The organism is Spirosoma liriopis (assembly GCF_023196085.1).
Lineage (GTDB): Bacteria > Bacteroidota > Bacteroidia > Cytophagales > Spirosomataceae > Spirosoma > Spirosoma oryzicola.
Window position 1 is genome coordinate 172609 of record NZ_JALPRF010000001.1, and the last position, 115343, is coordinate 287951.

At 49.5% G+C, this 115343-nt stretch carries 89 protein-coding genes and 1 CRISPR repeat array (1 of these 90 running past the window's edge); of the genes, 38 read left to right on the plus strand and 51 right to left on the minus strand.

What is annotated here, in order from left to right; genetic code table 11:
- Nucleotides 1-634: the 5' portion of a bacillithiol biosynthesis deacetylase BshB1 gene (gene bshB1 / locus M0L20_RS00735; RefSeq protein ID WP_232558914.1), read on the minus strand. 86 nt of this gene lie to the left of the window's left edge; the window shows 634 of its 720 coding nt (coding positions 1-634); the start codon lies at nt 632-634; the stop codon falls past the left edge of the window.
- 175 nt (nt 635-809) lie between these two features.
- Between bshB1 and M0L20_RS00740 the strand changes: the two genes are divergently transcribed.
- Complete coding sequence (locus M0L20_RS00740) at nt 810-1817, plus strand: nitrilase-related carbon-nitrogen hydrolase (protein ID WP_232558915.1); 1008 nt, start codon at nt 810-812, stop codon at nt 1815-1817.
- A 74-nt stretch (nt 1818-1891) separates the two neighbouring features.
- Here M0L20_RS00740 and M0L20_RS00745 read toward each other — a convergent pair whose 3' ends face one another.
- Nucleotides 1892-3022 carry an AI-2E family transporter gene (locus M0L20_RS00745; protein ID WP_232558916.1) on the minus strand — a complete coding sequence of 377 codons (1131 nt, stop codon included), beginning with the start codon at nt 3020-3022 and terminating at the stop codon, nt 1892-1894.
- A gap of 196 nt (nt 3023-3218) precedes the next feature.
- On the opposite strand from M0L20_RS00745, the gene M0L20_RS00750 reads away from it, so the two are divergent.
- A complete protein-coding gene (locus M0L20_RS00750; protein WP_248475207.1) occupies nt 3219-4244 on the plus strand; it encodes a GntR family transcriptional regulator in 1026 nt (341 codons plus the stop codon).
- Between the two features lie 24 nt (nt 4245-4268).
- On the opposite strand, the gene M0L20_RS00755 is transcribed toward M0L20_RS00750, so the two are convergent.
- Nucleotides 4269-5114, minus strand: coding sequence for an SdiA-regulated domain-containing protein (locus M0L20_RS00755; protein WP_248475208.1), 846 nt, complete (start codon nt 5112-5114; stop codon nt 4269-4271).
- Nucleotides 5115-5295: 181 nt separating this feature from the next.
- Between M0L20_RS00755 and M0L20_RS00760 the strand changes: the two genes are divergently transcribed.
- Both M0L20_RS00760 and M0L20_RS00765 read left to right on the plus strand, forming a co-directional pair.
- Nucleotides 5296-6471 (plus strand): sensor histidine kinase, encoded by a 1176-nt coding sequence (locus tag M0L20_RS00760; RefSeq protein WP_232562862.1) that lies wholly within the window; start codon nt 5296-5298, stop codon nt 6469-6471.
- A 22-nt stretch (nt 6472-6493) separates the two neighbouring features.
- Nucleotides 6494-7273, plus strand: a complete 780-nt coding sequence (locus tag M0L20_RS00765; RefSeq protein WP_248475209.1) for a LytR/AlgR family response regulator transcription factor — start codon at nt 6494-6496, stop codon at nt 7271-7273.
- A gap of 5 nt (nt 7274-7278) precedes the next feature.
- Here M0L20_RS00765 and M0L20_RS00770 read toward each other — a convergent pair whose 3' ends face one another.
- A complete protein-coding gene (locus M0L20_RS00770) occupies nt 7279-8808 on the minus strand; it encodes an ATP-binding protein (RefSeq protein ID WP_232558920.1) in 1530 nt (509 codons plus the stop codon).
- Nucleotides 8808-9947: an FIST signal transduction protein gene (locus M0L20_RS00775; RefSeq protein WP_232558921.1), complete on the minus strand. Its 1140-nt coding sequence runs from the start codon at nt 9945-9947 to the stop codon at nt 8808-8810. Before M0L20_RS00775 ends, M0L20_RS00770 begins: the two co-directional genes overlap by 1 nt.
- Before the next feature lie 226 nt (nt 9948-10173).
- Between M0L20_RS00775 and M0L20_RS00780 the strand changes: the two genes are divergently transcribed.
- From M0L20_RS00780 to M0L20_RS00790, 3 genes are all read left to right on the plus strand, one after another.
- Complete coding sequence (locus M0L20_RS00780; protein ID WP_232558922.1) at nt 10174-11094, plus strand: RluA family pseudouridine synthase; 921 nt, start codon at nt 10174-10176, stop codon at nt 11092-11094.
- A 176-nt stretch (nt 11095-11270) separates the two neighbouring features.
- On the plus strand, nt 11271-14063 hold the full coding sequence (locus M0L20_RS00785; protein ID WP_248475210.1) for a TonB-dependent receptor: 2793 nt from the start codon (nt 11271-11273) through the stop codon (nt 14061-14063).
- Between the two features lie 347 nt (nt 14064-14410).
- Nucleotides 14411-16942 (plus strand): DUF5686 and carboxypeptidase-like regulatory domain-containing protein, encoded by a 2532-nt coding sequence (locus M0L20_RS00790; protein WP_248475211.1) that lies wholly within the window; start codon nt 14411-14413, stop codon nt 16940-16942.
- Nucleotides 16943-17025: 83 nt separating this feature from the next.
- Here M0L20_RS00790 and pgmB read toward each other — a convergent pair whose 3' ends face one another.
- Nucleotides 17026-17685 (minus strand): beta-phosphoglucomutase, encoded by a 660-nt coding sequence (gene pgmB / locus M0L20_RS00795; protein ID WP_232558925.1) that lies wholly within the window; start codon nt 17683-17685, stop codon nt 17026-17028.
- 229 nt (nt 17686-17914) lie between these two features.
- Between pgmB and creD the strand changes: the two genes are divergently transcribed.
- On the plus strand, nt 17915-19291 hold the full coding sequence (gene creD, locus M0L20_RS00800) for a cell envelope integrity protein CreD (RefSeq protein ID WP_248475212.1): 1377 nt from the start codon (nt 17915-17917) through the stop codon (nt 19289-19291).
- Between the two features lie 68 nt (nt 19292-19359).
- Here the strand turns inward: creD and M0L20_RS00805 are convergent, their stop codons facing one another.
- Together M0L20_RS00805 and M0L20_RS00810 are read right to left on the minus strand one after the other, a co-directional pair.
- A complete protein-coding gene (locus M0L20_RS00805; protein ID WP_248475213.1) occupies nt 19360-20922 on the minus strand; it encodes a sensor histidine kinase in 1563 nt (520 codons plus the stop codon).
- A 99-nt stretch (nt 20923-21021) separates the two neighbouring features.
- Complete coding sequence (locus M0L20_RS00810; RefSeq protein WP_248475214.1) at nt 21022-22905, minus strand: glycoside hydrolase family 13 protein; 1884 nt, start codon at nt 22903-22905, stop codon at nt 21022-21024.
- A gap of 137 nt (nt 22906-23042) precedes the next feature.
- Between M0L20_RS00810 and M0L20_RS00815 the strand changes: the two genes are divergently transcribed.
- From M0L20_RS00815 to M0L20_RS00830, 4 genes are all read left to right on the plus strand, one after another.
- Nucleotides 23043-24773: an alpha-amylase family protein gene (locus M0L20_RS00815; protein ID WP_248475215.1), complete on the plus strand. Its 1731-nt coding sequence runs from the start codon at nt 23043-23045 to the stop codon at nt 24771-24773.
- A gap of 70 nt (nt 24774-24843) precedes the next feature.
- Nucleotides 24844-25719: an N-acetylmuramoyl-L-alanine amidase-like domain-containing protein gene (locus M0L20_RS00820; protein WP_248475216.1), complete on the plus strand. Its 876-nt coding sequence runs from the start codon at nt 24844-24846 to the stop codon at nt 25717-25719.
- Between the two features lie 213 nt (nt 25720-25932).
- Nucleotides 25933-27123 (plus strand): THUMP-like domain-containing protein, encoded by a 1191-nt coding sequence (locus tag M0L20_RS00825; protein ID WP_248475217.1) that lies wholly within the window; start codon nt 25933-25935, stop codon nt 27121-27123.
- Between the two features lie 55 nt (nt 27124-27178).
- Nucleotides 27179-27862 (plus strand): hypothetical protein, encoded by a 684-nt coding sequence (locus M0L20_RS00830; protein ID WP_248475218.1) that lies wholly within the window; start codon nt 27179-27181, stop codon nt 27860-27862.
- Between the two features lie 59 nt (nt 27863-27921).
- Here the strand turns inward: M0L20_RS00830 and M0L20_RS00835 are convergent, their stop codons facing one another.
- The gene (locus M0L20_RS00835) at nt 27922-30426 is read right to left on the minus strand and encodes a bifunctional UDP-N-acetylmuramoyl-tripeptide:D-alanyl-D-alanine ligase/alanine racemase (RefSeq protein WP_248475219.1); all 2505 of its coding nucleotides are present in this window, start codon (nt 30424-30426) and stop codon (nt 27922-27924) included.
- Nucleotides 30427-30516: 90 nt separating this feature from the next.
- Nucleotides 30517-31599 carry a magnesium/cobalt transporter CorA gene (gene corA, locus M0L20_RS00840; protein WP_232558934.1) on the minus strand — a complete coding sequence of 361 codons (1083 nt, stop codon included), beginning with the start codon at nt 31597-31599 and terminating at the stop codon, nt 30517-30519.
- A gap of 207 nt (nt 31600-31806) precedes the next feature.
- Between corA and M0L20_RS00845 the strand changes: the two genes are divergently transcribed.
- Nucleotides 31807-32973, plus strand: coding sequence for a hypothetical protein (locus M0L20_RS00845; protein WP_248475220.1), 1167 nt, complete (start codon nt 31807-31809; stop codon nt 32971-32973).
- 11 nt (nt 32974-32984) lie between these two features.
- Here the strand turns inward: M0L20_RS00845 and M0L20_RS00850 are convergent, their stop codons facing one another.
- Nucleotides 32985-35564 (minus strand): glycosyl hydrolase, encoded by a 2580-nt coding sequence (locus tag M0L20_RS00850; protein ID WP_248475221.1) that lies wholly within the window; start codon nt 35562-35564, stop codon nt 32985-32987.
- 403 nt (nt 35565-35967) lie between these two features.
- Here M0L20_RS00850 and M0L20_RS00855 point away from each other — a divergent pair, with 403 nt between their 5' ends.
- Nucleotides 35968-39411, plus strand: coding sequence for a carbohydrate-binding protein (locus tag M0L20_RS00855; RefSeq protein WP_248475222.1), 3444 nt, complete (start codon nt 35968-35970; stop codon nt 39409-39411).
- A 70-nt stretch (nt 39412-39481) separates the two neighbouring features.
- On the opposite strand, the gene M0L20_RS00860 is transcribed toward M0L20_RS00855, so the two are convergent.
- The 16 genes from M0L20_RS00860 to M0L20_RS00935 form a co-directional block, all read right to left on the minus strand.
- Nucleotides 39482-40261: a glycosyltransferase family 2 protein gene (locus M0L20_RS00860; protein ID WP_248475223.1), complete on the minus strand. Its 780-nt coding sequence runs from the start codon at nt 40259-40261 to the stop codon at nt 39482-39484.
- 42 nt (nt 40262-40303) lie between these two features.
- On the minus strand, nt 40304-41803 hold the full coding sequence (locus M0L20_RS00865; RefSeq protein ID WP_248475224.1) for a T9SS type B sorting domain-containing protein: 1500 nt from the start codon (nt 41801-41803) through the stop codon (nt 40304-40306).
- 159 nt (nt 41804-41962) lie between these two features.
- Nucleotides 41963-42829 (minus strand): glycosyltransferase family 2 protein, encoded by an 867-nt coding sequence (locus tag M0L20_RS00870; RefSeq protein WP_232558940.1) that lies wholly within the window; start codon nt 42827-42829, stop codon nt 41963-41965.
- A gap of 25 nt (nt 42830-42854) precedes the next feature.
- On the minus strand, nt 42855-43934 hold the full coding sequence (locus M0L20_RS00875) for an acyltransferase family protein (protein WP_248475225.1): 1080 nt from the start codon (nt 43932-43934) through the stop codon (nt 42855-42857).
- Nucleotides 43931-45058: a glycosyltransferase family 4 protein gene (locus M0L20_RS00880; protein WP_232558942.1), complete on the minus strand. Its 1128-nt coding sequence runs from the start codon at nt 45056-45058 to the stop codon at nt 43931-43933. Before M0L20_RS00880 ends, M0L20_RS00875 begins: the two co-directional genes overlap by 4 nt.
- A gap of 40 nt (nt 45059-45098) precedes the next feature.
- Nucleotides 45099-45971 (minus strand): alpha-1,2-fucosyltransferase, encoded by an 873-nt coding sequence (locus M0L20_RS00885; RefSeq protein ID WP_232558943.1) that lies wholly within the window; start codon nt 45969-45971, stop codon nt 45099-45101.
- A gap of 141 nt (nt 45972-46112) precedes the next feature.
- Complete coding sequence (locus M0L20_RS00890; protein ID WP_248476590.1) at nt 46113-47069, minus strand: hypothetical protein; 957 nt, start codon at nt 47067-47069, stop codon at nt 46113-46115.
- Between the two features lie 12 nt (nt 47070-47081).
- Entirely contained in the window at nt 47082-48518 is a 1437-nt protein-coding gene (locus M0L20_RS00895) for an MOP flippase family protein (protein ID WP_248475226.1), read from the minus strand.
- Nucleotides 48515-50749, minus strand: coding sequence for a GumC family protein (locus M0L20_RS00900; RefSeq protein ID WP_232558945.1), 2235 nt, complete (start codon nt 50747-50749; stop codon nt 48515-48517). The genes M0L20_RS00895 and M0L20_RS00900 overlap by 4 nt, the downstream gene beginning before the upstream one ends.
- A gap of 4 nt (nt 50750-50753) precedes the next feature.
- Nucleotides 50754-51581, minus strand: coding sequence for a TolC family protein (locus M0L20_RS00905; protein ID WP_248475227.1), 828 nt, complete (start codon nt 51579-51581; stop codon nt 50754-50756).
- 48 nt (nt 51582-51629) lie between these two features.
- Nucleotides 51630-52841: a glycosyltransferase gene (locus M0L20_RS00910; protein ID WP_248475228.1), complete on the minus strand. Its 1212-nt coding sequence runs from the start codon at nt 52839-52841 to the stop codon at nt 51630-51632.
- The gene (locus M0L20_RS00915; protein ID WP_248475229.1) at nt 52838-54301 is read right to left on the minus strand and encodes an O-antigen ligase family protein; all 1464 of its coding nucleotides are present in this window, start codon (nt 54299-54301) and stop codon (nt 52838-52840) included. The genes M0L20_RS00910 and M0L20_RS00915 overlap by 4 nt, the downstream gene beginning before the upstream one ends.
- Before the next feature lie 44 nt (nt 54302-54345).
- Nucleotides 54346-55539, minus strand: a complete 1194-nt coding sequence (locus tag M0L20_RS00920; RefSeq protein ID WP_248475230.1) for a glycosyltransferase family 2 protein — start codon at nt 55537-55539, stop codon at nt 54346-54348.
- Nucleotides 55540-55561: 22 nt separating this feature from the next.
- A complete protein-coding gene (locus tag M0L20_RS00925) occupies nt 55562-56512 on the minus strand; it encodes a glycosyltransferase family 2 protein (RefSeq protein ID WP_248475231.1) in 951 nt (316 codons plus the stop codon).
- Nucleotides 56491-57720 carry a sugar transferase gene (locus M0L20_RS00930; protein WP_248475232.1) on the minus strand — a complete coding sequence of 410 codons (1230 nt, stop codon included), beginning with the start codon at nt 57718-57720 and terminating at the stop codon, nt 56491-56493. Before M0L20_RS00930 ends, M0L20_RS00925 begins: the two co-directional genes overlap by 22 nt.
- The gene (locus M0L20_RS00935; protein WP_232558952.1) at nt 57695-58102 is read right to left on the minus strand and encodes a response regulator; all 408 of its coding nucleotides are present in this window, start codon (nt 58100-58102) and stop codon (nt 57695-57697) included. The genes M0L20_RS00930 and M0L20_RS00935 overlap by 26 nt, the downstream gene beginning before the upstream one ends.
- Before the next feature lie 855 nt (nt 58103-58957).
- On the opposite strand from M0L20_RS00935, the gene M0L20_RS00940 reads away from it, so the two are divergent.
- The 7 genes from M0L20_RS00940 (at nt 58958) to M0L20_RS00970 (ending at nt 69774) form a co-directional block, all read left to right on the plus strand.
- Nucleotides 58958-61261 (plus strand): efflux RND transporter permease subunit, encoded by a 2304-nt coding sequence (locus M0L20_RS00940; RefSeq protein WP_248475233.1) that lies wholly within the window; start codon nt 58958-58960, stop codon nt 61259-61261.
- 168 nt (nt 61262-61429) lie between these two features.
- Nucleotides 61430-61954, plus strand: coding sequence for a P-loop NTPase family protein (locus M0L20_RS00945; RefSeq protein WP_248475234.1), 525 nt, complete (start codon nt 61430-61432; stop codon nt 61952-61954).
- An 84-nt stretch (nt 61955-62038) separates the two neighbouring features.
- Complete coding sequence (locus tag M0L20_RS00950) at nt 62039-62731, plus strand: response regulator (protein ID WP_248475235.1); 693 nt, start codon at nt 62039-62041, stop codon at nt 62729-62731.
- Between the two features lie 3 nt (nt 62732-62734).
- Nucleotides 62735-64102 carry a sensor histidine kinase gene (locus tag M0L20_RS00955; RefSeq protein ID WP_248475236.1) on the plus strand — a complete coding sequence of 456 codons (1368 nt, stop codon included), beginning with the start codon at nt 62735-62737 and terminating at the stop codon, nt 64100-64102.
- 104 nt (nt 64103-64206) lie between these two features.
- Nucleotides 64207-65493 (plus strand): TolC family protein, encoded by a 1287-nt coding sequence (locus tag M0L20_RS00960; RefSeq protein WP_248475237.1) that lies wholly within the window; start codon nt 64207-64209, stop codon nt 65491-65493.
- A 1-nt stretch (nt 65494) separates the two neighbouring features.
- Nucleotides 65495-66580, plus strand: a complete 1086-nt coding sequence (locus M0L20_RS00965; protein ID WP_248475238.1) for an efflux RND transporter periplasmic adaptor subunit — start codon at nt 65495-65497, stop codon at nt 66578-66580.
- A 56-nt stretch (nt 66581-66636) separates the two neighbouring features.
- Nucleotides 66637-69774, plus strand: coding sequence for an efflux RND transporter permease subunit (locus M0L20_RS00970; RefSeq protein ID WP_248475239.1), 3138 nt, complete (start codon nt 66637-66639; stop codon nt 69772-69774).
- 134 nt (nt 69775-69908) lie between these two features.
- On the opposite strand, the gene M0L20_RS00975 is transcribed toward M0L20_RS00970, so the two are convergent.
- Both M0L20_RS00975 and M0L20_RS00980 read right to left on the minus strand, forming a co-directional pair.
- On the minus strand, nt 69909-71579 hold the full coding sequence (locus tag M0L20_RS00975) for a RagB/SusD family nutrient uptake outer membrane protein (protein WP_248475240.1): 1671 nt from the start codon (nt 71577-71579) through the stop codon (nt 69909-69911).
- A gap of 36 nt (nt 71580-71615) precedes the next feature.
- A complete protein-coding gene (locus M0L20_RS00980; protein ID WP_232558960.1) occupies nt 71616-74744 on the minus strand; it encodes a SusC/RagA family TonB-linked outer membrane protein in 3129 nt (1042 codons plus the stop codon).
- A 782-nt stretch (nt 74745-75526) separates the two neighbouring features.
- On the opposite strand from M0L20_RS00980, the gene M0L20_RS00985 reads away from it, so the two are divergent.
- Nucleotides 75527-75754: a hypothetical protein gene (locus tag M0L20_RS00985; RefSeq protein ID WP_248475241.1), complete on the plus strand. Its 228-nt coding sequence runs from the start codon at nt 75527-75529 to the stop codon at nt 75752-75754.
- A 198-nt stretch (nt 75755-75952) separates the two neighbouring features.
- Here M0L20_RS00985 and M0L20_RS00990 read toward each other — a convergent pair whose 3' ends face one another.
- From M0L20_RS00990 to M0L20_RS01010, 5 genes are all read right to left on the minus strand, one after another.
- Nucleotides 75953-76831: a PE-PGRS family protein gene (locus M0L20_RS00990; RefSeq protein ID WP_248475242.1), complete on the minus strand. Its 879-nt coding sequence runs from the start codon at nt 76829-76831 to the stop codon at nt 75953-75955.
- A 274-nt stretch (nt 76832-77105) separates the two neighbouring features.
- Nucleotides 77106-80363: a CRISPR direct-repeat array (repeat unit 30 nt; unit sequence ATTTCAATTCCACGCAGGTACGATTAGAAG).
- Between the two features lie 299 nt (nt 80364-80662).
- Nucleotides 80663-82291 (minus strand): PAS domain-containing sensor histidine kinase, encoded by a 1629-nt coding sequence (locus M0L20_RS00995; protein ID WP_248475243.1) that lies wholly within the window; start codon nt 82289-82291, stop codon nt 80663-80665.
- A 206-nt stretch (nt 82292-82497) separates the two neighbouring features.
- On the minus strand, nt 82498-82983 hold the full coding sequence (locus tag M0L20_RS01000; protein ID WP_248475244.1) for a hypothetical protein: 486 nt from the start codon (nt 82981-82983) through the stop codon (nt 82498-82500).
- A gap of 94 nt (nt 82984-83077) precedes the next feature.
- Nucleotides 83078-83452 (minus strand): hypothetical protein, encoded by a 375-nt coding sequence (locus M0L20_RS01005; RefSeq protein ID WP_232558965.1) that lies wholly within the window; start codon nt 83450-83452, stop codon nt 83078-83080.
- Nucleotides 83453-83601: 149 nt separating this feature from the next.
- Nucleotides 83602-84075, minus strand: a complete 474-nt coding sequence (locus tag M0L20_RS01010; RefSeq protein ID WP_248475245.1) for an anthrone oxygenase family protein — start codon at nt 84073-84075, stop codon at nt 83602-83604.
- A gap of 358 nt (nt 84076-84433) precedes the next feature.
- Here M0L20_RS01010 and M0L20_RS01015 point away from each other — a divergent pair, with 358 nt between their 5' ends.
- The 4 genes from M0L20_RS01015 (at nt 84434) to M0L20_RS01030 (ending at nt 88510) form a co-directional block, all read left to right on the plus strand.
- Nucleotides 84434-84802 carry a nuclear transport factor 2 family protein gene (locus tag M0L20_RS01015; protein ID WP_248475246.1) on the plus strand — a complete coding sequence of 123 codons (369 nt, stop codon included), beginning with the start codon at nt 84434-84436 and terminating at the stop codon, nt 84800-84802.
- Between the two features lie 451 nt (nt 84803-85253).
- Nucleotides 85254-85625: a hypothetical protein gene (locus M0L20_RS01020; protein ID WP_232558969.1), complete on the plus strand. Its 372-nt coding sequence runs from the start codon at nt 85254-85256 to the stop codon at nt 85623-85625.
- Between the two features lie 167 nt (nt 85626-85792).
- Complete coding sequence (locus M0L20_RS01025; protein WP_248475247.1) at nt 85793-87244, plus strand: FAD-dependent monooxygenase; 1452 nt, start codon at nt 85793-85795, stop codon at nt 87242-87244.
- Nucleotides 87245-87535: 291 nt separating this feature from the next.
- Nucleotides 87536-88510, plus strand: coding sequence for a gluconolaconase (locus M0L20_RS01030; protein WP_232558971.1), 975 nt, complete (start codon nt 87536-87538; stop codon nt 88508-88510).
- A 113-nt stretch (nt 88511-88623) separates the two neighbouring features.
- Here M0L20_RS01030 and M0L20_RS01035 read toward each other — a convergent pair whose 3' ends face one another.
- Together M0L20_RS01035 and M0L20_RS01040 are read right to left on the minus strand one after the other, a co-directional pair.
- Nucleotides 88624-89484 (minus strand): aldo/keto reductase, encoded by an 861-nt coding sequence (locus M0L20_RS01035; protein ID WP_248475248.1) that lies wholly within the window; start codon nt 89482-89484, stop codon nt 88624-88626.
- Between the two features lie 4 nt (nt 89485-89488).
- Nucleotides 89489-90403, minus strand: coding sequence for a helix-turn-helix domain-containing protein (locus M0L20_RS01040; protein ID WP_248475249.1), 915 nt, complete (start codon nt 90401-90403; stop codon nt 89489-89491).
- Nucleotides 90404-90693: 290 nt separating this feature from the next.
- Here M0L20_RS01040 and M0L20_RS01045 point away from each other — a divergent pair, with 290 nt between their 5' ends.
- Together M0L20_RS01045 and M0L20_RS01050 are read left to right on the plus strand one after the other, a co-directional pair.
- Nucleotides 90694-91149, plus strand: a complete 456-nt coding sequence (locus tag M0L20_RS01045) for a hypothetical protein (RefSeq protein ID WP_248475250.1) — start codon at nt 90694-90696, stop codon at nt 91147-91149.
- Nucleotides 91146-91328: a hypothetical protein gene (locus M0L20_RS01050; RefSeq protein ID WP_248475251.1), complete on the plus strand. Its 183-nt coding sequence runs from the start codon at nt 91146-91148 to the stop codon at nt 91326-91328. The genes M0L20_RS01045 and M0L20_RS01050 overlap by 4 nt, the downstream gene beginning before the upstream one ends.
- Nucleotides 91329-91425: 97 nt before the next feature.
- Here M0L20_RS01050 and M0L20_RS01055 read toward each other — a convergent pair whose 3' ends face one another.
- Entirely contained in the window at nt 91426-92745 is a 1320-nt protein-coding gene (locus M0L20_RS01055; RefSeq protein WP_248475252.1) for a cryptochrome/photolyase family protein, read from the minus strand.
- 134 nt (nt 92746-92879) lie between these two features.
- On the minus strand, nt 92880-94463 hold the full coding sequence (locus M0L20_RS01060) for a Na+/H+ antiporter (protein WP_248475253.1): 1584 nt from the start codon (nt 94461-94463) through the stop codon (nt 92880-92882).
- A 419-nt stretch (nt 94464-94882) separates the two neighbouring features.
- Between M0L20_RS01060 and M0L20_RS01065 the strand changes: the two genes are divergently transcribed.
- Nucleotides 94883-98986, plus strand: a complete 4104-nt coding sequence (locus M0L20_RS01065; RefSeq protein WP_248475254.1) for a hybrid sensor histidine kinase/response regulator transcription factor — start codon at nt 94883-94885, stop codon at nt 98984-98986.
- A 211-nt stretch (nt 98987-99197) separates the two neighbouring features.
- Here M0L20_RS01065 and M0L20_RS01070 read toward each other — a convergent pair whose 3' ends face one another.
- The 4 genes from M0L20_RS01070 to M0L20_RS01085 form a co-directional block, all read right to left on the minus strand.
- Nucleotides 99198-99995 (minus strand): glycosyltransferase family 2 protein, encoded by a 798-nt coding sequence (locus M0L20_RS01070; protein WP_248475255.1) that lies wholly within the window; start codon nt 99993-99995, stop codon nt 99198-99200.
- 348 nt (nt 99996-100343) lie between these two features.
- Entirely contained in the window at nt 100344-101213 is an 870-nt protein-coding gene (locus M0L20_RS01075; RefSeq protein WP_248475256.1) for a DUF5694 domain-containing protein, read from the minus strand.
- A 245-nt stretch (nt 101214-101458) separates the two neighbouring features.
- Nucleotides 101459-101917, minus strand: a complete 459-nt coding sequence (locus tag M0L20_RS01080; protein ID WP_232558981.1) for a response regulator — start codon at nt 101915-101917, stop codon at nt 101459-101461.
- Between the two features lie 277 nt (nt 101918-102194).
- Nucleotides 102195-102626 (minus strand): hypothetical protein, encoded by a 432-nt coding sequence (locus M0L20_RS01085; protein WP_248475257.1) that lies wholly within the window; start codon nt 102624-102626, stop codon nt 102195-102197.
- A 198-nt stretch (nt 102627-102824) separates the two neighbouring features.
- Here M0L20_RS01085 and M0L20_RS01090 point away from each other — a divergent pair, with 198 nt between their 5' ends.
- Nucleotides 102825-103295, plus strand: a complete 471-nt coding sequence (locus M0L20_RS01090; protein ID WP_248475258.1) for a hypothetical protein — start codon at nt 102825-102827, stop codon at nt 103293-103295.
- Between the two features lie 213 nt (nt 103296-103508).
- On the plus strand, nt 103509-103988 hold the full coding sequence (locus tag M0L20_RS01095; RefSeq protein ID WP_248475259.1) for a hypothetical protein: 480 nt from the start codon (nt 103509-103511) through the stop codon (nt 103986-103988).
- A 268-nt stretch (nt 103989-104256) separates the two neighbouring features.
- Here M0L20_RS01095 and M0L20_RS01100 read toward each other — a convergent pair whose 3' ends face one another.
- Together M0L20_RS01100 and M0L20_RS01105 are read right to left on the minus strand one after the other, a co-directional pair.
- A complete protein-coding gene (locus M0L20_RS01100) occupies nt 104257-104862 on the minus strand; it encodes an outer membrane beta-barrel protein (protein ID WP_248475260.1) in 606 nt (201 codons plus the stop codon).
- Between the two features lie 126 nt (nt 104863-104988).
- Complete coding sequence (locus M0L20_RS01105; protein WP_248475261.1) at nt 104989-105216, minus strand: hypothetical protein; 228 nt, start codon at nt 105214-105216, stop codon at nt 104989-104991.
- Between the two features lie 891 nt (nt 105217-106107).
- Between M0L20_RS01105 and M0L20_RS01110 the strand changes: the two genes are divergently transcribed.
- Together M0L20_RS01110 and M0L20_RS01115 are read left to right on the plus strand one after the other, a co-directional pair.
- Nucleotides 106108-106521, plus strand: coding sequence for a phage integrase SAM-like domain-containing protein (locus M0L20_RS01110; RefSeq protein ID WP_248475262.1), 414 nt, complete (start codon nt 106108-106110; stop codon nt 106519-106521).
- 41 nt (nt 106522-106562) lie between these two features.
- A complete protein-coding gene (locus M0L20_RS01115; RefSeq protein WP_248475263.1) occupies nt 106563-106757 on the plus strand; it encodes a tyrosine-type recombinase/integrase in 195 nt (64 codons plus the stop codon).
- Between the two features lie 77 nt (nt 106758-106834).
- Here the strand turns inward: M0L20_RS01115 and M0L20_RS01120 are convergent, their stop codons facing one another.
- Nucleotides 106835-107752: a helix-turn-helix domain-containing protein gene (locus M0L20_RS01120; protein ID WP_248475264.1), complete on the minus strand. Its 918-nt coding sequence runs from the start codon at nt 107750-107752 to the stop codon at nt 106835-106837.
- 28 nt (nt 107753-107780) lie between these two features.
- Complete coding sequence (locus tag M0L20_RS01125) at nt 107781-108521, minus strand: SDR family oxidoreductase (RefSeq protein ID WP_248475265.1); 741 nt, start codon at nt 108519-108521, stop codon at nt 107781-107783.
- A gap of 347 nt (nt 108522-108868) precedes the next feature.
- Here M0L20_RS01125 and M0L20_RS01130 point away from each other — a divergent pair, with 347 nt between their 5' ends.
- A complete protein-coding gene (locus M0L20_RS01130) occupies nt 108869-109090 on the plus strand; it encodes a hypothetical protein (RefSeq protein WP_248475266.1) in 222 nt (73 codons plus the stop codon).
- A 6-nt stretch (nt 109091-109096) separates the two neighbouring features.
- Here the strand turns inward: M0L20_RS01130 and M0L20_RS01135 are convergent, their stop codons facing one another.
- The 5 genes from M0L20_RS01135 to M0L20_RS01155 all read right to left on the minus strand — a co-directional run bounded on the left by M0L20_RS01135 (nt 109097) and on the right by M0L20_RS01155 (nt 112910).
- Entirely contained in the window at nt 109097-109477 is a 381-nt protein-coding gene (locus tag M0L20_RS01135) for a VOC family protein (protein WP_248475267.1), read from the minus strand.
- Nucleotides 109478-109534: 57 nt separating this feature from the next.
- Entirely contained in the window at nt 109535-110140 is a 606-nt protein-coding gene (locus M0L20_RS01140) for an SHOCT domain-containing protein (RefSeq protein ID WP_248475268.1), read from the minus strand.
- A 34-nt stretch (nt 110141-110174) separates the two neighbouring features.
- Nucleotides 110175-110837 (minus strand): hypothetical protein, encoded by a 663-nt coding sequence (locus M0L20_RS01145; RefSeq protein WP_248475269.1) that lies wholly within the window; start codon nt 110835-110837, stop codon nt 110175-110177.
- Nucleotides 110838-111149: 312 nt separating this feature from the next.
- The gene (locus M0L20_RS01150) at nt 111150-112529 is read right to left on the minus strand and encodes an SNIPE associated domain-containing protein (protein ID WP_248475270.1); all 1380 of its coding nucleotides are present in this window, start codon (nt 112527-112529) and stop codon (nt 111150-111152) included.
- A gap of 87 nt (nt 112530-112616) precedes the next feature.
- Nucleotides 112617-112910 (minus strand): hypothetical protein, encoded by a 294-nt coding sequence (locus M0L20_RS01155; protein WP_232558996.1) that lies wholly within the window; start codon nt 112908-112910, stop codon nt 112617-112619.
- Between the two features lie 262 nt (nt 112911-113172).
- Here M0L20_RS01155 and M0L20_RS01160 point away from each other — a divergent pair, with 262 nt between their 5' ends.
- From M0L20_RS01160 to M0L20_RS01175, 4 genes are all read left to right on the plus strand, one after another.
- Nucleotides 113173-113865, plus strand: a complete 693-nt coding sequence (locus tag M0L20_RS01160) for an antA/AntB antirepressor family protein (RefSeq protein WP_248475271.1) — start codon at nt 113173-113175, stop codon at nt 113863-113865.
- Nucleotides 113862-114224 carry a LytR/AlgR family response regulator transcription factor gene (locus tag M0L20_RS01165; protein WP_248475272.1) on the plus strand — a complete coding sequence of 121 codons (363 nt, stop codon included), beginning with the start codon at nt 113862-113864 and terminating at the stop codon, nt 114222-114224. The genes M0L20_RS01160 and M0L20_RS01165 overlap by 4 nt, the downstream gene beginning before the upstream one ends.
- Before the next feature lie 72 nt (nt 114225-114296).
- On the plus strand, nt 114297-114521 hold the full coding sequence (locus M0L20_RS01170; protein WP_248475273.1) for a hypothetical protein: 225 nt from the start codon (nt 114297-114299) through the stop codon (nt 114519-114521).
- Between the two features lie 47 nt (nt 114522-114568).
- Nucleotides 114569-115267: a phage integrase SAM-like domain-containing protein gene (locus M0L20_RS01175; RefSeq protein ID WP_248475274.1), complete on the plus strand. Its 699-nt coding sequence runs from the start codon at nt 114569-114571 to the stop codon at nt 115265-115267.
- Nucleotides 115268-115343: the final 76 nt, after the last annotated feature.

Here is a 115343-nt window from a genome sequence, read left to right on the forward strand (position 1 = left end):
GTTCGCGGGTGCGGGATTCGAGAAACTTCATGAACGGTTCGCCCGAAATGTAGCTCTGTGGTTCAGTATTACTTGGATCAAAGAACTGACTTTTATAGGCTTTGATCGCATCCAGTTTACGATCCCAATACGGCGTTACGTCAACCACGAAATCGGGCTTGAGCGAACGATCCTGAATAAAATGGTAGATGTAAATAGGCCGGTGTGCATCCTGCGGCTGACCGTCTTTCCCGACCGTTTTGATTTGTCGTAAACCGGCGTAAAAACAAGCTTCGATAACCAACTGAGCCGCCCGACCATGATCGGGGTGCCGGTCTTCGACGGTGTTAGTGAGAATAATGTCGGGCTTGTAATGACGGATAATCGGTATCAGCGCCATCTGATGCGCTTCGTCGTTGCGAAAAAATCCATCGCGAAATCCCATGTTCTCGCGGGCTGCTAACTTCATAATCCGCGCTCCCTCTTCGGCTTCCTTCAATCGTGTTTCGGGTGTGCCCCGCGTGCCCAATTCACCCCGGGTCAGGTCAACGCCAGCCACGGTTTTACCCTGTTCGACCAACGACAGGATGGTACCTGCGCAGGTCATTTCAATATCGTCGGGGTGAGCCCCAATAGCCAATACATCTACTTTCATGAACTTCGCATTAATTATGCTGACTTTTCCCTATTTTCATCAACAGCCAGTTACTCTGACAATCAAAGAATACGCTAATTTGTTCGCTTATGCCTAAAAACAGTGATGCATCATTTTTCCATCGAAACAATTATTTTTGACGCAGAACCCTTACCATTCCCACACAAACGTAGTTATGTCGTATAAAGCGCTTGCTCTTCAAGTAACCTGTCAAAGTGTCAATGCTTACCAAACCCGCGACGAGGCTGAAACGGCGATGCTTCAAACCATCGACCGCCTTGAAAAACAGATAGCGGCTTCCATCAACCTCATTGGACGCGATACCTTACTCGTTGTCGTTCCTGAATACTTCCTGACAGGTTTCCCGCTAGACGAAACGACTGACCAATGGCGGGAAAAAGCGGCTCTCGAGATCAACGGACGCATTTACGAAGCACTCAGTGCAATGGTTCAGCGCCAGCAAATCTACTTCTCAGGAAACGCCTACGAGCAAGATTCTTTTTTTCCGGAGCTTTATTTCCAAACCAGCTTTATCATCGGTCCCAACGGTGACGTGCTCCTGCGCTACCGGCGTTTGAACTCGATGCTGTCGCCTACCCCCCACGACGTTTGGGAGTTGTACCTGGACGCCTACGGTTACGATTCACTGTTTCCCGTCGTTAAAACCAACATCGGTAATCTAGCCTGTATCGCGTCAGAAGATATTCTATATCCCGAAGTAGCCCGCTGTTTAGCCATTCGGGGGGCCGAAGTGCTCTTGCACTCTACATCGGAAGTGGGTAGTCCGCAACTGACCCAACGCAACGTTGCTAAGATGGCCCGCGCCATCGAAAACATGACTTACGTGGTGTCAGCTAATTCAGCTGGTCTCGTCGGCACTTCGCTACCTATGGGCAGTTCTGACGCCGGTTCCAAAATCATTGACCCCAAAGGGACAGTGCTGGCCGAAGCCGGTTACGGCGAGAGCATGGTAGCCAATGCCGATATCGATCTGGCGATGCTACGGGAATTTCGGCAACGTCCGGCAGCGGGCAATCTGCTGGCTCGTCAGCGATTTGAGCTATTTGCCGAAAGCTACGCCAGACACAATTTCTTCCCCCCCAATACACTACTGAGTCAACCCGCCGAACGTCAGCACTTTATTCGAACACAGCAGGAAGTGATCAAAAAAATGTATAGTTAGCGGGTAGTCGAAGCCCTAAGAACGATGCGTATGAGCAATTTGAATTCTCTAGGGCTTCTATTCAACATCGAATCTTATTCAGTCATTTCGCTTGGGTCGATTATAATTACTTTTCGTCGGCGTTTGGGCAGGCGTAGTAAATTGTTGCCCATCTCTTCGGGTGTCTGATCACCCAGTAGAATTCCCCACGCCCGTAAGCTCTCAACCCGGTCGAAGATTACCTTCATAATGGCGATGGCGGGAATCGACAAAAACATACCGGACACACCCGCTACCGCTCCACCAATTAATACACCAACAATAGACACAAGCGCATTGACCCGCACTTTTGACGCTACAATAAGCGGCACAAGGACGTTGTTATCAATAAATTGCACAAAAAGGAAAACACCCACAACGCCAAGAACAATGGGAACGTCGGGCTGGTTGCTAAACGTAATCAACACCGTTAGCGCTGTGGCAACCAACCCACCAATGTACGGAATCAGGTTCAGGATGGCGGCCATTATCCCCAGCAACGCGGCATACTGAACGTTCAATATTAATAAGCCGACCGTGTTGAGTATCGCAACGGCGACCGTTTCGAACAGTAAGCCGACCATATAACTCTGAATGACGCCCTTGATTTCTGTCATTACTTCATGCACCTGGCTGCTGTATTTTTCCGAGAAAAGAACCACGACAAAGTGGATGAGCATTGTCCGGTAGTAAAGCAGCAAGAAGACGTAAATTGGAATTAGCGTAAGCGTACCGAGCGGCCCGGCAATAACGCCTAGTGTATCCGGGCTTTGTAAGCTGTTCAGCGTTTGGGCCTGCGCCTTCTGGATGTACTGGTTTTGCTGGCGATAACTAACGTTGTACTCGCGTCGAACCCACTGCTGCACTTCGTGGTAAACATCGTTAATGTTCTGACGAATTTTAGGAATGTCGTCCGTTAGATCTGCCAGTTGCATCGATAATACGGCGGCAGTACCCAGCAGTACAACAGCAGCCAGCAACAATGCCAGACTAATGGCAATTACTTTGTGTATACCCAATCGCATAAGGCGATCTTCGACAGGTCGTAACAAGACCGCTAGTAAGCCCGCCATGGCCAACGGAACCAGAATATCCTGACCTAGATAGACGGCTGCGGTTATAATAGCAAGCGATAATAATGATAGTGAGAACTGGTGATAGTGGGGTCGCTTAACGTCAGAGAGCATACGGGCTAAGATTACATTTACGCATAAACTAAAATGACGATCAATCGGCTACCCTATTTACGGGTGCAATACCCAAATTATTTTCGTTGGTAGAGCGAATCGACAATTGCGGACAGCCAGTAGTGTGTGGGTTGACGGATTATGGCTTTACAAAAAAATCGCCTACTTTACTGTCCCAAACCCTACCTGTAACCTTATGCAGTTGACCATCAACGAACGTTCCAGTATTCCGAAATATCGTCAGATCGTTGAAGCCGTTTTGCACGGAATAGAAACAGGAACCTTACACCGCGATGAACAGCTACCGTCGATCAACGAATTAAGCGTCGAATTTTATCTGGCGCGCGACACCGTTGAGAAAGCCTACAAGGTTCTTAAGAAAGACGGGGTCATTGAGTCGGTTCGGGGCAAAGGCTATTTTGTTCGGCGCGAAGGGCCGGACCAGCTCCGGGTGCTGCTGCTCATGAACAAACTCAGCGCCTACAAAAAAATCATTTATTACGCCCTCCTCGATGCGCTAGGCCCCGGCGCGGTAGTTGACCTGCGCTTGCACCACCACGATACAGCCAAGTGCGCTCAACTCATTCAGGACGGACAGGGCGACTACGATTATTACGTTGTCATGCCGCATTTCTACGACCAAATAACGGCTCCGGCTCAATCGGTCAACATTCGCTCGCTGCTATCCGACATTCCGGCCAACAAACTGGTTCTACTGGATAAAGGACTACCTGATCTGAAAGGTGACTACATCGCTGTCTATCAGCAGTTCGACAACGACTTATACGAAGCGCTGGAATCAGGATCGGATCTGCTCGAAAAATACGGTAAGCTGGTTTTAATCTTTCCCGGAGACGTGCGCTACCCTACCGAGATTATCCAGGGATTCAGAAACTACGCGGTTCACTACAAAAAGAATTTTTCGGTTCTAGCCACAACGGTCAACTACACGATAGAACCGGGTACGGCCTATGTTGTGCTTGAAGACAGCGATCTGGCTGAGCTTGTCCGGCAGGTACGACGCCAAAACCTGACGCTTGGGCGCGACGTTGGTATTCTATCGTTCAACGAAACACCCCTCAAAGAAGTACTCGCCGATGGCATTACGGTCGTCTCGACCGATCATGAACAAATGGGTCGCTCAGCCGCACAACTTATGCTGGCGCATCGCTCCGAAAAAATCAAAAATCCGTTTAAGCTTATTCGACGGGCATCGCTATAAACAATGCCCGTCGAAGTCAGTCCCTTATTTTTTATACGCAAACTTCATGATGTAGCCTTTTTTGCCGTTTCCTTCGCTGGCAATAAACAGGTCGCCGTTGGGCGCGAAGCAGATCCCTTCGGGCTGACGGTATTGTTTCGGATCGAGCGGTTCGGAATAGATGATTTTGGCTTGTCGGTTGGTAATCAGCAACCGCTTGCCCGCCGATGTCAGAATGTACCACTCGCCCGTAATCGGATGAACGGCAATGCCGGATGGTTTATAACTTTTGGGGTCTATACCCGCGCCTTCGAGTTGTTCATCGTTCAGGCTCATGTCCTTAAAAACAGCCTTGTTCAGCAGATTGAACGAATAAACGGTCTTGTCGCTCGACGGACCACCATTTTTGACCGCAATTAGCAACCGCTTCGTTTTAGGATCGTAACCCAGACCCTCGACCTCTGTTTTCTTGGGCAGATCCGTTTTAGTCCGGCCAATCTGAGTTGACTCCGGTTTAAAGCGAAACAGATTACCGTTGCTTTCCAGCACGTAAACCTCATCGTTTACATATTCAATACCTTCAAAGTCACCGTATCCACCAAAGCCAAAGTCTTTAACGACGGCCTTCTTTTTCGTATCGAACACATACACAACCGCTTCCTCGTCCTGTACGCAAAGTAGCTGATCGTTTTTGTAGTACGTCAGCCCCGATATTTCTTCCAGTGCTTTGGGCAACGTATAGGTTTCATCGGGTGCCGTGAGCCGATACGGTAGCGTGAACGAGGCCGCAAGTTTTCCCGCTTCGGGAGTATCTTCCGCGCTTTTTTTCGTTTCGGATGAAGGGCCGCAACTGACCAGTAACAGCATGATTCCGGTAATGATACGATTCATGAACAAGGGCGTTTGCCGGTAAAAATAGACGTAAGACCTGTAATTTCAACTACTAATTCGCGCAGTCGTCTTTACTCAAAAACAGAATGGCGTCATTCAGGTTGCGGAAACTGGCATTCCGCCGGTTTCTTTTTTGTGTGGTATTCACTATACTTAGCTTTGTATAATGACTGCCGCAACTATGACCCATCGCCTGACGAATCGACAAAAATGGCAACTCGCCCTGAGCGTGTTTGCCGTTTATTGGCCTATTCGGCTCTACGTTAACATATCGGCATTTAGCTGGTCGCTTGTCGAACGCAGCATTCCGTTCTGGTTGTTGGAAACCATACTGAGCATTTTATTTTTTTATTCCTGGATCAACGTAACGGAGTGGCTTCAGCAACGGCTTTTTAAGCGCTCTGGCGAAGGCTTTCTCATCGAGTTCAAGATTCCGGCCCAATTAGCGACTCTGGCCATTGCCAGCGCGTTGGCCGTTGTTTTCAACATTGCTTTTTACACGATCTGGCATAGTGTGGATGATACGCTGCAAAAGGGCTTTGGCCTTATTCGTGAGCAGGAGCCACGCCCGCAACGGGTTGAACCCACACCCCCCGTTTCCGAAGAGCGCCGTAAAAACCGGGAGCAGCGCCGACGCGTCAACAATGGTCTGACGGTGATGGCGATGTTGTCGGCTTTTTATCTGGCCGCCAACCGCCGGGCCTACCGCCAGCTGGAAGATGTGCAGGTACGGGCCGAACGACTCGAAAAGGAAAACGTGCAGGCTCAGTTTGCCGCCCTTAAAAGTCAGGTCAATCCACACTTTCTCTTTAATAGCCTGAGCATTCTGTCATCGCTGGTCCATGCCGATGCGGATCTGTCCGAAAAATTCATCGATCAGTTGTCCCGAGCGTACCGCTACATTCTGGAGCAAAAGGATAACGAACGGGTATTGCTTAAAACCGAGCTTGAGTTTATTCAGGCGTACCGTTTCTTGCTGAACATTCGCTTCGAAAACAAGTTTGACGTGGTTATCAATGTACCCGAAGCCGATCAGAGTCGGTACAGCATTGCCCCGTTGACCTTGCAACTGCTGGTCGAGAATGCCGTTAAGCACAACCGAATGTCGGCCAAGGAACCGTTGCACGTATACATTCAGCTCGACGGCGAAAATTTGATTGTGCAGAATAACCTCCAGCCGCGCCCGCAATCCGAACATTCGACGGGCGTCGGATTGCAAAACATCATTACCCGATACGCTTTGCTTACCGACCAGCCAGTCTGGGTGGGCGAGAATGAAGGTGATTTTATCGTAAAGATTCCGCTTTTAAACGAGCGAATCCCGGTCAGTGAGCCAGCGGCTAGTACAATCGTCTAATCGCTTAATTGTCTGCTAAACAATGAACGTAGTTATTATCGAAGATGAAAACCTGACGGCCAAACGACTGGAAAGTCTTCTGCACAAGTACGATCCGACCATTAACGTCTTAAGCCGGTTGCCGTCCGTGGCCGAAGCAGTAGGCTGGCTAAGCCAACCGAGCCATCCGGCTATCGATCTGGTGTTTATGGATATTCACCTGGAAGATGACCTAGGCTTCCGGATTTTCGAGCAGGCCAATCTGACCACACCGGTTGTGTTCACGACGGCCTACGACGAATACATGATCCAGGCGTTTAAAGTGAATAGCATCGATTATCTGCTCAAACCGATTAATTACGATGAGCTGGTAGCCGCCATTGAAAAATTCAAGTCGTTCAAGAAGCAGTTTGGCGTAATGAGTCCGCCTACCCCCGATCTGGACACGCTGTTAAGTTTGATTGGCAAGCCCCGCGAAATGGACTACAAAGATCGGTTCATGATCACAGTCGGGAATAAGATCCGGAGCATCGGTACGCACGACATCGCGTATTTTTATCTGGAAGAAAAAATTGTTTTCCTGGTTACAAAGGATGGCTTAAACCTTCCCGTTGACTACAGTCTAGACAAGCTGACGCAGTTGCTTAATCCACGCCATTTTTTTCGCATCAGTCGCCAGTTTTTAGTGTCACTGCCCGCCATCCATACCATCCATACGTTTTCGGCGGGCAAACTCAAGCTTGACCTGATGCCCAAAACAAAGCAGGAAGTCTTTGTCAGTGGAGACCGCGTAACCGAATTTAAAGAATGGCTGGGGAAGTAGCTGGCTTACAGAAGTATCTGACGCTGGCTATACTTAGCGATTTTATAGAATAGATCTTTTGGATTGAACGGCTTGGTAACGTAATCGACCATACCGACCTTGACGGCCCGGTCCTGGTTGCTGAATGTGGCCGAAGCCGTCAGCGCAATGATCGGTACATCGGGATCCAGCTTACTGATTTCGTAGGCCGCTGTATAGCCATCCATTTCTGGCATCTGAAGATCCATCAGAACCAGGTCAAACTGCCCATCCCGGTATTTGTTGACGCCGATTAGACCATTTTCTGCCGTTTCTACGTCAATCCCCCACATGGTCAGAAACTTCATCGCCACCTTTACATTCACGGGGTAATCCTCAACCAAAAGAACTTTCAGCCCTTTTAAGGTCTTGTTATCGACGGTATCGGGCATTGCCATTGCGGGTACAGCTACACGACTGATTCCCAGATCGAGGGTGAACGAAAAGGTTGCTCCTTTGCCTTCCTCACTTTTTATCTGAATGGCGCTCTCATACAACTCAAGCAGCTTTTTGGTGATTACCAAGCCCAAGCCCGTCCCCCCGAATTTTCGGGTCGTGGCCGAGTTAGCCTGCGTAAACATCGTAAAAATGGCTTCCTGCTTGTCCTTAGCAATGCCTATGCCCGTATCCTGCACCGATATGTAAATAGAAGCCCGTTCTTCGGTGCGGTGCTCCAGAGACAGCTCTATCGTAATCGTACCTTGGTTCGTAAACTTGATAGCATTAGACACTAGGTTGGTTAGTACCTGCCCAATTCGCAGCGAGTCGCCAACCAGCGAATCAGGAATGTCGTCGTCGATCATCAACCGGATTCGGTTACCGTTTTCCTGCGCTTTAGCCTGCTGCGCCCGTTTGATGTTTGAGACAAGTTGCTTCAGATCGAAATTGATTTCCTCAAGTTCAACCTTCCCGGCTTCTATCTTGCTGAAATCCAGAATATCATTGATCAGCGCTTGCAGGTGTTCGATGGAAAACTGGAGAGTTTTTAGATTTTCAGTTAATGCCAAAGGCACTTCCTCCTGCATCATCAGGTACGTCATGCCAACGATCCCGTTGAGCGGGGTGCGGATCTCGTGGCTCATCATCGACAGAAAATCCGACTTAGCCTGTGTGGCGTTTTCGGCAACTTCTTTTGCATTCCGTAACTCCGCTTCAATCGTTTTCCGGTGTTCAATCTGCCGCTGCAAAAAACCAACTAAACCGATTAGATTGTTCGGGTCGAAATCCGCCATAGATTCACCCTCCGGAACTTCGATCAGATGAATGGCTTCCATGAGCTTTTCTACCGACTGGCGTCGCTGGCTAACCTCGTCTTTCAACTGCTGATTTATCGCTGAGTATTCGCGTTCATTAAGCAGGGCCGAGTGTTCGAGCAACTCTTTATCCCGGTCAAAATTGAGGTACGAGTCATTGACAGCTTTAATAAACTGCTGAAAACGTTCGTGTTCCAGGCATTCCGGGGTCAAATGACGGTTTATCTGACGGATCAGGATTTTGTGCAGTGAATTAACGTTCATTACCGCTCGGAAAGGATGGTTATGGTCATGGTCTGATTGTGTAATTCGCCAGGACTGTCCGGCCCCGCCGGCGCAATTTCTCCGTACGAATAAAACCCGGTCATTATAGGCTGATGACCGAATATTTCACGGGCCACTTCAACCTCTTCCTCCGTACGTTGCCCCAGGATAAGTTTGCGCCCAACGCAGCTGATAAGCAGGGCCAGTTCGGGCGTTTCTCCCAGTTGTTGAAGGGATGCCTGAGCCGCCGTGGCCGACGCTTCGACCAGCCGATCCAGATTGGCGCGCATAAATCGGACGCGGGAACCCTGCGGGATGTCGCCAGCAAACGTCATGCTTTTCGTCGTTTCGTTAATGGACAAAATTGTCCTCACCAGCGGTTGTGAGTCAAGCGTCGTTCGGATCGACAAGGGAAACAACAAAGCCGTTCCGGGCAAGCCATCGGCGTATTTTCCCAGATAGTCTTTGTATAGATCAAGAGCAATGCGGTCGTCTATCTGAAACAATTCGTTGTAGGATGATTTGGTCACTTCACGTTCAGGACCGAACACGTCCCAGCCCCCCACCGATCCATGCCCTATTTTCAACGCCGAACCATACAAGCCAACACCTACAACTTTGCCTGAAACAGGATTCTGATTCAATCCTACCAGTGTTCGTTCAAAACGGTCGCCGTCACCGGCTAACCCACCAATTACGGGAACCAGGCGGTTCAGGCATTGGTTGCTGGCTTCAATTAGATCACTCCCATTGACAACGCCACCGTCCGAGATGAGGACAATAGCGGCCAGATTATCGTCACTCAACGCGCAGGCAATCTGTTCACCAGTCCCGTAGCTTTCTTTGTAATCAGCAATATCTATTTGAACCGCCCGAACGGTTGTCTTCTCAAACTCAATGGCTGTAACAACCAGGGTATCGTCATAAACTTTATCGGCAATTATTTCCCCTGACGTAGAGTTGATGACAATGTGCGCTGTCGGGTAGAGCTGACGCAGGTGTTTGTAATGATCACCCTCTTCCAATAACCTTCGTTCGCCAAAGGCCAAAACAAGCTGCGCCTGTTCGGGCCGAAAATCCGGCGTTCCTGAAATCGTTTCCCAGCTGCCACCGACAAACCTTGTCTGCCCTATTCTCATCGTGTGTAATGACGTGTGTACATCTCGATACACATTATCTATATAAGTACAATTCTACGTAATTATATAGTTATTTTTACTATATAGTAATACATTATATTTATATATTTATTTTATCGCAATGATATAGCTACTAAAACGTAGGTTTACCAAATTACCAGTCTGGCCAAAAGGTTATGACAATGTTTAGCGGTAGGATACGACTGCGAACCCGTATCTTTGTCCAATGGATAAACCAGACCAATCTCCCCGGAGACGCGGTGAACGCACCGACGTTAATTTAACCGTTTCAGAACCAGTCGAACTAATGACGTTTCTGATTGCGCAGTTGCCTCACAAGAATAGAAATAACATCAAGTCTTTGCTAAAAAACAAGCAGATTCTTGTTGATGACAAAGTATATACGCAGTTCAATCACCCCCTACGGGCGGGGCAGATCGTTACGGTAGCCGCCAACCGAGCCCCTCAAACGTCTCAATATCGGGGTCTTACTATCCTATTTGAAGATTCGCACCTGATTGTAATCAACAAACAGGCTGGTTTGCTATCGATGGGTACCGATAAGGAAAGAGACCGCACAGCCTACAGCATCTTAAGCGATTACATTAAGAAAGAGAATCCCAAGAACCGGATTTTTATCATCCACCGGCTCGACCGTGAAACGTCTGGTGTGATGATGTTTGCCAAAAGCGAGAAAGTACAGCGGTTGATGCAGGAATCGTGGAACGCGACGACCAAACAGCGAACCTACGTTGGCCTGGTAGAAGGCATACCCGAACCACCAACCGGTACGGTTGTTTCGTACCTGCGCGAAAGCAAAGCTCTGATCGTTTATTCAAGTCAGAATCCGGATAACGGCCAGTTGGCGGTTACGAATTACAACGTTGTAAAAAGTGCCAACGGCTACGCGCTGCTCAATCTGGAATTAGAAACGGGCCGAAAAAACCAAATCCGCGTTCACATGCAGGACATTGGTCATCCAATCGTGGGCGACGCCAAATACGGGGCCACATCGGACCCAATCGGACGCCTGGGTTTACACGCTGAGGTACTGGCTTTTGAGCACCCCATCAGTGGCCAGCCCATGCGGTTTGATGCCCCTGTGCCGAAGAGTTTTTTAAGCGTTGTAAAGGAACGGGAGGCATAGCCGTGTAGGTAAACCGCTATTCGGTAACGATTGGTTTTTCGTGCGTTGTTCTACCTGAAAGCGAATGCTTCCACCCCTCAATCTCCGGCTTCGGCATTCAAAAATCGGCATTCGGCCAATTTCATTTCCCCACGTAGATTCATCGACGCACCTTTGACCTGTCAATCCCGAATGTCATGAAAAGGTTATTACTATCTATACTCATTATCGGTTCAACGGCTGCGGTTGCCCAGGTGCCAACGAGTGGGACACCCACGACGCCGGCAGCCCGGCCAGACCCGTTTGCTACGCCTGCCAATACGACGCCTTCCAGTACAACCGGTACGCCTTCAAGCCCAGATACATTTACGCTGCCAGCAAGCCCGACGCGGGACGATTTTTCGGCTCCTGCCGATAACCAGCCCAGACCAGGAACGACCGGTTCGGAAGCGGAGCCTATCGCCCGTGGTAACGGCAAAATCACGGGGGTTCTGGTCGATTCGTCGAGTAACAAACCCGTCGAATTTGCGACCATTGCTGTCCTGAGTACCGCAACGAACAAGCCAATTGACGGAACAACGGCTGACGCAGCCGGTAAATTCGTGCTTCCCAAACTGGCTCCCGGCAAATACCGGCTTTTATTTACGTTCATCGGTTATAAAGACAAGCGTTCCAACGTCATCACCATCGAACGGGGTAGCGACATCAATCTGGGCACCATCAAGATTTCGTCAGATGTCCGGACGCTTAAGGAAGTGAATGTAGTTGGTCAGGCCGCCATGATCGAGGAGAAAGTAGACCGGCTTGTGTACAACGCGGACAAAGACATTACGGCGAAAGGCGGTGACGCTACCGACATTGTGCGGAAGGTACCGATGCTTTCGGTGGATATGGATGGAAACGTTAGTTTGCGCGGTAGCAGTAACGTAACGGTTTTGATCAACAACAAGCCCTCTACCATTGTCGCCAGTAGTGTAGCAGACGCGCTCAAGCAGATTCCAGCCGACCAGATCAAAACCGTTGAAGTGATTACCAGCCCCTCGGCTAAGTATGACGCGGAAGGATCGGCGGGGATCATCAACATTGTAACCAAGAAAAATACACTACAGGGTGCGACACTTAACGTTGACGGTGGCGTCGGAAACCGGGGTAGTAATCTGGGATTGAACGGTAACTACCGCGTCGGTAAAATGGGCTTCAACCTGGGTGGTTTCGGTCGGACAGAATACAACGTTCGGGGATCGTTCGCGAACGACCAGACTACCTTATCGAACTCAGGCAGCAGCGTACGGACCCTTCAAACGGCCAACACGTTGAGTCAGCGCTTATTTGGTAATTTTCAACTGGGCTGGGATTACGACATTGATAAAAACACCTCGCTTACGGCCAGCCTGCGTTACGGAGCCCGAAACGGAAACACGAACCAGTATAACCTACTGACCCAGACGTTCCAGTCTAGCGGTTATTTCCCTTCGATCAACAACCGGAATGTACAAACCAAAGACCTGTCGGGAACGGTCGATGCGAACATAACGTACACCAAGACGTACAAACCACAGCAGGAGTTCAGCATCCTTGCGCTGTACAGCCGTAACAACCGTACCAACGATTTCGTGGCGGATATTCTGAGCGGTACTGATTTTGAGACGATCACCTCCCGGCAGAAAAACGACAACAATAGCTACAACCAGGAATCGACCTTACAGCTTGACTATCAGACGCCCATCAAAAAGAACCAGCTGCTCGAATTTGGTGCTAAGGGGATTTTTCGTCAGGCGAATAGTCAGTACCAGTATTACTTTGCCAACGGAGCCGAAAGCGATTACCAGATTGATCCAACTCGCCTAGGAAACACCCTGCTTTACGATCAGAACATAGCGGCTTCTTACCTGTCTTACACGCTGACCACAAAAAACAAATTTACGATCAAGGCGGGTGCTCGCTACGAATACACGTTCATCAACGCGAAGTTCAGTAACGAATCAGCCGGGCAGTCAACATCCATTCCCGACTACGGAAATATCGTACCGAGTATCAATATTTCCAAGAACATTGGCGGTGGCAAGATTATCAAGCTGGCTTATAACCGCCGTATTCAGCGTCCCGGTATTCAGTTCCTGAACCCGAACGTCAACGCAGCTAACCCGACCAATATTACGCAGGGTAACCCGCTGCTATCGCCCGAATTGACCGACAACGTTGAGTTCAGTACCAGTACAAACATCAAAGGACTGTACCTGAACGCTTCCTTGTTTGCCCGGCGTACCAACAATGAAATTACAGCGGTGCGGGATGTGTCGCAGCAATCGTTTGGCGATGTCGTCAATCCGGTTCTTCAACAGGTGATTCGGACTACCTACCAGAACGTCGGTCATCAGGACGCCTACGGATTGAACCTGTTCGGTAATGGCACCTTGTTTTCTAAACTACAGCTTGGTGGCGGTATTGATCTGTACCACGTCAGTCTGACCAACAACAATACCAACCCGATCTATGCAGCGTCAAACTCAGGCTGGGTCATTTCGGGCCGTATCAACGGCACAGTATCGCTCGCAAACGGTTGGGCATTCCAGGCTTTTGGCGGCATGCGGGGTAGACAAGTTCAATTGCAGGGCTACCAAACCAGCATGTATTTCTACAACCTGGGTGTTCGAAAAGACTTTAACAACAAAAAAGCCAGCCTTGGTCTCGCTGCTGAAAACTTCCTCAACCATCCGTTCACGATGCGTTCAGAACTCTCGTCGCCCATCCTGACCCAGAATGCAACGACGAACTTCTACAACGCTGGTGTCAAGCTGACGTTTAGCTACAAACTGGGCAAAATGAGTTTTGACGCTCCGCGCAGAAGTCGGCGATCAATCAATAACGACGACGTGAAAGAGGGTGATAACGGCGGTGGCGACAACGGCGGTAACGGAGGTGGTCAGCAACAACAGTCTGCTCCGGCGGGCAATGGCGGTGGCAGCCGCAGCGGCCGTCCCCGGTCCTAAAAATCGTTGATCGTAGTGGTTAATACGCGCTATGATCGTTAGTTCTTAATTAGAATAGGTTGGTGGCAATCCCTCTGGTTTTACTGGAGGGATTCCTTTTTTTAGGACAGATACGGCTTACCATTCTGCCCTACTTACCGTTCCCGGACATGACTATCTGCAACGAACGGATGCGAATCAGCGTATGAAAAGACAGGTGGTTCCTACTACTGTTGCCACCACTAACCGGCACGGAGCTCACCGTTTATCATCAGTTTGTTAATTCTGTGTAAAATTCGACTAATTAGTAAACTCTGTTGACTAGTTTTCGGTTAGATAAGCATGATGCACTCCTACATTCAAATTCAATGACCTTTCTCATACGGACTTTCGTTCTTCTGAGCCTGCTGTTTATCGGTTGGCCACAGTTGACGATGGGCCAGACAATCTACACAATTAGCGGTCGCGTTACCGATGCAGCGACTGGCGAGGGCATTCCTTTCGCTAGCATTGCGGTAAAAGGGTTAACCAATGGTACAACCTCTGACGCCGACGGTCGCTATAAACTACAATCAAAGCAACTTGCTGATTCTATCCAGGTCCTTAGTCTCGGCTATCAGACGCGTACGTATCCGCTAACAGGTGCCGTTACGCAGATCATCGACGCGCAGTTAATCGCTACGGCCACGAAACTTCAGGAAGTAAAAGTGTACGCCAAAGGGGGCGATCCTGCCTACCGGGTGATCCGCGAGACGGTACGCCGACGAGACCAGTTTAATCCAGCCCAGCTATCGGCCTACCAGTACGACAGCTACACCAAGATCGAAGGGTATATCAACAACTTCGGCCAGAAACGCAAAAAGAACCGAAGACCAGGGCCAATCAACCGGCTACTCGGTAAACTCCCATCCATCACGGACGAAAACGGACTGCCCGCCGTTCCGGTGTTTATCTCCGAAACGTTCTCTAATTTTTTCGCCCGCAGCAAGCCCGAAAAGGTAAAGGAAAAAGTGCTTAAGTCGCGGGTTACGGGGGTTGGCATAAGCGATGGCGGTTTGATTGCCCAGCTTACGGGCGTGTCGTTTCAGCAGTACAATTTTTACCGAAATTCGATTTACCTTTTCCTGAAAGATATTCCTTCGCCAATTGGAGCGCAATGGGAAACGGTGTATACCTTCCGGCTGAAAGATACCGTTGCCGTCAATGACGCCGTATGCTACGAGATTGAGTTTACGCCTAAACGTGCTAGTGATCTAGCGTTTACCGGCACCGTTTGGATCGATACGCTGAGGATGGCACTAGCCCAGGTTGATGCGCACGTTGATAAGAAAGCGAATATCAACTTTGTGGATGAGCTTCACATCGAACAGAATTGGGAAACGCTGCCTTCGGGTCTTCGATTTCCGACGCAAACCCAGGTCACGATAGACACCGAGCAGCCGACACCACGCGCGCCGGGAGGCTTGGTTCGCTTTTTCTCCACCGCTCGCAACATTGTCGAGAACCAACCCAAAGACGTAGGGTTCTACGACCCTTCTATTGAACTGGCCGATGACTACCGGCAGGCCGATCCAACCTATTGGAAAAGCGTTCGGCCCGATTCGCTTTCACCCAGTGAATGGCGGGCGATGCAAGTGGTTGACTCGGTACGCAATGTACCCATTATCAAAGTGGCGGGCGAGATTATCAAACTTGGCGTCATCGGCTACAAACCCATCGACAAACTTCATATCGACATCGGTCCGCTGCTTTATTCGTACGCCAACAACAACGTCGAAGGAAACCGGTTCCGGCTCGGGATGCGAACGAATACAGGATTTAGCCGGAAATGGCTTCTCAGCGGTTATCTGGCTTACGGCACGCTTGACCAGACGTTTAAGTACAGCGCCAATATCGAGTACATTGCCAGTCGTAAACCGTGGACTGTCTTCGGCGTTCGACGCACCTACGACCTGGAGCGCATTGGCATATCGGCGGACAATATCGGTAACAACTCCTTGTTTGCCGCTTACTCACGCTTTGGCACCATCCGCCGTCCGTACTATCAGGAAGAAAATCTGGCGTATTTCCGACGCGAAATGGGCCGGGGTTTTACGCAGACGTTGGCGATACGCAACCGTACCTTTGAGCCCTTGTTTCCTTTTGCTTTCCAGCCGCAAACACGGGATCGCGACCAAACCATTCGGGATAGTTACCGAGTCAGCGAACTGATCTCCGAGACACGGTTCGCTCCCGACGAAGTAATCCTGCAAAATGACAACGTCCGGGTTAGTACCGGCGCGGTGCGCAAACCAATTTTCACCTTACGCTATACGCTCGGCGTTCGCAACCTGCTGGGCGGTGACTTTACGTACCATCGCGTTGCGCTGACCATGAAACACTCGTTCCGGATGGGTGTTCTGGGGCGGTCGTATTACAGCCTGGGTGCGGGCATTATTCCATCGACGGTGCCTTACCCGCTTCTGTACACACCGCTGGGTAACGAATCGGTGTTCTACGTCGGCAACGCGTACAACCTGATGAATTATTTTGAGTTTGTCTCCGACCGTTGGGCGACGGCGCAGTATGAACACAATTTTGGTGGTCTGCTCTTCAACCGGTTGCCGTTATTGGGTCGGCTCAAGTGGCGGGAACTGGTAACGGCTCAGGTATTAGTCGGTAGTGTATCCGCCAGTAACCTGGCCATGATCCCCGGCACAGATGCCCAGGGACGCACTGTGGAAGGATTTAACTCCTTAGGCCGCACGCCCTACATCGAAGTCGGGTACGGAATCGACAATATTTTCAAGGTGCTCCGGGTTGATGCCATTCATCGGCTTACCTACCGTGATAATCTCACGCGCACGGGTATTCCCGTCACGCCTTTCGCGATCAAGCTGTCAGGCTGGCTTTCCTTATAGCGGCTCGCAGTTATCCCGACGACCGCCCCCCAAGACGAAGAAAGTAAATTAGCCCGCTTCTATCCGGAGCGGGCTTTTGACTATTAAGCTACGGTTGCTGCTAACACCTCATCGACGGTTAGCCCATCGAGCGACGGAGCCACCAGATCGGCCTGTGTCAATACGTCCGGCGAGCCAATACCGACCACGAACATACCACCCCGCTTACCAGCTTCAACCCCCGCAACCGCATCTTCAAACACGACGCATTCGGCGGGAGAGACTTCCAGTTCAGCGGCTCCTTTTAGAAACACTTCCGGGTCCGGTTTACCCTTGGAAATTTTTGTTCCGTCAATAATCGCGTCGAAAGCCTGGCTCATACCGATCCGTTCCAGAATAAGCGGAGCGTTTTTACTGACCGAGCCAAGAGCCGTTAACAGATTGGCTTTGCGCACCTGCGAAAAGAAAGTAGCGACGCCCGGTAAAATATCTTCGGAGGTCATCCGGCCAACAAGATCCAGATACCATTGATTTTTCTGTTCGGCTAGTTCAGCCTTTTGTTCGTCGGAAACCGTCAGGCCACCGTGAGCCAGAATAATATCAAGCGACTCCATGCGGCTAACGCCCTTAAGCCGTTCGTTAAATTCCTCGGATATATCGAATCCGAGTTCGTTGGCCAGCCTTTTCCACGCCTGATAGTGGTAAGTAGCCGTATCGACAATGACGCCGTCGAGATCAAATAAAAACGCTTTAATAGGACTCATTCGCATGTAATTACAACAGATCGTAAATGTAGGCAGATTTCACGGTAGGCATTAGCCCATCCGGTTAGATAACACCAATTCTGGCAGACAATTCAATCTAAAGTATTCCTGCCCACCTTTTGTTGTTTTCTTCCCAATTAAAACTTATCCGCTTAATCAATATTTTTTGCCAATGCCAATTTCGAATCGTTTACTTTGCATTGCAAAGTACTTTCAAATAAGATCAAAAATGGAACAGTCATCGGCCTCCACCAATTCCCAGTCTGTATTCGACCACATCAACCGCTGGACCCGGACATCGATAATGCTTAAAGCCGGCGTAATCGGGTTTCTCGTTTTACTGTTGCTAATTCCAACCGGGATGCTCCGTTCGCTGATCTCCGAACGGGAAATGACGCGGAACGCGGCCATCGCAGAAGTGAGCAGCAAATGGGGCAATGAGCAGGTTATTGGCGGTCCTGTCTTATCCGTTCCTTACGAAATAGCGGTAAAAGACAGCAAAGGGCAGAATCAGATTCAAACAACGTACCTTCATTTTCTCCCCGATCAACTCATGTTCGACGGTGATGTCAGACCAGAGAAGCGCAATCGGGGAATTTACACCGTCATGCTTTATAACACCCAGCTGACGATCCGGGGTACGTTCAAAAAACCCTCGCTCACGTCGATGGGCCTGCCAGCGGGTACCGCCCAATGGGACAAAGCGTTTTTATCCTTAGGGATCAGCGATATGAAAGGCATTCGTAACTCCATTGCGTTTACTGTTAACGGTCGCCAATTGCCTGCCGAGTCGGGCATTCCAACCAATGATATCGTTTCTTCAGGCGTTAGTGCTCCTGTTCAGCTTGACGCAGCTACCTACCGTTTTGAATCGAAATTAAACCTGAACGGAAGCAGTCAGTTGAGTTTTCTGCCGTTTGGCAAGGAAACCCAGGTAAACCTTCGTTCCTCCTGGTCGACTCCTAGTTTTACCGGCTCGCACCTGCCGGATAAGCGCACCGTAAGTACGCAGGGATTTCAGGCTTCGTGGAACGTATTAGAGTTCAACCGCAATTTCCCCCAGCAAGGTATCGGCAATTTTCTGAATAAATCGAACGTAAAGGTGGCGGACAACGTACCCCTGTTTGGCGTTAAATTGCTGGTTCCCATCGATGAATACCAGAAGACAACCCGCTCCGCCAAATACGGCATTCTTTTTATCTTCCTAACGTTTGTTTCGTTCTTCTTTATCGAAATCCTCGACCGTCGGCGTATTCACCCCATGCAATATTTGCTGGTTGGTTTTGCCATATGCCTGTTCTACGTGCTGCTCTTGTCTATTTCTGAGCATATCTCGTTTGATTGGGCCTACCTGATTAGCAGCGGGGTCATCTTAACGCTGGTCACTTTTTATGTACGCTACGTATTCCGTAATCTCCGCCTGACCATCCTGTTTAGCGCTATTCTGACCTTGTTATACGGCTTTTTCTATTCGCTGCTCCAACTGGAAGACTACTCGCTCTTGCTGGGCAGTGCGGGGCTACTCCTGATTCTGGCGACTACGATGTATTTAACGCGCCACGTTGACTGGTACCGGGCCTATGACCCCGAGCGGGCAATAGCCTAAGTGCCTGGCCCGTTCAGACTATCGGCATGTACACGGATAGTCTGAACGGGCTACCCTTTTGTTGCGCGTTAGGCGGGAAGATAGACGGTAAAAGCCGCTCCTTCGCCTAACCGGCTTGTTACCCGAATCGTCCCATCGTGTTGCTCGGCCACTCGCTTCACAATTGCCAAGCCGATACCTGTGCCGGAAAACTGCTGTCGATTGTGCAGCCTCTGGAAAACCTGAAAGATCTGTTCCGCATACTGCTGATCGAAACCAATACCGTTATCAGCGACACAAATGGCCCAGTACGACCGATTGATCGGCAAATCCGCCTGTAGGTCAGCGGGCAACTCGTCGAAAACCGTTAGCCGGGAGGATAGCCGCACAACCGGCGGAACAGGGTTTCCAGCCCCGTCGACCCGGCGGAACTTCAACGCATTTGATAATATGTTCTGAAACAGTTGACGCACCTGATGGCGGTCGCCCATGAGGTCCGGCAACTCGGAGATGTCAAGGCGGGCGTTCGTTTCCTGAATAGGGTGCCACAAGTCTTCGACAATATCGTCGATGAGCTTACCAAGCGAAAAGAGCCGGAACGCATGCCGCTGTGACGATAGCTGAGAGTAGTCAAGCAAATCGCGGATCAATATGGACATTCGTTCGGCTGATGCCTGCATTCGTGTTATCAGTTCTCCCCCTTCCGCACCAAGCATCGATGCATAACGGTTCTGTAACATATCCCCAAACGACTGAATTTTGCGCAGCGGCTCCTGCAAATCGTGACTGGCGATGTAGGCAAATGACTGCAAGCTTTCGTTCGACCGTTTCAACTCCAGGTTAGCCGCTTCCAGCTGTTGTTGATAACGTCTGCTTTCCGAAACATCCACGTTTGCAATCACCACACCATCACCCGCTTTGGCCGTAATCCGTAGCCACCACTGATCGCCGATTATCAACTCGGAACGGTCCGTCTCACCCGTTTCAACGACGCGTACATACCGGGCAAATTCGTCGATTTGCTGCGCAGGCGTTGTAACCTCAAAAAAAGTCTTGGTCAAAATGGCGTCCGCCAATTCACCCCACATAGCGATGCATTGCTGATTAGCCAGAACGGTTCGGAAATTCTCAATTTGACCGTCTTTTCCCCGCATCGCGGCATGAAGTGAAATCGCAGCCTGTGCATTGTCCAGTACCGTTTGCAACAACTCCGCCTGCTGGGCGAGTTGTCGTTCGGCTTGTTTGCTGGCTGTACAGTTTATCAACAACAGGACAAGCCTATCCGGCCCCTGACGTACTACCGACAGTTCAAGCCATGTCTCCGGAACAGCTACGTCGATATACCGATGTAGCGTTTGCTCGCTCTCCCCGGTCTCGACAACCCGTGTGTACATGGCGAACAGGCCGATCTCAACGCTTCTGGGCCATAACTCAAGCAACCGCTTGCCAATTAGTTCGTTCGGCTTTACAAACAGGGCGCTTTCTACGTTCGATGTTGCATCCAGTACCCGAAAGTCGATCACCTGTCCGTTATCGTCGCGAATAGTCGCTAACGTAATCAGGCAATTCAACGCTGTTTCGGGAAACGGCTGGCAACCAGTTTCAGTTACCGCTTGTCGCCGGGGCGGGTCCGTAAACTGAGACTGATTCATAGTTGGAATGAGTTAGATAAACTATAGGTACGAATGACTTCTTAAAAATACATAGTTTATACCAATCTCAACCAGCAACAACACGTTTACAAACTCCGGCTATTTTGTCAGTTCAAGTACCAACGCCGTTTTTGCGGGTAGTTTGATCAGTTTTAAATCGCTGATGGTTTCATCCGTGAGCACATTTTTAGCTGCCGTGACGCCATTCATTCGTTCGACAAACCGGCTGGTATCGAGCGAAATTTCTTTCTCGTTCGTATTGGTAGCGATCATCACAGTTTTGGTGCCGTCGTACCGGAAGTATACGTACGTTCCATCCTGTGGTAAGTACTGCATCAGCTTGCCGGAGTGCATAACAGGATTGCTACGTCGGTAGGTTGCCAGCTTACGAACGAACAGGAACGCTTCGTTTTCGCGATCGGTACGACCAGCCGTTTCGAATTTGTTTTCTTTATCACCCGAAAAACCACCCGGAAAATCCTTACGCACCTCCGCATCCGACGGGCTTTTAAAATTCTTCATCAAAATCTCGGTACCGTAGTACATTGACGGAATCCCACGGGTCGTCAGCAGCCATGTCAAACCGATTTTGTATTTGTCGAAATCCTCGCCGATGACCGACAGGTAGCGGTCGGTGTCGTGGTTATCCAGAAACGTTACCAGCTTGGTAGGGTCCTGATAAACGGCATCCTGCGCCAACGCCTGATAAAACCGGTTAACGCCATCGCTCCAGCTGAATTTCTGCTTCAGCGCATCCAGCATCGAACTGTACAGCACAAAATCAAGCCCGCCCGGCTGATTCGACTTAAACGGAAAATCAATTTTGTTGCGTGTGTAATACGCCTGATCGACAACGTTATCTACCCACGATTCGCCAAAAATGTGAATTTTCGGGTACTCGTCCAGCAACGCCTGATTGCAGCGGTTCATAAACGGCTGATCGTTGTACATGTAGGTGTCCACGCGCCAGGCATCGACGCCAAACGTCTCAACTGACCACAGGGCGTGCTGAATCAGAAAATTAGCAACGAATGGGTTGCTTTGATTCAGATCGGGCAGAAACGGCACGAACCAGCCATCGGTCGTCACCCGACGGTCGCTTTCGGCACCATGCGGATCCGTAATCGGCTGGTACTTGTACGATGTATTCGTGTAGGTCGGCCACTGATGCACCCAGCTTTTCATGGGTATATCTTTCAGAAACCAGTGGTTGATACCAACGTGGTTGTACACCGCATCCTGCACGACTTTCAGGCCAGCCGTGTGCGCTTTTTTGACAAAGTTTTTATAGGCTTCATTGCCGCCCATACGCCGGTCAATTGCGTAATGATCCGTGAATCCGTACCCGTGGTAGGCCGACCGCATCGACCCGCCCTCGTTGGTCAGCGGCTGATCGTTTTCGAGTACCGGCGTAAACCAGATAGCGGTTGCTCCCAGGTCTTTGACGTAATCCAGATGCTGACCAGCGCCAGCCAAATCACCACCGTGCCGGTAAAACGGGTTGCTACGGTCGGCGTTCGGGTCGGCCATATCGGAGAACTTATCATTCGATGGATCGCCGTTGGCAAAGCGGTCGGGCATAATCAGGTAAATAAAGTCAGCGGCCGAAACGCCTTGCCCTTTCGGTGATTTGTCCCGTGCGTTGAGTTCGAAGGACTGGGTTAACGTCTGGCTTCCTCGCTTACCCACCAGCTGAAGTGTACCTGGTTTTGTGGTAGGTGCAATCGTTAAATCAAGAAATGCGTAATTAGGATTTTCGACGGTATGCGCCTTGACAAGCTTTACGCCGGGGTAATTGACGGAATACGTCAACGTACCGGCATTTGGCCCGTAAAGGAGCAATTGTACAGTCGAACGTTTCATGCCTACCCACCAGTTGGTTGGATTGACCCGTTGAATTTGGGCGTTCTGCGCCAGTACGAACGCACTATTGACCACTAGAACAATCAGTAGTGTAAGCTTGTATATAAGGTGGGTTCTCATCTAAACGCTGTTTTAGCGAAATGATCGAAGAATAATGCAACAAGAACGCAAAAATAACCCAAGTTTTTCATCGAAAAAGGCCATAATTTTGCGTTTTATCAGTTCCTATCATCCGTAACTTCTCATAATTAATTTTCATGAATACGACTTCTGTTGTCCCCATTATGGACAAACTGATTATTTATCAGATTTTTACTCGCCTGTTTGGCAATCAGAATACAACCAACCGTCCACACGGTACCCGCGACGAAAACGGCGTTGGCAAATTCAATGACATTAACGATGAGGCTCTTCGGGCGATCAAACGGTTCGGTGCATCCCATGTCTGGTACACGGGCGTCATTGAACACGCGACGCAGACCGATTATTCGGCTTACGGTATCCGTGTCGATGATCCGTCGGTCGTGAAAGGGCGGGCGGGTTCACCCTACGCGGTTAAAGATTACTACGACATTGACCCTGATCTTGCCGTCGATGTTCCAAACCGAATGGCGGAATTTGAAGCGTTGGTCGAACGTACGCACGCCCACGGACTCAAAGTAATCATCGATTTTATTCCCAACCACGTAGCGCGACAGTATTATTCGGATGTGAAACCGGCGGGCGTTGTCGACCTGGGTGAGAACGATGATACGTCGGTTGGTTTTGCGACAAGCAATAACTTTTATTACCTGCCGGGCGAAACCTTTGTATCGCCCGAATCCCGTTCGGACGGAGCTGTTTCACCGGGCGGCCTGCACGAATTTCCGGCTAAGGTTACCGGCAGCGGTTCCATTACGGCGGCTCCTGACATCAACGACTGGTACGAAACCGTTAAGCTCAACTACGGCTACAACGTTTTCGACGGCAGCATGCATGTCAATCCGGTTCCGGCAACCTGGCACCAGATGCTTGACATTCTGTTGTTCTGGGCAGAGAAAGGAGTCGATGGCTTCCGCTGCGATATGGCGCATTATATCCCGCTTGAGTTCTGGCAATGGGCCATCAGCCGCGTCAAACAGAAATACCCCCGTATTATTTTCGTCGCCGAAATTTACGATCCTGCCCTTTATCGCCCCTTTATTTTCGTGGGTGGCTTTGACTACCTGTACGATAAAGTAGGTCTGTACGATGCCGTTAAGGAATTGATGGAAGGCGACAGTAACGCTTCCTGCTACAAAATTTCACGGGTATGGCAGCAGGAGTCCGGCGATTTTGCTCAGCACATGCTGCGCTTCCTGGAAAACCACGACGAGCTACGGATTGCTTCGCAAGCCTTCGCAGGTAATCCGTGGGCAGCAGTTCCGGGCATGACCTTGTCGGCGACCATGCACACGGGTCCGTACATGCTGTACTTTGGTCAGGAAATCGGCGTTCGGGCCGAGGGTGCGGAAGGGTTCAGCAGCAACGATGGACGTACCACCATTTTCGACTATTGGGGGTTACCCGAATGGCAGGGCTGGCTCAACAAGGGTCGTTACGACGGTGGGGGATTGTCCGAAGAGCAACAGCAGCTTTGGGCTTTTTATCAGCAGTTGAACCACCTCGTCAACAGTTCGGATGCTATTCAGAACGGTTACTTCTACGATTTGCAGTATGCCAATGACAACGGCCAGAGCGCTGGTTACGACGCACACCAGTTGTACAGTTACCTGCGTCATACCGACCGGCAAAAACTCCTGATTGTCGTTAACTTTTCAAATCGGAACACCTACGAGACAACCGTTCGTATTCCGTATCATGCCTTCAACACAATGGGTCTGGACTCTTCGCGGACTTACCAGTTAACCGATATTTTCCTGACCAATACGACGATTGAAGCCGCTGGAACAGAAGGATTTTCGTTGATAATGCCGCCCCATAGTGTCCAGATTTTTGAAATAAAATAGTGATTAGACTAGAGTTTTCTAGTCTAATCATTGAGTTGATTATAGTACAGTTGTCATTTACCATTCACCCATGATAAAACGATTTACCACGCTTCTTCTGATTTTTTCTTCGACGGTTTTGTGGGCACAGGAGTCGGTATCTCCTGAGCTGAAAGCGGTGTCGATCACGGGTGGAAAGACACCGTCGGAAACAGCGGTGACTATTGGTAAACAGTTTTTGGGTTATCCATACGTGTCGCATACGCTGGACGCCAGTCCGACGGAGCAACTTGTGGTCAATTTACGCGAATTCGACTGCACGACCTACCTGGAAACGGTACTCGCTTTATCGCTGGCCTGGCACGATCAGATCGAAAAAACGAACCTCGCTTCGCTGGATCAATCGTTTCGCAACTACCTCACCAAGCTTCGCTACCGCGATGGCCGGATCGAGGGGTACGCCAGCCGTTTGCATTACTTTTCGGACTGGCTTCGCGATAACGAACGTAAGGGTCTTCTGATGGACGTAACGCGTGAACTGACCGGTAGTATCTCCGTCGCGAAACCTGTGTCGTACATGACTACGGCAACGTACAAGTACCCGCGCCTGACGGATCCCGAGATTTTCAAGCAAGTCGCTCTCGCTGAAGCGTCGATTAGCCAGCAGTCTTTTTATTTTATTCCGACGAAAAACATCCGGCAGGCAGAAGCCCAGCTCCGCGAAGGCGACATCATTATGCTGACAGCCGCCCGGCCCGGTCTGGATATGAAACACGTTGGCCTGGCGGTAAAACATCCCGATGGCCGGATTCATCTGTTGCATGCGTCTTCGGATCAGGCAGCCGTCGTCATTACCTCGTATTCGTTGAGCGAATACGTACAGGGCCACAAACGACTTTCCGGGATTCGGGTCGCCCGACTTCGACCCACTCGTGATCTGGCAACCGCTGCCGTCGAAACAAATTAATAAAAGACAGGAGGTGAGCTAGTGGCTCACCTCCTGTCTTTTGACCTTACTCCTAACAACCGGCAAACGCTTCTCTTTTGCGCTTACACGAATTCGCGGCTACATTCGCAACTATAGTTCAGGCCTGATCGTTATCCATCAGCTATTTTTCTATTGGCTGATCTAGCCACAGGCATTTCGCACAACCGGCAACCTTAGTAACCAAATACGCACTTGACCGCTCTTTCGCCCGCCGAACGTCTTTTCATCCAGGATCACTTAACCGATGATGTACGAGCGCTGTCTCTGCGCCCACAAGCCGCCGGTATCGATACAAAAAAGGTTATCGCCCAGATTGCCGCCCGTCAGAAAGCGCGCGAAAAATTACCCACCTGGTACGCAAACGACGCGTTACTTTTTCCACCCGCTTTATCGGTCGAGCAGGCTTCTTCTGAACGAACAGCCCAGTACAAAGCCTCGCTGGTTAGCGGAACGATGCTAATCGATCTTACGGGTGGTATGGGCGTAGACACATGGGCGTTCGCGCAACGCATCGACCGGGTTGTGTATGTTGAGCAGCAGCCCGATCTGGCGATGCTCGCAGCCCACAATTTACCAGTACTGGGTGCGACGAATGTTGACGTACAAACCGGAAATGGCTTAGCCTTGATCGACCATTTCGCCCAGGCTGCCGACTGGATCTACCTTGACCCGCACCGACGCAACGAGCAGGGTGGGAAAGTTGTCCGCTTAGCTGATTGCGAACCCGACCTGTCACGTCCTGATACGATTGCAGCCTTGCTGAAAAAAGGAAATCGGCTATTAGTAAAAGTATCACCGTTACTTGATATCGACTCGACCGTCCGAAGTTTGTTTTCGGTTGAAGCGGTGCACATTGTTGCCGTGCAGGGCGAGGTAAAAGAAATACTCCTGACGATAGGACACCAGCCGGTATCCGCCAGCTCGGTCGAAGTCGTAGCCATCAACCTAACGGCAACGGGTAACACGGTTTTCCGGTTTCGTAAAGGCGACGAAGCCGGGTCAAATGTCAGGCTGAGCGATCCGCAACAGTACGTGTACGAACCGAACGCAGCGATACTGAAAGCCGGGGCCTTTCGGCTGGTGGCCGATCGATTTGATCTGGCAAAGCTGGCTCCGAACAGTCATCTGTACACGGGCAGCGAGCTGAAAAGCGATTTTCCGGGCCGCGCCTTTCAGCTTGAGCACGTGATCAAATCAGACCGAAAGCAGGTAGAATCGATATTACCAACGATGAAAGCAAACCTGACAGTCCGAAACTTTCCTCAGTCAGTGGCCGACTTGCGGAAGAAATTAAAGTTGAGCGAAGGTGGCGACACGTACATCCTGGCGACTACGTTGCAAAACGGCGATAAACGATTGTTAGTCACGAAAAAAGTGGCCTGACTTAACCACTCATTCTTGTAAGTCAATGAACGTAATTCGTAAATCAAACACGCACATGAAACTCCTATCACGCATCACACTACTGCTGGCGCTTATTGTTGTTCTTGGAAAAGCCAATGCCCAAACCGTTTACGCAGGAGAAACCACGGTTGATAAAAACAAGCTACCGGGTCTGTACCTGACCTTGCAGGGTGACGGCAAGCAACTGGAAAAAGATTGGGAAGAACAGCTTAAAACTTACGGACGAATGACGGCTTCGCGCGGCACCTATCGCGTACCCAATGCGGACATACAATCCGTTTCGCCCGAGCCGATCAACCTGACCAGCACGGTTAAGTCAACCAGGACCTCGGCTACCATCTTTGTCGCCTTTGATCAGGGTGGCGGAAATTACGTAACGACTGGCAACAGCAATTACGCGGCTGCCGAGCGGCTGTTAAAAGACTTTTCAGAAAAGAGCCTGTTCAACCAGGAAGTTCGAACCGCAGAAACGGGCTTTGACGAAGCGCAGAAAAGTCACCAGAAGACGGTTCGTAACGGCGAACGGCTCCAGCGCGAAATCGAGCAAAACGCCAAAGAGAAAGAGCGACTCCTGAAGCGTATTGACGATAACGCTAAAGAATTGGAACAACTTCAGAAAGACATCGAAGCTAATAAAACCGAGCAGGAAAACGCCACGACCGAGTTGGAAAACCGCAAAAAGAATGTGGAAGCGGTCAAAGCAAAGCGCAGCAATTAATTGCTGAAAGTGGGTTTGGGTAATTGGAAAGCTACGTTGCTCCGATTACCCAACTTCCCTTAGTTTCCTTCTTTAAAAAACACCCGCTTCACGCGTTCGCTGACTCCTGTCAGTAGCTCATACGGGATCGTACCAATTTGCCGGGCCAGTTCGGTAATCCGTAGTTCATCGCCAAAGACAATCACGTCGTCACCCTCGGCGGCAGGAGCTTGGGTAACGTCAACCATGGTCATATCCATACAAACGTTACCCACTGTCGGGCACCGAACACCGTTGATCCACACGTGCCCTACTCCATTCCCTAACCGGCGGTCAAAACCGTCAGCGTAGCCAATAGCGAGGGTAGCAATCCGGGCATCGTGGTCCAGCACGCCCCGGCGGCTATACCCCACTGATTCGCCCGCTGGCACAGCCTTGATCTGGCTAATGACCGTGTGCAATGTTCCTACCGGACGAACGGCCTCTTTGTCGAGCTGGCTGGACTCAACACCGTACAAACCAATCCCCAGCCGCACCATGTCCAGTCGGTATTCCGGAAATCGTACGATACCCGCCGAATTGAGCAGATGACGCGTTGGCCGGTAGCCTAAGCCCGCTTCGAGTGCCGCCGTAGCCCGCAGAAACGTTTTAAACTGCTGCTGCGAAAATGAATTGAATTGCGCTTCATCCGCCCCTACCAAATGACTGAATACCGTCTCTACGCGCAAGTTTGAGTAGCTTTTCAGGTACTCGATTACCACGGGTAGCTCGTCTTCAAGAAAGCCCAGCCGGTGCATCCCCGTATCAATTTTCAGGTGTATCGGACACGGTTTGCGCTGCGCCGACCGCGATGAGAGAGCTACTGTCTCTGCCTCTGTATGCTTAGCCACAAAACTACTCCACTCCTTCAGCAAGCGTATGCTGTAAATTTCCGGCTCAAGACTGTATTCAAGCAGCGTCGCAAAGGTTTCCGGTGCAGGATTCATGACCATGATCGGTAAATCAATGCCGTGCTGACGGAGCGAGACCCCTTCATCAGCGTACGCTACGGCCAGATAATCGACTCGGTGGAACTGCAATAACTGAGCGACTTCCGCGCTGCCACTGCCGTACGCAAATGCCTTCACCATCACCATGATTTTGGTATTGGCACCGACCTTTTCCCGGTAGTAGTTCAGGTTATGGGTAAGCGCATCCAGGTTAATTTCGAGCAACGTACCGTGTACTTTTCGTTGCAACCGGTTGACGATTCGCTCAAAAGAGAACGGCCGGGCCCCTTTTACCAGAATATCACTATCCCGCAGTTCACGGACCGAAAACTCGGTTAAAAATGCGTCGGTCGTTGGAAAGAAAATGCTACCGTCGGCAAAAAAACGACGATTCTGGGTAAGTACGGGTCCGATTCCGATAAATTGCTCAACGCGATTCGCCCGAATCAGATTCGCCACTTGTTCGTATAGCTCCGATTCCGGCTGCCCCGACTGTAACACATCGGACAGGATAACAACACGTCGTCCGCGTGTACTCTGCTGATTGAGAAAGCTAAGCGCTAATTGCAAACCCGCTACATCGTTGTTGTACGAATCGTCGATCAGTACGCAGTTGTTGATTCCTTCTTTCAACTCCAGGCGCATCGAAACGGGTCGTAACCGATTCAGGCGGCTTTGCAGGGCGTCAGCATCCAGAACGCGCAACGTAAGCATCGCGACGATGCAATGCATTAAGTTTTCAACCGAAGCCGGGTCGGTAAACGGAATCGTAAGCAGAACCGTACCAAATGGCCCGCTGAGCGTCAGTCGATCCTGTTCCAACGTCGCCTGACAAACAGCCTCCCTCCCCGTCATGGACCATGTTACAAACCGCATGTCGGTGTTTACCGCTTTCAGAAGTAGGTTTGCTTCTTCGTCAATGTCGGCGTAATCGGCGCAGTAAATAAGCGTTTCGGCATGGATAAATAACCGCAGCTTTTCGGCAATTTTTTGTTTGCGCGTCCGGAATCCTTCGTCGTGTGCGGTACCGATGTTCGTAAAAATGCCGATTGTCGAGCGAATGATTGCTTCCAGCGCCTGCATCTCGTGCGGCCTGGAAATGCCCGCTTCGAAGATACCCAGCGTATGGCTTGCGTTGAGTTGATGTACCGACAAGGGTACGCCCAACTGCGAATTATAACTTTTGGGACTTTTGGCAATCACAAAATCGTCGGCCAGCAGTTGCGCCAGCCACTCTTTTACAATGGTTTTGCCGTTGCTACCCGTGATACCAACAACCGGTATGCGGAACTGGCGTCGGTGTTCGGCGGCTAAGGTCTGCACCAGCTGCAAACTACTGTCAACCTCCACAAATTGGGCGTCGGCATAATCGATTAGTTCCGCCCGGAGGTCGGGCATGAGCGCCGACCGCTCGACGACAAAAAAGCGAATGCCTTTCTGGTACAGCTCGCCAATAAAATTATGTCCATCGTGGTGTTCGCCCTGAATGGCAAAGAAAACCGACTCCCCCGATTGAGTCGTCGTGGCCTGTTCGCCCACCTGCCGCGAATCGGTAATCCACCGAAATTTATCTAACTGAAGTTCCTGCGTTGTCATACATCAAATTCAAGCGGTCATGCTCTGGTCCATGATTGTCCCGATTGAATCTGTTCCTTATTTCTTACCCAACAGAACTGGCGCAAAGCCTTACATCCAGCCCCGTCGTTTGAAATAAATAACTTCTCCAACGGCAATCACAACCATGCTAAAAAGCACCCAAAAGTAACCGGTTTTTGTTCGTAGTTCGGGCATATTGTCAAAGTTCATCCCGTAAATACCCGCAATGAAGGTCAGGGGAATAAAGATGGCGGATACAATCGTCAGCGTTTTCATGACGGAGTTCATGCGGTTACTGACAATCGAATAATACACATCCATCAAGCCCGAAATAAGCTCGCGGTACGAATCCAGCGATTCGATGATTTGGTTGATGTGGTCTGAAAGGTCGTGCAGATAAGGAAGCGTACTGCGGTCTATTAAAGTCGATTCCTCCCGCAGTAACACACCGATCATATCACGTAGTGGGTAAATCGTCCGCCGGATAAAGGCCAGTTCGCGCTTGAGTGTGTACAGGATGGACAGTGTTTGCTGGTTGGCCTGCTCGCGAATAATTTGCTCTTCCAGTTCATCCATTTTTTCGCCGATACGCTCCGTAATAAGCAGATAATGATCGACAATTACGTCCATAAGCGCATACAGCAGGTAGTCAGCCCCATTGCGCCGGGTTTTACCCGATGAAGCTTTGATGCGTTCGATAACGGTCTCAAAGATATCCTTCGTCCGTTCTTCCTGGAACGAGATCAGGTAATTTTTTCCCAGCACCAGACTAACATGTTCGGCCTCAATGGCCTGCCGCTGACGGCTATGGTGTAGCATTTTCAGCGTTACAAACACCACCGTATCGTCGTAGAGGTCAATCTTCGGCTTCTGTTCGGTGTTCATCACATCTTCCAGCAGCAGCGGGTGCAACTGGTATTGCTGGCCAATTACCGAAACGACCTTTTGCTCGTGAATACCATCCACGTCAAGCCAGTTCACGAAAGACGTTGCCTCGTTTGGTAATCGACACGCGCTTAGTTTGACGATTTCATCAACATGGTATTCAGTCGCGTTGTATTCAATGCGTTTGATCTTTGTTGCGTGATCAATATCGGCCCCTACATAGGTAAGTGTACCGGGTGATGTACCGAGTGTTTTCTCAGCGGAACGATAGCGTCGGTGTTTCGACATAAGTAATCAATAAATAAAGTATACCCAGTCGAAAAGCTCGCTACGGACGGTACGTCAACCGGTAACAACGCTCCGTTCGTAGCCAGTTCCGGTAATCGCTTGCTGTATTTTACAGTAGATTAAGCAACGGAAAACTTCTTTTCTGGGTCAACGATAAACCAACTACTTCCTGCGTTGTCGAATGTTCAGAAAATCGTCGTTTACGCCATGATTCGCCTGCTCCTACTCTTCATTTTGACCAGCACTGGCTTAGCCGCGTGCAGCAGTGGTCAGACCGCTTTCAGGCGGGGAAACTTTGATTTGGCGGTCAAACGAGCTTCGCAGCGGCTTCACCAGTGGCGGGGTCTGGGTAAACGTGGCTATACGAAAGCACCACTCGTACTTAAACAGGCGTTCGAGCGCGCGTATGAGGAACACCAGAAAGCGATCAGAAACCTGTCGTCGCCGTCGAATACCAAAGACTTTCCGTGGGAAACGATTTACAACGAGTACGAAAAACTACAAAGCCTGACCAACAACGCCCGAACCTGCGAAGCCTGTGCCGAGTGGCTGGCTACTTACCCCACTTCCTACGCTGACCGGCAGCAGGAAACCCGCCAACTGGCCGCAGCCGACCGCTACGAACTGGCCGAGCAGGCATTCGCCTACCGGGAGGATAACCGGCTGGCGGCCAAGGATGCTTATTTCAATTACCAGAAAGCCCTGTCGTGGGTTCCTAACTTCCGCCAGGCCAGTGCCAAGGCGCAGGATGCCCTCCCGTTTGCTATTCTGCGGGTCGTCGTCGAACCGTTATCGCCAACCTCAGAAATCAGCGCTGCCGACAACCGGGAGCTGGAGCGTATGATTTTTCGGCAGATCGACCGGAATGAAGCGCCATCACCGTTTGTCCGGCTTTACCGGCCCGACGAATCGGCGGGCGATGGCTTTCCGATTCACCAGGCGGTGCAAATGCGGGTGTCCGATTACGTGCCTATCCGGGATAATACGACCTCATCTACCACAACCGTATACAGCAACCAGACGTACAAGGTTGGCGAAAAGAAAATCAATGATTCGACCAAGGTGGACGTGATGGAAAAGGTAAGCGGTAGTCTGACAACGTACCTCCGAACAATTAATGCTGAACTTACGATGCGACTGCGCGCCATCGACACGCAAACGGGCAAAACCATTTGGGAAGACAGCGTATGGGAAACGCGCAGCTGGCAAACCGAGTGGCAAACTTTTAGCGGTGACGACCGCGCACTGAATGGACAATCGCTTAAAAGCGCCAATCTGTTTCCTCCTTCGCGCTGGCAACTCTACGACAGCCTGAGCGACGAACTGGCCGATGATGTCGTCAGGCGATTGCGCTCCAAGTACGCAAAAGATTGACGGTTTTCGCTTTAATGCACCGGAGTCAGCGTCACTGGACCGAGTAATCCCGATGGCGTTGGTTTCCAACGACCCGCATCAAAAGGCTGATAGCGAATATCCACCATGTTGATATCGTAAAACTTTTTCCAATCCGGCTGCTGGCGGTCGTACAGTCGCATATAGTTTGCGGACAGGTTTGTTACGTCAATCTCTAATTGGTTTCCCGTTGGCTTCAGTTGGCTGGCAGGAACCGATAACCGAAATGGTATACACCAGGCCGTTCCGAGCGATTGTCCGTTGAGTCGAACCTCGGCGACTTCGCGCACATCACCCAGATCGAGCTGGTAAGAAGATACGTCTGGTTTACCGGCTGGCCGATCAAAGCGGGTACTGTAGCGGACCGTTCCGGAAAAATAGTCCGCAGAATCGGCAAAGGTTGTCCAGGAACCAAGCCTAGGCACCGTTACCGACGCCGTCAAGGCCGGACGACCGCGCAGAAACTGCACCTGCCAGGGACTCTGTAAATCCATGGGTTTTTGGGATGATAGATCAGCCCGTTTGGTCGTGCTGGCAGACCGTGGTAGCGTAGCCTTGGCTGAACTCACATCGACAAAATAGGCCTGCCCCGGTTCCAGTGACAGGAAAATCTCACGTTGTCCATTCGGTCCTTGGCGAGTCAATACCGGTTCGGTCCGATTTGTCAACGGATCGTAGCGGGTCGCCTGTCCCTGTGCCGACAGCGCAACCCAATTCTGGCGAAAGCGATTACCCAGGTTAGCAATAAAATAATGAGTAGTATCGCGCTGTCGCTTGCGGATAAACAACAGTCCTTCCGCTGCCCAGGTTTCGGCACGAACGTTCGACTGGCGGAGCGTTTCAAAGAGATTGGCGCTAACCGTCACGGATTTTAGTTGTCCCAGCGTTTTCGCGAGTTGCCTTATTTCGGCGGAGCGGGCTGCGTGTTTATAAAAGCCGGGTGCCTTTGCCGGTAATTGGCCATCTACAATGATGCGGGCACCCTGCCGAGCCAGTCGTTCCAACTGCCGGAGTGATTGTTCCGGTAAATACGTCGTTTGTGGCAGAACAATCACCTGATACGTGGCACCACCCGGGCTACGAATTCCTTCCTTCGTTACAGTTAATTTATTCAGTAAGTCATCCGAAACGTAATCGAATGAGTAGCCCCGATCAAGCAGCTGCTCACACAACTGGCCGAAGGGTTGCGGCAATAACCACCGCTCTACATGGTGCACTTCGAGCTGATGAATGCCTCCCGCCGATTTAGCCGGTGTCGCCCACAGATCGTGGATGGGAAAATAAACCAGCACATCGTTGTCGGGCTTACTACGCTGTAATCGCGTTTGACACCGTTCGATGTATTGATTCAGCAATGGCAGATGCGGCCAAAAATGTGACGCAGGGCCGTAATTGGTCGAAGCATAAAATACCCAGCCCGGCCACGCTTCGGCGGGTGGTGAATACGGAACGCCGTGATAAAAGATATGGTTGACGCCCGCAGTAAACAATTGATCGACCTGCGGTTTGATCTGGGACAGTGACACCTGAAAATGATTTGCCAGCCATGTACCCGTTTCTGAGCTGACTAATGGCTTACCAGTCAGATTGGCTGCCGACGACGCAAACTTCATAGCCAATGAATTCGGTGTTCCGAACCGATCAACTTCGTATTGTTCGTCCACCCGTAAACCCGGAATCGGAAACCGGCTGGACCCAAACGATTCCGTTTCTGGAATATCGACCACAGCATACAGATCGATCAGATTTCCTGGTGAACCATGCGCTTGGTTTCGAACCCGATACTGATGGCCGTGCGCCCAGCTGGTCCAGGTTTTCGTGAACCCGTCACGCAACAGATCGGCTAGTGTCTGGTGATAATCCTGCTGAACCAGGATACTTGTTTCGGTTCGTGTTGTGTCCAGAAAAGCGGTTAGCTGCGTAGTGAGATCATAACCGCGTCGGTTCTTAAACTCGGCAAGAAAGTTATCTGTCCAGTTGGCACCGAACACTTCGTAGGAGTCATTATAAACCGCGCGAGGTTGCTCAGGCAAGCGGGCTAGTGTTGAGTCGAAGCGTTTGACGTACTGCTCAATTGCCGATTGGCTGAAATAATCGAGCACTAACCCCTCTCCGCCGGGTGCCGGTCGCTTGACCTGCTGTCTAGTCAACTCGGTTAGTAGCTTACCGTTTTCAAGCTTCCACTTTTTGGCCGCCACAGCCGTTGAAACACCCGGCCCACCGAATGGCCAACCGGTACCCATTGTCAGATCGACGCCTAGCCCTAACCGCTTTCCTTCCCGGACGGTATGGGCGAACACTCCCAGCCAGCGATCATTCAAAAAAGGGATAAACTGTTTCTCGTACCCCTTGACGCCATAAATCGGGATGATGTGCACACCGCCCAACCCAGCCCTGGCGAACTGCTCTAGCTGCTGCGTAATATCGTTTTCATTGACGGCATTACCCATCCACCACCAATATGTCCAGGGCTTTGCCTGCTGATTTCCGATAGATCGCTCAGGTTGCGGCTGACCAAGCAGCATTCGCCAACAAAAAGCGGTAAGCAAGCCTATTAGTACGTATTTTTTCATCCGAGAATTCCCTAATCCGCTGGCCCGTTCAGCCACCATTAAAAAGCGTATACGCGTCAAGTAGGTAAAGCGCTCGTACGACGAAAACTCATGATGTCCCCAAAAATACTACCTACTCTTATCGTTCAACCGTATCTACTGATTACTTTGCGACTAGTGGCATGTATCATTTTGCGTAGGGTTTTTACAGGCCATGACCTTGGTCTATCGATGAAATCCATTACTCTATTAGTAATACGTTAAACGCTCACGGTCAAGCTGGATAACCCTCAATCTATCATACCTATATACGAAAATACATTTTTTAAAACTTTATTCTTTGTAAGTACTTATACTAGTAATTATTTATTTACTTTTATAGTTAAATACTAACTTAAGAATACGCATTAACCTTAGTTCACGTATGCAGAAACCTTTATTGCACACAATTCTTTGGACGACCGTAATTAGTAGCTTATGCTTTGTCGAAGGCAATAGCATCTCCCTGAACAATCACCTTAGCTTACAACCGGCTCCCCGAGCGGCAGTCACGTTTCCAGGACACGTAGAGGCTGAAAACTATGTGATGATGCGGGGCATACAAACGGAAACAACGGCGGATACCGATGGTAGCCAGAACGTCAGTCAGATTGACGATGGCGACTGGATGGATTACGATGTTAACGTACCCACCACGGCGGTTTATACGCTGAAGTTCCGGATTGCCAATGGCTACGGAGATGGCTCTAGGTTTGAGGTGCGTACCGCTACTGGTACAGTCCTGGCGAGCGTTGATGTTCCCCGCACGGGTGGTATTCAAAACTGGCAGACAGTTGGGGCTACCGCTCGCCTGACAGCCGGTAGTCAGCGATTACGAATTTACGCGGTAAAGGGCAACTGGAACCTGAACTGGTTTGAAGCGGCCGACAGCCGTCCCTTCCCCGGCAAATTTGAGGCTGAATCCTACGACGTAGCCTCTGATGTCCGGCCCGAACAAACAGCCGATACCGGCGGTGGATTAAACGTAGGCTACATCGACGATGGCGACTGGATGGACTATAATGTCAATGTGGCTTCGGCAGGCTTGCACACCTTTCGGTTTCGGGTAGCCAACAGCTACGGCGCTGGCCGAATCGAGATCCGATCCGAATCGGGTGAGGTGTTGGGCGGAGCAGATATTTCCCGCACGTATGACTGGCAGAACTGGACCACTGTATCAACGACCGCTACCCTGTCGGCGGGCAGTCAGGTACTGCGTTTGTACGCCCTACGTGGCGCGTTCAACTTTAACTGGTTCGAGGCAACCCAGGGTGGCATCGTACGCCCTGCTGCGGTTATTTCCTTCGGCGCTCTACCGGACAAAACCGTAGGCGATGCGGAGTTTGCCCTGGCTGCGAGCAGTACGAACACCGAAACCCCAATCACGTTTTCTTCCTCAAACCCATCAGTCGTATCCGTTTCAAACGCCACGGGTTCCTGGAAAGCATCGCTTGTATCTGACGGAACCGCAACTATAACGGCTTCGCAGGCAGCATCCAGCTCATTTCTGGCCGCTGCGGATGTGGCTCAGACGCAGGTTGTCAAAGCGGCTCCGGTTGTCTCGATCGGCCAGAAGATTCCGATTGACGGTAAACGCTGGTATCAGCTCAACAATGTCAGCAATGGCCTGGACGGCTTGTTCGATGGCGTTACCGACGTCAATGTCGAAACGGGTTGGGGCAAAGTGCTGGCGAATTACGACGCTTATTATCCACTCGAAGAGGGAGAGTCGATGACGCTGATGGGCATCCGTTTTTACGACTTTATGGGAACGTGCGTTGATAATCCCATGACGTTATCGATCATTACCGACCAATGGCAACGCATTCCCATCGCTACGTTTACCGGCGAACAATACGCAGCCTGGGTAGGTCCTTATCCAAACCGGTCCGCAACGGGCAACGCGCAGTTTAAGCTTGATCAGCCGATCAGTAATGCCCGCTATCTGGTCATCAACACCTGGGGCGTATTCCCGACAGAAATTGAGCTGTACGGTTCATACACCCCGTCGTCCCAGACGAAAACACCTACGCCAGCCAAGGCCGTTAAGCTAAAGGATATGTTTGGGGTAAATGCCTACGAATGGAATTTCGAAGACGGCAACACCCCCTGGCAGATCAACGAAGACAAGATGAAGATCGTAAAGAGCTTCTCCAGTATTCGTCACTACATGGACTGGAACAAGCTGGAATCCAGCGAAGGCAACTATTCCTACAACCCAACATTGAGCGGTGGCTGGAATTACGACGCTATTTACGAACGTTGTAAAGCGGAAGGGATCGAGGTTCTGGCGTGCCTGAAAACAATCCCCGACTGGATGGTCAACACGTACCCGAGTGACCAGCGTGATGCGGAAAATACCCCCCTCCGCTACGGAAAAGATTTTTCGGACCCGAAATCGTACATAGAGCAGGCCAAGGCTGGCTTCCAGTACATGGCCCGCTACGGCAGCAACCCGAACGTAAATCCGGCTTTAATAAGCGTCAACTCAACCCCACGCTGGACGGGCGATACACCGAACTCGGTAAAGATTGGCCTTGGCCTGATCAAATACATCGAATGCGATAACGAGCGGGACAAGTGGTGGAAAGGCCGAAAAGCTTATCAGACAGCCCGCGAGTATGCGGCCAACCTCTCGGCTTTTTACGACGGCCACAAAAACACGATGGGCCCCGGCGTCGGCGTGAAAAATGCGGATCCCAGCGTCAAAGTGGTTATCGGTGGATTGGCATCCGCTTCGAGTGGTTCCGATTACATCAAGGGTATGATCGACTGGTGTAAACAGTATCGGGGCTACAAAGCCGACGGTACGGTCAATCTATGCTGGGATGTCGTTAACTACCACATGTATTCGGACAATACATCGTCGTCGCAGAGCGGTAACTCCACGCGGGGTGCTGCTCCGGAAGTAACGCCCATCAACCGGATCGCTGAAGATTTCCGCAAAACGACCCATTTGCAGTCGTACGATATGCCGCTGTGGGTTACCGAAGCGGGCTTCGATGTGAATCAGGGCAGCCCCTTGCGAGCCATCCCAATCGGCAGCAAGTCGGCCCTGGAAACGCAGGGTGACTGGATTCTGCGCACCGCTTTGTTTTACGCGCGGCAGGGCATCGAGAAAGTTTTCTTCTACCAGCTCTACGATGATAACGCAACGGGCGGTATGTTCGGAACCTCTGGTTTGGCGAATGGTGACAACATGAGCCGTCGTCCGGCGGCTGACTATTTATTGCAGACGGGTAAGCTCTTTGGTGAGTATTCGTACCGGCAAACACTAAGTCAGAACCCGTTCGTAGACCGGTATGAATTTAACGGCAAATCGGCTTATGCGCTGGTAGTGCCCGACGAAGTAGGCCGCACGGCTTCGTACACCCTGGATTTAGGATCGGCAACGCAGGCACGAATTTACCGCCCTAAAGTAGGTAGCAACGACATGAGTATGGAAGTTGTCAATACGAGCCAGGGCAAGGTACAGCTTACCGTAACCGAAACTCCGATGTTTGTCGTACCGGGGAATACAGCACCCAATGCCCGCGTAGCGGCTAACGTGCTTGCCGAAGAGAAAAGCCTGGATGAAGCGGTTCAGGTGTTTCCAAATCCGACAGCCGATTTCATTACCATTCAGGCCCAGCGGTCGAGCGAGTCACCCATCAAAGTCAACGTGTTTGACGCGAGTACAGGACGGATTCATCGGCACGTAAAGATCCCCAAGGTTAGCGATCAGTTCTCATCAAAAATTGATCTATCTCAACTCCCGACGGGCATGTACATCCTGGAAATCAAGCAAGATGCGGAGCGGGTAGTGCGGAAAGTGGTAAAGGCTAACTAGCCGGAATCATCAATAATGCCGAAGGGGTAATCACTTCATAAAGTGATTACCCCTTCGGCATTTACGTCAACTAAGCCATCCGTTTCACGTAAATATCGTAGTTGAACTTGATTTGTCTATACAGGTACCGCAGGGACACAACCAACTTGCTTTTGCTAAGACCTAACGCGCCGGGGCTGTACGTGCTTGGTTCTTCCTCGGTATTTTTTTGCTGAAACAACTGCTTGTAGTCGTTATAAAACAACCCTTTTCCTTTATGGCGAATAAAGGAAATACACATCTGGTACTCTGTTCTATCGGGCCGGACACCTTCCACATAGCGACCAAATCGCGTGAAGAACGAGCTATGCCGTAAATGCGGATGGTCGCTGTAGAAGTAAACTTTGTTGTAATCCGTGGCCCAGGCGGGAAAAACCATTTCCGAATACTCGTTATTGAAAGGCTTTAGATACGGATAGCGTATGTACGAATAGAACCGGATAACATCGAAATCAGGGCGCTCCTTTATGATGCCCAGGGCTTCTACCAACCGATCCGGAAACGCAGCGGTTGGCTCAAAATCCTCCTGAACGTACAAGGTGTAGGGCGTGTGAACGGCGTCCTGGCCCTTGTTGATGTTATTACCAAGCCCTTTGTTGACCGGCGTGGTAACCAGATCAAATGAAAAAACTCGCTGTAAGTCGTTTAGCGTATCCAGGTGAACGGTTGCACTGCCATCATCCGACACGACAACAGCGCCAAACTGGCAATTCAGGTTCTGAAACCTCACCAGCAGATTCTCCAGCGAGTGGCTTCGATTGTAATGCGTTATCAACAGCGTAACCGCTGGAAAATGGTAGTTCTGGCGCATGGATGGAAAATAATAGACTAAAGCAGATGCGATCAAGTTACCTCACCGGACAAGCATAACCTGTCCACTTCGAACGAAATGACGTTCCTCATTTTTCGCGTTTAAAACACTGTAATCAATTGTCCAGGCGTAGGCTCCTACCGGACAAGGCTGATTGCGAAATGTACCATCCCAGTGCACTTCAGCCTGCCGACTCGAAAAGATCACACTCCCCCACCGATCATAGACCCGGAACGAATACGAAGTAAAATCACCGGAATGAATGACAACTAACTTATCGTTGACAGCATCACTATTGGGTGAGAACGCATCCGGTATGTAGACATCTTCCAGATGGCAATTTTCCAGTTCAGCCTGTACCGTATCGCTGTACGTACAGCCGTCCAGATTGGTTTCCAGCCAGTAACTTCCCGGCGTGCTAACGGTTAGCTGCCGGTTTTTGCTTTGATCGGACCAGACAAAACTGGTACCCGCTGGCAACTCATTAGGCACCTGCAAGACCACTGGCCTACCATCGCAAAGCGCCAGATCATCACCCAGATTAAATGGTGCGTCAGGACGACCGTTCACAATGAGCACGTTCGACTCAGCCGAACACTGCGACCGGCCAATAGCAGCCGAATTTATTGGCTGCGCGTTTCGCAGTCGATAATAGGTACGTCCCGCCCGAACGGGATTGATGGTATAGGTTGCCTGGCCGCTTCCGGGAACCGGCGTCCAGTTGACGTTGTCGGCACTTTGTTGCCAGGCATACACCGGATTAGGGTATCCGGCAGCGGCTCCGACGCTCAGTGTCAGCCGGGTATCGGCACAAACCGTTGTTTCGGAAGCGCTTGTATTTGGGAACTGGATCGATAAGCTCGGATGAACGGGTCGAAAGCTGATATCATCAATGACCAGATCGTTTCCACAACCCCCTAAGCCTTTGTTGATCAGCTTAACCACAACATCGTTGGCGTTCGTTTGAATAACGAAGGGCATACTCAACTGAACCCACACCGGGTTGGCAGAGCGCGTTACGGCAGGCTGCACTACTTCGCGTATCAGCGTGCCATCGGCTTGTTCTACCCGCATCGCGATGATCGGGTTGCGCAGTATGTATTCGTCACAGATACCCGGTTGCAGTACTTTATTGATGTTCAGCACCCACATCGAGAATTCGTAGGTGACACCGGGACATAATCCTTCGGCTTTCTGACTAAAAAACTCGCTGGGCTGAAACGAAGCGTTGACAATAAACATATTGCCTTTTACGTCGCCGGGCGTATGGTCTTCAGTTACAGTATGCCAGGCATCACCGTGACAAGAGCCATCTACCGCATCCACAATGTTGTACTCACCATCATTCGGACAGGCGGCCGCCCGGTACATAAAATTCGTTTGGCCGCTGGGCAACGCGCCACGAGGACCCGCGCCGAATGTTTCGCAGATAATCGCTCCCGGCGCACATTGGGCCAGACTGGTCGTATGAACCGCTAAAGGCAGTAGAGCTAGTAGAATAATCCAGTACAATAATGCCGACTTGCATTGACAAACGAGCATAGCCAAAGGTGGTGTAAGCGAGAAACAACAGATTTTAGACTAACAAATAGCTAAGCCGTCAGGCAAAAAAAGTATTTAATTATACATTGACGGTCAAACTGGTCATTAATCAGCTATTTCACAGGGTTATTACCTTTAACTTTTCCGCTAAACACACGCCTAGTTGTTTAGCGATGTTTTTGTGTCGTGCGGCTGCTGGGCAACGAACATGCTGCTGAACCGACGCAATTCGATGGCAACCCGAACGAATAGAGTCCGCGAAAAAGAACCGTCTTTCTCCAGCGTTCTGGTCCCCGTCCAGACCCGCGCTTTAGGTGACTTCACTTGTTTCACCGTACCGAACTGCATCAGATCGAAGCACATACGACCATCTTCCCCGCGAATTTTCTTCATCACGTACCCGACTTTCAGGGCGTATTCCCGAACGTAGCCGATGCTGATGCCGTAGGCGTTCAGGTGAGGCCGTTTCATGTGCCGGACTTCGGCAATAGTGTCTTTCATCCGCTCGAGCATCGAAAGTTTCCAGCGCGTAAATCCTTTTTCGGGATTCGGGATAAACGAGTATCGTCCGTACACGCAGATAACGCCCGGCTGCTGCAACACCGCCATCATTTCATCAATCCATTCGGGTGGGTACAGACCATCGGCATCGGCGGTCAGCAAGTACTTTCCTTTTGCCTGTTCCAGACCCATCTGGCGAGCGGGGCCCCATCCCTGAATCGGTTGAAATACCGAACGAATGCGTAGCTTGTCCAGCGTTTTCTGCGTCTGATCCGTCGAATTATTATTGACCACCAGGATTTCAAACGGTATATTGGTCTTCATCTTCGCCAGCGACGCGATGCTACGCAGGATGTTGACCTCTTCGTTCCAGGCCGGAATGGCAACGCTCACGACTGGATTAGGCTTCAGAACCGCTTCCAGATCACGGTTGATGGACTCAAAAACCGATTCAGGAATCTCGTCGAACGAAGCGTATGGGTAATTGAATTCCTGAATCCAGGCTGGGGCTTTTAGAATGTTCATATACTACAAGCGTTAAGGTTAGCTATTATACAGCCGCCATATTAGCCGCCGATGTCCGGGTGCGCTTAGACGATACCGATTGAAGAATAAATTCGATGTGCCGGTACGTAAACAGCGACAGCACATGCACCCCAGCCAGGCAAATCAGGATGTAAAGCAACTCCCCGCCATTGGTGTGAGGCACCTTGATCAGCTTAAAAAGAACCAGATCCATGACGGACAAGATGACCGTATGGTTGAGGTAGTACGAGTACGAGAGATTGCCCAGGAAGGCGAGTCGTTCGCTGGCCAGCAGCTTGGAAACAGCACCCGTCTCCTGCGAAAAGGCAATGATAACGAACGCGAACAACAGCGGCATTAGCCAGCTCTGCTCGTGCGTGAACGAACGAACCGATAGTATGGTCAGAGCCAGCAAGATGATTTCGGTGAATGAACTTTGCCAGTACCCGAAATCCGCCGTAAACCGCCGACGTATCCGATACGCCAGCATACCGATCAGAAAGCTGTAGACACACCGTATGAACCCGTAGTCGTAGTTGTAAATGATGCTACCGTTGTGCCGGACGATAAACCAGGTTAGCAGACTAAAGCTCAGTCCACAAATAACCAGCAGGTTTTTACGAAACATAACCAAACAAAGCGCCCAAGCGATGTAGGTATAAAACTCTACGCTGATGCTCCAGCTAGGACCATTCCAGGTCACCTGATCAAACAACCCCAGCGACTGAGTCAGGGTCAGATTCGACAGGAAAGAGATAAGCGTCTTGTCTTCGGCAAATACCGGATTGGATAGCTTAACAACGTAGTGATCAACGACAAACCGAAAGGTTTCAAAAAGCAGTACCAGCAACAGAGTAAAGAGATGTAGCGGATAAAGCCGCTTGAAACGCTTAACCACGAACGGCTTTATACTCTCAAAATCGGTGATCTTGTTGAAATTGCTATGGGTCATCACAAACCCTGACAGCACAAAAAAGAAGTCAACAAAAATGTCGCTTTTCGCAATGAAGACATTGCTTGCCAACAGGTTAAGGTGCTGCATATGGAATAAAATAACCATAATGGCAGCCAGACCGCGAAATGAATCAACCGCTCGAAATCTCATACCAATACCTGTTTTGCTGACCTTGGAGAAACCAATGATTTATATACGTCCAGCGTTTGGTCAATGGATTTTTGAAGCGGGAAATCCGCCAACCGCTTCACTCCTTTCTCGACCAGCTGTGCTTTGAGCGTTGTCCCTGTAAGGACGGTTTCCAGCTTGTCGATTAAATCGTCCATGCTGGTCGGTTCGAAATACACGGCGGCATCGGCGGCAACCTCCCGAAAACATTCTGTATCGCTCAGCAGCATCGGGCAGCGTGCTTTAAAGGCTTCGAGGATCGGTAAACCAAACCCTTCGTAAAGCGATGGATACACGAATAACTGCGCATTCTGATACAGAAAATTAAGCTGCTCGTCCGTGGCGTTGATGTGCCGTACCCGATCCGTAAGCCGCAACCGATTCAGAAACTCCCGGTCGGCAATTTCCAGTTTGCCCCCCCCCGTCAGAATCACGTGCAGATCCGGAAAACGATGAGCGATCTTCTGGAAGGCATTCATGAACAGGTAAAAGTTTTTGTAGCCGCTGCGGTCGCCCACAAACAAAAGATACTGTTTGGGTAGCTGGTCGACCGGCTGAACCCGTAAAGGCGTTTCAATATCGATGCCGTGATAGATAACCGATACTTTGGCCGGATCTACGTCGAAAAAACTAAGCAGATCTTTCCGGGTGGTTTGCGAAATGGTTATGATCGAATCGGCCCGGTCAATATTCAGGCGCTTCTGATACGTGAGCGGGTCCTGCGCCCAGAAGTATTCAGGCAGCCGCTCGTAGGTCAGGTCGTGAATTGTAATGACCAGCGGCTTTTTTAACGATTGCAGAAAGTACGGATCGTAGTAGGTCGGATGAAATACGTCGAACTCATTTTTCTTCAGCAACTGCTGGCAATAGAACTTATTGAGCTCATAATCATACCGTTCCTTTCGGCCGAGTATCCGATCACCGAGTTTGCCTTTGAGCGCCAGAGGTTCGTTCTGAATGTAATGGTTCTTGGCGTGCAACACCCCTAGCTTGTAGGAAATATCCTTCGTCTGTTTGATACCCTGGATGATATTGGCAAAGTATCGGCTGATGCCTCCGTACTTTTGCGTAGTGAATTTCTGATGATCGATGAATACGTTTATCATGGCAGGGCAACGGCGTTGAACAGATAGGTGGCGATAAGTTTTAAAGGGCTAGCCAGGTGGCCGGAAGCAAATCTTTTGTGTTCCAGGTAGGTTGTTGCTTGTACCACTTCTTAGGCGTAATGACCAGCTTGTCAGGATTCGGATTCAGCCATGCGCCCCACCAGCTAAATGAGCTGTTGGCAATGATGTGATGCTTACAGCGGCTCATCAAAACCAGATCAGCGACATCACTGTCTGCACCGGAGTTACGGACAAAAACAGCGTTATCCGGTAAGGGCAGATTATCGCGCACCCACTCCTGATCGTCACTAAAAATAAAGAACCGGGGCGCATTCACCTGTACCTGTAGTTGATTGAGTGCCTGCTCGTAGTAGGATAATCCGACAAAACCGAAGGTTTGACTAAATTCTGGGTGGTTTACGTAATCCCCCCGCCGGATATGAACCGAAACCGGCATCGAAGCCGCCTTGATCAATTGCTCGTACTCGTCAAACTCAGGGCTTGGATTAGAAGTGAGCGTCAGTTCGCGCCGGATTGTGTCCGCACTTTCCCGAAAGTATTCTTCCGATTGCCAGAAACCATCCAGGGTAATACAACTGGCCCTGGCTTGCGGCACACTGGTGTCAAAATGGAAATGCTTTTCCTTGAGAAACAGAAAAAAAGGCGGCAAACTGCGGTTTGGCAGCAGTTTTGTCGCTTTTGATACGTACTCCGCCGGTGAATTTTGAAGTACGCGGTAAGGCACTGCGAAGTGCTTTAGCTTAAAAGCACGGGGTGTATCCGTGTCGTAGGTATAATGATAGTAGCTTAGATCCAGGTAAAGCGATGTTTTGTTCTTCAGCGCCAGATGCCGGGCAGCCGCGAACTGAAAAAGCTGATTGCCTAAACCGCTGGTTATTCTACTGATAATCATCTTGATCTAAAAATGCTTCATTAAGAGACAATAGTTCTACTCAGTTCGCCTTAATAACAACTTGTTATTTACGACTGTTAACTTTAAAATTACAATTTATACTTAAATGACCCAAATCCACAATTAAACACTAATCAAAATTTAATAATTGGTACGCAAATACCCCAATACCTCCGCCCGATCACGAGCGTGAAGAATCGTGGCTCCCGACAGTTTAGGGAACAGGTTTTCGTATTCGTTGAAATGGTGCTCCATTCCCCAGTTTGGATTCGACAAAATAATGTTGGTCCCGCCAAAGCAGCTAGCCAATGCCGCTGTACCACCGTGCATGGATATAAAGTGATTCGCATTGGCGTACACCATCAGTTGCAGATGATTGTAGTTCCTAGCCACCGACGGGTGATACTGTCTGTATAGATCGTCCATCAGGATCACATCGGGATGGGTTTCCCGCAGCCAGGCATGTTCATTCAACGACATGGTTTCGCTGTTGTCCTGAACGATTTGGGTAGGCAACGGACGGTTATAAACAATCTGGTATTTAGCGCCGTACGTACGAATAATCTGATCGAGCGTCGGAATATCGAGGAAGTTGATAGGCGGCTGATCCCACTCGATATTGTACTTGTTGGCAATGACCAGCAGGGGTTTATCGTACACAAAGATGTCGTTCCGGAAGTGCGCTTTGTACGGCACCTGCACCCAATTCCGAAAGCTGTATGAGTTGCTGTGCGTCATGTTGGGTACGTCGTAGTGCGCGTAGGATTCCGTCCAGACCCGCTTTTCAAAACGCTCCTCATGATCAGGACTGAAAAAGTAAAAATCCTTGGTATGCTTCGCCGAAATCGTTTTGAGTAACGTACCATTTAAGTGATGCCAGTAAGCAAACGGTAACACGTAGCGAAGTTCCTGATCGAACTCGCCGTGGTAACTAATCACTTTGTATTTTTTCTTTAGTACATAATCACGTACGATGTAACGTCCCTGAACCAGCTTACAGTAGTAATTGTCGCGCACAAAATACCGCAGGTCCTTGCGGAGATTAGGGTATTTTACGCGAGCAACTACGTATAAGGATTTCAGGATTAACTTTTCCAGGATAGGCATAAATCAGGCAGCTTTACCAAATGTTTTAAGTTCGGCGAGGGGATATTTGAATCGAATTGTCAAACCAACGTAGATCAGTCCACCGATGATGATTTCTGTCACCAGATTGACCACACTGATTGAATCGGTATACGACTTATACAGTTCAATGGCACCGATCATAAGCAGACAGAACAAAAGGGGTTTGGCAAAATTCTGCGCAAATTCGCGCATAAACGGACCAATCAGTGAATAGACGATCCGAAAATTAATGAGCAGGTTCGACATGGTGGCAATCAAAAACGCCGAGGCAATACCAATTACCCCCCAATATTGGGCCAACACGTACACCAGTGGAATTTTAATAAACAGCGTCGCCACGTTCAGGTAGAACAACAGCTTTGGTTTACCCTTCGAAAACGCCAGCGTAAACAGCGGATTACTCAGGAACGTAAAGATGCTGACAAAGACAAAGATTCGAATGAGTACAATCGTTGGCTCCCAACCGGGACCGTAAAAAAGCGGAACGACACTGTCAGCCGTGATAAACAAGCCCGCCAGCAAGGGCAGATTGATGTAGCTGAGCAAATCCAGAATCGTCAGGTACGACTTTTTCAGTTCGTTCGTGTCCCCCTTGAACCGCGCCAGAATCGGGTAAGCCACTTGCAGGATAATCGGGCTTAGCCGTGAAATCGGGAAAACAGCGAGTTGGGAAGCCAGCGTGTAATAACCAAGTGGTTTTACCCCCAGCATCCCGCCTACCAGAATGTTATCCGAATTCGCCTGCACGAACCCAACGATTCCATCCCCCACATTGTACAAACCGAAGCGCAGGTGATCCTTGATTAGATTCAAATCGAACTTTAGTACCGGAGAAAATAGCTTTCGCCCGTACATCAGTTGCAGAATCGACTTGGCCGCCTGCTGCGCCAGTTGCCCGTAAATCAGCGCTAGTTCAGCAAAACCGGTATAGGCCAGCACAATGGTCGTTGCTGTTCCGACGACGGTACCCGTCATATCGATGCTGGCTACGGCTTTGAACCGCAACTCTTTCTGAAGCAAAAACAAATAAATCTGCCCAACGTATACGATGATAAAATACAGCGACGACAGTTTGATGACCTGCTCCAGGCGGGGTTCTTTGTAGTAGGCAACGACCAGCGGCCAGCTAAAGAAAACAACAACGCCGATGACCAGGCCCAGCACCAGATTCAGCAGGTAAATCGTGGAGAGCACCTCCCGGTTTTCTTCCTGTTTGTAAATAATTGAGTTAGAAAAACCAAGGTTAGCGAAAATGCTAAAAAAGGCGATCAGCAAGGTGCTGACGCTGACAATGCCAAACACCGACGGCTCCAGCAGCCGCGCCAGAACGGCCACCTGACCGAACTGGAACAGCGTAGAAATCGCCGTCGATGTACTCATCCACTTGCCACCACTGATGGCCTGTTGCTTGTGACTCATTTGGATTGCTGATCAAAAACCCGTTCGCCAGTTGGTGCCCCGGCTACAACCTCGTTCGGCTCCGCAAACCGCTTGGTACGGACCACACCCTGCTCGATATCGCCAACCGTTGGCGCATCCGTATCGCCCCCTTCCACTTTGTTCAAGGCGATTAACACCGGATGTTTCGCAGCTTTCGAGTAAAGGGTAAATAACTGTTTATCCCGACGCCCCCAAAGCGTGTGAACCGTCAGGATCATGAGCGAAACGGCACTCCGATTGACCAGATGCAAAGGGATCGGACTACCGACCAGCGCCGGCAACTCCAGAATAATTTTCTGGAACCCACTCATTTCTACAGACTCTTCGCGGGAGAGCAGATCTTCGGGCTCCCGTACGTTCATGAAATTCGGGTGCAGATCATACGGAAAAAAAGCGATACCCTCCTGCTCGAACTTGCTATCGGTTTGGGCAATGCGGGGGTACAAATAGGCCACCCGCTCACCAGACTCTGCGTACAACCGGGACAGGCCGTGCGCAAACCATGTTTTCCCTTGTTTGGCTCGTAGACTAAATAGGGTGATCACGGGTGGATGGGCTGCTACGCGCTGTTGCTCAATTTCAATGTTGATGGCGTTACCCAGTTGCTCAAACATACTGACGGCAGCCCGGCTAGCTTTGGAGTTGACCGCAAATTTCTTCACGGTTGGGAATACCGCCGTAACCGAGCTTCCAACTCGCTGTTCAGCCTGCTCCAGGGAGTTGATGCGCTTATCGGCCCAGATGCGCAGAGCGGTTAGCAACAACGCAATCACAAAACCAGCCCCTGCCCCAATGGCGGTAAAAAGCCAACGTTTAGCCGGTTGTGGCGAGAACGGAAATACCGGCGGGTCGAGCACGGACAAGGACCCATCGATGGCAATATCCTGCCGGTGGGTTGTTGCCTGATTCAGCGACTGAACCAGTGCCAGGTAGTCTTTTTCAGCCACGGTCATGTCGCGGGTAAGTTGCCGCTGCTCAGATTCCAGGGGCGAAAAGGCGGTCGATTCTTTCTGGTATTCATCCAGCCGTTTCTTGATGACGTCCATCCGCGCACCCGACTCTTCGAATTCCAGCACCTTCGCTAGCCACTCATTCACAAGCCTCATCTTCGGAATCGATTCAGCGGTGTTATCGGCCGCGAAGTAGTTCTGCGCAATCTGTTTCAGTTCCGCCGATTTCTGGTCGATCTTAGCCTGAAAACGGTCCAGAGCAGCCTGAGGCTGGCCATTGGTCCGGGCGTTTATCAACTGGGATTCGGCCTCGGTCAGTTCGGCTTGCTTATCGGTAAGAGCGGTATTGATTTTCAACAGGTTTCCGCCCTGTGACATGCGCTGATTAAGAGCATCCATTGCCGCTTTAGCGGCCCGGTTGCGCATTACTTCGCCACTGTACTCTGTTACCAACGCATCACGGGTGGTTGACCGTGTTTTTAGTTCGTCTTCGAAGTTGAGCACATTGTGCTGCACGTTAAACGCCCGTAGTTTTGATTCGGCATTGTCCAGCTGCTTTTTGGCTTCTTTTGTTTTCGCTTCGTAGTACTCCACAACCGGATTGGTCTCCCCGCTCTTCAGCGATGTGTACCGCTGGTTCAGCTCTTTTATAGCCAGGTCCAGCGTTTGCTGCGCAATGGCCGGATCGTCGGTTTCGTACTCCATATCCAGCATATCACTGGCGCTTCGGCGGGTTGCTTTCAGCTTTTTGCTGATGTAGTCAGGCGAGTACGGTAAGCTGCCGTCCTGCATCAGCTTCCGGATAGGGTTATCGGTCTGGCTCCGCGACAGGCTATCGATCCGGCTACGGGTATACGCCAGATCATTCCCACGCACCAGCGACTGACGCACGTTTGCCGGTATAGCCTTCTGTAGTTGCTGGAAGCTGGCAGCCGAAAGTTGCTGTGGCGAGGGTTTGGTCACCTGCAAGTGCTGACTTAGCAAATCCCGACCAACGTTGTAAAGCGTCTGGTTGGAATTAAGCGTCGTCAGGATGTTGTCGAAAGCATTACTCACTCCCGAATAATCGGTCTGGAAACCTTCCTGCGTCGACCGGAGCGAGTAGCCCGATGTCAGACCCGTGTACAGAGTAGCCTTTGTTTTATACGTACTTGTCTCATTCCGCATGAAGTAAAAAACGGCTCCTGCCCCCAGGCACGGAAAGACAATAAACCAGATTAGATGCTGCTTCAATAGCCGCCCAAGTCCTTGAAATGTCATAACGTTAGCTGCGTTTCAATTGGTTAATAGGAACTCCTACAAACAGTTCAAGCGCGTATATCGTCTTGATAAACTGCGTCTTGGCTTGCTCAACTGTTGATCGTGTTTCGGCGTACCGGTTGCTGTTAAAGGCGTGTGTTTCGGGGGTAATCTTTCCTTTCTGCAATTCCACCAGCCCAATTTGATAAGCGGCCAGTGACGCCTGATCGTCACGCAACCGAATCTGCAAAATCCGCTGGGACAGAATCAAATCCTGATACAGATTGAATAAGTCGCGCTTCAATTGAATTTCGGCGGTACGACGGCGCTCTTTCGTGGATTCGTAATTGGCACGGGCCAGCTTGATCTGCTGGGGACGACCAAACAAATCATGAATGCTTATGGCAACGTTTACCCCCGCCCGATAACCGTTTGAGATCTGTCCTAACTGATCGCTTACATTCGTGCCCGTCGACAGGATAGCCTGATTACCGGACGAGTAATTGTAGTACCCGGTTACATTCTGTAACACCTGAAGCTTGGAAAGTTGTAAAGCAGCGAGCTGTGCATTTGAAACGGCTCCTTCAAATTTTACCGATGGCGAATACGCTAACGCCAGCTTATACATTTCGTCAAACGAGACTAACTGCTGGGCAATGTCCCGGTTGAAATCAAACGTCATACTATCGATAGGCAAACCGTCGGCGGGTGATGCGATTGGCTTCGGCGTCGCCTGCGACGGGGTAGCTCCATTCTGACTGTAGCTTGCCGTGTACCCTGCGATCAACAGAACCAGTACCAGCGCACACAGCTGGATAAAGCGGCTCAGTCGATCAATCCTTATTCGTTTCATGTTTATGTTGTAGGGATTTATTGTTCATTGAGTAAAAGCTACTTTCACTCAGGCGGGCTGTTCCTGCCGCCAGGCTTTGGGTATCTGCTGAATAGCGGCTTCAAATTCGTGCGCGCGTCGCTCCCAGGAATTGGCCTGTGCGGTATGTACCCGCTCCTGGATGCGCTGAGGGTCTTTGTCGGCGAGGGCGCGTCGAATAGCCTGCGCGAAGGACTCCGGTGTATCAGCCAGTTCAATGATGCCCGCAAAGTCATCAAGAATTGAAAAAGGAGTCGATACCACGGGTAAGCCAGCGGCCAGATACTCGTTGATTTTCAGCGGATAAATTGTATACGTATGTTTGTTACAGACGAATGGGATCAGCCCGACGCTTAGCTTTGCCAGTATGGGAGGCAAATCGGCAGGCTGACGGGGTGGAATAAAGGTTACGTTGGGAAAAGAATCCAGACGCTCTGGCAGCTTGGGTTCGTGCACCTCTCCGATAAACTGAAATTCGACATCGGGCATCGTACGAGCGCAGTATTCCATAATATCGATATCAACCCGGTTATCGGCGGAGCCTAAGTATCCCACAACTGGTTTTACGGGTGGCTGCTGCTGGGCCAGCTGGCGGGTTTGGTTAAACAGCTCAAAGTTGGCACCGTTCTTCACGCAGAAGGTATTGGGTTGCAGCGCCGATTTGTCCTGCTTCAGGGCTTCCGACGTAGCAATGACCCCATCAACCCGCCGAATGTAGGCGTCTTCATAGCGCTGCCCATGCCGACTCATCCAGTCACCCACGACGGAGATTTCGTCGAAGCAGTAATAGATCGTCGCGCACTCATTCAGCTTTCCCAACAGCGGCAAACCGATCACCGGATTGAACGCATTGATAACCAGAGGCCGGTGCATGTTCAGCCGACGCATTACATCGCGCAGACCACTGATCAGCCGGTCGGTATTCCAGTGCAGTACCTGATCGTGCGAGCGGGCCGCCAGCCAGTTGATGGGCAACATAACCGGTGGAGACCAGACGTACAGCTCTCCCCCATGTTCCGTCGTTATTTTAGACAGCGGATTGTTCAGGTGCAGGATGTTCCGTACGGGTATATCCTGCCGCCCTGCAATCCCCTGCGCCAAATCCTTCACGGTGTATAGATAATCGACAAAAAGAACCCGATGGCGAGCCGACAATTCGGTCATAAGCTGCACGACCGCTTTTTGGAAGTCACCTTTCCAGGATGTTTGCGCAATACAGATGATGCTATCAAATTGCTTCATAGGGCTGGGGCGTAGGTAGGTGATTGGTTAATCGAGGATTCGGAAGTAGCTGACCGGGTGTCCCACCGGTAACAGGTAGCAATCAGCATGGTACTGATGTAAATGACGCCGTTCGTTGGGAACTGCCCCAGAACCGGATTGGAGTAACCCATGAGGGCAATACCGACAAACTCCGCCAGAAAGCCGTACATAATTTTGACCATCCAGGGGTCTTTGAGCTGCCAGACCTGATAGATACCCACCAGTACAAGCCCTACCAGCATCATAATGTACAGCGTGACCCCAACGCGACCCGTTTCCATCCAAAGCTCTACGAACCAGCTGTCGGGGGCAATATGAGCCGCCCAGTGCCAGGGCGAAAACCGAGCACCACCATCGGTCGATGTGCCAATGCCTGCGCCAAACGGTAGATCTTGCAGGTACGTACGCATCTTAGCCTGGTTCTGAAGTCGCAGGATAAACGATGGGTCGTTCATCGGCGTCAGTGCCGACCGCATCCGTTGCACCTGGTAGTTGGAGCTACCCACGCTCGTGTACATCAGGAGCAGAAAAAGCGGTACCGCCAGAACAACACCAGCGATCAACTTGGGAATATCACGTTTCAGCAACAGATAAAATGGGAAACCCGCAATCAGGACGAAAAGGGCGCTTCGGGTTCCGGAAACGGCATAGCCCCAGAAATAGACCAGCGCCAGAACGGCAAAAAACGCCTTGTACTTAATCGATTTTTCTTCAAAAACCCGGGTTATAGCCACCAGCGTTGCACCGGCCATCTCGGCCCCGAACTGGGCGGCATCCGAATAAAACGAGAAACAGCGGAGCTGACCAAACAGGATGTGCGTAGCCGCGTTGCCACTATCCAGCCAGATTTGCTCGTTCGTTGTCAGACCGATGTATTGCTGTTTGAAAGCCCAGAGCGCAGCCAGAAAGGACCAGCTGAGCCAGGAGTTGACCATAATTTTAACGTCGTTGCGGGTGATGGGAATGACCAGCACCATGATGGATACCAGGAACCAGTGCAACGAAAAGGCCCGCACGTGTAAAAACCAGGCTGGCCGGTAAGGCGCTTCGGGGTTGAACAGTTCGATGACCGTGTACAAAAACCAGATACCGATGAGTGCGAAAGCCGGACTACGCAGCCGACGCCACTCCATGCGCTGGCCGTTGATAAACAGACTGAACAGGATCAGAAACAACAAGCCATCGACCGACACCCCCACGGGTATAGACGCTGGCAGGAACCGGGAAAAACCGACGATAAAAACCAGTTGTAAATAAACGAACAGGCCAAACCGGGGCTCCAGCAAAATGAGCAACACCAGAAGCAGCGCAATTGGCAAGAGCACCGCCAGAACAGCGCCGGTAGGGCCGACCCGACTGATTAAAAAGCCCACTCCCACGGTGTACAATCCGCCGAGCAAACTGTACAGCCAGAAATGGTTCGAGAGCTGATTTCTCAAAAAAGATGCTGACTGTGCCATAATTAATCCGTACTCCTAAACACTTAGATAAGCGCATCCACTGCGTTGGCGCGTCGTACTTTCTCCCAGGTTCCCGACTGGTTTCCCCGTAGATAGCGGACTAGTCCAGCGAGCGCACATACGTTCATGAACGTGAAATAAAACGGAACAAAAACCGCCTTCCAGCGCAACTGACGCTTTTCGAGAACATATCCCAGCCAGGCTGCACCGTAAAAAAGTATCTGTGCCGCCAAAAGCAGACCCCAGCCCGAAGTCCAGCCATCGCGGATAACCAGCCCGATATTGAACAGCAGAATCAGGGGCAGACATAGGGGCGTAACGGCCCAACGCATCACCCGGTGCGAGACGTACTCAAACGTCAATAAGCCGTACCGGAAAGGATTTAATAATTTTTTCAACCAGACCATCGACTGGAAACCACCAGCCGCGATTCGGATTTTGCGTTTTTGTTCGTCAATGATTGAAAACGAAGGCCGCTCGAGTGCGTAAGCCTCCGGCTCGTACGTAACCCGGTAGCCGCGTCCCGCAATCAGGAGCGAAATCATAAAATCGTCGAGAATGGTATCGGGCGATACGGGTTCATACAAGTCGGTACGAACGGCGAATAACTCACCCGCGGCTCCAACGATTGTGTGTAACTCGGCATCCCATTTTTTCAACTGCGATTCATACTTCCAGTACAGCCCTTCGCCTGAACCAGCCGCCGACTCGCTATCCTCCGTCAGAATGCGTTTTTCACCCGCTACCGCCCCAACGTTTGGATCGCGAAAATGCCGCACGATGTTTCGAACGGCTTCCGGATTGAGTTGGGTGTTGGCATCGGTGAAGATGACAATCGGTGTTTGAATCGTCTGCATCGCGCGGTTCATGGCCGCGACTTTACCACGGCGTTCGCTTCCCCCGAGCACCTCGACCGCATCACCATACGTCGCCTTCAGGAACGTATCTGAGTCATCGTTCGACCCTTCCGTTACAAACAAAAATCGAATGTGCTCCCGTGGGTACACTTGCCCAAGCGAATTCGCTACCTTGGCAGGCAGGCAATCTAACTCATTATAGGCCGGTACGATCAGGGTCACATCCGGCGTAAAGTCATCCGATATATCGGTTACCACCGGGCGTTTTGGCCGTAGCTTGATTAATGCCCAGACTACGACCCCGTAACCGAGGTAGGTATACACAACAAGTCCTATACAAAGAAGTAACAGTAGTTCCATTCGTATGTCATTAATAAACAAATCAGGCTGTCATCGCCATGGGTGACGGCACTGAAACGGATTGCTTGCTGGAATGCTTCAGGTTCCAGATGATAGCGTCTTTTACCGATTTAAGGTAAGCAGGCTGCCAGCGAATCGTGTACTGAATCAGCGCTTTGGGAATAGCAACGCCGAAATAGTACACGTAAAAAACCAGCAATTGCCAGCCCGCTACATTCCGGCGCATAAACCACAATCGGTTCCGAACGTGGTAATACACTTTCATGGCGTTCATCTTTCCGACGCTCATTGATTCACGGTGGTAAATCAGGGCTTCGGCCTGGTAATAAATCTGAAAGCCAGCCCGTCGTATCCGGGCCGACCAGTCAAGTTCTTCGTAATACAGAAAAAAACTGTCGTCCAGCGAGCCCGCCCGTTCCAGCACCGCCCGACTGACCATCATCGCGGCACCGTGCGCAAAGGGTGTTGGTCCCGGCTGATCGTGCTGGCCTTTGTCGGGTTCCATCAGCCCAATTGACCAGGTTCGGCCCGTATACGGATTCAGTGGACGATAGCCCGCATATTGAATGACGTTTGGCTGATCGTGGTAGCGAATCTTTGGACAGGTGACACCGATTGTTGCATCGCGCAGAAACGGTTCGACCAGTTTCTCCAGCAAATCGGGCATTACGATGGTGTCGTTGTTTAGAAAAAACAAGTAATCACCCTTGGCATAACGGACACCGAGGTTGTTGCCTCCCGAAAAACCCAGATTGTCGGGACTGACGACAACCGTTGCATTCGGATAATTTCCTTGCCGGATGCGCTCGGTAGGATTTTCTACCGACCCATTGTCGACGACAATAATTTCAAAATTTGGATACGTTAACTGCCGGGTTGATTCCAGCATATCGCAGGTCACCACCGCCTGGTTGTAGTTGATGGTGATCAGCGAAATAAGTGGTAGCGTCTTTATACGTTCTCCTTCTGCCATACTGCCTTGAGAGTTTTCAGAAGTATAAGCATATCTGTCCGAAACGAATACGTTTTGGCGTATAAAACGTCCAATTGAATCCGCTCCTGATCAGAAACCTTCGCTTTGCCGCGCTTGGTCACCTGCCACAGCCCGGTCAGACCGGCCGGTGCCGCGAACCGACGGGCATAGCCGATGGTGGTCAGTTTTTCCGCTTCATAGATTGGTAAGGGCCGATTACCCACAAAGGACATGTCGCCCCGCAAAATGTTATAAAACTGCGGCAACTCATCAATACTTGTATTGCGCAGGATCTTACCAAGCCGCGTTACCCGTGGATCTTCCTTGAACTTCGAGAACATCGCCTTCGCCTTTTGCTCGCGCTGGTACAGAATCTCACAGATTTGCTTCTGGTCCATGAACAGCGGCTGCTGACACGAAGTACCGGCGATCTTACAAACCTCGCAGCGTTCGTCGTCGGTTTTTTCGACGACTGGCGCGTTGTACATATTCTGCGATGCCATACCCGCCAGGAGTTTATCGGCTCCGGTGCTCATGGTGCGGAATTTATACATGTTAAAGATCTTGAACCCCGTTCCGACTCGCTTTGAGCTGTAGAAAACCGGGCCTTTAGAATCCAGCTTGACCAGAATCGCCACGACCAGCAGTATGGGCGAGATCATAATCAGAATAAACAGCGAGACGAAAATATCAAAGAGCCGTTTCCCGATTGGAATACGAATGGACGCCGACTTGGGATTGATACGACCGCTCTGCTCGTAGTCTTTCTTCTGAATCAGGTATTTCAGCCGAATACGCAGCGCTTCTTCTGAGTAATTATGAGGAAATGCGTCGATCACATGCCCATGAAACGGAGCCTGCCGAAGATCAATATTGGTTCGATCCGTAAGCAGCACAACCGGCACGTGCGCGAGCTTACGCCTAGCCCCCAACTCCTTCAGAAAGAGCAGACTATCCAAGTCATCATTGAAGAGTACCAGGTCAACGGGTTCGCCATGTTCCAGCTGAGCCAGCGCAGATTGCCCATCCGGCACGTCAGTTACGTCGATCTGTGAACCAAATGCCTGCCGAAACGACTCAACCCGTCGTTCGTTGCTTTCAACGTAAAGCACCCGAAATAGTTGAAGCTTTTCTTGTACCGCCTGCATATTCGTTGACAACGGAAGTTGATCGTTAAGTCGACTATTGTTGGGAGATGTCGATGTCATTGGCTTCGATTCGACGCAGTAAGCTTCTGATTTTCGTTTTGACCTCAATTGGATTGAATGGCTTCACGATGTAATCGTCAGCACCCAGCTTAAGGAATTTGATGCGCGTGTCACTATCCGAAAAAGTAGATAGAATAATGATCGGTAGTCGGTGAAAAAGCGGACTGGCCCGCAGTGTCCGAATCAAATCGGTCCCATCCATGTGAGGCATCTGAATGTCCGATAGGATAATGTCGACGGGATTTCCTTCTTCTAACCAGGTTACGGCTTCGATACCATTTTCCGTTGTTACCACTTCAAAATCATCTTTCAGTGTCTGACGCAACACTTTACGGATAAAAGGATCATCTTCGGCAACCAATACGTGGTAAAGTGATTTCATTCTAGAGTACAGTTAAGCTGCTTATGTAGTAGCGCCCGTTGGCAAACAAGGCTTGTTTTATTCTCGTAAATATAATCAAATGTTTACTAATATAAATATATAAAACCTTAATATAAACGATAATTTTTCCATAGTTACTTAAGCAAATTTATAAGTAGAAATCACCAAAAAGCGTTATGCTTGTATATTCCACGATAAAATTACACTATTCAGCTAAATAAGTACTAGTTCCACTCATTTAGTAACTAAAATCTGTTTTATCTACCATACGTTTTGTTTGCTCCGTATTTCTGCACGACAATGTACGGTAGGATTGCTCATACGGATTTCTGGCTTACGGACGATGATTCGCCTTTCTGTTATACCCTGAGACCAGTCGTTTGGCATTCGCTTAGAACACATTTACCCCCTCACGCTAACTATCGTACGTAAGTTATATAATTCATGGGTAAATACCCTACCTGCTATTTACAAAAAACAGTTTACAGGGAACAAAAGTTAGCTCCTTATAGCCATAAACCTAAATATTAAAATACTATATCTTCATAAAATTAATTCTGAACCTTATATTACTACTATTTTACTGCTGTACTATTCTACGCTTCTCCCCGCTGGATGATGCCATTTGAGCCGACAATTTGTATTCTTTGATGAATCACTGAATCTTTGCAGTTCCGAATACAACCCGAAGAAATCCGTCGTTGAACTAATTTAAGAAGCAGTGCTTTTGATTAGCGAACGGACCTTATCCGTATTTCTGGAAAATTTCATTTGTTTTTCGATCAGGCCATCCCTGACAGCAGCAGGGCAGAACCCACAGTCTGCCCTGTTATCATTGTGTAACACTACGTACTTATGTGGAAATCTATTGCCCGCGGCATTTTAAAGCTGCGGCTATTCTGGCTCACCGTACTGATTATTGTAACCATCGTGATGGGTAACTTCGGGACCCGTCTGCAACTGTCCTATCAACCTGCCCGCGTTTTACCGCTGTCCGATAGCACGCAGCAACATTACGAAGACTTCAAACAGCGGTTTGGTATTGATGGATCGGTTATGATTGTGGGCTGGCAGGACAAGCGCTGGTTCGACCTGCCCGTTTATCAGTCGTGGTACGACATGACGGAACAAGTCCGCAAACTACCCGGTGTAAAAGACGCACTGTCCATAAGCCGCCTGTACACCATCGCCCGGCAGGATACGACATGGGGTATTAAACAAGTCGTGACCCAACGTCCGCAGACGCAGCAGCAGGTCGATAGTTTGCAAAAAAAGATACTGGACCTTCCCTTTTACGATGGTCTGCTCGTCAATCCCGAGACGAAATCAACATTGATGGCGATTTCGCTGGATGAGAAGACGTTAAACACGAAAGATCGCCTTGGCATCGTCGCAGCCATCCGCCAGCAGGGTGACACCTTTGCCAAAAAGACGGGCATCACCGTTCATTACTCTGGTCTTCCCTCCATCCGGACGGAGGTATCTAAACGGGTAGCAGGTGAGTTAAAGCTGTTTACGGCGCTAGCCGTAGCCGTAACGGGCCTGCTGGTATGGTTGCTGTTCCGTTCCTGGAAAGTGGTGGTTCTTTCGCTCACGGTCGTACTGATGGGTGTGTGTTTTGCGGTGGGTGCGTTGGTCCTCTTCGGTTATGAGATGACCGTATTAACGGGTCTGCTCCCCCCCCTGCTGATTGTGATCGGCATTCCGAACTGCGTCTTCTTGATCAATAAATACAACGCCGAACTGGCCGAGCACGGGCAAAAACAACGGGCGCTGGAAAATACCATTGAAGAAATTGGGCTGGCCTCGTTCCTGGCCAATGTAACCACGGCTATCGGCTTCGGCGTTTTCTACTTTACCAATAGCCGGCTGCTGGTCGAGTTTGGGTTGGTAGCGGCTGTTTGCGTACTCGCAGTGTACGTGATCTGCCTGCTGATGGTGCCGATTATCCTTAGTTACCTTCCGGTTCCTAAAACGCAGCAGGGCGATTCAACGGAAGTCAGTATCTGGCGTGGTACGCTGACCCACATCGATAACTGGGTTCACCACAAACGACCCCTTGTTTACGGTCTGATTGCCGTTATTACCGTAATTAGTGCCTTGGGGCTGCCGCTCATCCGGATCGAAGGGTTCGTGGTCGATGACTTACCGAAAAACGATCCGGTGTATAATGACATGCGTTTCTTCGAAGCGCAGTTTAAAGGAGCCCTGCCTTTTGAAGTGACCATTGATACGGGCAAGCCCAACGGGATTTTGGCTGGAACGGGTTCGGCACTGTACAAAATCCGGGCGATGGAACGCATTATTGCGCAGTATCCTGAGTTTTCAAAACCCCGTTCACTAGTCGATGCCATTCGTTTTGCGTACCAGTCCTACCGGGGTGGCGCACCAAAGTATTACGTGCTTCCGCCCGCTCTTGCCCTGCACGACATGGTGGCCGAAGCGCCAATAGGCGTGAAGTCGTCCCCATCGTCGTCGCTGACCCGCTCTTATATAGACAGTTCCCGACAGGTTGCGCGGGTTAGCTACCAAATGGCCGACATTGGCTCCATTCGGATGCAGGAAGTTTTGGGCAAACTACAGCCGCGCATTGATTCATTGTTCCGTGATACGGGCTACAAGGTAAGCCTGACCGGCCACAGTCTGGTGTTTCTTAAGAGCAACGATTACCTGCTTGGTAATCTATACGAAAGTCTGGGCATTGCGATTCTGCTGATTGCCTTGGTTGGTATGGTGCTGTTCCGGTCGGTCCCCATTATCTTGATGTCAAAACTTCCATGTCTGATTCCGTTGCTGGTAACGGCGGGTATTATGGGGTATACCGACATTGCGTTTAAACCATCGACTATCCTTATTTTCAGTATAGCGTTTGGCCTTTCTTCCGACGGAACGGTTTACTTTCTGACGAGCTATCGGCAGCAGCTGCAACGCGGTCTGGCACCGTCGGCGGCTATTTCGGCGGCTATTCACGAAACGGGGGTTAGTCTGATTTATACCGCCCTGATTCTGGCGGGTGGTTTTTCGGTGTTCGCAGCCTCCGGTTTTGGTGGTACAGCAGCCTTGGGCGTTCTGGTGGCCACAACGGTACTTATGGCGTGTCTGACAAACCTTATTCTGCTGCCTGCCCTGCTGCTCAGCCTGAAACGCTATCGGGTTTAATGGTGTTTGAGTTACGGATCAATAGGCATGAGTGTTAAGTAAATTACAACAGTCAGACAATTGATTTTGCAATAGAAAGCAACAAGTACGCTGTAAGTTGGTCACCCCGCTAGCTAACAAGCAATTGTTTTGTTTGTGGTTACAAGCATTCTAACCAAAGAGCTGCCAATGATACCACTCTCAAGCTTTGGAGAACGTATATGTATTCTGGGACCATCCAACAGTGGAAAATCAACCCTTGCCAATGCAATCGGTCGAAAACGAAACGTAGAGGTGATTCATCTCGACCAACTTTATCACTTACAAAATACGGATTGGCAAGTGCGGCCCACCAATGAATTTATAGCGTTGCACGATGCAGCAATCGCTCGTGATCATTGGGTTATGGACGGTAATTACTCCAGTTGTATGGAGCAGCGTCTCAAACGGGCTACAGGCTTGATCCTTTTGGATGTTTCTACCTCGACTAGTCTACTCAGGTATTTCTATCGGACACTATTTGAGCGCAAAAGGTATGGAGGATTAGAAGGGGTACCGGAGCGAATTAAATGGGACATGATTCATCACATTATTTTATCGACTCCCAAAAATAGAAATCGGTACAAGACTATGTTTTATGACATCGATTTGCCAAAAGTACGATTATCGTCAGCCCATCAAATTGATCAATGTTATCGAAACTGGGGCTTGTAAGTAATTAAGAAGAACGTTGACTGGGGTGTTGACACTCACCATCCGTTAGCCAATATCCAACGTCGCAAATTCGTTGTCACGAGTATGGCCCAAAAGAAAATTTTGATCGTTGAGGATGATCGGCGTATTGCCCAAAATATTAGCCGGGGCCTTCAGGACGAAGGCTACGCGACCGAGGTGGTATACGAAGGCATCAATGGTCGGCAGGCCGCTCTGCAACCAAGCGTCGATCTGCTGATTCTTGACCTGAATCTTCCCGGATTAAGCGGCTTTGAGGTATGTCGATCGGTTCGGGCGGAGCGGCCTCTCCTGCCCATCATTATTCTGTCGGCGCTCGGCGAAATCGAAGATAAAGTAGAAGCCTTGGCGCTTGGTGCGGACGATTACCTGGTAAAACCGTTCGATTTTCGGGAGTTGATCGCCCGTGTCGCTACCTGTTTCCGGCGGCTGGCGTTGAGCAATAGCGTTGAAACCGAAGAAATCTGGCAGGTTGCCAATCTGACGGTCAACGTAACCAGGAAAGAGGTTAAACGGGGCAACACGCTCATTGACCTGACCGCCCGCGAGTTTGCCCTGCTCGAATACATGATTCGCAACCGGGGTCGGGTATTGCCCAAAGCCGATATTGCCGAAACGGTCTGGAGCCTTAATTTCGATCCGGGTACAAACGTGGTGGAAGTATACATCAACTACCTGCGCCGAAAAATCGACCGTGATTTCGAACCGAAGCTCATCCACACCCGCCCCGGTATGGGATACGTTCTGAAAGAAGACTAGCTTATGACCATCCGCAACCGAATCGCCCTCCAGTTTTCGTTGATCGTTGCGTCCATTCTGGTGGCGTTTTCGGTGATTATTTACGTCGTGTCGGCGAACTACCGGCGAGAAGAGTTTTACGAGCGGTTGAAGAACAAAGGCCGAACAACAGTTCGGTTTCTGGTTGAAGTAAAAGAAGTCGATCAGGAGTTGCTCAAAATCATTGACCGGAATACCCTGACCGCTCTGATTGACGAGAAAGTGCTTATTTTTGACGAGCACAACGCGCTGATCTACAGCAGTGTAGATGACAAGATCATTCACTACGACGTTCACTTGCTGAGTGAAGTCCGGCAACAAAAAGAAGTCGAAACGTACAGTGGCGACAACGAACTGGTAGGCTTACTGTATCAGCAGAATGGCCGCGACCTGGTCGTATTGTCCTCGGCGTATGACCAGTTTGGCCGGAGTAAGATGGCGAATCTACAGCTTACATTGGGCTGGGGATTGCTGGGTGGATTAAGCATCACCATCGGGTTAGGCATTTTCTTCGCGGGTCAGTCGCTACGGCCTATCAGTCGGATCAATGAGCAGGTATCGGCCATTACGGCACGTAACCTCCGGCAACGGCTGGACGAAGGCAATCGACGGGATGAGATTGGTCAATTGGCAATCAACTTTAACGATGTGCTGCAACGATTGGAAAAAGCCTTCGAGCAACAGCGTAGTTTCGTGTCGCACGCATCGCACGAGCTACGGACTCCGCTGGCCGCTCTGAAATCCGAGATTCAACTAGGGTTACGTCGCCCATTGACGGTACCCGAACACGAAGAAGTGCTCGTAAACTTACTTTCGGATGCAGACCGGCTTATTGGGCTTACAAACAGCCTGTTGTTCCTGGCGCGTACGCTCGAATCGATCCAGAGCGTTCCCTTTCAGACCGTTCGCATCGACGACATTGTTTTTCTGGCGAAAGACGAATTGCTAAGCGCCAAACCCGCGTACCATATCGAAATCGACTACGAGAATATCCCGCACGAGGAAACCGAAACGGTCGTCAATGGGAATGAGAGTCTGCTGAAACAGGTTATGCTCAACTTGTTTGACAATGCCTGCAAATACTCCGCTGATCACACCGCCCTGGTACGAATCAGCACCGACGAACGCTACTGCCGGGTGGCGGTTCGCGACCGGGGGATTGGTATTTCGGAAGCGGATCGCCAGCACATTTTTGAATCGTTCTACCGGGCGTCCAACGCCATTGCTTACGATGGATTCGGCATCGGCTTATCCATCTGCGACCGGATCATCGAACTCCACCAGGGCAACTTGTCGGTTGATAGTCAACTGAATACGGGAAGTACATTTACCGTTTCGTTACCTCACGTATAGGCTTCTAATTTTTTTCTAATTAATTTCTAACGCTACCCTAAGCCCGCTCTAAGTAGCCTTTAATAGCGCATAGTGATCTTTACTGCCGTATTTATTTGGGTAAAATGCGGTTACTGCTTTCGATCTTCTCTTTTTTTTTAATTGCTTATTCTGCTCAGGGACAGCCAACCTCGACGCCAGGCTCCCCAGCCCAGGATTCGCTTTCGCTGACCCTCCGGCAGGCCGACAGCCTGTTCCTTAAAAACAACGTACAACTGCTGGCCGAACGGTTCCGGATCGATGCCAGTCAGGCGCAGGTTATTCAGGCTAGTCTCTACGACAACCCGACCGTTACGGTTGAGCTGAGTACGTATAACAACCAAACCAAACGTGTACTGGACGTTGGTAGGCAGGGTCAGAAAACCGTAGCCATTGAGCAACTGCTGTACACGGCGGGCAAGCGTAACAAACGTGTTGCGCTGGCTTCCGAAGCAGCCCGGCTGACAGGTCTGGAAATGCTCGATCTGTTGCGGGGATTGCAGTTCGATCTGCGCACGCGGTTCTATTCTATTTACTTCCAACGGCAGACGTTGGCGCGGTTTAATCAGCAACTTACTACGCTGCAAACAACCGTAACGGCGTACGAAAAGCAGTATGATCGCACGAACGTATCCCTGCGGGAGCTGCTTCGACTGAAAGCGTTACTTTTTCAGCTCAACAACGACCGGACAGGCATTATTTTTCAGCTAGCCGACGACGAACGGGCGCTACGGACACTCTTATCGGTCGAAGTTCCGGTTAATCCGGTGGTTGCCGAAAAAAACTTAACGCATTACCGCCTGCCCACCCAGCCCGACGATACGCTCCGGCAAATGGCCCTGCGCAACCGGCCCGATCTGCTGGCCGCCGAATCACTGACGCGTCAGGCGGAACTCAATTACAACCTGCAACGAGCGTTGGCCGTACCCGATGTGCGCATCGGCGGAGCCTACGATCAGGCGGGCAGCTACATCAACAATTACGTCGGGCTGTCGCTCTCGACTGATATTCCCTTATTTAATCGCAATCAGGGGGCGATTCGGGCGGCCCGGAGCCAGATCAGCTTCCAGAGTGGGCTTCAGCGCCAACGGGCGATTCAGGTCAGTAACGAAGTGGCTACATCGCTGCAAAAAGTACGCGAAGTCGAACGGCGGGTGCAGGGACTCGAGCAACAATTCACCGAGCAGTTTGAGCAACTGAACCGGGGCGTCATCACCAACTTTCAGAAAGGCAACATCAGCCTGATTGAATTTGTCGATCTGATCGAAGCCTACAACGATAGCGTTCAGCAGCTTAACCGACTGAAAGCCGACCGCGTGGGCGCTTACGAAGAACTGAATTACCTCATTGGCGAAGACTTATTCAAGGAATAACATGATTATCAACAAACTCCACATACCCCTTTTTGCGCTCAGCCTGCTGTTGTCGTCCTGCCAGCCCAAGCCCGCTCGTGAAGAACAGAAAGCATTCCGCCTGTCGGACACGATGATGAGCCGGATTAAGCTCGATAGCGTCGTCACTCAACCCGTACGGAACGAATTAACCTTGGTTGGCCGGGTGGTGGCCGACGAAAACCGGGTGATCAAAGTGTACCCGCTGGTGGGTGGCAACGTCGAAGAAGTCAAAGTAGAACTCGGTGATTACGTCCGCAAAGGGCAAACGCTGGCATCTATCCGGTCGAGTGAAGTCGCGGATCTGGAACGTCAGTCGATCCAGGCGCGGGCGGATTTGCTGCTGGCCGAGAAAAACTTGCGCGTTGCGCAGGATCTGTTTGAATCAAAGCTGACGTCCCAGCGTGAAGTTGTTGCCGCGCAGAAAGAAGTCGAGCAGGTCCAGGCCGAAGTAAACCGCACCAGGGAAGTGTCGCGCATCTACGGCATTGGCAAATCGTCCATTTACACGGTCAAAGCCCCCATCGATGGTTACGTCATTGAAAAGAACGTCAACCGCGATATGCAGCTCCGCTCCGACAACGCCGATAACCTGTTCACCATCGGGCAGATCAGCGAAGTATGGGTGTTGGCCAACGTGAATGAAAGCGATATTGGCCGGGTAAAACAAGGCATGGAAGCATCGGTGCAAACGCTGAGCTACCCCGACGAGAAATTCCAGGGCCACGTCGATAAAATATACACCGTGCTTGACCCAAATACCAAGGCCATGACGGTTCGGATTCGGCTGGACAACAAAGCCATGAAGCTCAAACCCGAAATGCACGCAACCGTTACGCTACGCTACACAGCGGGCGGACAGCTGGCCACCGTACCAGCCAATTCGATTATTTTCGACCGTTCTAAACGGTACGTGCTGGTCTACAAAAACCGCACGGACATTGAAACCCGCGAGGTCGATGTCCTGAAGTCGCTGGGCAACGTAGCTTACATCAGCCAGGGTGTCAAACCGGGTGAGACTATCATTTCCAAGGATCAGCTGCTGGTCTACAATGCGCTGAACGATTAAGCCTTGAGTGGGCGGCTATGGATTCCGATCCATGCGCTCTGCACCCATGAACAACCATGAACAAACTCATCAGTAACATAGTCGGTTTTTCGCTCAAAAATCGGTTTTTTATCTTTTTCATGACAGCGGCCCTGGTGATCGCTGGCATAGTCAGCTACCTGCGGACACCGCTCGAAGCCTTTCCCGACGTAACGAACACGCAGATTATTGTCGTGACCGAATGGAATGGCCGGTCTGCCGAGGAAGTTGAACGGTTCGTGACCGTGCCGATTGAGGTGGCTATGAACTCCGTTCAGCGCAAATCCAACGTCCGCTCAACGACCATGTTTGGTCTGTCGGTGCTGAAAGTGATCTTCGACGATGATGTCGATGATTTTTTTGCCCGTCAGCAAGTCAATAACCTGTTGCGCAATGTATCACTGCCCGATGGTGTCGAACCCGAAGTGCAACCGCCCTACGGACCGACCGGTGAGATTTTCCGCTACACGCTGGAAAGTAAAGACCGCGACAGCCGCGAGCTATTAACGCTCCAGAACTGGGTGATCGACCGGCAGCTTCGGAGTGTACCGGGCGTCGCCGATGTGGTAGCATTCGGTGGCCGCGACAAGATGTACGAACTCCGGGTTAATCCGACGCAATTGACCAAATACGATATCACTCCGCTTGAAGTGTACCAGGCCGTTACGCGCAGCAACATCAACGTTGGGGGCGACGTGATTGAGCGTAACGGCCAGGCTTATGTCGTGCGCGGGGTTGGTTTGCTCACGTCGATTCAGGATATTGAAAACATCATTATCGAAGAGACGGGCGGCAATCCCGTGCTGGTCAGAGACGTAGCAGAGGTAGCCGAATCCAACCTACCGCGCGTCGGTCAGGTCGGGCTGGATGCGAACGACGATGTGGTCGAGGGTATCGTGGTCATGCGGAAAGGCGAGAATCCCAGCGACGTGCTCGGTCGGGTAAAAACCAAGATCGAGGAGCTAAACACCCGTATTCTGCCGTCGGACGTGAACATGGTCACCTTCTACGACCGCGACAACCTTATCGAATTTTGTACGCGTACGGTGTTGCACAACCTCACCGAAGGTATTGTGCTGGTGACAGTGATCGTGTTTCTGTTCATGGCCGACTGGCGCACCACGCTGATCGTGTCCATCATTATCCCGCTGGCCTTGCTGTTTGCGTTTATCTGTCTGCGCTTACGGGGTATGTCGGCGAACCTGCTGTCGATGGGGGCGATTGATTTTGGAATCATCATCGACGGTGCCGTCGTCATGGTGGAGGGGGTGTTTGTGTCGCTGGATCATCTGTCTCATCGGGTCGGTATGACGCGCTACAACAAGATGGCGAAGCTAGGGCTGATTCGGAAAACAGGGGGTGAACTGGGCAAGGCCGTTTTCTTCTCCAAGCTGATCATCATTACGGCGCTACTGCCTATTTTCTCGTTCCAGAAAGTGGAAGGCAAGATGTTTTCGCCCCTCGCCTGGACCCTCGGCTTTGCCTTGCTGGGCGCCTTACTGTTCACGCTGACGCTGGTGCCGGTATTGTGCTCGATCCTGCTCAAGAAAAACGTTCGGGAGAAAAATAACCCGATTGTCAACTTCTTCGAGCGTATCGTGATGGGCGCGTTTGGCTGGTGCTTTCGCCACCGCCGGTTGAGTTTGATCGGGTCGATCGGCTTCATGGTCGCTACTTTTTTCTCGTCCTCCCTGCTGGGAACAGAGTTTCTACCACAACTGAACGAAGGTGCTTTATGGGTTACGGCTGAGTTGCCCATGAGTATGTCGCTGCCCGAAAGTGTAGCCATGTCGAAAACCATTCGGCAGGACCTGAAAAGCTTTCCCGAAGTAAAGCAGGTTCTTTCCCAGGTTGGCCGCTCCAACGATGGTACGGACCCCAACGGGTTTTACTTCTGCCAGTTTCAGGTGGATTTACGCCCCAAAGATGAGTGGACGCGGAAGATCTCGACCGAGCAGCTCACCGACGAAATGGACGCCAAGCTGCGCAATTACGCCGGGGTTCTTTACAACTACTCGCAGCCCATTATCGACAATGTCGCCGAAGCGGTGGCGGGTTACAAAGCCAGTAACGGGATCAAAATTTTCGGATCGGATGTGTATGAGCTGGAGAAGTACGCCAATCTGGCAATGGACGCGGTAAAAGACGTGGACGGCATCAAAGATCTGGGTATTATCCGCAACGTGGGCCAGCCCGAAATGAGCATCCTGTTTCACGACCACAAAATGGCCTTATACGGCGTATCAACGGCTGACGCGCAGGCGGTTATCGAAATGGCGATTGGGGGGAAAACGGCGTCGATCCTATACGAAGGCGAACGCAAGTTCGACATCCGGGTGCGGTTCCTGCCCGAATATCGCCAGAGCGACGACGACATTATGCGGCTGATGGTACCGACGATGAGTGGCGGCAAAATTCCGCTCAAAGAAATTGCTACGATCAAGCAGGTTACCGGCCCGGCGTTTATCTACCGCGATCTCAACCAGCGGTTCATCGGGGTTAAGTTTTCGGTGCGGGGCCGCGATTTAGGGAGTACCATTGCCGAAGCGCAGCAGCGCGTCCGTGAAAAACTTCAGCTCGATAAAGGCTATTCGGTTGAATGGGTGGGCGAATTCGAAAATCAGGTTCGGGCGACCGATCAATTGGGCAAAGTGGTACCGATCAGTATTGCGGCCATTTTCGTGATTCTGTTCATCACGTTCGGCAACGCCAAAGATGCGGGACTGGTCTTGCTAAACGTGCCGTTCGCCCTGATTGGTGGGATTCTGGCGCTCCACGTAACGAGCATGAACTTCGGAATTTCGGCGGGGGTTGGCTTTATTGCCCTCTTCGGAATATGCGTGCAGAACGGTGTGATTCTGATCACCGTCTTCAACAAAAACCGACAGGAACGTATGCCGCTTGACCAGGCGATTCGGGAAGGGGTTCAATCGCGTATCCGCCCCGTAGTGATGACGGCGCTGATGGCCGCTATCGGTCTGTTTCCGGCGGCTATTTCGACCGGTATCGGTTCGGAGACGCAAAAACCGCTCGCTATCGTCGTTATTGGTGGACTCGTCACCGCTACCGTGTTGACGTTGCTGGTGTTCCCGATCATCTACCGGATGTTTTACCGCAAGAAACTAACCGTAGCCTCCGACAAAGGCAATACCATGCAGCCGGTCGAAATGATGTAATACTCGTTCTCTCCTATTTCAGGAAAGGATACTGAATAGCTTGATTGTGCTTCTGAACGTGGAGGTTTGCTGTTGAAAGCTCTGGTTTGCACCCCTCTCCCGCTTTGGGAGAGGGGCCAGAGTATTAAATACGTTTACCAACCTGGGTTCTGCTTTAGGGTCGGGTTCAGCGCTATTTCATTGATGGGCAGCGGCCACAGATAATCCCGGTTCGGGTCGAACTTCCGGAAGCTGGCATCCTGAACGAGAATGTAATTATCCGAGGTGAGGTTGACGGCAGTTGTCGTACCGTATTCGGTTCTAAAGAAGTAATTTCCTAGAACCGGCTTAGGCAGTTCGATCTCAGCCGTTTTCCAGCGGATCAGATCCCAGTAGCGGAAACCTTCCTGCGCTAGTTCTACCCGACGTTCCCGCCGGATCTCGTCCCGCACCGTAAGACCGTTGGCCGTGGCAAACGCGTTCGTCAACTTAGCGACTCCGCCCCGCGCCCGCAGCCGATTGATGGTCAGCTCCAGATCAGCATCGCTGATCGTACCGTTTAGTTCGTACGTTGCTTCGGCGTAGGTAAGCAGCACTTCGGCGTAGCGGAGCAGTACCCGGTCAATCAGCGATTGCGTCGTAACCCAGTCGTCAAGATTCGAATATTTCCGAAACGTGAATCCCGTCCGGTTGAAAACTAGCGGAGCAATGTCAAAAACAAGTTTCGTTCCGATCCAGGCATCACCCATTTTGAAAAACGTATCGCTCATGCGCGTATCCCGATTGACAAACACGTCGGTCGATTTCGTCGGAGCCTTGTACAGGGGTGATTTTGCCGTGGGCAAACCGTCTTTCATCAGATAAGAATCGGTCAGGCTCTTCGTTGGGTTCATATTGCCAGTTTCGAGCGAACTCCGAAAGAAGTTTTGCGTAGCCACCCGGTCGGTAGACGATACCCCATACTGCTTCACAATGATGTTCTCCCGGTTTTGCCGTCCTTCGCCCGCTAGTTGAAACAGATCAAAGTAGCTACCGCTGAACAGATCGTGCTGCTTGCTGTCGATAACCGTTTTGGCAGCGTCAACGGCGAGTTTGAGGTGCTTTGTCGGCTCCCCATAGTTGTGATACTTTGAGCGCGTTCCTTCAAACAAGGCAACACGAGCCTTAAACGCCAGAGCCGCTGTGTTGCTGATTCGTCCGTAATCGGCGGTTCCGAGCGCGGTTGCCGTTGGTAGCTTCTGAGCGGCATAGTCCAGATCCTGGTAAATCTGGTCGTAGATCTGGGCACGCGGGGTAGCAGGAGCCTGTAATTCAGCGGATGTATCGTCAAGCGTTTTCAGAATCAGAGGCACGTCACCGTATCGCTGAACCAATGCGTAATAGCCCCACGCCCGAAAGAACCGCGCTTCGGCAATGTAACGATCAATGATCGTAGCCGACGTAGCCGCCGACGCCCGTGGCGCTTTTTCAATGACGTTATTAGCCGCCCGGATCAGCAGGTAATTGGTGTTGTAATCCGTCGCGGTTGCCGGTGCCAGTCTCGATCCGTCGCTGATGTTGTTGGTAGCCAGCCCAAACGCATCATCCGACCATACGTCTTCGGTGCCATACGTGACATTGAAGGTGTTATTGTATCCGGGGGGCGTAAACGTGCCGAACCCAGGCAAATACATGTACAAATAGTTGGCTGCTGTTTTCAGATCAGACTCGGTGCGCCAGTATGTTTCGTCGCTGACGGACGTTTCGGGCAGGCGTTCCACTTCGCAGGATGGCAAAACGGCCATCATAGCCAAGGCCAGAAAAGCAGGTTTTATAATCGATTTCATAAATAAGCTCAAGTTTGATTGGCGTCCAGCCGTTCGTTAGAAGGATACATTTAAGCCCACAGAAGCGGTGGCGAAGTACGGGTAATCATTATCCACACCGTCGCGCGCTTCGGGATCGAAGTAACCCTGGAATTTGCCCAGCCCCGAAATGGTGAATAAATCCTGACCAGAGAAAAAGAAACGTGCCCGCGCGATACCGATACGCTGCGTCAGGGTTGACGGTAAGGTATAGCCAACCTGGAAGTTCTTCAACCGCATGTAGCTGGCATTGAGCACCCATTTGTCGGAAGACAGGTAATTGTGCGTAGCGCCAACGTAAGGCCGGGGGAACAGAGCCCCTTGATTTTCGGGCGTCCAGTAATCGCCATGAATAGCCAGAGCCTGTTTCCACGTTACTAGCAAAGGGGCAATTGATTCGGTGTTGGGTCGGTAATTCCGTTTGCCCACGCCCTGCAAAAAGATCGTCATGTCGAAGCCTTTCCATTGCGCACCGAACGTAAAGCCGAAAAGATAGCGGGGTTGCGTGGTTCCCAGCAGCAGCAGATCGCCCCGGTTCGCCACCGTACCCTGCCCGACTGTCAGCCGCTTATCGCCGTCCTGATCGATGTATTTTACGTCACCAGCTCCGGTACGGCTGTCCTGAAACGCCCAGGCTTTTACTTCGTCGGCGGTCTGAAAGTAGCCCGCTGTTTGATAGCCCCAAATGGTGTTGATCGGGAAGCCTTCGATGAGGTTGTTGGTGCCCGACGTAACCACCGTCCGACCCGAATAGCTGATCAATTTGTTCTGGTTGTCGGACAGGTTGGCCGCAATCGAGTAGGTAAAGTCTTTGCCGATCCGGTCGCGGTAGCGAATTTCGGCTTCCCAACCCCACGATTTCAGTTCACCATTATTTTTCCGTGGTGTACCAACCCCAATCGTACCGGGCAATTGCTGGGGTGTCAGCATATTCCGGTTGAACTTCACGTAGTAGTCGCCGTTGAATTGCAATCGGTTCTGGAAGAAAGCCATGTCGATACCAACGTCCGATGTTTCGATGGTTTCCCAGGAAAGGGTGCCCGACGGAATTGAGTTTTGGTAGATATACGATGTCCGCGAGTCGCCCAGGACCAGATTGGCGGCTTTGCTCAACTGACTCAGGTAATCGTAATAACCGAGGTTTGAGCCAAGCGCTCCACCCAGACGGCCCCACGATCCGCGCAGTTTGAATTCCGAAAAGAACGGCAGCGCCCGCGAAAACCAGCCCTCCCGGTGCATGTTCCAACCCGCCGAAGCCGACGGAAATACTTTGGTCCGTAAGCCCGGTGCCAGCTTCGAGCTTTCGTCCTGCCGAATGGTCGCTTCGAATAAGTACTTGTCAGCGTAGTTGTAATTGAACCGTCCAAAAACCGACTGGTACGCATACGTTTGAATCACTTCGCCGTTCACTTTCGTCCGGTCGTCGCCCAGGTTCAGCGTTGGCAGATCGTTGCTAACCAGTGTAAGCGCTCTGGATGAATCAGCCTGAAACCGATAGTCTTCCCATTGGTACCCGGCAAAAAAACCAAAGTTGTGCTTATCCCCTACTTTGACATCGTAGTTAGCCAGGAATTGCAGGTTGGTATTTTTGGTCACTTCGTTCGTGAGCTGGTACGAATTGGGCTGATTGAGGTAGCTAAGAACGCGCGACTTACCCCAGAGTGGTACTGTCCGGTTGAAGATGGCCCGGTTGCCCAAGCGGTACTGAACCCCGGCAACGGCCCGCAGCGTCAGACCCTTGACGAAATTGGCCGCCTGTAGCGTAAACACGTTATCGAAAAAATTGCGGTCGTAATTGTTGTAGCCGCCCGATTCGAGCGTTGCATACGCGGTAGCTGCCGAACCAGCCCCGTTGTAACGACCTTCCGGCGTAAAGAAAGGCGTTCGGGTTCGCAATCGGTTAATCTGATAGATCAAGCCACTACCACTCACATCGGCGGACGAACTTCTGGTCTTGTCAAGTGTATAGGAAAGGCGCGCATCAAGCGAGAGGTGTTTTGTCAACTGAGCCCCCAGGTTAACCCGCAGGTTGTACCGTTTATAATTATCAGGACCAACCTTAAACAGACCTTGCTTTTCGTAATAACCACCCGAAATCAGAAAATTCAGCTTGTCAGTACCACCCCGTGCGGTTAGGTTATGCGTCGCCATCATCGTATTTTTCTTCAAAATCTGATCCGACAACGACTGCTGATTGTAGTACAGGTACGTACCCGTATCCGCCGGGTTTATGACGTAGGGAATACCATCGCGGATGCGCTGCAAATCATCGTCGGTATACTCCGGGTTGCTACCGGAATTTTTCCGGGCAAGGTTTGAAAAATTGGCTTCGTCCAACAGACTCATCCGGCCCGGTGTATTGATGGACCAGTCCGTACCGTATTGCGCCAGGTAATCGAACGTGACCTTACCCGCTTTTCCTTTTTTAGTTGTCACCAGAATAACGCCACCAGCCGCCTGAGCGCCGTAAATAGCGGCTGCTGCGGCATCTTTCAGAACGCTAATACTTTCAACATCGTTTGGGTTGAGCGTTTGCAACGTCGTGATTGGCGCACTGACGCCGTCGAGGATTACGAGCGGGTTTACGTTACCATTGGCCGACGTAACCCCCCGAATCTGGATCGCCATACTCTCGCGTCCGGGTTGTCCGCTCGCGCGGGTAATGTTCAAACCGGGCGTTACCCCCTGCAACGCATTCGCCAGGTTGCTGACCGGACGGTTTTCGATGGCTTTCGACTCGACCGTAGAAACGGCTCCCGTGAGGTTTACTTTTTTCTGCGTGCCGTACCCGACAACCACTACTTCTTCCAGTGATTTATCGTCGCTCTGTAGTTGCACGTCAATTACAGAGCGGTTGTTGACCGTCACTTCCTGCCGCAGGTAACCCACAAAGCTGACAATAAGCACCGACTTTTCGTTGGGCACCACAAGTTTGAACTGCCCATTTCCGTCGGTCGTCGTGCCGCGCGTTGTACCCTTCAGGACAATACTGACGCCGGGTAATGCTTCCCCTTTTTCGTCCGTGATTCTACCCGAGACGGGTACTTCGGCGGCTCGGGCTGATACAGCAACCCCCGAAGCGATATGCAGCAGGATCAGACAGCCTAGCACGATCCTACATGTTAAGTAGAATTTTAACTTTTTCATAAGGGAATAAGAGTTAGAAGGTAATTACTGGAAAAGGTCTATTATCCACTGGTGGGCTCAACGTCACCGATTCTCGCCTAGCTAAAGCGACGAAAACAGGTCTGGATCGCCAGCACCACTTATCGATAAAATACAAATTAAGCACTCTTTAATGATGTCCTAAAGAATGAAAACGAAGCTGAATGGGTAAGTTTACTCATGCCTTTCTAGCCCAGCAACCATAATTCTATTTTAAATATTATATATCTTATTAAATAAATTATAACTAGCTTTTTGCAAACGTTCCCGCAAGCGTTTGCATTGGCTAAAAATTATCAGATTTTTTAACTGTATATTGATATTTTCACCAGATACTGACTGTTTATAAAGACCATTACGAGCTTATTACAAACCAACTATCTCTTGATCTAACTTAGAATTTTTATATTTTTTGACGCTTCTTTTGAGAACTGGATCGTGGGAAGCGTTTGTCTTGCTGGTGAGTAGGCCTGCCTTGTTTCGCTTCTTTGAATTGTAAGCATGTTGAACGAAAGAGAGAACAGAAATTAGCGTTTAAGTAGAGACCTCTCCCGCTTAAAAACAACGCTGCATACAAATCCCGGCTATCAAGTCGTTCTATAAAAGACTAAATTTACGGCGATCCTATTTTTGGCTGATGCCTTGCTGATGCCCTGGTCAGGAAGTTCAGCGCCTGCTATTGCGGCAGGCACTAAATCGAACCATTTCGCTAACCGATCGATCATCCGAACAACACCGGATCAAGTAAAAATATGATTCAGCTTATGAAACGCGTTTCGCTCATTTTACTGGCTACCGTTAGCTTAACGGCCTGTAATGGGATACTTTTTAAAAAGAAGAACTGCAAAACTTGCGAAACACTTACTTATAATCCACAAGGCACCCCGCCAAGCCGGATCGAGAACCGAGTGTGTGGCGACGAAGTAGACGCGTTCATTATATCGAACAACATTACAACCAGTAGTCTGACCGTTGTAACGACTTGTAAGTAACCTACCCAGCACAAAAAAAACGCCCGATCAGTTTACATCGGGCGTTTTCCGTTACATTCCAACCTTATTACTTATTGTTTACAAAGGCACACCCAAGCTTAATTTACTGTATCGTCCTGCGTAGGTTGTTGCTACTGTCGACGTTGATTTGTTAAGTCTCCCTACCAGGAAGCTTGTTTGACAGAGCGAGTTACTTTCCTACTGAGCTATTTTTTTATAGTAGTACAAGTTAACAGACGTTGCCGAGGCTCGCTGGCTGAGGGTAAAATAACCCTCTCCGTCTTTATCAAAACAGATGGCTTCGCCTTTTGGCTCAGGCAGCAGCGGAGCCCCCCGGCTGTTACTTTTTTGCATGACATCGGCAACCGCCTGACCAACTGCCCGTTTCCAGTAAAATACCTGCCCATAGGTACGCACTACGATTTCGCGGCCATCGGGCGATATAGAAGCCCCTGAAACAACAGGAGAAATGGGTAGCTCGCCATAGGCCTCAGCTAGAGTGATCTCGTTGATATTTTGCGGATAGGCCAGCCGATACAGGTGTACATTTGGCTGGCGATTGGCAATGATGTAAATGTCATTTGTCAGGGGATCTACAAACATCGCTCGGGCATCCTGTGGCCCATCGGGATAGCGAAAATTGATCCGCTCAATCTGGGTGATTTCTGTTTTAAGGGTCGATGGTTCGGGCAGTCTGTAGACTTGCGAAATACCGTATTGTCGATCCTGATCCCCGATATCGCCAATGTACAAATACGTCGTACCTGGATTTGGACCCGGTCCGATTGCCAGATCTTCCCAATCGCGGTTTGAAAATTTGGGTACCTTCAGCTGGCCTTCAATCTGACCATCATGTCCCAGCATCGTCAGCGAAGCAGCAGTATCCTTTGCCTGAATAGCCCATAAATTGCCGGGCTGACTTCGGCTATCGGCCAGTCCAGATACGGTATCAATCTGTCCGATGGGTACGGAAGCTACGGTTGGCTCAGTACTAAATTGAGTCCTGTCCGTTTCAGGAATTTCAAGTTTGCAAGCGACTACTACAAAAAAAAGACACCCAATTAAACAAAGACGCATAGACTTACTTATCTGATTCTGTCATTTACTTAACGACATAGCGTACCAAATGATGAAATGATTCCCTACAATCTTATTCAAGATCGACACACTGGTCGTTACGCTACGGTTAATGTTATTTATCGGTTCAACGCCAACTCGCACATAAACCACTAAAAAGCAGCAACTTCTCACCTCCACCGATACACCGGCCAAAGACTTCGGTCCTTAAATCAATTCCATGCAGGCACACCAGTGCTTTTAGACATTTCGAGTCAAATAAAGTATCGCCAATCACTTAATTCCACGCAGGTACGATTAGAAGTGTTGTCAGGACCGGGAGTCGCGTTGGCGCTGACGAATTTCAATTCCACGCAGGTACGATTAGAAGATCCTGCTCGGCTTCCCGGCTGACGGGGTGAACCTTATTTCAATTCCACGCAGGTACGATTAGAAGCTGCTTGCAAGCCTGGGAGGCAAACGGGGTGAAGTATTTCAATTCCACGCAGGTACGATTAGAAGTACGATTATATTCCAGGCAGATGCCAAGCCTTTTCAAATTTCAATTCCACGCAGGTACGATTAGAAGCCACCAGTAGTAGTACCGCCCCCGGTTGTGGTTGTCATTTCAATTCCACGCAGGTACGATTAGAAGGATCTTACCCGGCACGTCAGCGGTCAGACTATTCGCATTTCAATTCCACGCAGGTACGATTAGAAGATTCCAAAACCAGACTGGCTTTCGCAGGACGATCTTATTTCAATTCCACGCAGGTACGATTAGAAGCCGTTGGTTTAGGACGGATCGCTGCCACGTTAACGGATTTCAATTCCACGCAGGTACGATTAGAAGGCTTATTACTACTCGAAGATGAACCGCACCGAGGGTGATTTCAATTCCACGCAGGTACGATTAGAAGAGCCAAATCAATTGACGAATAATCAAACGGCTTAATTTATTTCAATTCCACGCAGGTACGATTAGAAGTTTCCCGTAACAGCAGCAGCTGGAGTAACCCAGCCGGATTTCAATTCCACGCAGGTACGATTAGAAGGATACGCACGGCCTTACGATCCTGCTGACGTAGCCAGATTTCAATTCCACGCAGGTACGATTAGAAGACTTCATCAAGTCGCTGGTCACCGATAATCCTCACATTTCAATTCCACGCAGGTACGATTAGAAGGATATACGCTGGTCGCTGGGTATAGCGAGAACCGTCATTTCAATTCCACGCAGGTACGATTAGAAGTAGGGCAGCATCCGCGACCAGATGTAGGGCATGGTCATTTCAATTCCACGCAGGTACGATTAGAAGTAAAGCTCCGGCTCGCCTTGTTCATCCGAAAAGAATTTCAATTCCACGCAGGTACGATTAGAAGCCGTAAATCCGTATTCTGATGCCACGAACCATTCGCATTTCAATTCCACGCAGGTACGATTAGAAGATTGATGGTAATCAGTTCCGGCTTTTCCTCTGGCTATTTCAATTCCACGCAGGTACGATTAGAAGCGTTTACTGGTGTTTTAAAAACGCACGGCGTTGAAATTTCAATTCCACGCAGGTACGATTAGAAGCCAACCGCAAGGGCTTAACCAGTGCAACAAAATCCCATTTCAATTCCACGCAGGTACGATTAGAAGAGCTGGTTTGTTAGGGCGGCACGAGGCTCACCTACAATTTCAATTCCACGCAGGTACGATTAGAAGCTGAATGCCGTCCATGTTGCGATCAGTCCGGTTTAATTTCAATTCCACGCAGGTACGATTAGAAGGCACTTTGTTTTTGGCCCTTTCGTGTGCTTTTCCATATTTCAATTCCACGCAGGTACGATTAGAAGTAAGCGTAATCTGCATTCTATTTCTTACAAAGAAGATTTCAATTCCACGCAGGTACGATTAGAAGACAGTCAGTTTGCTGGTCAAGTACAAAGTCGACCATATTTCAATTCCACGCAGGTACGATTAGAAGAATGGCACTTCTGTAATTGATGTTGCCGTAATAAAATTTCAATTCCACGCAGGTACGATTAGAAGAGAATGTAAACCCCTTTGTTGAAGCAGGACAAGCGGATTTCAATTCCACGCAGGTACGATTAGAAGTGCGTATCGACCCACCCGAGCTGATCTGAAGTGCAAATTTCAATTCCACGCAGGTACGATTAGAAGACCCGAAGATCACAACCAATGCAAGAACTAACCCCCATTTCAATTCCACGCAGGTACGATTAGAAGTTTGCGGTCTGAGCCGCCGTAGTACTGTAGTGGGCTATATTTCAATTCCACGCAGGTACGATTAGAAGATCGGTGCATAGCTGGGGCATGGCCATCGACCTGAATGATTTCAATTCCACGCAGGTACGATTAGAAGCTACGCACTGCGGCAGGGGCGCTCCCTTGCCAATAAATTTCAATTCCACGCAGGTACGATTAGAAGGACAAACTAGGTTTTTCGGCGTATTGGGATGAGAAATTTCAATTCCACGCAGGTACGATTAGAAGTTCACGGTGGAGGATGGTATGCTAACCTTGATCGCATTTCAATTCCACGCAGGTACGATTAGAAGTGGGCGACCAGGCCGTGATCGTAGCCGCGTCCTGAATTTCAATTCCACGCAGGTACGATTAGAAGCGTACCAGTGAATCGGTAGTTTCTCGATCTTCCCGGATTTCAATTCCACGCAGGTACGATTAGAAGGAAAAGCCTTTGAGGTGATGGTGACCGGAGAAAAACATTTCAATTCCACGCAGGTACGATTAGAAGTCGCGGGCCGGATGCTGTATATCGATTACCCGCAGAATTTCAATTCCACGCAGGTACGATTAGAAGTGCGCGGGCGTTGTTCATTTAAATCCATTTAATGCATTTCAATTCCACGCAGGTACGATTAGAAGACCGTAGCGTTTGGATACTTCAAGAGGTGCGAGAGATATTTCAATTCCACGCAGGTACGATTAGAAGTTGGTATCTGGTTCATCGTCTGTTTCTGTTCCATGATTTCAATTCCACGCAGGTACGATTAGAAGTACGGGCCTTTAGTAATTAAGTACAGCTCACCGATAATTTCAATTCCACGCAGGTACGATTAGAAGATCAATACCTTCCCGAATCAACTTTTCTCGCTTATATTTCAATTCCACGCAGGTACGATTAGAAGAGCGCGAGGTGGTAGCCAACACATCGGTGCAACTGCATTTCAATTCCACGCAGGTACGATTAGAAGGGGAATACTCGTAACGTGCAGATCGTGGCAGTTATATTTCAATTCCACGCAGGTACGATTAGAAGCTTTTCCTTTTGTGTACTTTTCCAAAGGTTTTCCATATTTCAATTCCACGCAGGTACGATTAGAAGACTTGCCTCAAAGATTGGGCAAACCGAATTGAACGCATTTCAATTCCACGCAGGTACGATTAGAAGATTAATACCCAGCGAAAGCCAACAAAGGACATCATATTTCAATTCCACGCAGGTACGATTAGAAGAGTGGGAAGAACAGCTAGCACTTGAAGAGAAAAATGATTTCAATTCCACGCAGGTACGATTAGAAGCCGTGAAATTACGACTAAACTAGTGGGTTTATTGCTTGCTGAATAGGTTTTGTGAAAGGCTATTCACATAAAAAGTCGTCAACCGGCAATGCTAGGAAAAGATACGCCGTTCGACGACTTTCTTATAATCAGTCTGTTATACCCTGAAAAGCCTGTTTTGAGGTATCTATAACGTGTAAGTCAGAGAACGAATCGAGCCGATTGACGACTTATGTGTCTTAAACGGCCACTCAGAACAAACAAAAACGAGCCATACAGAAATAGAGTAATTGCTCGGAACGACCTGGATCAATCCCGACTTAGGCAGGCAAATAGACACTGAACGTCGCTCCTTGTCCGGGTTGGCTACTGGCCGTGATGACTCCGCCGTGATTAGAAACTACCTTCTCGCAGATTGCTAAACCGATGCCCGTCCCGGCAAATTCACTTTTGCCGTGTAGCCGCTGAAACACCTGAAATATTCGATCCAGGTATTTTTCCTCGAAACCGATTCCATTATCGGCAATCTTGATGCAATGATAAGTACTGGCCAGACGAGCCGATTTTACCGTATTGGGCAATTCAGCACGAACCACTTCATCGGCAGTAACGCTAATCGTCGGATGTTCGTTTGATCGATGAAATTTGAGCGCATTACTCAGGAGGTTCAAAAAAAGCTGTCCTAATTGTGAAGCGTCACCCTGAACAACGGGTAGCGGATGGATGTCCACGATGGCGTTCGTTTCCAGAACCACCATGTCTAGGTCAGCCAGCACGGTATCGATTACATCGGCTAAGGACACGGCTTTTCGATCGATCTGACCCGTGGAGATACGAGAAAAAGACAGCAAATCCCGGATAAGCGTCGACATGCGATTAGCTGCTGACTGCATCCGCGTGATGTAAACAGTCCCCTCCTCTAGCTGGTCGCTATACTGGCTTTGCAGTAGATCGCCAAATTGCTGAATCTTGCGTAGCGGTTCCTGCAAATCGTGCGAGGCAATAAAGGCAAATTGCTTTAAATTGTCGTTGGACCGTTGTAAATCCTGATTGGCCGACTCAAGCTGCTGCGTTCGCTGCTGTACCCGGTCGTCTAGTTCGGTGGATAGTTGCTGATAGCGCGCATTGCTTTCTTCCAGCTTTTTCCGGGACAACACCTGCTCAGTTACATCGATAATTACGCCCATTACACCAGACACATCGCCATTCGGCTCCCGCAGCGGATAGTAGATAAAATCGACGAAAAGCGCCCGAATTTGTCCTTGCTGAACCAGCTTTATCGGTGCGCCCCGTTGCACGTATGGTACTCCCGTCGTAGCGACCTGCCTCAACAGGTTCTCAACACCCTGCCCCGCAATATCAGGCAGCGCTTCCAGAAGAGGTTTTCCCAAGAGTGCCGCCAAAGGACGATCAACCAATCGCGAAAAAGCTTCATTAACTAAGCGGAACACAAAATCAGGCTCCCGTCCGACAATGGATAGTACGATCGGAGCTTGCTCGAACAGGTTATGTAGCTGCTGCTGACTGGCTTCAAGCTGCTGCCTGGCCGTTACGACAAGGGTAACATCCTGAACAATTCCATTGAAGCGAACGACTTTGCCGTCCGATTGCCGTATCGTTTTTCCTTTGGCTTGAAGCCAGCGGAATCCGCCGTCTTTTCGGCGCGCTCGGAAAATAATATCGTGATCCCCTTCATTAAGTCCGCTTACCGATTTAAAGTTTTCCTCAGCGACGCGCTCCTTATCATCGGGGTGAACCTGATCCAGAAGAATAGCAGCGTTTACGTCAGCATCAATCGATAACCCAAACAGCTGCTTACAGATCGGTGACCACTCGGTCTGCCCTGTTACCAGATTATAATCCCAAAACCCAACCTGCGCGGCTTCTAAGGCAAGGTGTAAGCGTTCATTTTCAACGATTATATTAGTCAACGGTGTATTTGTCCCCATCCAAGACCGCTCAGTTAACACGCACATCCATGAACTAGCCCAGGTCCAGTCCGCCAATCCCGTACGTTAGTGTGTCAGGCTTTATTTTTCAAGAGCAAGTTACACAGCGAAGCGCTAGTTGCAAGCATTCGGCAAACCCAATACACCAGGCCATCGGTTCTATCCGTAAAAAATAATTGGCAGGCGATTTACCAGGAAACGATGTGCTAGCTGCTTAGCAACTGATCGAGTTGCTTAAGATTGAATTGATGCGCATTCTGCACCTCAGACAGATGCTGTTGAAGATAGTCCAGGGTGAGTTGGTGTCGATGGATTAAGTTGGATCGGTAAGGCTCCCTTAAAAAAGTATCCTGGGTCTGTTGTAAACGTATCGCTGTATTTCGTATGGCTTGATTAAGGTTATCAATGTAATGTTCATTCCGTTTTGTCCGTTGCTGCATCACCCCAACGAGCCATTGTTTATGAACCGACTGCCAGTCAACGGGTTTGTTTAAAATATGCTGCCATTCGCTTTCCGGCTGCGCTGACTTATCGTCTACAGCTTCACCCGTATGAGATACCAAATCAAGTTGGGCAACCAAGTTCATCAATTCGGATTGCGTTGCCGGATCAGCGGAGTCAATAAACTTATTGGCTATGCCAAATACGTACTGATCAAGTGCTTTGTGGAAGGATTGGTTAGCGTTTCTCACAAGTTCGTTTTTGTTATAAGCTTACAATAGACAATAAAAAGTACGAATAGATAGTGTGAGCGATTTTCTTAAATAACCAGACAGATTAAGGGCGTTAAGAAGCAGGTTGTGCTGCTAGATACAGTACCGTTTGAGCCCGTTCATTCAAAGCTTCCAGGATTAACGTGTGAGCAACTATTTTTTTTATATTTTTCTTCGATGCATAGAGCGGGTCAAACTGATCTACATCCAGTAGTAAGTTTTCCAACTCTGTTTCCATCGCAGCGAGCAGGTCAGTCAACTGATTGATCGGGCACTGCCCCACGCAGGTAGTTACTCCTTTTATCAGGCGAACCTGCTTATCTACCGACTCGGTTAGTTGGTTATAATTCGTACGAAGAATGGAAACAGCCGTAATCCATCTCACTAACACCTGATCCGCAGTTAGCTCATTTATTGAAGAGCCTTTTTTTGGCCGTTGAGCCCTCATTCTCCGTTTTGTTTAACGTAAAAAGCCTATATGAGGCTACAAGTTCAACAAAAATAGAAATTCTACGCTTATTTCAGCTATATATATAATTTATTTTATTACAGCGGTATACAGAACCTAAACAAGCGTCATTTAGCATAAACACCTACTCAACAGAGTACTAAAGCGCGTAAAGCAAATAGCCAGGCAACCAGCATTAGTATTGTACGAATATAATTAAGCCTGACCCATAAGGTTACCAAATGGGATACCCGTTCCGTAAAAAGGGTATCCATACGCTGAAATTTGATAATCGTTGGAATGAAAAAAGTAAACGTACTTATTCGTTCACAAAATGTTAGCAACGCTGCGGCAAGCCACCAGTTATAGCCCGGCGACCCTAGCCAGATAACAATAAAACTGGCCAGTGTCAGCAGGGTAAGCGGTAGGGTTGTTACAAAGGCCCAGAATTTCCGTCCAGAGTCCAATTCACGCATGGCTTCCCGATCGATGTAACAACCGGATAAGGCCGACTTTCTGAACCATTGGGGTATAACGACTTTAACTTCATAGAGTCCTGCCCCAAAGGCAGTTCCCAGGTTCAGGACAAATAGCAACAACAGGATTTGTGGTAAATAGCTCATGGCGACGCCCATTAACGGTTTGGATTAAGAGCGAAACCTAAGCGTTTGAAAGCCCTAATCCAGACAAATGGGAGTCAACAGAGCCACTACGGCGATAAACAGGGCGAAATGAACGATGAACAAACAGACAGCGCGTTCAACCATCTGAAAAGCCAAAAAGCGTAGGGGTAATTTTTATCGTTACCCGTTCGTGTGTGGTGTAAGCAAAAAGTTTGTTTTTTAGACCGTTCATTCAGAGCGGATCATTCGGTCAGAGCGGCTAAACCACGATCAGCACACCCACCCGCACTGATTTTTTTGATCTGATGAACAAGTTTACTTGGTACAATCAACGAACACAACAAACAGGCTTCACCCAATGGAAGAAACAATTCAGGCTTACATCAATGCGTACAATGCCAAGGACATACCCGCCCTATTAGCCCTACTGGACGAGCAGATATTTTTCGAGAATATTTCCAATTCATCGGGTATTACGCAAACAACGTCTAAACAAGCCTTCGAACAGCTAGCTCTCCAATCGGCGGATTACGTTGCGGAGCGTAAGCAAGTGGTTCGTTTCATGGTAGTGAGCGCCACGGCTGCCGCTGTCGAAATCGATTACTCTGCTACCCTTGCCACAGATCTGCCTAACGGCTTAAAAGCAGGTGATACAATTCGTCTTCGCGGAGTAAGCATTTTTGAAATGAAACATAAAAAGTTTACCCGTATCAGCGATTACAGTTAACCGGTTCAGTATCAGAGTCAATAAACACTCCTTTGTCAACGTAAGGAGCCGATACGGGCAATTACCTTCCTTGCTTGTCAGCTTGCTACCTAACTATTAGCTCTTACCTACAAGCTCCTTACTTGATATAGACTTTATCTAAGAAAGTAATTAACAATATAACTGGCAATTAGGCAATTAAAATTAGCTCGAATTAGCTTTAAACCAGTTGACAAAGATTTTTATACGGTCTATCCACTAATACTGCCACTTCACAAGCTCATCCTTCACCGGGGATTACCCACCCAGTACTTTTGTCATGTCCGTAAGTGAACGGAGTTTGTCCATATACGGACAAGGTTAGCCATTGGCACAAAACGTAAATACTTGAAAATCAATGGCACTTACTTCTTGGCACAACCTTTGGCTTATTGACAATGAACTGTAAACAACACCAAACACAACGACTACCATGTTACTACCCATGCTTCATAAACTGGCTCTTTCGGCCCTCATCAGTGCTTCTACGCTAAGCAATCCTACGACACCCAAAGCGTTTGATGCCAGCGCCTTTGTCACCATCGACAACCACATTCGGGTATCCGTCGTCAAAACAGCCGATACGGCCATTGAAGTCCTTCTGCGTAACGCCGAAAACGAAGTGGTTTATCAGCAATACATCGGCAGAAAAGACGAAAAGTTTGCCTTGAAGCTGAATGTCGACCAATTGACTGATGGCAAGTACGAGTTAGAAGTAAAATCCAACGGAACTAGCTTTCGCAAGCAGCTTAACCTGTCTACGCAGCCGGTTCGGGAAACTAGCCGAGTGGTCGCCATGCACTGATCTTTCCGCTTTCACCGCACCCGTTCAAACCCGGCTCAGGCCGGGTTTTCTTTTTTGGTACCAGCTAACGGGAACAGCTTGTAGAGTCGCAACGTCAATTAATTGGATTGAACCATTTATATTAATCCTTGCAAGACCATTCTTCACTCATCAAAACCCAATACGCGATGCCAACCTCACTGCATACGGACGTTCTGCTGGTCGGTGCTGGCCCAACGGGGCTTTCCCTGGCCTGCCAATTTCTGCGTCATGGCGTTGATTTTATCCTGATTGACAAAGGAGAAGGCATTACGCCATACTCCAAAGCAATTGGGGTACAGGCGCGCACGCTGGAAATTTACGAACAGATTGGTTTGGCGAAATCCTTGATTGAGAAGGGTAACATCGCGGAAAAAGCGCAACTGCTTGAGGATGGCAAGGTTCGCGGAGAGGTGGCACTGGCCACCGTCGGTCAGGGACAAAGCCCTTACCCGTTTCTATTGTTAGTCGAGCAAAGCCAGCACGAACAGCTACTCTATACTTTTCTAAAACAGCAAGGTAAATCGGTTCAGTGGAAGACCAGCCTGGATCAATTTTCGCAGACAAGTGAGGGCGTAACGGCCCACGTAACAACGCCGACCGGCGACCAACAGACGATTACCGCGAAATACCTTGTGGGTTGCGATGGCGCAAAGAGCGTTGTCCGTCACACGCTCGGTTTATCCTTCGCGGGTAGCACGTTGGAGCGGCTTTTTTACGTAGCCGATGTACACATCAACTGGCCACTTGACCATAACTCGGTCAGGATTTGTTTGGCGAAAGCAACGCTGACCGCTTTTTTTCCATTGCCCGGCGAAAACCGCTACCGGATCGTAGGCACATTCCCCGAAAACGACCAGCAAGCGGAAGGAACGGTATTGTACGAAGCCATCGAACGACAAATAAAAGCAGATACGAAACTAGCCTTGGACATTACCCAGGTCAACTGGTTTTCGACGTACAAAGTGCACTCCCGGCGAGTAAGCGCGTTTTCAGACGGACGGTGCTTTGTGGCGGGTGATGCTGCGCACATCCATACACCCGCCGGTGGGCAGGGTATGAATACGGGTATTCAGGACGGTTATAACCTGGCCTGGAAACTGGCATTTGTGCTCAACCACCAGGCCGATGACCGCTTGCTGTCAACCTACAACGAAGAACGCAGTGCCAACGCGAAGCACCTCCTGGAAACGACCGACCGTATGTTTGACTTCGGCGCTAGTCCCGACTGGTTTCTGGTGAACTTACGCACGTATGTAATTCCTTACGTCGCTCATGTTTTGCTCGGGCTTGATGTAGTCAAAAAAGCGGTATTTCCGTTGATTTCACAGATTGGTATCAACTACCGATCCAGTTCCCTGAGTGAGTCGGGTATTCATCCCTTTTCCAAGGTGCAGGCAGGTGATCGCATGCCCTACGCGCTGATTGATGGAGAAAGCATTATAATGGGTTGCGCTACCCGAAATTTCATCTGCTTGTCTTTGGCGATGCGGCTGAAAACGATCCGGATAAGCTCCATGCGTTTGTCGACCGAAATCAATCCATTCTGGACATCCATCACTACCCGCTTTCGCCCACCATTCAATCGCTGTTTGCTATAGAAGGCAACTTCAGTGTTCTGCTCAGACCCGATAATTACATAGCCCTACTCGATCGTACTTTATCGGCAACCCAGCTAAAAAGGTATCTCAGGAAAACCATTGGCTGTGCTGTCAACTGACCGTGTCAATCAGAAAGCGCAAAGCGCCAGCAGGCGCTGTTTATCAAACGTCCTAGCTTTGCTTATTGGCGTTGAGCGTCAGCGTCATAAAGTAAAAAAAGTTGAACAAAGTCAGCGGTCAGCTCATTAGAAGATAGCGTTGTTTTTGGCGCTTATTCATCTATATGATCGTATGAAGACGTTTTACACCTTCTCAAGTGTCCTGCTCGCTGTTGGTTTCGGATTGACCGCCTGCGAGGATCACAGACTCAGCCCTAATGCATCCTTCCCCGAACGCATTAATTTTGTTGCGCAACGTCAGTATCCCGAAGGCTTTGCCTACTCGGCCCAACTCGACCGATTTCTGGTTTCGTCCATCACGCAGGGGAAAGTAGGTACGGTTGATGTCAACGGCAATTATGCCGACCTGATCGCACCACCCGAGCTGATTAGCAGCATGGGTATGCGGGTCGCCGATGGGCGTCTTTTCGTTTGCAACGCTGATCAGGGGGTATCGACCAAAAGTACACCGCAAACCACCCGAAAGACAGCTGAATTGTTGGTATTCAACATTGCCAGTCGTCAGTTAGAGCGCCGGGTCGATTTAGACGATTTATACACGAGTCCTGCTCATCTGGCCAATGATCTGGCCGTACAGCCGGACGGTACGGTTTACGTAACCGATTCGTTCGCGCCCGTCATCTACAAAGTGATGCCTAATGGCCAGGCGAGTGTTTTGGTAGAAAATCCGCTTTTTGCGAGCGCTACGTTTGGGCTCAACGGTATTGTTTACCATCCCAACGGCTATTTGATCGTTGCCGTAACCAGCGCTGGAAAGTTGTATAAGGTTGATCTGAAGAACGGAAACGCCATCTCGGAAGTGGGCGGTCTACCCAACTTGCCGGGTGATGGATTGAGCCTTCTGAATGGTGATCTGTACGTAGTGACGGGCAGCGGTAGTCAGGTCGCTCAACTGCGAAGCACGGACGACTGGAAGACAGCTACGGTTGTCAAACGAGACACCGAAGGATACAGTCAGGCTACAACAAACGTAGCGGTTAATGGCAGCATCTATTCGCTCAATGCCCGGATTGGCGAAATTAGCGCGGCTATGGGCGACGCGTCTAAACTGCAATCCAACACGTATAGCATTCAGAAATTCAGGTAAGCAACGTCCGGTTTGCTGCTGTTACTGATTTAAATAACGGCAGCAAACCGGACATATCTTTTGTCTTACAGCCCCGCTGATTCAGCGAAAACCCGGATTAACGTTGCTGTCTCCTATCCGGCAATGCTATTTAGTTTCTGCCTATCCTCTTCGGTTAATGTGATGGCTCCTACTGCCATGTTTTCCTCCAGATGCTTCACGTTAGACGTACCCGGAATAAGCAAAATGTTATCGGCATGATGCAGCAACCAGCTCAATGCGATCTGGTGTAGAGTAGCTCCTTTTTCAGTGGCAATACGCTGGATCACATCTTCCTTCTGAGCATCCATGCCACCGCCAATCGGGAACCAGGGGATAAAAGCGATGTTTTGTTGCCGACAATAATCCAGCACCGGCTCCCACTCCCGGTTGTACACGCTGTAGCGGTTCTGCACCGACACGACCGGAAAAAACTGCTGCGCTTTCTTAATCTCTTCTACCGATACTTCGGAAAGGCCGATGTGGCGGATTTTGTCTTCCTGCTGCGCTTTTTGCAGAAACTCAAACGTAATTTCGGCGGGTATTCTTGGATCAATGCGGTGTAACTGATACAGTTCGATGCGATCCAGTTTCAGCCGTTGCAGGCTCCCGTTCAGTGCTTCGTGCAAATGTTGGGGACTGGCATCGTTATGAATATCGGCCCATGGTCCAAAACGAACCAAACCTCCCTTTGTCCCGATAACCAGCTCTTTTGCATAAGGATGAAGGGCCTGGGCGATCAATTGTTCCGAGGTAAACGGCCCGTATTGATCGGCTGTATCAATGAAGTTGCAACCCAGCTCTACGGCCCGATGGAGTACGTCAATCGAGTTTTGCGGATTTTCGGGCATTCCCCAGATAGCAGGACCGGTAATACGCATTGCACCGTAACCAATACGGTTTACTTCCAGATCACCTCCCAGCAGAAAGGTGGTTTTTAAACTACTGTTTTCCATAAAGTTAATTAAACGATTGTCGAAATTGAAGTGGTGACAGATTGGTTTTGCTCTTGAATAGTTTGTTGAAGGATTGGGGGTATTTAAAGCCGAGTTGGTACGCTATTTCACCGACGGACAACGTTGTCGTACTCAGAAACTCCTTTGCTTTTTCAATCAGCTTATTCTGAATATGCTGCTGCGCATTTTGCCCCGTCATACTCCGTAGCAAGTCGCCCAGGTAGTGCGGTGATACGTGTAGCTGGTCAGCAATGTACTCTACGCTGGGAAGACCGGCTGTAAGCGTCTGGTCGCTATTGAAGTAATCGGCCAGCAGCAACTCTAGCTTTGTGAGCAGATCGTTGTTGATCTTCTTTCGGGTAATGAACTGCCGGTTGTAAAAACGGTCAGCATACTGAAGCAGGAGTTCCAGCTGCGTAACGATAATGTCCTGGCTATGCCGGTCTATATTCGAATGATATTCGTCTTCGATGTTGGCCAGTATCGTTTCGATCAACTGCTGTTCTTTATCGGATACAAACAAGGCTTCGGTTAATTCGTAGGAGAAAAATCCGTATTGCTTGATGGTTTTGCCCAAGGTGTATCCTTGCATAAAATCGGGATGAATCAGCAGCACCCAACCGTCCGTAGCACCGGCACTTGTATAAAGAAGTTGACCGGGAGAGATAAACGACAAAACGCCTTCGTCGAAATCGTAGTAGTTTTGCCCATACCGCATTTTACCGTCATAGTTCTTCTTCATACACACCTGGTAAAAAGGATAAATAACCCGTTCATTCAGTAGTTGGGGCGATTGTTTTACCTTATCCAGTTGAATGACGCTCACCAGCGGATGTTCGGGCTTGGGAAGGTGCAACAGTCGGTGCAGTTCACTGATGGATTGAATCACGCGAATGGGTTGCTGCTCTTCTTTTTTCATGGACTAGAACGGTTTGCCAAGCAATAAGACTTAAAAAGACGTGCTGTTGACGACAGTACAAATGTCCGCCAAAGCGCACTAAATAAAGTAGCCGGATTCCGGTTTGTTGTATTCAGAACGGATTAGTACGGTCTCTGACAATGAACAGACTTAAGCAGCGAGCTGGCTACGGTTGAGAATACGGAGATCTGTTTTATCTTACACATAAGTAAGCTACGACTTCCCAACAAAGAGCATACCCAGTTTTTTTGGTTGAGCATCCACGCTAGTCAATTAAAAATATCAGGCTTATGAAAAAGCTTCTACTCCTGTCCCTCATTGGTTTAAACGCTTGCCAGGAACCTGTGTGCAAAAAAGGCATCGACCAGACGACGGGCCTGGCCATTCGCGTGTTAGACCGGCAGTACTTTGCCTATGACCAAAAACAAGGCGAGGATTTAACCCGCAACGGCCTGATGATTAGCAGTCGGGATCAATATGAGAACGTGTTTTCGCAGTGCTGTGGGAACCGCCTTGAGAACGTTGATTTCACCCAGTACGATTTACTTGGCTTAACGACGGTTAACCGGGGAAGCAATAGCCACTATATCCGAGACGTGAAACGAGACGATACCAACAAAAAAATTACGTATACAGTCAGTGAAGCGTACTGCACTCGCTCATCCCCCATTGAAGGACACAGCAATTTCGTCGTTGTCCCCAAAATACCAGCGGGTTACCAAGTTGACTACGTGCGCAACCAATGAAGTTATCAGGCTTTTTCATCAACCAATCTATCAGCTTCGACTTAGGCTTGACGTACACGGGCGGTAACACTAAATCACTGAACACGTTACTAGCCGGTAGTGCCAATGCCGTGACGCCTAACATTCCCAAGGCCCTGAACATAGGCTTAAGGTTCCAAGTCTGTTTTGGCAAAAAATAACCTGTCCGTGGTTCTTGTATCAACCAAAAACCGCCTAGATGCCAGCGGTTTTTGGTTGCTCTGCTGCGCCTAACAAGCGCCAAACGGCTGCCAGCACCTAGGTTCGATTCAATGCTTTTCGGTAGGTATCAATCGCACGTTGGCGGGCAAAGGTGTGCTCAATCATGGGCTTTGGGTAGTCCGGCGTACCGTACTCGGGTATCCATTCACGAATATAAGCTTCTTTCGGATCGAAGGTTTTGGCTTGCGAAACCGGATTAAAAACCCGGAAAAACGGCGAAGCATCGTTGCCCGAACCAGCGACCCACTGCCAGTTACCGTTGTTGGCCGCCAGATCATAGTCGCGCAGCTTTTGGGCAAAATAAGCTTCACCAATCCGCCAGTCGATCAACAGGTGTTTGATGCAGAAACTAGCGGCATTGAGCCGAGCCCGGTTATGCATCCAGCCAACCTGGTTCAACTGACGCATACCCGCATCTACCAGCGGGTACCCCGTCATGCCTTGCTGCCAGCGTTCAATGTCTTCTTCGCGGTTCAGCCAGGGAACAGCTTCGTAGTTTGGTCGAAACGGCTTATGTTCAACGTGGGGGAAATGATCTAAAATCTGAAAGTAAAAATCACGCCAGATCAGTTCGGTCAAAAAACGCTCGCTGTGCGCCTGAGCCTGGCGCACCAACTGCCGGATGCTGATGGTGCCGAAGCGTAGATGAATACTCAGTTGGGTGGTTCCTTCCAGAGCGGGCTTGTCCCGGTTCTTGGCGTAGTGCTCTAACAGTTGGTCCGATACCTGCGTAGCCGGAAACGACTCGTTGACAGGTTTAAACTTCATAGACGCAAGACTTGGTATTGCCTGAGCCGCCGTCTTGTAGAAGCTGTTAAAATAGTTTTGGGTCGGGTAAGAGCGAACGTAAAAGTCGGTTAAGTTGGCTTTCCACTTCCGTTGATAAGCGCCAAAGACCGAGTAAGGCTTCTTTGCGTCGGTCAGGACCTCGTCGGTGTCGAAGATCGTCTGGTCTTTGTAGGCGTGAAAACCAATCCCTTGCTCCGCTAGCAATTGCTGGACCTGCTGGTCGCGTTCTTTGGCGTAGGTCTCATAGTCAGCGTTGGTATACACGCCGGCCAGCGGCATTGCCTGCATGATTTGTTTCCAGATCGGCAGCGGTTCACCGTAATATACCAACAGTGTAGAGCCCAGTTGAGTCAGCTGGTCCTGTAGCGCATGAATCTGCTGGTGAATAAACGCGACCCGGCGGTCGTGCCGATCGCTCAACGGGTCAAGAATGATGCGGTCGAAGATAAAAACAGCCAGAACCGGATGCCCGCTTTTGAGCGCGTGGTAGAGAGCGGCATTATCGTCGAGTCTCAAATCACGGCGGAGCCAGCAGAGGGCAATGGGTTGGTCAGTTGAAAAGGTCATAACGGATCAAACAAACGACGCCAACGATTTTAGGTCGTATGGCGCCACAGGGACAAGGTCTATCAGCCTTCATATCGCTTTGTCAATCCACTTTGTTCGGCTAATTGTCGAAAATGTCTGTTCTGGAAGATGCCTTAAATAATTTTTAACCGTTCTTCCTCCAGATCAATCTGATACAACTGCTGGCGGATAATCGCTTCGTCAATCAGAGGATCTTTGTTCAGTTCAGCCAGATACTGTCGTTGACTTTCGAGCATTTCCACAAAAAGAGACTTTGTTTTTACGTTCATCCACCGGTCATCCGTAGCTTTAGCCCGCTCTTCCCACAGCGTCAGGAATTTTTCCATACTGGCCTGACCGTTCAGTTCTTTCTCGTGTTTCGCCTTCAGAAACTGGTAGAGGTGCTGCTTTAAGCCCTGTTTCATTTTTTGTCTGATCTGTTCTTCCGCTTCTTCGTTGAACAAGCCGTCAAACAACCTCGACCGGGCTATCAGGTAAGGCAACGTAAGCCCTTGCACCAGCAGGGTAAGCAAGATGGCAACGAAGGTAATCACCAGAATAAGGTTTCTGTGTGGGAAGGCAGCGCCATTATCCAACGTGATGGGTATCGCCAAAGCAGCCGCCAGCGACACCACACCACGCATACCCGTCCAGCCAAGAAGCAGGGGCATCAGCCAACGCCTTCTGTTGGAACGAGAGATGGGGGCTACGCTGGGCCGGAAAATCAAGGTAGCGATCAAGGCCGCGTATGAACTAATGATTCGGGCAACGATCAATACGCCCGTTATCAGTACACCATAACCAATGGCGGCACGGAGCGGGATGCCTTCAGCGCGTACCCCTTCGACAATTTCGGGAAGTTCCAGACCGATGATTAGAAAAACAATTCCATTCAGTATAAACACAAAACTTTCCCATACGCTAAAGCTTTGAATCCGGCTGGCACTGTTGAGAAAAACAAGCCGCCTTGCCGACATAAATAAGCCACCGCTCACGATAGCCAGCACCCCCGAACAATGCACCTGTTCAGCAACCCAGTACAGGCAATAGGGTTCGATAATCGTCAGCGTAATGTGCGATTGCGCATCGAGGGGAAGACGTTTATGGGTTTTAACAAAAATCCAGGCCAGCAGCAGACCAATGCCTGCCCCCCCGATTACCATCCATAAAAAACTGAGTGCCGCTTGCTGCCAAACAAACTGACCCGTACCGGCGGCTACCAACGCGAACCGAAAGATAATAAGCGACGATGCATCGTTGAGCAAGCTCTCCCCCTCCAGAATAACGGAGGTAGCTTTGGGAATTTTCACAAATTTGGTAATCGCACCAGTACTTACCGCATCCGGTGGCGACACGATTCCACCCAGCAAGAACCCCAGGGCAATGGTAAATCCGGGAATGAAATGGTTGGCCACCAGCGCTACCGAGAATGCCGTAAACAGCACGACGAGAAACGCAAAGCTGCCAATCATACGCCACCATTTCTTCATTTCCTTGAATGAGATCGTCCAGGAAGCCTCAAACAAGAGGGGCGGCAGGAAAATAAAAAAGATAAGATCAGGATGGATACGGACGATTGGCAGTCCCGGAATAAAACTGACGAGTAGCCCTGCCACCACCAGCAGAACAGGATAAGCAATCTTTAGGTGAGTCGCCCACGCATTCAGCAGCACGATGGCGGCTACCATAGCGAGTAAAAAAGGTAAAAGGGTGTGCATTAAGTCAAGGTTGTGTAGTTGGCTGTTTATTCGCTTCAGCAATATATCATTTACCGACTGTATCAGCTACAGAAGCCTTGATCGGCAACGGATAAATTCCCTACCTACTGTGGTTAAAATTACTTTTATTGGTCAAGGGCAGGCTGCATAGGTCAATGAAGATCGACAATGGATTGATCCCAGAGAGCGTCTGCTCATACCAATCACTCACAGGAATGACAGATTGCCCGGCGATGCATCGTTTCAGCCTTATGCTCTGGTTTGTTTTTGTAACTTTCCTTCCGCGGATAAGCTTGTTAAGATCAACAGAAACAACGATATAAATCGCTTCCTGTTGATTTACCGTATATTGCTTAATCGTTCAGTAATTTTTGCTTGACGAAATAAGATATTTAGAGGAATGACATTATTCCACCCCCATGTGGACTCACTTTATTCGTAGTAACGCCAATATATGGTTTTCGCTGATTGGCATCTTGGTTACCCATTTTCGCTTACTAGGTCAACCGCTACCCCCTCAATGGGACCGTCTGTCGCTGGCCGATGGGTTATCCCAGTCTTACGTGACCTGCATGATTCAGGACCGGCTAGGCTTTATGTGGTTTGGCACGGCAGAAGGGCTAAACCGCTACGACGGCCTGCAATTTAAATCCTGGTTTCATCAGGCTAACAATCCCAATAGCATTAGTAATAACCTGATTGATGCTTTGCTGGAAGACCAGCACGGGCACATCTGGCTAGGAACCGAAGACGGACTCACGTGTTACCTCCCGGAGCAGGACACCTTTGTGCGCTACTACCACCAGCCCAATAACCTCAATAGCCTCAGCCACAATAAAGTATGGGCGTTGTTAGAGGACCGACAGGGTTTTATCTGGATCGGAACGACAAACGGGCTCAATCGGTTCGATCCTGTACGGAAGCGGTTTACGCGTTATCCCTTTCAAGAACACAACCCCAACGGAATCAGCAGTCCTAAAATCCGTTCGTTGTATCAGGATCGGCAGGGATTGATCTGGATTGGCACTTACGGCGGTGGCCTAAACGTCCTGAATCCAGGCACGAACCAGTTCACGGTTTATCGCCACGAAGCCACGAATCCGCAAAGCCTGAGCCACGATATCGTTACCAATATGTACGAAGATCGCCAGGGGCGGTTCTGGGTGGCTACTTACGGGGGTGGGCTCAATCTGATGGACCGCCGAAAGGGAACCTTCAAAGCGTTCAGAAACCAGGCTGGCAACCCCAATAGCCTGAGCCACGACGCGGTGTACACCCTCCTGGAAGATAAACAGGGGAAGTTCTGGGTAGGCACGGATGGGGGTGGTCTGAACTTGATGGACCGCTCGAAAGAGGTATTCACCCGCTATTTGCCAATGCCTACGGATCGGCATAGTTTGTCCTCACCGGTCATCAAAACGATTTTTCAGGACCGCCAGCAGAATCTCTGGCTAGGCACCTGGCAAGGAGGAATCAACATTCGCTATGCCGCCCGCCAGCCGTTTCGGGTCTACAAGTCGGACCGCTATGCTTCTGCCGGTATGCGCACCGAATTGATAACCGCCTTTCTGGAAGACGAAGCGGGCCACATCTGGATAGACGTCGATGGTAACAGTCTGAGCCGATTCGATCCGAAAACAAATCAATTTACCTACTACCCGAACGTATCTGGCCTTAAGCAATATCCATTTACAAACATACTGGACCCCCAGGGCAAACTGTGGCAGCTAACCCGGACAAGTCCCTGGCGTCACTGGCTAGACGACAAAACTGGCCTTATAAAAAGCTGTCAGCCAACCAGTAACGACTTACTGAACCAGCAAATTGATAAAGTCCTGAAAGACTGGCAAAATAACTGGTGGATGGTTGGTCAACGGGGGGTGGTCCGCTTTGATTACAGGCAGCGCTGTTATCAAACCTTCCGCCATGAACCAGCGAATCCGTATAGCCTGGCTAAAGGCAACATTTCAACCATCTTCGAAGATCAACAACACCGGGTTTGGTTGGGCGTTGCGAATGGCATCGATCTGTTTGATTCCGTTACGCACCGGTTTTCCCACTACCCTTTTGACCGAACCGGCCAGTACGGAGGAGCGATTGGTATTACCCAGGATAATCGCGGCCTGATCTGGGTAACCTCAGGGGACGGGGAGCTGTTTCGGTTAGATCCTAATCAAGGGCAACAGGCTAAATTAACGCATTCGACTTCACTGGGACAAAGCGCAATGGGCGTCCTGACCGACGCTCAGAACCGGATCTGGATAACAACCCGGAAGGGCCTACTGTGCTACGACACCAGGCAATCTTCACTCAACCAGTATGACCACCGGGATGGTTTGCAAAGCGACGAGTTCTTGATAGGCTCTCTGCTGAAAGCGCAAAATGGATTATTTTACGTGGGCGGAATCAGTGGCTTTAATGTATTTGACCCGTTACAGATCCAGAAAAACCCTTACCAGCCACCGGTAGTGCTGACGGATTTTCAACTGGCCAATCAAGCCGTCCCAATCCGGAACAGCGCGGGTGACACGCTTCCCGAAAAAAGTCCGTTGCCGCTGGCTGTTCCCTACGTAAACCAACTGGAGCTTGCCCATAATCAGAATGATTTTTCGTTCGGCTTTGCGGCCCTCAATTACTACCTGCCTCAGAAAAATCGGTTTCGCTTTCGGCTTAATGGCTATGACACACACTGGCGAGAAACCAACAGTACTCAGCCAGTAGCTTCTTATACGAACATTGACCCAGGTAATTATAGCTTCGAAGTCCAGGCGGCTAATAACGATGGACTCTGGAACAAGCAGAGCCTTTTACTACCGATTCTTATTCACCGCCCCTGGTGGGCCAGTTACTGGGCGTACGGGCTATATGGACTACTGGTCGTTGGACTCAGTCTACTGGCCATTCGTCGTTATCGGCGCCGGTTGACGCAAAAACAGCTTGCCCAGCAGCAAGCCTACGAGGACGAACAAGGACGAGTGATGACGGCCTTAAAAAGTCATTTCTTTGATAACATAACGCATGAGTTTCGTACGCCCTTGACCCTGATTCTCACCCCTACCCAGCAGTTAAAGGAAAAATTATACGATCCGACTCAGGAGGCACAGAATCATCGTCGGCTGGATACGATTGATCGCAGTGCGCACCAACTGTTGAGTCTGGTCAATCAACTGCTGGATCTTTCGAAACTGGAAGCCAAAGCCTTACCGGTGGAAGAATCGACAGGCGATCTAGTTTTGTTTGTCCAGACAATCGTTGACTCATTTCGCACGCAGGCCGAAGTCCGGTCCATTCAGCTGAATTTTGATTCGGCCGGAATGCAGCCTGCCTATTGGTTCGACTCAACCAAACTTGAGCGTATTTTGGTCAACCTGCTGGCAAATGCGCTCAAGTTTACCAACGCAGGCGGAACGGTTTTGACCCAGCTTACGTCCCTTGACGACGGCGTACAAATCACCGTGTCCGATACCGGTATTGGCATAGCACCCGAAGAGTTACCCCGCATCTTTGAACGCTTCTACCGGGTGACCAACATCCGTCCGGACAAGCTTTCCAAAGATCGGCAGCGAGAAGGCAGCGGGATCGGGCTGGCACTGGTGTATGAATTGGTACAGTTGCAAAAAGGTAAAATTGAGGTACAAAGCCAGGAACGGGAAGGCACTACTTTTCAGGTAACGCTTCCCTACCGACCAGTGGCGGCTGCTCTTTCTGCGACAACAGCAGTCGATCCAGCACCGCTCCATAAAGCTACGGAAGAAACCCCTGTCGTGCTGGTGGTTGAAGACAACGCTGAACTGCGACAATTGATCGCTGAGAGTTTACCGGCTCACTACAGGGTATTGCAGGCCCTAAATGGGCAGGTCGGTTTTGAGCAGGCCGTTGAGCAAATCCCTGATTTAATCATAAGCGATGTACTGATGCCGGTCATGGATGGTTATACGCTGGTCAGGCATCTAAAAAACGATTGGCGTACCAGTCATATTCCGGTGCTACTTTTAACGGCTAAGACAGCGCCAGCCAGCCGCCTGACAGGGTTGAGCCTTGGCGCTGACGATTATCTTACCAAACCGTTTCAGATCGAAGAGTTGCAATGGCGGGTACATAATCGACTTCAGCAAGCTCAGCAACTGCGTAACAGGTTTAAAGCAAGCCTGACTCAGCCGGACCAGGAAACTTCTATTCCCGGCTCTGCCCCCATAGACCCCTTCCTGGAATCGGTATACGCGCTAGTGGAGCAACACCTCGACGATTCAACGTTTGGAGCGGAAGCCCTGGCCGCTACCCTGGAACAGAGTCGTATGAGCGTATACCGCAAGCTTAAGGCACTGACAGGGCTGTCGGCGAGTGAATGCATACGCGGTTACCGGTTAAAACGTGCCTGCGTTTATTTGCAGCAGGGTATGTCGGTTACCGAAACCGCTTATCAAGTAGGCTTTGAGAGTCCGGCCTACTTCACCAAGTGCTTTCGGGAAACCTATCAGCTGACTCCTACCGAGTTCGCCCGATCCAATACGCCTTTGTCGTAACATTTTTGTCACAACCTCGACACTTAACAATAAATGATCGTTTTACAAATTGGCTAACTGGTGTACGAATTGCCCTTCGGATAAGCGCTTGTCAACAGATCACGGCGGAACCTACTTCGCCCACCACGTTCACCCTTCGGATTGTGGCGACATGGTCGCTACGGTTCGTATCGACCACGCAAACTGTAGCGCAATCGCCGAATGACTGGCGTTATCCGTTGTGCGCCAGAACATGACGACGTCCAACGTTCATAAAGTGTATATCGTAGTTGTGTTTAAGCTGTCGGTAGATTACCCGCGCAAATCGCATTAAAGCACCGCTGCTTTTTTGCCACCCGCTCCGCTGAATCGTACTGGGTTCTACCGAATTGTTGTGATAAAATAACCCCGTATGGTCCTCGTAGAAGAGCCCTTTTCCTTTGTTTTGCAAAAAGGAGATGCACATTCTGTACTCCGTTTGGTCTGGTGGAGTTGTTTCGTCAAAAGGGCCAAATTTATCCAGAAAGGAGCTACGGCGCAGGTGAGGATGGTCACTGTAATAATGCACTTTCCGGTAGTTGATAGCCAAGGGTGAAAAGACCATTTCCGAAAACATAGTGGAATAAGGCTTCAGGTACGGATAGCGGAAGTAGGCATAAAAGCGTACAATATCCAGCTCGGAACGTTTATTCATTTGCGCTAACGACTCGCGAAGCGCGGCTGGGAATTGGGCACCTGCTTCAAAATCATCTTCAACAAACAGGGTATACGGCGTCTTTACCGCCCGCTGGCCCTTATTCATGTTATAACCAGCACCCATGTTACGGGGGGAGGTAAGTAACTCGAAAGAGAATTTCTGTTGTAGCTTCTTGATTCGATCCAGGTGAAGAGGCTGACTACCATCGTCCGTTACGATAATAGCTGCGAACTGGCAGTTAAGCGCCTGAAAACTCTTGAGCAGATTTTCCAGCGAAAGGCTTCGATTGTAGTTGGTGATTAATACCGTTACCTCGTTGAATGCGTGAACCATGATAGCGTATCGTTTTGAGAGAATATAGTGCCGATTGGCTGATTCAAATGTAGCGGTCAGTCAGGGCTAGGCTAAGTGGATTTCGATGAGCAGCTGGTTTAGCCCGTTTTTAGGTTACTTTAGACGATAAACCGAATTATAAAACGATAACTAACTCTTATAAAAATCCCTATTTAGTTTACCATTTTACCCGTCGATACGAATTTTTACTTTTTCATGTTACTATCAAGCGCTATGCTGGGGGTATATTGACAATCGTATTATGGTTACGCACCAAAAACTAAAACAGCCCGGTACCTGAACAGTACGGGCTGTTGATCCACTTTCAGTTGACGATATAAACTGCGATTACCGTTGCAGGTATTTAAGGGGGTCCACTACGTTATAATCCGTATCGTCCCGTAGAATGCTGTTGAGGGAGCCAAGGTGAGCCGCCCCAATGAGTAGTAACGCCCGTTTCGCCTTCGTTTTTAGTTGGGCAGTAACCATGTTGGAGTATATTTTGTAATCTCTGTTTTTAAAAACAGAGATCAGTTCAGCACCAATATAGGCGGGGTTGATAAAGGCCGTATCGACCATTGCATCCGGATTTTTAAATGTTCCATTCACCACTCTCGCTGGCGTGATATAGCGTAGATGATAAATTTTGTTGTAGGTCTCAGGCTGATTGATAAAAACCAGGTAGTTCGTAAACGATAATTTATTTTCCTGTAGGGCTTTTACTTTTTCAACGACCATTGATCTCAAGGCCGCCCCTTCTTCTTTATACAACTGGATGTTCTCACCATTATCCAAAATGCCTTGCGAAGTTCCTCCCGGCGCATTGACGCAATGTATTTTGGGTAGACCGAGTTGTTTAGCCATTCTAAAGGCTAGCTGGTAAACTTCACTTCGACCATCTTCCAGTTGATCGAGTTTTAGCTTGTCGTGAATGTAGAGATTGTATAAACTGTCGATCCGTTGCTGTTTGTCAGGAAGCACCTCCACCATGATCAGGTCAGGCCGATAAGGCAGAATCCGTTTTGCAAACGCAGCAAGCTCACCTTGTTGCTTAGGCAGCAAAACGTCGGTGTTTGGATTACCGCTGTTATAAAGTTGGGCAAGGTGGTCGGACCCTAACAGCATAATATCTGTTTTTTGAGCCTGCACGGATGCACTAAGAAGTGATGCTACTACCGCTGTCAGGAGTATACGCTTTACGTTCATTCGAGTTTTCACAGTATAGAAGGTTGATTGTGCGGCCTTGGCCACTCAGCACAAAAATAGCGTAAAACGACAGTGTAGTGTTTTTGTTGATTCGCGACAGGTCGCTTCGGCAAACTGGTTTTGCCCACTAGCAAGTTGATTTAATTACGACTGATCACGCTGAATGGTCAAACACGCTCAATATAGATTCGCCCTGCGTCCTGACAGCAGAAACAGTACTGTCAGGACGCAGGGCGAATCAAATGCAAAGAGGAAGGTTAGTAATTGCGCGGGACTAGTGTAACGGTATCTATCCAATAGTCGTTTAGCGCCCGAAAGTAATTCTCCCATTGTTCTAGACCCAAAGGCTTTGTAATGAACGAGTGAGCGCCTAGTTCATAAGCCTTTGCAATTATAGCACTGTCTTCATTGTGGCTTAACACAACAATCGGTAAGCGGGGATAGTCCTCTCTAATCCTTTTTAGCAACTCAAAGCCCTGATCCGAGCTTGGTAAATTTAAATCGAGTAGTACTAAACGGGGAAAATCACGTTGCTCAGCAGCCGTTATTTGCAGGTGAATCACTGCCTCTTCAAGAGTAGAGGCCATAACTGGCTGAGCCAGGGGCATCTTTTCCCGTAAACCGAAAGCGATTAAAAGTTGATGGTCCTTATTATCCTCTACGACCAATAAGGGAAAGGATCTTCTTAGGTGGCGACGCTTGTCGTCAGGAGTCATTCTAGCGATTGTTGAGTACTTGTGTATTGAGCGCTCAACAATGCACAATCAATATTAATTCTGCTAATTCCCGTTCGAACACCTCTTTTTTTTAATAGAATATAAAGTACTGTGTAACACCTTACTAACCTGCTTGTTATGACAAAAAGAACACCCTTCCTTCACTGGCTTCCTTTCAACGAAGATCCCTTGGCGAGAGCCGTGTATTCATTCTGGACGTAGTGGAAGGGTAATTCTTAGTCGCTTACTTAACTCATATTGCCTCTCAGTAGACAAATCAGTGTAAGCTTGGATTGACTGGATGCGCAGGACGATCTCTTTCACCCTTGCTTACAAAACCATCATCAATGCTGTCCTCATCGTCTTCCTCTACCAGTAAAGAATCGGCATATGACTTAACCATATCGTTCTGCACGCCGGAAAAGTCGGGAGCGTTGGGAATAATCAGCCAGGCATTAACCGACTTAGCTTCCTCTATTTCTTGGTTGTCATTAGCTTTCTGCGAACGGCTCTGGTCAGCCATGCGTTCGTTTTGCCAATAAAACGTTTTATCCTGATGGTTATAGAAGCCAGTCCGAGGGCCCGAATCGTCTGTATTCAAAATCATTGAATAGTTGTTTTCGAGTGATTCAGCGGTGAGGTCAGGTGGGGCCTGCGTTGCTGAATACCATTTGCCAAGTTCAATGTCTGTGTCGGGTAAAATCGCCATAGTAAGGTTGTATTCAATAGTAGACCACAATGTACACAATTCAGCGATAGTAAGTTTGTCTAGAGAAATAACTAGACGGCGGGCAACATACTGTGCTTAAGCGGACCGTATTATTATCTCACTGGTCTCAAAATCCACTTAAATTGTTTACATTTATCCATACAAAAATCATATACTCATCTTAGATAACTTTTCACCATGAACAAGCTCGTATGGATTAGTTGCGTCGGTGTCGCTACGGTGTTGACCGCTTGTCGCGACACCAACCAGGAAGTAACCCCCGATTTGGCTTCACCCCTAGTAGGAAAATTTAACGTTACTTATCTGATTGCGGGCCCAATGAGTCAGACCAGGCAAGGAGGAACCGGTTCGTTTGTGCGATTGGAACGAAAAAGTAATAATACCCTACTGGTTAAGGTAAGAATTGATGACGGAATGGTTCAAGTCAACGATCAGTACGAGGCCAGAATCGCGCCCGTTAGCTTGCAAGCGTATAGTCAACAAGAAGCTGGCCTTCGTAGTCGCTATAGCTTGACGGCTGCTAACTTGAGCCCACTTGGTGGGGAAAGTGTGAGCCAGATTAGTCTTTTCCAGGACGGAACGATTCGGGCGGCACTGGGCTACGTAAACTCCTTAGGACAAACCGTCAGTCTGGGAGTAAACTTGTAGGAAAGGCCAAAGTGCAGAATCCTATCGTTCCGTTAATTGATAGCGTCTCTTAACGCACGAAATACACGCTCGGTCAAAACCTTGTTTAGTATGGGCCTAGCTATTGCAAAGTCTTATACTGTTTACTGTTAACAGCTACGAAACCGATACAACAGCGTTGCACACCATTCATTAGACTGATACGTTTTTCCAATTGTTTAATCGCCTAACATCATGAAAAAGCAACTTATCATTCTAGGGCTTACTGCATGCGTTGCTTGTCAGCACGATGCTCCAAGTGTTCAGCCGGTGCTTGCTCCCGATGCTGCGAAAGTTATAGCGGGTACCTATACAGCTACCATAGCACGGATTCCTGACGTAAAATCGTATCCCATCAACGGTAAAACGATCACCTTTCAAATCGAACGCATTGCCCCTGACACGGTACGCGTCAACGTGCAGGCTCCTGCTAACGGCTTCTATTCGCCCGCCAGAGACACTACCTACAATAAAGTTTATGTGCTTACAAAGCCACAAGGCTACTATCTGACATTAGAAACTGACAAAACCCAGCCGAATAATCAGCTGGGAAGCGAACTCGTAATTACCTCCCCTCTGGCACCCGATACCTCACCAAACTGGGCATCGTACGTATTTCTACCTCCGGGCTACAAACTAGGTCGCGTATCGGCTGAATTTACTAAAGTCAAGTAGCACAAATTGCCCGGCGGAGAGCAATACCTGACGAAGAATTTCGAAAAGTCTAAAATCGTTGCTCGCTTGAAGTGGTAATTCAAGCGAGCAACGATTTTTGTAACAGCCGTTGCTTGTCTGTTAATCAAGCACATATACCTGGTCAAAACCCTTTTGTGTCACTCCGAGAAGAGTATATCGAATAGACTTACCCATAGTTATTACTACATACAAAAAAAGTAGCCAGCATCTAAGCTAGCTACTGTGTACTATCCTTGTTTTAATCGTGCTATTTCTGGCCAAACGTAAAGTAGACACCTGCTCCCAGCAAAAGCCACTTTCCTATTTCACCATCACCAAAAATCAGATGATAACCCGCATCAGCATTTAATCCCAAGCTAGGTGAAAGAGCATATTGCAACCCTACCTTGGGAGCTACGCCGAAATCAGCAGAGCTAGCCGATTCTTTAAAGGTCTGATACCCGTTAGAGATTTCAACCGTACCAGCAGCTCTATATAATCCAGCTTCCAGCCCAACATAGGGTCGCAAAGCGGACGTGGAGAAAAAGTACTCAGCCTGACCCGTCACTATAAGAAAATTGAATGAGGCTTTCGCTGATCCGCTGAGACCAGCTCCAGGATCAAAAGCAAAATTAGCTGAATTACTTTGGCTAAAATACCGTCCGTTTAAGCCAACAGCTAAATTGGGTTTAACAAAATAGCGTAGCGTCGCTCCGCCCCCCCAGTAGCCGTCCGAAAACGAGGAGCCAGATTCAGTTGGAGCCAAGTAATTGCCCATTAGGTTCGCTTGAAACTGTGCCTGGGCCTTGGAGGAAAAAAGTAGTGCGCCTACCACCAGAAATAAGAAAGTTGTTACCTTGAAAGAGCTTTTCATGCTGAAGATGTTGCTTTGATTGACGCTAAGTTAGAATTTATGAACACAGCGGCCTACGTTCATTTAGTCAAAGGCGACTAATCGGGCTTGTTCATAATGCCTCCCACGATCTGTCTCCACATCATATTACTCCAGCGGTTCGAGAGCCAGACGAGCTAATCGGCCAGACTCATCCCAGTATAAAGCAATTGCCCCGTCTGGTCGCTCGGCTAGCAAACGGAATCCTTGCTCGATAGCGTACCGATGCCGCGCATACACCATGTCTACCCCTTCCTGATAAGCCACTACAATTCGTTTAACCCCAAACGGACTACCAACTGGCCAGTTGCGTTGACTCACATTATACTTCATCATGTTTAGAACAGCTAAGTGAATAGAATTACTTAACGTCTAGACCCCTTAATTGCTAACTTAGTTGTAAGAGCCTAACAAAGCGCTTAAGCAATAATTTTATCGGTTTTAGTAGTCGTATCCCTTCCTAACAGTCCTGCTACTCAAATATACCTTCGAACTAGTTTCAGAAGCTGTTGATAGTAGAGCTACCCAGTATTACATTAATTTCCACGCGGGGCGTCGTATTCCTAAAAGCAGTAAAAACGGGCAGCTTGTACTGTTTAGGCTGAGAACGAGCACCATGTGAACGAAGAACTGGTGTACTGATAACCCTTGCGTCATTACACGGCTGTCCTTATAAGACTTAAATAAACAATAGTGTGTGCAAACAAAAAGCTGCCAACGTTTCCGAAGGCGGCTTAAGTTGCTGGTTATCAGCTGAGCCAGTGGAGAAATTCGAACCCCCGACGCGCTTGCGCATCCTGATTACAAATCAGTTTTATCTATTCATACTTACTATCTGCTTGTTTATTATTAATACTGTTATTCAATACATTATACAAAGTAGCGGTATATTTATTTTCGTCTTAATTCTGGTTTTTGAGGAAATCTGTATGCAAGCGGCTTAGCTACCTGATTATCGTATAGACATACTGACTACTCTTCACCATGAATGCAACGGCCAACTTTTACTTCGATACTCGCCAGCAAAAACAGGATGGCACCTACCCTATTAAGCTACGCATCACCTACCAACGATAGCAGCGCTACTACCCTACTGAAATTAATCTGACGCTCGATCAGTGGCACAAAGTCTGTAAGCCCAAGCCACGCGAGGATTTTATCAAAGACACAAAGGCTTTTCTAGATGTAATCAATAAAAGGGCTGAGCAGATAATAAGTGTACTGCCCGTGTTCAGCTTTACCGAGTTCGAAAGTCGTTATAGCAGTAAAAGTCCAAACCGCCCTGACAATGTACTCATGGCTATGGAGCAGTACATCGATCAGCTTTCTAAAGAAGGTCGCGCCAGTACAGCTAGTAGTTATAAGGATTCGCTGGTTGCCATCAGGACTTATCATAATCGACAAAGCGTTTTATCTTTTTCGGCTATTACACCCGTTTGGCTTAAAGGCTTTGAGCAGTGGATGACTGGCAATAGTCGCTCCCTGACAACAGTGGGTATTTACCTGAGGAGCCTTCGCACGATCTATAACCGCGCAATGGAGGAAGGCATTCCGAAGAAATTAAAGCGATCATTGAGCGGTGGGGACAGCGGCCAATTCGGCCTAACCAATATATTTTTAACGTCCTCAAGCCCGGCTTAACGCCAGAACAGGAATTAGGGAAAATTCGACAATTCGTTAAGATGACGAATATTTATATTCGTCAGATAGCGTCTACAGTTGGTATCGACAAAGACGTAACGCCCGACACGGCTCGCCACTCATTTAGTACCGTCCTGAAGCGATCCGGAGCGCCGATTAAGTTTATCAGTGAGAGCCTGGGTCATCAGGAATCCGGACGACCGAAAGCTACCTCGACAGCTTTGAAGATGACGTAAAAGCGCAGTACGCTAGTGCGCTGACCTCGTTTAAAAAGAAGGACAAAGAGTAGCTAGTCTCTACCCCCATAAGCGGTTTAGTTGAAAGACTGGCGAAACTCGACGGGTGATACGTTCGTCTTTTGCTTAAATAGCTTATTGAAGGATTGAGGATGCTCAAAACCTAGTTCGTACGCAATTTCAGCAATGCTTAGACTGCTAGTGCTCAGCATATCCTTAGCCTTTTCAATCAACTTATTATGGATAAACTGTTGCGTACTTTGGCCAGTTAGCGACTTGAGCATGTCGGTCAGGTAGCGGGGTGATACGGCAAGATAGTCTGATAGCTCTCTAACGGAGGGTAATCCAGAAAGCGACGCGTTTTGGCCATTGAGCCGGGTTGACAGATACGCGTCCAGTTTAGCAATCAAATCATTGTAAATAGCCTTCCGCGTAATAAATTGTCGATTATAAAATCGATTGCAGTAGTTGAGTAACAATTCGATTTGAGAGACAATAATATCCTGGCTGAATGAGTCTATATTCGTTGCCAGCTCACTAGCTATGCTGTCAAATAGATCAGTAACAATGGATTTCTCTTTCTCGGATAAAAATAGGGCTTCCGAAACGGCGTAGGAGAAAAATCCGTATTTATTAATTGTATTTCCAAGTGGATAATGTCGGATAAGATCCGGATGAAAATAAAGACTATAGCCTTCGTAGCTGCTTTCTTCTCCCGACATCGTGACTAGCTGATTCGGGGCCAAAAAAGCCAAGCCTCCTTCGTCAAAATCGTAGTACCCCTGCCCGTACCTTACCTGCCCTTGAAACTTCCGCTTAAAGGATATTTTGTAGAAGTTGATAATAAACGATGTTCCCGCATCAGCCAGATTCACCGCTAAGTTGCTGTAGTTAACCAAAGCGATAAGCGGATGGAGCGGCTTAGGCTGCGCGATCCACTCCATCAACGTTGAGATGCTAGTGACTACATGCGTTTTCTTATCAGACGCTTTCATATCACATTTACTTGGTTAAATCCGGTGGTTAATCCTGAGCTGAAGGCCGAACCACGATATCACCTACATCGACGTTTTCCGGCTGCTCGATGGCGAAGGCAATAGCGCGGGCAACAGCATCGGGTGAAATAGCTACTGTTTCGCTCCGTTCAGTGATAGCGGCCCTCATCGAAGGATTTTTGATTTTACTAGCAAATTCGGTTCGTACAAAGCCTGGCGATATACCGGTTACGCGCCACCGTCCATTCGACTCTTGACGTAAAGCTTCGCTTAGGGTACGAACGGCATTCTTTGTTGCAGCATAGACGCCTTGCATAGGAACAATTTTGATTCCTGACGTAGATATAACATTGATGATATGGCCAGAGCCCTGTTGACTAAAAACAGGCAGCGCAGCGGCAATGCCATATAAGACACCCTTCAAATTTATATCAATCATTTCCTCCCACCCCTCAACGTCCAGTTCATCAATTCGGGAGAGCTGGCTCACGCCAGCATTGTTAATCAGTACGTCCAGTTTTCCAAAACGCTCGCACGCCAGGGTTACCAAACTCGCTAAATCAGCTTTTCGTTTAACGTCTGATACGACATAGGCTACCTCACCACCCGCTGACTTGATTTGGGCGTTAAGCGCTGCTAGGCGGTCGACTCGGCGTGCACCCAGTACAACGGCTGCTCCCCTCTCAGCGAGCAATAAAGCGGTAGCTTCCCCTATACCGCTACTGGCTCCTGTAATTGCTACCACTTTACCTTTGATTCCATTTTCCATAGTTAAAACAGATTTTACACTGCAAAATTCACCCATAGAAAGCTGGTAAGTGTAGCCAAAAAGGCAAACGTTGTAGCCAGAAAAACACTGGTATAGAATGTTGAATACTAGGCTTGGTATTCAACATTGATATTGGTCAGGAAACGCCGTTAACGGTTTGCGCCAGTAATTGCAAAAGAAAAACAAGTAAAGCCAGGTAGACTAGTTTTTTCATTGAAATAAGTGGTAAGTCAACAGATTGTATAGAAGCAACTGATGGTTCAGATTTAGTTATCGTCTTTCATAGTGTGTGGACGTTTGTGCATCAGCGAGTTTAGCCGACTAATGAATCAAACCGGTTAACGTTCATGAGTGTATTAACAATTTTTGGTCTAGCTGCCGTTGCTGTCTCTCTCGTCTGTTACTTTCTGCAAGCCCGCTCGCGGTGGTGGGTATTGGGCTTTGCTTTATCGTGTATCCTCGGCGCTGTCTACGGTTTTTTGGCTAACTGGTATTGGTTTAGCCTTTTTGAAGGTATATGGGCCGTTCGCGGCTTTATTCGACTCTACCAGCAAAGCCGCGCAGACTAAGGCGTCCTATTCACCCTTCGGCTCCCAGAGTTCAATGATATTTCCTTCCGGATCGAGCACGTGCACGAACTTGCCGTAATCGTGCTCCGCTATTTCATCAACAATCGTTACGTTATCCCGTTTCAACTCTTCCACCAGTGCGGCAAGATTCTCCACCCGGTAGTTGATCATAAACGGCTTAGCGGACGGGTTGAACACCTCGGAATCGCTGGCGAATGCGGCCCAGGTGGTTGACCCTTTTTGGGCGGGATCATCAGCCTGCCGCCACTCAAACGTTGTTCCGTATTCGCTGGTTTCCAATCCCAGATTTTTGGCGTACCACTCGTTCATGGCTTGCGGATCATTGCATTTAAAGAATATCCCGCCCAGGCCCGTTACTTTTTTCATAGTTGTCGATTTGGTTGTTACTCCAGTGAAGCTATTAGCACGCGTTGTCCCTACCTATTAATTGAGCAGCTTCTTTTTCTGAGCGTTAAACTCCTCCTGCGTTAGAACGCCCGCATCCAGCAGCTGCTTTAGTTTAATCAGCTCATCCGCTACACCAATGGGTTTATCAGCTACCGGAGATGTTTCTGCCGTTCTGTACTTGGCGGGTGGTATCACCTCACCGGCCTCAAAGGCATTGGCCAGTTCGACCCGGTAGCGAGCCATGAGGCCAACGGACACAATGGCTACGGCTGCAAAGCCAGTCTTCTTTGTGCCCACCATACTCAGATCTTTGACAACAACCGTTTTACGGGCAAAACGAGTACCCAGGTAGTCTTTAATCAACCGGCCATTGCGGTAATCAGCCGTAAATGATGCCGGATTCTCGTAGATAAAGGCAAAAGCTTTATCGGGTAGGGTTCCTTTCCCCAGTTGTAGCGTATCGCCCTTCTTGATGATCCAGCCACCAAGTGTGGTTTGATAGCCGTAATCGAAATCTTCAGAATAGAGCCAAGGCTTACCGGGTTGCAAATCAGCTTCCGTGACGGGTGTTCGTCGCCTGGTCTGAGCAGAAAGTAGTAACGGGAATACTAGAAGAAGAATTAATGTGAAGAGATGCTTCATGAAGGTGTAGCTCGCGAAATGCTTACTGATAGTCTTAAAAATCTTTAAGTTTGTCTCTTTTGATCTGCTGTTGTTTACTGACTAGTAGCGATTTGGCTTTCTCACTGCATGATTCACCCTCATCATACTTATCAGTGTCTCGAATCCAAAAATACTCCACCAACTGTTTCTTACAACTTGTGTTATAATAGATCCTGCTATACGTAGTGGCTATTAGCGTATTATTGACCCAACGCCTTGATAAGATCGTTTCGTTGCCGCAACTGACTGGCTTTGTTCGTACAGTTGGCTCTTTCTCGCCATACTTCAAAGCCAAAGCCTCTTCAAGCTCCATCGAATTACTACTTTTCAAACTTATCAATCGTTCATTCTTAAAGATTAGGTAAATTTTCGTCAGTGCTATTCCTGATACTTCGTATTGGTTCATATAGAATACCCTGACATCAGGACAAAAGGAAGAGCCAATAGGGCTTTCATGGGGATTTTGCCTGTTAATGACCAACTCGCCTATACTTGTATTTTCCTGATCGAACATATAGTTATCGACAACCGACAGTTGTTCGCCGGACTCAGATACCAATGAGTCAATCAAGCCAATCGTCGATCTGCCAATTCTAAACCGGCCAATACCTTCAATCTTATCCTGAGCGTAGCTGCTCAGCGAAATCAAGAATAAGAAAAGTACTCTTTTCATCATAGGAGCACAACAAGTCAAACACATAAATTCCGATCAACCTAATGTTTGCAATCAAAAGCTATGTGAGTTGTCAATCAAGTGCTTTAAGTTCTCGATAGCCCCAACGACGCTCGGATTATGCAGTACTGATCCGGCAAATTCTTTCAGCTTATCAAACTGCTCGCCTGCTTCTTTAGCCGCTCTTCATACTGGCCGATTACTAATACCAGCTAGTCTATGTTAGGATTGGCCGCTTGCCGTCCACTAGCGTATTGCTCATTTCTCATCGCCGACAACCAGCCAAGTTAGCTTTGAAGAAAAATCAGACAACTACTAATCCAGCGTCAGGGGCATAACCATTGCACTTTGCATGGCCAACTCCTTATCAGCTCGGATTTGGGATTCTCGAATAGCAATCGATTCCCGGTACTCCTTCGCTTCGGCTAGCTTGGTTAAGGTGAGCGGGTGGCCAGCCTTACCAAAAACATCCTCAACTTCGTCAAGCTCGACTCTAAAGAACTCTCGCCGGTTATTGATGAGGTTGATTCGCTTTTCGGCAAGCTGCTTATGGATTTTATACTCGAGATCAGGAGCGTTATCCGAGTAAACCATCGCATGTACGTCAAAGCAGAAGGGCACTGACGCGTCGCCTAGTTCTTTGACTCGGTCCATTGGTTCAAGTCGCCGGGTCATTCCGATTTTGAACACGTCCTCGCCGAACGAGCCGATATTAGAAATGATGTAGACGTGCCCGGATTTGGTTTGTTGGGCCATCGACAGCGCCCGTTCTTTCTGCAACTGAACATCAGTCAGTAGCTGCTCTAGTTCTTTGATCTTCTGATCCAAACTAGCTAGCTGGTCACCTGTGGCACGTTTGGCCTCCTCAGTAGCTTTAGCTAAGGCTTTCTGGTATTTAGCCTCTTCATCTTCGGCCTTGCGTTGAGCCGTTTCAATTTCCCGCTGCGCCTTTTCTTCTTCACGCATTTGCTCACGGATCATACGCTGTTCCTCCTTCTCAGCCTGCAACTTTTGCTGTAGCTCAAATTCCAGGCGGAGTTCGGCTATTTTGTAGCCGTAATACGCTTGGATAATGGTACTCTGATTGACGCTACCTAACTTATTAATAGCTTCGTATGATTTGGCAATACGGGCTTCCATATTACCCATATTATTCCAGCTAACCCGAGCAATGGCTGCGTCGCAGTCACCGTTGAAAGCCCGAAGCATCAGTTTTGCGTACTGCTTTGTCATTCTCCGACCTTCTGCTCTACTCCCCCCCACAGACCATTCAACCGGACAGGATACGGCCTTCTCCTCTTTGATAAGTTGTTTAAGCGAGTCGTGAATTACCTCCAGTTTCTCTTTGTATTGGTCAGAGCTGGAGTAGTTATATACGGGTTCGTAAAGGCCGTATGAGATGTCTTCGAGTTTACTTTCAAACAGGTTTATTTCTTGTAGCAAGGATTCATAGACAGTACGCTTGGCGGCATAGTCATTGCGTAGCTTTTCGACATCTAGCTCAATCCGCTTTATCTCACTTTTCCGCTGTTGAAGTAGCTGGTCAACATCAACGATTGGGGCGTATTGGCGGTTTAGCCGTTCCACTTCGTGCTCACTCGTATTAACCTGCTCTCGAAGTTTATAGCAATAGTAAGCCAGATTGGCCAGGATAATACAGAGTACAAAAACTACTAGTGTAGAGGTTTCAATCATTCGTATGGTGTGGTTAAAGTAATAAGCTAACTGGGCGCAGTACAACAGCCTGCAATGTTCATATAAGCCAATGCGGCAAGCGGTTTACTATAAACCTCTCGACTTTTCCTGCTTTACAATGTTGTAGAGTTCATAAACTTCGGAAAGCTTCATCGAATAATCAGGGTAAAACTTCTTGTCTTCATTCAGCGATACGCAATCAATAATCCCGTTTTCTACGTCGTGACGCACAATTCGCTTAATGACAATTCCGTCCTGATGAACAATTACAAAGTCAGGAAACCGGTGTATATGCAGTTTACTCTTCCATAAGTGCCTTGCTACGTTACGGCCAATCACAATATCACCCGCCGAAATAGCATCCTTTCGATCATTGTCCATACTGTCTCCCCGAACTTCGAAGGCTCTGTAGATTCCGGAGTGCCTTTTTTCGACAATCGACGGTTGAAGACTTGCGGGATCTGGAGCTGCTGGAAGGCTACTCACTCGAACTGGTATCAGCGCTTGAAACGGCAGCACGAGCCAATTACTAAGCCTACTGCCAAACAGCGGATCCCGAGGAGTACCGCCAATCCTATCAGGAATGGGAAGAGCAGGACGACAAGCGCTATAATGAGTACTACCAGAACTACAGCCGCTAGCCATGAAGGAGCTTATTGCGATTACGACTAGTGGGCAAGGCTCGCTTGTCGTCTCAGCCCGTGAACTGCACGAGTTTTTAGGAGTCAAGTCGCGTTTTATTGACTGGATCAAGAACCGAGTCGGTAAGTACAAATTTCTGGAAGACACCGACTATGTAACGGTTTCTAAAAATTTAGAAACCGGTGGTCGCGAACTTGACTACGCACTAACCCTTGATACGGCTAAGCAACTGGCGATGGTAGAGCGAACCGAGAAGGGCAGACAAGCAAAGCTGTATTTCATCGACTGCGAGAAGCAACTCTACCGACGCGTCCCTGTTTTGCCTAGTAGCCTCCTCGTCGATCATGCGCACCGCATTGCGGATCTGGAGCAGCAGCTCAAGCAGATAATGGATTCCCAGCAGCAGGCCGCTCGTTCGCTGCTTGGCATACCGCGTAGTAGTGAGATTTTACCCGAAGAAACGACCCGCATCAAAGTACAGCGGTTAGTCAACGCTTACTGCCGGGCCAAAAGCGTGGGTCAACAGGAAGTATGGCGTAAAGTGTATGACCGTTTGTACTACCTCTACAAGATCAACATCCGCGCTCATAAACGCTCCGAGCGGGAAAGCTGGCTGGATGTGGTCGATAGAAAAGGCTACATGGACAAGGTGTACGCTATTGCCAGCGATGAGCTAACCTGCGAAGAGGAATGAGCGCACTAACTTACCCTCGTCAGACTGGCCAAGGTGTCAGTCCTGCAACACCGGACCTAACGGCGATAGCGGCTGATCTGATCGTGCGGATCGAAGGACGCAGTAACTACGCCATCGTTCACACCAAAGACGGCAAAGCGCACCTACTCGCTAAGGGCCTGTCGGTACTGGAAAAGCAGTTGCCAACATTCTGGCGAGTCCACAAGTCGCACCTGATCAACCCGTACTACGTTACCGGTTCGGTCGGCTCGGTTCGTTTCAACGCGCTGCTTCAACTCACAACGGGTGTTAGTGTGCCCGTATCCCGCAGGCAGCGGGCCGCGACCTGTGCCAGGCTCAACCCATTTAGCTCCCTGTAAGCGAAAATCGATCACTCCAGTTTCTTGTGCTGACCAATCCGGTTCAGCTTCACTATCTAATCTATGATTTCGATGAACACCCCAGCCAATACCAACGAAACGCCCCAAAGCGAAACGTCACAACTAGTTGTCAACAGTAAGCTTACCCTGACTCGCGAAGACTCGTGTTTAGTCGATATGATGAATCACCTGCCGATGATGAACGATACACAGGAAGAAGTAAGAAACTGGTTTTTGGCTTACATCGAGCGTGGCGAGGTCCTGCGATCACTACAAGTGCCTGGACGACTTCTTTAGTGCCATTATCTTGAAGCTGGTCGATGCGCAGAAAGGAGGACAGGTTCATGTATAATTCATTGTTCATTAACTTCTATCTGCGGAAGTCTACCGTAGACGCTACGCTTGGCTCGGTCAACGTTCGGGTAACGGTCAACGGTAAGCGGATAACCCTGGGAACCGTCACATCAGTAGCCGATTCGAGTTTGCCTAAATCGGTTATGATTCAGCGCGACCATTGGGATAAACGCAAGCTGAAAGTAAAACCACAGTCTCCCCACGCGGTATTGTTCAACAAGGCCATTGCCGAGTTTGAGCAGAAACTACAAAAGGTGTACGCCCAGCACGAAAGCTTCGATCAGAAGATGACCGCCAACGGCCTGAAAGGTGTCGTCAAACACGGTCAGCGGATGCTACTCACGTTTCCCTCGCTTATTGACAAGTTTTTGGAAGAGCGAGTAGCCCTAAAAACCAAAGCTTCGACGGTAGATACCTATCGGTTTAAAACCCGTCCGTTATTATCGTTCTTAGAGTCTGAAGGTTCGTTAGACCTACCTGCTGTTGACTTTACTCCCGGCACGTTGAAACGCTACCGGACGTACTTAATCACCCAGGGCAATAACTCCGACCGCAACGCGGACAAAAGTTGTCAGGTCGTCAAAACCCTGTTGCTGTGGGCTGCGGAGAGCGAACTAATCCACAAAAATCCGTTAATGAACATCCGGATCAGAGTTGATAAAACGCCTAACCTGGAATGTGTGACCTAGGAAGAACTGGCCGTTTTGCGGGATGCTGTCTTGCTGCCTCAAATGCGGGAAGTGGCTGACTGTTTCGAGTTTGCTT

What these genes read in the sequence shown, in the direction of transcription:
- M0L20_RS00740 (WP_232558915.1), top strand. Translation starts at nt 810, where the DNA reads ATGTCGTATAAAGCGCTTGCTCTTCAAGTAACCTGTCAAAGTGTCAAT.
- M0L20_RS00745 (WP_232558916.1), bottom strand. Translation starts at nt 3,022, where the DNA reads ATGCTCTCTGACGTTAAGCGACCCCACTATCACCAGTTCTCACTATCA.
- M0L20_RS00750 (WP_248475207.1), top strand. Translation starts at nt 3,219, where the DNA reads ATGCAGTTGACCATCAACGAACGTTCCAGTATTCCGAAATATCGTCAG.
- M0L20_RS00755 (WP_248475208.1), bottom strand. Translation starts at nt 5,114, where the DNA reads ATGAATCGTATCATTACCGGAATCATGCTGTTACTGGTCAGTTGCGGC.
- M0L20_RS00760 (WP_232562862.1), top strand. Translation starts at nt 5,296, where the DNA reads ATGACCCATCGCCTGACGAATCGACAAAAATGGCAACTCGCCCTGAGC.
- M0L20_RS00765 (WP_248475209.1), top strand. Translation starts at nt 6,494, where the DNA reads ATGAACGTAGTTATTATCGAAGATGAAAACCTGACGGCCAAACGACTG.
- M0L20_RS00770 (WP_232558920.1), bottom strand. Translation starts at nt 8,808, where the DNA reads ATGAACGTTAATTCACTGCACAAAATCCTGATCCGTCAGATAAACCGT.
- M0L20_RS00775 (WP_232558921.1), bottom strand. Translation starts at nt 9,947, where the DNA reads ATGAGAATAGGGCAGACAAGGTTTGTCGGTGGCAGCTGGGAAACGATT.
- M0L20_RS00780 (WP_232558922.1), top strand. Translation starts at nt 10,174, where the DNA reads ATGGATAAACCAGACCAATCTCCCCGGAGACGCGGTGAACGCACCGAC.
- M0L20_RS00785 (WP_248475210.1), top strand. Translation starts at nt 11,271, where the DNA reads ATGAAAAGGTTATTACTATCTATACTCATTATCGGTTCAACGGCTGCG.
- M0L20_RS00790 (WP_248475211.1), top strand. Translation starts at nt 14,411, where the DNA reads ATGACCTTTCTCATACGGACTTTCGTTCTTCTGAGCCTGCTGTTTATC.
- pgmB (WP_232558925.1), bottom strand. Translation starts at nt 17,685, where the DNA reads ATGAGTCCTATTAAAGCGTTTTTATTTGATCTCGACGGCGTCATTGTC.
- creD (WP_248475212.1), top strand. Translation starts at nt 17,915, where the DNA reads ATGGAACAGTCATCGGCCTCCACCAATTCCCAGTCTGTATTCGACCAC.
- M0L20_RS00805 (WP_248475213.1), bottom strand. Translation starts at nt 20,922, where the DNA reads ATGAATCAGTCTCAGTTTACGGACCCGCCCCGGCGACAAGCGGTAACT.
- M0L20_RS00810 (WP_248475214.1), bottom strand. Translation starts at nt 22,905, where the DNA reads ATGAGAACCCACCTTATATACAAGCTTACACTACTGATTGTTCTAGTG.
- M0L20_RS00815 (WP_248475215.1), top strand. Translation starts at nt 23,043, where the DNA reads ATGAATACGACTTCTGTTGTCCCCATTATGGACAAACTGATTATTTAT.
- M0L20_RS00820 (WP_248475216.1), top strand. Translation starts at nt 24,844, where the DNA reads ATGATAAAACGATTTACCACGCTTCTTCTGATTTTTTCTTCGACGGTT.
- M0L20_RS00830 (WP_248475218.1), top strand. Translation starts at nt 27,179, where the DNA reads ATGAAACTCCTATCACGCATCACACTACTGCTGGCGCTTATTGTTGTT.
- M0L20_RS00835 (WP_248475219.1), bottom strand. Translation starts at nt 30,426, where the DNA reads ATGACAACGCAGGAACTTCAGTTAGATAAATTTCGGTGGATTACCGAT.
- corA (WP_232558934.1), bottom strand. Translation starts at nt 31,599, where the DNA reads ATGTCGAAACACCGACGCTATCGTTCCGCTGAGAAAACACTCGGTACA.
- M0L20_RS00845 (WP_248475220.1), top strand. Translation starts at nt 31,807, where the DNA reads ATGATTCGCCTGCTCCTACTCTTCATTTTGACCAGCACTGGCTTAGCC.
- M0L20_RS00850 (WP_248475221.1), bottom strand. Translation starts at nt 35,564, where the DNA reads ATGAAAAAATACGTACTAATAGGCTTGCTTACCGCTTTTTGTTGGCGA.
- M0L20_RS00855 (WP_248475222.1), top strand. Translation starts at nt 35,968, where the DNA reads ATGCAGAAACCTTTATTGCACACAATTCTTTGGACGACCGTAATTAGT.
- M0L20_RS00860 (WP_248475223.1), bottom strand. Translation starts at nt 40,261, where the DNA reads ATGCGCCAGAACTACCATTTTCCAGCGGTTACGCTGTTGATAACGCAT.
- M0L20_RS00865 (WP_248475224.1), bottom strand. Translation starts at nt 41,803, where the DNA reads ATGCTCGTTTGTCAATGCAAGTCGGCATTATTGTACTGGATTATTCTA.
- M0L20_RS00870 (WP_232558940.1), bottom strand. Translation starts at nt 42,829, where the DNA reads ATGAACATTCTAAAAGCCCCAGCCTGGATTCAGGAATTCAATTACCCA.
- M0L20_RS00875 (WP_248475225.1), bottom strand. Translation starts at nt 43,934, where the DNA reads ATGAGATTTCGAGCGGTTGATTCATTTCGCGGTCTGGCTGCCATTATG.
- M0L20_RS00880 (WP_232558942.1), bottom strand. Translation starts at nt 45,058, where the DNA reads ATGATAAACGTATTCATCGATCATCAGAAATTCACTACGCAAAAGTAC.
- M0L20_RS00885 (WP_232558943.1), bottom strand. Translation starts at nt 45,971, where the DNA reads ATGATTATCAGTAGAATAACCAGCGGTTTAGGCAATCAGCTTTTTCAG.
- M0L20_RS00895 (WP_248475226.1), bottom strand. Translation starts at nt 48,518, where the DNA reads ATGAGTCACAAGCAACAGGCCATCAGTGGTGGCAAGTGGATGAGTACA.
- M0L20_RS00900 (WP_232558945.1), bottom strand. Translation starts at nt 50,749, where the DNA reads ATGACATTTCAAGGACTTGGGCGGCTATTGAAGCAGCATCTAATCTGG.
- M0L20_RS00905 (WP_248475227.1), bottom strand. Translation starts at nt 51,581, where the DNA reads ATGAAACGAATAAGGATTGATCGACTGAGCCGCTTTATCCAGCTGTGT.
- M0L20_RS00910 (WP_248475228.1), bottom strand. Translation starts at nt 52,841, where the DNA reads ATGAAGCAATTTGATAGCATCATCTGTATTGCGCAAACATCCTGGAAA.
- M0L20_RS00920 (WP_248475230.1), bottom strand. Translation starts at nt 55,539, where the DNA reads ATGGAACTACTGTTACTTCTTTGTATAGGACTTGTTGTGTATACCTAC.
- M0L20_RS00925 (WP_248475231.1), bottom strand. Translation starts at nt 56,512, where the DNA reads ATGGCAGAAGGAGAACGTATAAAGACGCTACCACTTATTTCGCTGATC.
- M0L20_RS00930 (WP_248475232.1), bottom strand. Translation starts at nt 57,720, where the DNA reads ATGACATCGACATCTCCCAACAATAGTCGACTTAACGATCAACTTCCG.
- M0L20_RS00935 (WP_232558952.1), bottom strand. Translation starts at nt 58,102, where the DNA reads ATGAAATCACTTTACCACGTATTGGTTGCCGAAGATGATCCTTTTATC.
- M0L20_RS00940 (WP_248475233.1), top strand. Translation starts at nt 58,958, where the DNA reads ATGTGGAAATCTATTGCCCGCGGCATTTTAAAGCTGCGGCTATTCTGG.
- M0L20_RS00945 (WP_248475234.1), top strand. Translation starts at nt 61,430, where the DNA reads ATGATACCACTCTCAAGCTTTGGAGAACGTATATGTATTCTGGGACCA.
- M0L20_RS00950 (WP_248475235.1), top strand. Translation starts at nt 62,039, where the DNA reads ATGGCCCAAAAGAAAATTTTGATCGTTGAGGATGATCGGCGTATTGCC.
- M0L20_RS00955 (WP_248475236.1), top strand. Translation starts at nt 62,735, where the DNA reads ATGACCATCCGCAACCGAATCGCCCTCCAGTTTTCGTTGATCGTTGCG.
- M0L20_RS00960 (WP_248475237.1), top strand. Translation starts at nt 64,207, where the DNA reads ATGCGGTTACTGCTTTCGATCTTCTCTTTTTTTTTAATTGCTTATTCT.
- M0L20_RS00965 (WP_248475238.1), top strand. Translation starts at nt 65,495, where the DNA reads ATGATTATCAACAAACTCCACATACCCCTTTTTGCGCTCAGCCTGCTG.
- M0L20_RS00970 (WP_248475239.1), top strand. Translation starts at nt 66,637, where the DNA reads ATGAACAAACTCATCAGTAACATAGTCGGTTTTTCGCTCAAAAATCGG.
- M0L20_RS00975 (WP_248475240.1), bottom strand. Translation starts at nt 71,579, where the DNA reads ATGAAATCGATTATAAAACCTGCTTTTCTGGCCTTGGCTATGATGGCC.
- M0L20_RS00980 (WP_232558960.1), bottom strand. Translation starts at nt 74,744, where the DNA reads ATGAAAAAGTTAAAATTCTACTTAACATGTAGGATCGTGCTAGGCTGT.
- M0L20_RS00985 (WP_248475241.1), top strand. Translation starts at nt 75,527, where the DNA reads ATGAAACGCGTTTCGCTCATTTTACTGGCTACCGTTAGCTTAACGGCC.
- M0L20_RS00990 (WP_248475242.1), bottom strand. Translation starts at nt 76,831, where the DNA reads ATGCGTCTTTGTTTAATTGGGTGTCTTTTTTTTGTAGTAGTCGCTTGC.
- M0L20_RS00995 (WP_248475243.1), bottom strand. Translation starts at nt 82,291, where the DNA reads ATGGGGACAAATACACCGTTGACTAATATAATCGTTGAAAATGAACGC.
- M0L20_RS01005 (WP_232558965.1), bottom strand. Translation starts at nt 83,452, where the DNA reads ATGAGGGCTCAACGGCCAAAAAAAGGCTCTTCAATAAATGAGCTAACT.
- M0L20_RS01010 (WP_248475245.1), bottom strand. Translation starts at nt 84,075, where the DNA reads ATGAGCTATTTACCACAAATCCTGTTGTTGCTATTTGTCCTGAACCTG.
- M0L20_RS01015 (WP_248475246.1), top strand. Translation starts at nt 84,434, where the DNA reads ATGGAAGAAACAATTCAGGCTTACATCAATGCGTACAATGCCAAGGAC.
- M0L20_RS01020 (WP_232558969.1), top strand. Translation starts at nt 85,254, where the DNA reads ATGTTACTACCCATGCTTCATAAACTGGCTCTTTCGGCCCTCATCAGT.
- M0L20_RS01025 (WP_248475247.1), top strand. Translation starts at nt 85,793, where the DNA reads ATGCCAACCTCACTGCATACGGACGTTCTGCTGGTCGGTGCTGGCCCA.
- M0L20_RS01030 (WP_232558971.1), top strand. Translation starts at nt 87,536, where the DNA reads ATGAAGACGTTTTACACCTTCTCAAGTGTCCTGCTCGCTGTTGGTTTC.
- M0L20_RS01035 (WP_248475248.1), bottom strand. Translation starts at nt 89,484, where the DNA reads ATGGAAAACAGTAGTTTAAAAACCACCTTTCTGCTGGGAGGTGATCTG.
- M0L20_RS01040 (WP_248475249.1), bottom strand. Translation starts at nt 90,403, where the DNA reads ATGAAAAAAGAAGAGCAGCAACCCATTCGCGTGATTCAATCCATCAGT.
- M0L20_RS01045 (WP_248475250.1), top strand. Translation starts at nt 90,694, where the DNA reads ATGAAAAAGCTTCTACTCCTGTCCCTCATTGGTTTAAACGCTTGCCAG.
- M0L20_RS01050 (WP_248475251.1), top strand. Translation starts at nt 91,146, where the DNA reads ATGAAGTTATCAGGCTTTTTCATCAACCAATCTATCAGCTTCGACTTA.
- M0L20_RS01055 (WP_248475252.1), bottom strand. Translation starts at nt 92,745, where the DNA reads ATGACCTTTTCAACTGACCAACCCATTGCCCTCTGCTGGCTCCGCCGT.
- M0L20_RS01060 (WP_248475253.1), bottom strand. Translation starts at nt 94,463, where the DNA reads ATGCACACCCTTTTACCTTTTTTACTCGCTATGGTAGCCGCCATCGTG.
- M0L20_RS01065 (WP_248475254.1), top strand. Translation starts at nt 94,883, where the DNA reads ATGTGGACTCACTTTATTCGTAGTAACGCCAATATATGGTTTTCGCTG.
- M0L20_RS01070 (WP_248475255.1), bottom strand. Translation starts at nt 99,995, where the DNA reads ATGGTTCACGCATTCAACGAGGTAACGGTATTAATCACCAACTACAAT.
- M0L20_RS01080 (WP_232558981.1), bottom strand. Translation starts at nt 101,917, where the DNA reads ATGACTCCTGACGACAAGCGTCGCCACCTAAGAAGATCCTTTCCCTTA.
- M0L20_RS01085 (WP_248475257.1), bottom strand. Translation starts at nt 102,626, where the DNA reads ATGGCGATTTTACCCGACACAGACATTGAACTTGGCAAATGGTATTCA.
- M0L20_RS01090 (WP_248475258.1), top strand. Translation starts at nt 102,825, where the DNA reads ATGAACAAGCTCGTATGGATTAGTTGCGTCGGTGTCGCTACGGTGTTG.
- M0L20_RS01095 (WP_248475259.1), top strand. Translation starts at nt 103,509, where the DNA reads ATGAAAAAGCAACTTATCATTCTAGGGCTTACTGCATGCGTTGCTTGT.
- M0L20_RS01100 (WP_248475260.1), bottom strand. Translation starts at nt 104,862, where the DNA reads ATGAAAAGCTCTTTCAAGGTAACAACTTTCTTATTTCTGGTGGTAGGC.
- M0L20_RS01105 (WP_248475261.1), bottom strand. Translation starts at nt 105,216, where the DNA reads ATGATGAAGTATAATGTGAGTCAACGCAACTGGCCAGTTGGTAGTCCG.
- M0L20_RS01115 (WP_248475263.1), top strand. Translation starts at nt 106,563, where the DNA reads ATGACGAATATTTATATTCGTCAGATAGCGTCTACAGTTGGTATCGAC.
- M0L20_RS01120 (WP_248475264.1), bottom strand. Translation starts at nt 107,752, where the DNA reads ATGAAAGCGTCTGATAAGAAAACGCATGTAGTCACTAGCATCTCAACG.
- M0L20_RS01125 (WP_248475265.1), bottom strand. Translation starts at nt 108,521, where the DNA reads ATGGAAAATGGAATCAAAGGTAAAGTGGTAGCAATTACAGGAGCCAGT.
- M0L20_RS01130 (WP_248475266.1), top strand. Translation starts at nt 108,869, where the DNA reads ATGAGTGTATTAACAATTTTTGGTCTAGCTGCCGTTGCTGTCTCTCTC.
- M0L20_RS01135 (WP_248475267.1), bottom strand. Translation starts at nt 109,477, where the DNA reads ATGAAAAAAGTAACGGGCCTGGGCGGGATATTCTTTAAATGCAATGAT.
- M0L20_RS01140 (WP_248475268.1), bottom strand. Translation starts at nt 110,140, where the DNA reads ATGAAGCATCTCTTCACATTAATTCTTCTTCTAGTATTCCCGTTACTA.
- M0L20_RS01145 (WP_248475269.1), bottom strand. Translation starts at nt 110,837, where the DNA reads ATGATGAAAAGAGTACTTTTCTTATTCTTGATTTCGCTGAGCAGCTAC.
- M0L20_RS01150 (WP_248475270.1), bottom strand. Translation starts at nt 112,529, where the DNA reads ATGATTGAAACCTCTACACTAGTAGTTTTTGTACTCTGTATTATCCTG.
- M0L20_RS01155 (WP_232558996.1), bottom strand. Translation starts at nt 112,910, where the DNA reads ATGGACAATGATCGAAAGGATGCTATTTCGGCGGGTGATATTGTGATT.
- M0L20_RS01160 (WP_248475271.1), top strand. Translation starts at nt 113,173, where the DNA reads ATGAAGGAGCTTATTGCGATTACGACTAGTGGGCAAGGCTCGCTTGTC.
- M0L20_RS01165 (WP_248475272.1), top strand. Translation starts at nt 113,862, where the DNA reads ATGAGCGCACTAACTTACCCTCGTCAGACTGGCCAAGGTGTCAGTCCT.
- M0L20_RS01170 (WP_248475273.1), top strand. Translation starts at nt 114,297, where the DNA reads ATGAACACCCCAGCCAATACCAACGAAACGCCCCAAAGCGAAACGTCA.
- M0L20_RS01175 (WP_248475274.1), top strand. Translation starts at nt 114,569, where the DNA reads ATGTATAATTCATTGTTCATTAACTTCTATCTGCGGAAGTCTACCGTA.